We start from the raw sequence: 86,812 nt of genomic DNA, 5'->3' as shown, positions 1-86,812 counted from the left end.
ACGCATGCCCTGCTTGACGACGTCCTTGAGATGGACGACGCCGAGAACGTGCGCGGTGGTCGTGCCGCCCTGCCGTACGATCTCGCCGACCACGAGCGGCGTGCCGCCGCTGGCCGAGATGCCGTCCACGATGTGGCCCACCTCGCCGGTCGGATGGCCCCCGTTGTCGCGGATCCACTTCATCACCGCGGTCGCCGCCCCCTTGCGCAGCAGCCGCGTCGGAGTCGTCCCGTCGCCGAAGTCGACGCCCGACATGCGGGTCTGCGCGGTGAACTCGATCCACGACGCCTGGGACAGCTCGCCAGGGGTGCGCTCACGCAGGCCGTACCGGGCCTTGGCGAACACCACGATCGAGCGGCCCTCGGGCGTCTCGTCGGCGAGGCTGGACAACTGTGCCGCGTCGGCGAGCTCGAGCTCGGTCACGCCGTTGACCGGCTGGAACGCCGACGCCTGCCGGTCGCCCAGCGTGATGGTGCCGGTCTTGTCCAGCAGCAGCGTGTTGACGTCGCCCGCCGCCTCGACCGCGCGGCCGCTCATGGCCAGCACGTTGCGCTGCACGAGCCGGTCCATCCCGGCGATGCCGATCGCCGACAGCAGCGCGCCGATCGTCGTCGGGATCAGGCACACCAGCAGCGCGACCATGACGATGCCGCTGACGCCGTCGGCGTTCAGCGTGAGGGAGTCCGGCACCCCCGGCTGACTCGCCTTGGAGTAGATCGCGAGCGGTTGCAGCGTGGCGACCGCCATCACGAAGATGATCGTCAGCGAGGCGAGCAGGATGTTGAGGGCGATCTCGTTCGGCGTCTTCTGCCTTCTTGCCCCTTCGACGAGCGCGATCATCTTGTCGATGAAGCTCTCTCCGGGCCGTTGCGTGATCTCCACGACGATCCGGTCGGACAACACCTTCGTGCCGCCGGTGACCGCAGACCTGTCGCCGCCGGACTCCCGGATGACCGGGGCCGACTCACCGGTGATCGTCGACTCGTCGACGCTGGCGATGCCTTCGACGACATCGCCGTCACCGGGGATGACCTCACCCGCCTCGACGACGACGTGGTCGTGCTGCCGGAGTTCGGACGCGGGAACCGGTTCTTCTCTGGCCTGCTCCCCGGGCTTCCAGCCGATCAGGCGGCGGGCCGTCGTGTCCCGCTTGGCCCTGCGCAGGGTCTCGGCCTGCGCCTTGCCGCGGCCCTCGGCGACGGCCTCGGCGAGGTTGGCGAAGATCGCGGTCAGCCAGAGCCACACGACGACGAGCCAGGCGAACCAGCCGGGCCTGACGATCGCGAGGACGGTGCTCCACACGGCGCAGATTTCGACGATGAACATGACCGGGTTGTGCCACATCGTGCGTGGATCGAGCTTCCTGACCGCGTCCGGCAGCGACTTGACGAGCTGCTTCGGATCGAGCAGCCCTGCCCGAACAGGTCCGCCGGACGTGCGCGCACGTGTCGTCGCAGGCATCAGCGGATCCCTTCGGCCAGAGGTCCGAGGGCGAGCGCGGGAAGGAAGGTGAGAGCGACCAGGATCACCGCGACGCCGACCACCATCCCGACGAACTGCGGCCGGTAGGTCGGCAGTGTGCCCTCGGACACCGGTATCCGTCCCTGCCGGGCGAGCGCCCCGGCCAGCGCGAGAATGATGACCATGGGGACGAAACGCCCGAAGGCCATGGCCAGGCCGAGCGCCGTGTCGTAGAACGGGGTGCTCGCCGTGAGGCCGGCGAACGCGGAGCCGTTGTTGTTCGACGCCGAGGTGAAGGCGTAGAGCACCTCGGAGAGCCCGTGGGGACCGGTGTTCAGCATCCCGTCACGCCCCCAGCCGCCCGCCATGGCGACCGCCGTCCCGACGAGGACGCAGATCGGGGTGATGAGGAAGTAGGAGGCCGCGAGCTTGATCTCCCGGCTGCCGATCTTCTTGCCGAGATACTCCGGTGTTCGCCCGACCATCAGCCCGGCCACGAACACCGTGATCACCGCGAGGACGAGCATGCCGTACAGGCCCGAGCCGGTGCCGCCCGGGGCGACCTCGCCCAGCATCATGTTGAACATGGCGATCATGCCGCCGAGGCTCGTGTAGGAATCGTGGGCGGAGTCCACCGCCCCGGTCGAGCTCAGCGTGGTCGCGCCGGCGAACGCCGCGGAATCGGCCACCCCGAAGCGGCTCTCCACGCCCTCCATGGACGAGCCGACCGCGGTCGGCACCGTGCCGTGATGGCGGAGCTGGAACGTCGTGATCAACGTCAGGCTGATGATCGCCAGCGTCGCCATCACCGAGACGATCGCGTAGCCCTGCCTGTTGCTGCCGACAATCCGGCCGAACGTGCGGGGGAGGCTGACGCTGATGACGAGGAGCAGGAAGATCTCGAACCAGTTCGTCCACGGCGTCGGGTTCTCGAACGGATGGGCCGAGTTGGCGTTGTAGAAGCCGCCGCCGTTGGTGCCCAGTTCCTTGATGGCCTCCTGGCCGGCCACCGGGCCGCCCGTCATGACCTGCTCGGCGCCGGCCAGGGTCGTGATCGCGTACGGGTGACGGAAGTTCTGCACCGCTCCGCCGATGATCAGGATGATCGCGCCGGCGAAGGCGAGGGGCAGCAGGATTCGAAGGACGCCGCGGATCAGGTCCACCCAGAAGTTGCCGACGTGCTCGGTCTTCTTGCGGGCGAATCCGCGGACCAGCGCCATCGCGATGGCCATTCCCACGGCGGCGGACGCGAAGTTCTGCACGGCGAGACCGGCCATCTGGACCAGGTGCCCCATGGTGGACTCGCCGGAGTACGACTGCCAGTTCGTGTTCGTGACGAAGCTGATCGCGGTGTTCCACGCCTGGTGCGGCACGACGGGCCCGAACCCGAGGCTGAGGGGGAGAAGGCCCTGCAGCCGCTGGAAGCCGTACAGGAACAGGACGGACACCACCGAGAACGCGAGGACGCTGCGGGCGTACGCGCTCCACGTCTGCTCGGCGTCCGCCCTGATGCCGATCACCCGGTAGACGCCGCGCTCGACCCGCGACTGCCGGGTGGCGGTGTAGACCCGGTACATGTAGTCGCCCAGCGGCCGGTAGGCGAGGGCCAGTGCGATCACCAGGGACCCGGTGAACAGGATCGCCGCCGCCGTCGCGCTCATCTAGAAGCGCTCCGGGAACAGCAGGGCCGCGACCAGGAAGACCACGACCGAGGCGGCCAGGACGAGTCCGACGAGGTTCTCAACGCTCAAGACCGCTCGACCGCCTTCAGATGGACAGGAAGAAGATCGCCGTGTCGGCGGGTTGCGCTCCGGGACGTGGTCACTTTCTGTATCCCCATGTCACCGTGCGTCAAAGCCCGGTCCCCGCCGCGCCCGGAGCGCGAAGGTCGGCGAGGACCGCTTTCCGCGCGTTCGCGCGGGAGCGTGCGAGTTCTCCCCGCGTGGTAGACCAAAAGAGAGAGGCGCTCATCGAGGCCGGGTCGGCGACGTGGAATTCGATCGAGAAGCTTGAAGGGGTGGGCCGGATGACGCGCGGGCGCCTGCGGGTCTACCTGGGAGCGGCACCGGGTGTCGGCAAGACGTACGCGATGCTCTGCGAGGGCCGCCGGGGGCGGGAGCGCGGACGGGACGTCGTCGTGGGGTTCGTCGAGACCCACGGCCGCAGCCGCACGGCCGCGCTGCTCGAAGGCCTGGAGGTCATCCCCCGGCGGACGCTGGTCTACCGGGGGGCGACCTTCACCGAGCTCGACGTCGACGCGGTCATCGCGCGCAGGCCGAGGATCGCCCTCGTGGACGAGCTCGCTCACACGAATGTGCCGGGCTCGCGCAATGCCAAGCGCTGGCAGGACATCGACGAAATCCTGGACGCCGGGATCGACGTGATCTCCACGGTCAACATCCAGCACCTGGAGTCGCTCAACGACGTCGTCCGGCAGATCACCGGCATTCCACAGCGGGAGACCGTGCCCGACGAGGTGGTACGGCGAGCCGATCAGATTGAACTGGTCGACATGTCGCCCGAGGCGTTGCTCCGCCGGATGGCGCACGGCAATGTCTACCCGCCGGAGAAGGTCGACGCCGCCCTGTCGAACTACTTCCGCGTCGGCAACCTGACCGCCCTGCGTGAGCTCGCGCTGCTCTGGGTGGCGGGCAAGGTCGACGAACAGCTCGACCGGTACCGGGCCGATCACGGCATCGCCGGGACCTGGGAGGCGCGTGAGCGCGTCGTGGTGGCGCTGAGCGGCGGGCCGGAGGGCGACACGTTGATCCGGCGGGCGGCCCGCATCGCCGCCCGCAGCAAGGGCGCGGATCTGCTCGCCCTCCATGTCACCCGGGCCGACGGCCTGGTCGGGGGAGATCCCGCCGGTACGGCCCGCCAGCGCACGCTGGTCGAGAGTCTGGGAGGCACCTACCACCAGGTCGTCGGCGACGACGTACCCCGCGCGCTGCTGGACTTCGCCCGCGGCGTCAACGCCACGCAGCTCGTGCTCGGCGCGTCCCGGAGAGGACGGTTCGCCCAGTTGCTGGCCCGCGGCGTCGGCGTGACGACGACCGCCCGCTCCGGATCGATCGATGTGCACATGGTCACTCACGAGGAGATCAGGAAGGGCAGGCGCCGTCCTTCGAAGTCCCGGGCGGCGCTCACTCGCAGGCGGCGGCTTTCCGGGTGGGCGCTGGCCGCCGCGGGACTGCCCGCGCTCACCGCCGTGCTGCGGCCGATGCGGGACAGCCTGTCGCTGCCCATCGACATCCTGCTGTTCCTCGTCGCGGTCGTCGCCGTCGCCCTGGTGGGCGGCATGTGGCCGGCCGTCGCCTCCGCCGTGGCCGGATTCCTGCTGCTCAACTACTTCTTCACGCCGCCCGTCGACGAGTTCACCGTCGCCGATCCGCAGAACCTGCTCGCACTGGCGATCTACGTGCTGGTCGCCGTCTCGGTCAGCAGCGTCGTCGACCTGGCGGCTCGCCGTACCCGCGAGGCCGCGCGGGCCGGCGCGGACGCCGAAGTGTTGTCCACCCTCGCCGGGCACGTGCTCCGGGGAGACGCGGCTCTGCCGTCCCTGCTCGCGCGGCTCCGTGAGACGTTCGGGCTGACGTCGGTCGCCCTGCTCGAACGGCGGGCCGGGGCCGAACCGATTCCCGGGGACCAGTCCGACCCCGACTCTTGGAGTGTCGCCGCGAGCTCCGGGAACGCGCCGAGCGCGTGCCCGGGTGAGGCCGACACCGCCGTGGTCATCGACGACACCCACGTGCTCGCGGCGCGCGGGCTGCTCGACGCCTCCGACCGCCGGGTGCTCGAGGCGTTCGCGGCCGAGGCCGTGGTCGCGCTCCGCCAGGAGCGGCTCGAGGAGGAGGCCGAGCAGGTCCGTCCCCTCGCCGAGGCGGACAAGATGCGTACGGCACTGCTCGCCGCGGTCGGCCACGACCTGCGTTCCCCTCTCGCGTCGGCCAGAGCGGCGGTGGAGAGCCTGGGCGCCACCGACGTCGCGTGGAGCGAGAAGGAACGCGGCGAGTTGCTGGCCACCGCGGACGAATCGCTGGCCAAACTCGACCGGCTGGTGGTCGACCTGCTCGACATGAGCCGGCTGCAGGCCGGCGTGCTGGGGGTATCCGTCCAGCCGGTCTCACTGAAGGAGATCGTTCCCCGCGCGATCGACGATCTGGGGCCGCAGGCGGATCGGGCCCAAGGAGACGTCGCCGCCGGGCTGCCCGAAGTCGTGGCCGACCCGGCCCTGCTGGAACGGGTTCTGATCAACCTCCTGTCCAACGCGGTCCGCTACACCCCGCCGGAGGAGAAGGTGCTGGTCACCGCGAGCCGGTACGGCGACCACGTGGAGATCCGCGTCATCGACCGCGGCCCCGGCATCCCGCCGGAGGCGCACGACCGGGTCTTCCTGCCCTTCGAGCGTCTCGGCGACCGGGACGACCACACCGGCGTCGGTCTCGGCCTGGCTCTCTCGCGGGGTCTGGCCGAGGCCATGGGCGGCACGCTGGTTCCGGAGGAGACACCGGGCGGCGGCCTCACCATGATCCTCACACTGCCCGTCTCCTCGCGGGCGACGTCGTCGGGTGACCGGGCTTCCGAGGTGAGCTGAGCCCGGCGAAGCCTCGGTGTAACCTCACGCCGTGGCCGAGTTTCCGCGTGTCGCACGGTTGGACGTCAGCCTCGTCCTGCGGCAGCTCGCCGAGGTGACGGGCATCGTCCTGACCGAGGACGGCATGTGCCGCGGGGGTCAGGTGGGCGCCGCCTACGTCCGCTGGCCCGACTCGCGCCGATCGGTACTGACCTGGGAAGCGGCGGGCAGCGGATCAGACGTGCGGCAGGCCGGGGAACTGCTCGAGACGGCCCGCGCCAATGGCGTCCCGGCTCCCCGCCACGAGCTGGTCGAGGAGCTCCCGCGTGCGGTGGCGGTCGTGCAGGAACTGATGCCGGGCTCCGTCCCGATCGCCGTCGGCGAGCGCACGGTCGAGTCGATGATCGAGGTGAACCGCCGTTGCCGCGGGCTGCTCGCCGGCCGTGGCGGCCTCGGCCCTGTGCCGCTGTTCCTGCGGGAGGACGGTCCGGGATTCTGCCTGCACGAGCCGCTGGCCCGCTACGACTGGCGCACCGCCCGGCTGCTGGAGCAGATCGAGGAGGTCGGCGTCTCGGCGCCCGACCACCTAGACGGTGACGACCTTGTTCATTTCGACTTCCACGCGGAGAACGTCCTGGTGGATGCCGAGGGGACGGTCACGGGAGTGGTCGACTGGGGCGGGGTGAGCCGCGGCGACGGATGCCTCGATCTGGTCACGCTCCGCTTCGACCTCGCCCGGCGGGCGCCCGAGTTGGGCCGGAGGCTCGACGAGATCCTGGCCGGCTCCGCGGCCGAGGAGGTGGTGCGGGCGTGCTGGGCTCACATGAGCCTGCGGCTGGTGGACTGGTCGATCCGCCACCTGGACGCGGCCGACGTCACCGCCTGGGTGGACGCGGCGGAGACGCTCCGGCCCTGACGAAGGATCTCGGCCACCGATCGCATGATCGCGATCACCTGTCTGGTTCGGCCGCGTGTGCCCCGCGCTCGGGGAGTTGGAGACTCGGTTCCGTGCAGGTCTCGTCCGCTTGCCGGATCGGATCATCACATCACCGACATCTTGCCGTCGGCGGGTGATATCTGGCGGAGTCGCGACATCTACCAGGTGGATGCGCAAAGTGCGTCGCGACGCTGAAGAGGGGATGGGGCGTGAGTGATGAGGCCGGATTCACCAGCATGTTCCAAGAGCACTACGAGTCGGTTCTGCGATATGCGTGGCGGCGGGTCGGTCCCGCAGACGCTCCGGACGTAGCGGCCGAGACGTTCAGGGTCGCCTGGGAGAAATACGACAGGTTCCCGCACGATCAGCCCTTGCCCTGGCTGTACACGACTGCCCGGAATCTCACGTTGAACTTGATCAGGCGGGACAACCGGCGAGATGCGCTCGTCGACTCACTGAGCGACGACGTGACGCGAAATGGTGCCGAAGAGGACCACGCGGGCACCTTCGCCGCTCGTCAAGCGGCGCTGGCCGCGCTGAACAGCTTGAGCGACGGCGATCGGGAGTTGGTGTTGTTGATGTCCTGGGAAGGGCTCGATCTCCGCCAGGCCGCAGCGGTCGTGGGCTGTTCCAGGTCGACGGCCGCGATGCGCTTGCACCGCATACGTAAACGACTACGGCACCTACTCGTGGAGGAGTCGCAGCCCATCGCCGACCGGCAGCCGTCCTTCGGGAGGAGCGTCATATGACCAGCGATCTCAAGCAGCTCACGAGCCTGTTCCAGGCACACGATCCAGCCAGTCACGTACGCGTGGACCCGGTGGTGCTGTCCGACGCCCTGAACGACATCGTCGGCGACACCACTCGGGCCCCTCAGACGGCAAAGCGGCGATGGTCCCGCAGACAGTCGCTCACGCTGATCCCCGTCACCGCCGTATTGGTGGGGGCGGCGCTCGTCCTGCCGATCGTCATGCGGCCCGGCGACGTCGGCCCGATCACTCTGGGACCGGCCAAAGCACTGGCGTTCGCCAAGAACGGCGACCACATCGATGTCCGGATCGTGGACCCTGACGCCGACCCCCGGCGCTACCGCGAAGATTTCGCCGCGCACGGCCTGAACGTCGACCTGCAGATGGTGCCCTCATCGCCGAGTCTCGTCGGCACGATGATCTCCATCTCCTCTCCTGGAAGGAGCACCAACTACCGCCCCGATGGATTCGAGATCAAGGATGAGCACGGCAGCGAGTGGATCAAGAAGATCGAGGGCACGGACTGCGGCAACATGTGGTGCATGGCGGGAGTAAGCATTCCCGTCGGCCTCCACAGCCCGGTCGAGATCATCTTTGGTCGCGCGGCCCGGCCTGGCGAGCGGTACGAAGTCGCGGGCGATCCGACGGCTCACGGTGAGGTTCTGGAGGGGGTGGATCTGGCGAACCGGCCGGTTGCCGAGGTGAAGCGCATGCTGCAGCAGCGAAACGCCACAGTCGAGTCGTACCTTGAGGCCCCTCCTGAGCCCATTCCTCATGACTTCGCCGGCTGGGATTACACCGAGCATGTTCTCCAGCCCGTGAGCGTCCTCGACACCTGGTACGTGCACGAGGCGTTCGGCGGCCACAACAAGAACTCGGTGCGTCTCGTCGTCGCATCCTGGCCGACGGATCATCCGCGCTGAACACTTCCCGGCCTATCGCACGGTGAGGACGATCTTGCCGGTCGTGCGGCCCGTCTCGCCGCGTTCGTGAGCCTTGGCCGCCTGTTCCAGTGGCAGCACCGTGTCGATCTCGGCGCGGAGCCTGCCCGCCTCCACGAGGGCGGCGATCGCCTTCAGAGCGGCGAGGTCGGGTTCGACGAGCATCGACTCGGCTCGGACGCCCAGTGCCTCGGCCTGTGCCCCGAGGCCCGCGTCCGTGTTGGACAGGACGAGCGAGACGATGACGCCGCCTCGGCGCAGGGTGCGCAGAGAGCGCGGCCCGTGATCGCCGCCCATGGTGTCGATCACCACGTCGACGTCCTCGACCGCCTCGGCGAAGTCCACGCTCCGGTAGTCGATCAGCTCGTCCGCTCCCAGGCCGCGCAGGAACGCGTGCTTCGCTGCGCTCGCGGTGCCGATGACATACGCGCCCCGGGCCTTGGCGATCTGTACGGCCAGATGGCCGACCCCGCCCGCGGCGGCATGGATGAGCACCCGCTGCCCGGCCGTCACCCCGGCCGTGTCCGTCAGGGCCTGCCAAGCGGTCAACGCCGCGAGCGGGAGCGCCGCCGCATGCACATGGTCGACGTTCCGGGGCTTGCGGGCGAAGGTGCGGGCCGGCGCGGCCACGTACTCGGCGAAGGCGCCGTGGCCGTACGGGTAGCGCAGCATGCCGAACACTTCGTCGCCCGGCTTGTACAGCGTCGTCCCGAGGCCGACGGACTCGACGACACCGGAGACGTCCCATCCGAGCACGAACGGCGGCTTGCCCAGCAGCCCGCCCGTGGCGCGGTGCTTCCAGTCGGTCGGATTGAGCCCGGCGGCGTGCACGCGCACCAGCACCTCGGTCGGGCCCGGCGACGGCCGCTCCACGTCCGTCACCTTCAGCACCTCAGGACCGCCCAGGGCGTCCTGGCTGATCGCACGCATCGAACTCCCTCAGCGACGTGTTCCGAGGCGCTCCAGGAGGAGCCCCTCCCGGGTGGACCAGGGGCAGATCTCCACGCTAGTGGCCTCGCAGGCCTCCATGAGGGCCTCGGCGATCAGCGCTCCGGCGAGGGACTGCTCGGCGCGGTGGGTGCTGATGCCCGGCAGTTCTCCACGGTGGGCCGGGTCCATGTCGGCGAGCAGGGCGAGCGACGCCTTCACCCCGCTCAGGGACAGACGGCCGCGCGAGCAGGACGGCTCGCCCTGGGCGGCGGCGAGGCGGGCGAGCTGGGTGAAGGTCTTCGAGCTCGCGAGGACGTGCCCGCCCGGCTCAGGGGTCGGCAGACCGGGGTGCAGGTCCAGCACCCGGCGCAGATGTTGCCGGACCCTGCGCAGTTGGCGCGAGGAGGAGACGGCCCCGCCCGGCAGCCATCTGCGCGTGATCGTCCTCGCGCCCAGAGGGAGTGAATGGACGGTCTGGGGCTCCCCGGCGTCGCCGGAGGCGATCTCAACGGTGCCGCCCCCGATGTCCAGCACCAGCAGCGGATCGGACGTGTGCCCCGTCCAACGGCGGGCCGCCACGTAGGCCAGCCGCGCCTCCTCCCGGCCGGGCAGCACCCGCAGCCGCGTGCCCGTGGCCCCGGCGATCCGGGCGATGACCTCGTCGCGGTTGGGCGCGTCCCGGATGACGGAGGTGGCGAAGGCGAAGACGCGGGACTGCGCGGCCGGGCTGGCGTCCATCGTCTCGGCCACCGCCTGCTGCACGCTGCGTATCCCGCGCTCGTCGAGCTGCCCGTCCGGGGCGAGCATCCGGTGCAGGCTCAGCCGTACCTTGTGGGACAGCACCGTCTCGAGGCCGTCGTGACCTCGGGGCCGGCGGACCACGGTCAGCAGGGCACTGTGACAGCCGACGTCGAGAACAGCTGCCTGCCGCATCCTCATACCACCTCTCCGCGGGTCCACCCGTGGGGGGATGGATCGTCGCTCGGTGGTGCGTCGTCAGCCGGAGACCGGCGCGCCGTTTCGTCCAGGTCGTGCGAAGAACCGGGGGAACCCTACTTCCAGGGTAGTCGCTTCAGGGCCAGGTCGATCATTGCTCGATGGCGGGTACGCGGCCTGGCCCTCGTCGCCCGACGGCACGAGACGATCCACGGCGACGCCCCGGTCAGGCGTCCAGCGCGATCGCGTTCTTCGCCCGTTCGATCGACTCCTCCGAAGCGGGGCCGCCCGGGTTCTCCGTGGCCAGGCCCTGGTTGAGCTCGGCGAACGGGCGCATGCGCCGCTCGTACCCGGCCAGTGCCGAACGGTGGTCGCCGCCGGCCGCGGCCAACTCGGCGGCCAGCACGTACGCGCCGACCAGCGCGAGACTCGTGCCCTGCCCGGACATCGGTGAGGCGCAGTAGCCGGCGTCGCCGACCAGGGTCACCCGCCCGCGCGACCACGAGTCCATCCGGATCTGGGCCATCGCGTCGAAGTAGAAGTCGGGCGCCTGCCACATGGCCTTGAGCAGCCGCGGTATCTCCCAGCGCATGCCGGAGAGCCGGTCGGCGACCAGCCGGCGCTGCGCGTCCAGGTCGCGGTGGTCGTAGTCCACCGGCTCGGATTCGAAGCCGAGGTTGACGCGCAGTTCGGTGTTGTCCCTGGTCGGATAGATGCCACCGCCGGCGTGGCCGTCGCGGATCCAGACCTGCCAGTTGTCCAGATCCAGGATGTTCTCGGTGGTGAACACCGACACGTAGGTGCCCAGGTGGTGGATGAACTCGGCCTCGGGTCCGAAGGCCAGTCTCCGCACCGTCGAATGCAGCCCGTCGGCGCCCACCACGAGGTCGAAGGTGCGCGGCCGGCCGCGTTCGAACTCCACCCGCACGCCGTCCTCGTCCTGTTCGATCCGGGCTATCGAGTCGCCGAACACGTACTCGGTACCGGCGGCCGTGCGCTCGTGCAGCAGCCGGGTGAGGTCCTCGCGGAGCACCTCGATGTCGTCGCCGTCCAGTCGGCCGCTGCTCATCGCGTACTCCGTGGAGCGCATGATCTCGTTGCCGTCGCCGTCCAGCACGGACATCCCGCGCATGTGGGTGCGCAGCCGCCGCAACGGGGCCAGCAGGTCCATCCGGTCGGCCACTTCGAGCGCGACGCCGCGGATGTCGATCGCCTGACCCCCGATCCGCGGTGCGGGCGCCCGCTCGACCACCGTCGGCGCGAAGCCGTGACGGTGCAGCCAGTAGGCCAGCGCCGGACCGGCGACGCTCGCTCCAGAGATGAGCACGGTTTTCATCTGTTCTCCTCCTACGATGTACGCGGCGATCTGAATGTACATCGTACGCATCTGTGTTGCAACGCGTTGACCTGCATATATGTACTAGTACAGAAGCCTTGAAGGCGGAGTCGATGATAGGGTCTGTACTAGAACAGAAGGAAGGGACCGGGCCGATGAGCGAGACCGTCGAGCCGCCCTATCAGCGCATCGTCGCCGACATCCGGCGGCGGATCGAGGACGGCAGGCTGGCCCCGGGAGACCGGGTGCCGTCGACACGTCAGATCGCCGGGGAGTGGGGTGTCGCCCTGGCCACGGCCACGAAGGCGCTGACCACCCTGCGTCAGGAAGGGCTCGTACGTGCCCGGCCCCGCGTCGGCACGGTGGTGGCGCCGCTCGGCGCTGGGGTGGACTCCCTCCCGGCGCACGACGAGCCGCGCCGCCGGCCACGCCCGGCGCCGGCGGCCGAGCAGGAACTGACGCGCGAGCGCATCGTGCGCGCCGCGATCGAGATCGCCGACGCCGAAGGGCTGAACGCGCTGTCCATGCGCGGTGTGGCGGCCCGGCTGGGCGTGGCCACCATGTCGACCTATCGCCACGTCGCGGGAAAGGACGACCTCGTCATCCTGATGGCCGACGCGGCGTTCGGCGAATACTCCTACGCGCAGCCGCGGCCGGCCGACTGGCGGGCCCGGATGGAGGGCAGCGCACGTGCCCTGTGGACGTTGTACCGCCGCCACCCCTGGCTCGCCCAGCTCGACACCCTCACCCGGCCGATGCCGCTTCCGAACCTGCTGGTCCACGGCGAGCAGATCCTCACCGTGCTGGAGGAGCAGGGCTTCGACCCGACCGCCACGATGGACCTGCAGGTGCTGCTCTACAGCCACGTCCAGGGGCTGGCCGTCCATCTCGAACGCGAGGCCCACGCCCAGGCCACCACCGGCCTGTCGGAGGACGAGTGGATGGAGTTGCACGGCCCCGCCCTGGGCTCCATCGCCGCCAGCGGCCGCTACCCGGCGTTCGCCAGGCTCATGGGCGCCTTCGCCGAGGGCGGCTACGACCTCGACCTCGACCGGATCTTCGAGCTCGGCCTGCGGACCCTGCTCGACGGTTTCGCCCGGCTCTTCGAGGAGAGGCGGCGTGAGCGAGGCGGCGCGGCAGCCGGAGAGCCCGCGCCCTGACCCCGGTCGTGCGGAAGCAGGGCGGGTGAAGACGCCGGCCGGCTCGGACGCCCCGGCGTCATCGGCCGGAGACGACGATCTCGCTCAGGCCGAATCCGTGGCCGGCGCCGGGCGTGCCCCGCTCGTGCGGGATCGAAGGCGCCGGAGCATGCGGGCGTCCTGGAACCCGACCGCGCGGGCCGCGGACTCCACCGTCGCGCCCTGGCCGATCAGGTGCTCCGCGCGCTCCACTCGCAGCGTCTGCTGGTAGCGCAGCGGGGTCATGCCGGTCGCCTCACCGAAGACCCTGGTCAGGGTGCGCGGGCTGACCCCGGACGCCGTGGCGAGGCCGTCCAGGGGCAGCGGCTCGGTGAAGCGGGAGTCGATCAGGTCCTGCACCCCGTGGACCACGTCGCTGAGGTGCGAGCGGTAGCGCAGTGCGCCCGCCTGACGTTCGTCGCCGTTGCGCCGGGTGTAGACCACCATCTCGCGGGCGATCCTCGCGGCGGTCCCCGGCCCGTGCCGTACCGCGATGAGGTGCAGCGCGAGGTCGATGCCGCTGGCGATGCCTGCCGAGGTCACCACCCGGTCGTCGACGACGAACAGCACGTTGCGGACGACGGTGGCCTTCGGATAGCGGAGCGCCAGCTCGTCCTGCAGGCCGTGGTGAGTGGTGCAGCGCCGTCCGTCGAGCAGCCCCGCCCGCCCGAGCGCGTCCGCGCCCGCGCAGACGCTGGCCACGGTGCCGCCCGCCGCGTGGTGCGCGGCGAGCCGGCGGGAGGTCTCCCGGCTCAGCCGGGGGCTGCCGCGGAAGGTGGGCCCTCGCCAGCCCGGGACCACGACCAGGTCGTCCGGGTCCAGTTCGGGCCAGGTGACCTCCGCCCGGAGCGGAAGGCCCTGGGCGCTGGGGACGTCCTCCTGCTCGCCCACGTAGCTCAGCTCGTAGCCGCAGCCGAAGTCGGCGGCCGTGGAGAACACCTGAGCCGGACCGGCGAGGTCGAGCAGGTGCAGTCGGGGGAGGAGCAGGAAGACGACTCTGGTCACGATCCGGTCAGCCTACCAAGGCCGCAGTGCCCGTCACGGCGGCGAAGCGGCCGGCCAGGGCGTACTCCGTCCTGGCGATGATCTCCGCCACCTGCAGGGTGCGGGGGTCGGCGAGGATCTCATCGAGCTCGCGGTCCTCCGGCGCGTCGCGGTGCGGGATCGGGAAGGTCGCGGTGGCGTCGGTGACGAACGTGACGTCGAAGCCGAGATCGGAGGCCAGGCGGGTGGTCGTCTCGCAGCACTGCTCGGTCCGGATGCCGCAGACGACCAGGTCGCGGATGCCCTCCGTGGTGAGGATCTGCTGCAGGTTCGTGGTGGTGAACGCGTTGTGCGAGGTCTTGGTGAGCACCGGCTCGTGCTCTTCCGGCTTCAGCCCGTCCATCAACCGGACGTGACCGGAGCGGGGGTCGAAGGGCGTGCCGGTGCCCGGCTCGGAGTGCAGGACCCACACGACGAGGTCGCCCCGCTCACGGGCCCAGGTGACCAGGCGGTTCACCTGGTCCACGATGCCGGGGTTGGACACGGCCCGCCAGTTGGGGCGCTGCCGGAAGGACTCCTGGACGTCGATGACGACGAGTGCGCGTTTCATGCCGCCAAGCCTGTCGCCGGGAACGGGCCGGCATAAGACACCATCGAGGCTCGATGCGGAACGATCCGGTCAGCGTCGAGGGGTGCGTAGCCGCCGTCTCGGGTGAGGTCGGCTCCTTCTGTTTCTCACGGATATGCGCAGAGATTCCATGAGAACGGAAACGGCGGCCCCCAGAGGGAGCCGCCGGTCGATGCGATGTGCCCACGATGGGCACGCCGACGCGCCGTGGGGGAGGACCGTGGCCTGGACGGGCCACGGTCCTCGTCGGGAGCGCCCGGCGCTCAGGACCCGATCTTCTTGCCCTGCTTGTGCCAGGCCACCGCGACGGACGGCCGAGGCTGGGAGGAGCCGCCGTCCGGCCAGTGGCTGGACGGGTTGTCCGGGGTCGCGCCGGTGATCTCACCCGGATGCTGGACGGCGACGAACACGCTGAGTTGGTCCGCGGTGATGAGCGGGCCGCAGGTCTCCGCGCCGAAGGGGACGGTGAGGAACTGCCGGACGCGGCCGCGCTCCGAGCCGGCCACCGGCATCGCGAACAGGCCGTCGTTCTTCTTGAGCGCGTTGCCGTCCGTCGAGATCCACAGGTTGCCCTGGGCGTCGAAGGTGACGTTGTCGGGGCAGGAGATGGGGGAGACCTTGCTCTTGTCGTAGCCCGCGAAGTACGTCGAGGGGTCGGCGGGGTCGCCGCAGACGAGCGGGAGCGACCAGCCGAAGGACGTCGCGCCCGCGTCGTTCTTCCGCTCCACGATCTCCAGGATGTGGCCGTGCATGTTGGCGCTCCGCGGGTTGACCTCGTCGGCCTGGGCCGCGGTGCGGTTGGAGTTGTTGGTCAGCGCGACGTAGACGGCTCCGTTGACCGGGTTGCGCTCGATGTCCTCGGGACGGTCCATCTTGGTCGCCCCGACGGCGTCCGCGGCGACGCGGGTGTAGACGAGGACCTCCTCGGCCGTCATGCCGGCGACGTAGGACTTCGTGCCGCTGACCAGCGGGATCCAGGTGCCCGAGCCGTCGAACGCCCCGTCCTTCGGCAGCGTGCCCGAGCCGTCGATCTCGGCCGCGGGGCTGTCACCGGTGAACTTGGCCACGTACAGGGTGCCCTCGTCCAGCAGATCCCGGTTGTGCCGGTCGTAGCCCGGGATGTAGCGGTCCTTGGAGACGAACTTGTAGATGTATTCGAAGCGGCCGTCGTCGCCCATGTAGACGGCCACCCGGCCGTCCTTGGTGAGCGTGGTGGTGGCGGCCTCGTGCGCGAACCGGCCCAGGGCCGTGCGCTTGACCGGCGTCGAGTCGGGGTCGAACGGGTCGACCTCCACGATCCAGCCGAACCGGTTGATCTCCTGAGGGTGCCTGGCGAGGTCGAAGCGCTCCTCGACCCGGTCAAAGCGCCGGTTGCCGCTGGGGATGGCGGTGGTGGTGCTGATGCCGTACCGGGTCAGGTAGGTCTTCTGCGCCTCGGGCACCCCGTTGCCGCCGACGAAGTACTGGTTCCAGTTCTCCTCGCCGGTGAGGACCGTCTGCCACGGCGTCGTGCCGCCCGCGCAGTTGTTGAGCGTGCCGTACACGGTGGTGCCGCGCTTGTCGGCGGCGGTCCGCAGCAGCGCCGAGCCGGCCGCGGGACCGGAGAAGGCCATCCGGGTCTGCGCGGTGATGCGGCGGTTGTAGCGGCGCGAGCCCTTGGTCACGAGCTTCCACTGCCCGGTGCGGCCGACCCGCTCGACCTCCACGATCGACCCGCCGTGCGCGGCGAGCCCGATCTTGATCTGCTCCAGGGGAGCGGTGTCGCCGCTGGTCCACCCGCGGAACATGAGGTTCTCGTCGGTGTACTCGTGGTTGACCCACAACAGGCCGCGATCGCGTCCCAGCGGGAAGAAGGTCACGAAGTCGCAGTTGTAGCCGAACTGCTTCGCCTGGGCCGCGGCCGTCTGGCGGTCGAAATCGAACGCGGGCGCGCCGGGCACGACCGGGTCGCCCCAACGGACCACGACCGACGAGACGTATCCGGCGGCAACGGTCAGGGCGTCCTCGGAGTTCGGCGCCACGGAAGTGAATCCGAGGCCGCTCTGGTGCCCGTACCCGTTTCCGTGCCCGTTTCCGGAACCCGAGCCGCGACCGCTGTCGGCTACGGCGGGAACGGCCGCACCGGCGACTCCGACGGTCGCGACGAGCGTGCCGAGGGCTCCCGCCCTGAGCGCGCCGCGCCGGGAGAAGGTGCCGGAGAGAATGTCGCCGAAATAGGGATTTTCGCTGGTATTGGAAACCTCGTGCGCGCACGCATCGCCACAGCGGAACCGGCAGGTCATCGCGTCGCGTCCGCCCGTGCGCGGAGCGGATAACAGCGGGAGCAGCCTTCGGGGAGAAGGGTTCGCCACAGGGCCCTCCAAGATCGGAGACGATTGCCCTTACCGTACGACTGCCGATCTGAATTTCAGATGAATTCAGATTGCCCGTTGGGTGAATCGATTCCAGTGGCGGTCCATAAAATGGCTTATTAATGCATTTGCCCGAGATGAGAAATAGATCAGCCGGTGAGGTGAGAGAGCTTGTCGGGGTTGAGGACGGCGTAGATGGCGTGGATGCGGCCGCCGCGGACGTCGAACGTCACGAGCTGCCGCTGGCCCCCGACCACGGTCCAGATGGCCGGCTCGCCGTTGGCCTCAACGGGCCGGGACTCCTCGACCGGATAGCGGGACAGCAGCCCGGCGACGAACGCGACCACCTTGGCGCGGCCGATGATCGGGCGCAGCGCGGCGCGCACCTTGCCGCCGCCGTCGTTGTAGGCGACGACGTCCTCGGCCAGCAGGTCGGTCAGCGTGGCCAGGTCGCCGCTCTGGGCGGCGGCCAGGAAGCGGCCGAGCAACTCCTCGTGGTCGGCGGCCGACGGGTGGAACCTCTCCCGGTCGCCGGCCAGCCGTCCGGCCGCGCGGTGGTGCCACTGCCTGCAGGTCGCGGCTGAACTGCCGACGATCTCGGCGATGTCGTCGTACGGCAGGTCGAACGCCTCCCGGAGCACGAACACCGCCCGCTCGGGCGGGGAGAGCCGTTCCATCAGGTGCAGGGTCGCGTACGACAGGGTGTCGCGCAGCTCCGCCGTGTCGAGCGGGCCGAACGCCTGACCGTCGACCGGTTCGGGCAGCCACGGGCCGGTGTAGGTCTCACGGGTCGTCCGCGCCGACCGCAACTGGTCGAGCGCGAGCCGCGACACGACGGTCACCAGGAAGGACCGCGGTTCGCGGATCTCGGACAGGTCCGCCCGCATCCAGCGGACGAACGCGTCCTGGACCACGTCCTCGGCGTCCCACATGCTGCCCAGCAGCCGGTAGGCGAGGCCGAGGAGCAGCTGCCGGTGCTCGTCGAACACCTCCACGTGCGACCGCATGTCCCTATCCTTCCGCTCGGTCTCGGCCCGTGGTGCCCGGACGATGCTCATCATGACCCGGCCGCCTCGGCCGCCAGGTCGGCGGCGAACCCCTCGAGAACCGACGCGTACCGCGGCCGCCAGTCCAGGCGCAGGCGGGCACGGGCGTTGTCGGCGCCGCGCAGTTCGTTCATGAAGGCCACCCCCCAGCTTCCGACGGCCAGCCGCGCCAGCGCGGCGGGCGCCCTCTTGGGCGCCCGGACGCCAAGGATGCCGGTGAACGCGGGCAGCCACTCGTGCAGGGGTGCGGGCCGGTCGTCCACCACGTTCAGCACGCCGGTGACGTCGTCCTTGTCCAGGGCGGCGGCCACGGCGGCCGCCACGTCGTCGGCGTGGGTGAAGGAGAACACCGCGTGGCCGCCGCCGACCAGCGGGACCTTCCCCGCTCGGACCTGCCGCGTGAACGACCCGTCCGCGGAGTAGATCGACCCGGGGCCGTACAGGTGTCCCAGACGGAGGACCAGGCCGCCGGCCCGCGCGGTGAGCCTCTCCAGCTCGACCAGGGCGTCCAGCACGGGGACGAACTCCCTGGGCGTGCCGGTCCGCCACAGGGGGGCGTCCTCGTCGGCCAGGCCCTCTCCCGGCTGGTAGCCGTAGGCCAGGCCCTGGCTGATGATCCGGGCCCCGTCGGCGGCGTCGACCAGGTTGCGGGTGCCTTCAGTGCGCAGCCGGTTGGTCAGCGTGAAATCCCGCGACAGTCTCTTCGGGTCGATCGTGGCGGGGATCGCGGTGAGCATGTTCACCACCGCGTCGGGCGCGGCCTCGCGGACCGCCCGGCGCAGCCCCTCCCGGTCGAGGGCGTCCGCGGTGACCACCTCCGCGCCCGCCTTGGCCAGTGTCCGGCCGGCGCCTCCCGGCCGAACCAGGCTCACCACGTCGTGCCCGACCGCGGTCAGCAGCGGCACCATCCTGTTGCCGATCACCCCGGTGGCTCCGGCGACGAGAACTCGCATGATCACTCCGTGTCTTCGTCCCGGCCGCCGGCCGGGACACCGTCCATTACGCCGACAAGACGGGCGACCGGGCTCTCGTGTGACGACTCCGGATGTGATCCGGCTCTCAGTGCGCGGGCGCGGCCCGCGCGGATCGGGACCCCGGTGAGCTCACCGGCCGACCGGGACGCCGTGGCGTCGCAGGGCGTCCAGGAACGCGCGGTCGTCGGCGGGGGTGACGCCGTAGCGCGTGCCGTCCCTGGTTCCGATCACGAGCACGTTGTGAGAGGGCCGGGTGGCGCACATGCGCACGCGGCCGAGCCCCGCGCAGCGCATGCCGTACAGGGCGATGCCGGGCATGGCCAGCGCGGCGGAGTCCTGGGCGAGATGGGAGGACGTCACCGAGGTGATGTCGGACAGCCGGATGCGGTAGCGGAGCAGCGGGCCGTACTTCGCGGTCAGCGTCGTCTCCGACACCACGTAGCGCATCAGCGGAAAGCACAGCGCCAGGGCGAGCAGGTACGCCGCGACGAACCCGAGGCCGAGACCGAAGAGGATCTCGGCGAAGGTCCCGGCGGCGGTCAGGTTGGTCGCCGAGGCGAATCCGAGCAGGGCCGTCACCACGGCCAGCGACAGATAGCCGCGGGACGGACGCGGACGGAAGAGCTCGGGAAACATGATGATCACCTTCTTGGCGCGGGGGCTCCGGCGCCGGGATGCGCCGGAGCCCCCGTGGCATCAGCCGTGGCCGGGTTTCATCCGGTGGTTGGCGTTCTTGTTCCTGCGGGTGCGCTTCTTGCGGGCGCGCTTGGACATGACGACCTTTCTCAGAAGGGCCAGGCGCCGGTGCGCGCCATCTCGATGTGCGGGATGGCCGCGAACCAGGCGTCGCTGACGTCGGTGATGATGTGCTCGTGACCGGGCACGGTCACGGCCTCCGCGGCTTCCACAGCCGCGGCCGGGTGGGTGAGGACGACGACCCGGTCGTGTCCCCGTACGTGCGTGCGCAGTGCCTGGGCCATGGTCTGACCGCCGCCCGGCTCGCCGAAGCGGCCGACGGTCTCGAGCAGCCGGTCGCCGTGCTCGGCCGGTACCGGTCCGGTGGCCCGTCCGCATTCGACCAGGTCGGCGGAGGAGGCGCGCAACGCCAGGGCGGCGCCGAAGACGGCCGCGGCGTCCGCCCGGGTCAGGGGCGATCCCGCGGACACCGGTTCGGACATCGGCTCGCTGCGGTCCACGAGGACGACCGTGCGCCCAGGCAGGGCCGGCACCTGGTCCAGGGAGTGCTCCATGGCCTGCTCCAGCGCCCAGGACCACCGTGAGGAAGGGACGGAGCGGTAGGCGGTGAAGATCTCCACGGGCAGGGCCCTGCCGCGCTTCGCCGACTTCTGCGCGGCCAGATCGGAGGACAACCAGTCGGCGACCTCGTCGGCCAGTCCCGCGCGGTCGAAGTCCGCCAGGTGTGCCAGGCGCTCGCGGTAGCTCATCGGCGGCGCGACCACGGCCCACGCCTTGTCGGTCATCGTCCCGCCCAGCCAGTCGCGCACCTGCTGCCAGGTCATCGCGGCCTTGACGAACACGCCACCGGCGTCGGGCCTTTCGAGTGCGCGCAGGCGACGGTCGGCGGGTATCGCCTCCAGCTGGGCCCGCGCGCGCAGGGTCGCCAGCGAGCCGGGAACCGGGTGGGAGCCGCGCCGGCGAAGCGCCGCGTACTGGAAGATCTCGTTCTGGATCATGCCGATCGGCTTGGGGTGGGTGAGGGCGATCACCTCGGAGAAGGGCATCGCGGCGTCATCGGTGTCGTAGGTGAGGAGCGCGACCTCGTCATACAGCCGCGCGACGGCGTCGGCCACGCCCGCCCTGACCGACTTGGGGATCGAGCCGCCATGCCGGCGAATCCACTGCGCGAGCAGGTCGCCCGGCTCGTCGGCCCTGGTCAGCAGGTTGTCGATCAGCTCGCGCCGTTCCGCCGGCACGCCGAGCCCGGCCACCATCCGCGCGTGCATGAACTCGACCGCGAGCGCGAGGCCGAACGCGCGCAGCGCGGGCTGACGGCGCGCCCACTCGATGAGGCCGCGGACCCATGCCGCCTCGGTGACCGCCAACTGGTCGACCAGGGAGACGAAGCGGTCGTCCGCGGCCTGCGCGCCGTTGTCCGCCAGGGTGCGCGCGGCCAGGAGGAACAGCTCCTTCTTGGCCGTCGTGACCGAAGGCGCGAGGGGGTGAGGTGTGGTCATGGCCCTTCTCCGTTGATCGGCGGGAACCTGATCCCGCCCATTGGGGGCCTCCCGAGATGGAGTGACCGGATTTCTCCGTGAAGGCCCCGAGGCAGGACGAAGGAGGTGCGGGTATGCCCGGGCCGCATCCTTGTTCGCCGCCTGGGGCGTTCACCGGGAGGCCATCGGCGCCCGACCACCTGCGATGGTCGCGGCGCGGAGCGGGTCGGTCTGAATGTGCGCCGGGGACCCGCCACCCGAGAGAACGTCCCGGCTCAAGGGACGTGACATCGAACGAGCGCAAATGAAGAGGGAAGACACGGACGGCCGGCGATCTCCGTGCAGGCGATCCTCGGTGCCATGTTCCCCTCCCCTCCGGGCGCCCGATTCGGTCGAGATCCCACTCTGTCGGCTCATGAAGGCCCTCAGCAAGCGATGTTGACGCCTTCCGTACGACGAGTCCTTCCGCAGGCGTCAATTCCGCGTCAGGGGGAAAGTTCGGACCTGGCGGCCGACTACACACGCGTGTAGTGTCTTATACGCGTGGATAGCGCGCTACATGAACGGATAGGGGACGAGCCATAGTGGCGATGACAGGGCCGGAGCCCGAGGACCTCACCGCCCGCGCCCGCATCAGGGACGCGGCGTTGCGGCACTTCGGCGAGCACGGATTCGACCGGGCCACGATCCGCGGGATCGCTGAGACGGCCGGAGTGTCCTCGGGGCTGGTGCGTCATCACTTCGGCTCCAAACAGGGGCTGCGCGAGGCATGCGACGACTTCCTCCTGAAGGCGGTCCGCCGGCTGAACGACGAGGCCAGAACCCATCGGCCACCCGATACGAATCCCGTCGCCGCCTCCATGGCGGCGATCGGGCCGTACCGGCCGTACGTGGCCCGCGCGCTGGCCGGGGGATGGGCCGCGCCGCTGTTCGACGAGATGGTCCGGATGAGCGAGGAGTGGCTGGCGGAGGCGGATCAGCGCCGCCCCGACCCTCCCTTCGCCGATCTCCGGGCCCGCGCGACGGTGGCCACCGCCATGGGGCTGTCGGTCATGGTCCTCTACCAGCACGTGTCCCGCGGGCTCGGTGTCGACCTGTTCACCCCGGAAGGGGCCCACCTGCTCGCGGTGACCCTGCTCGACGTCTACTCGCACCCCATGCTCGGCCCGGAGGAGGCCGCCTCCATGAGAGACGCCCTCGACAAGATCTCGCACTCATCGACCCAGGAAGGACGCGGAGCCCCACTCCGCAGATTCGAGGAGAATCACGATGACTGACGCCATCTCGGTGGAAGGGTTGGTCAAGACGTTCGGCCGCACCAGGGCGCTGAACGGTCTCGACCTCGTCGTACGGACCGGCGAGGTGCACGGGTTCCTGGGCCCCAACGGCGCGGGCAAGACCACGACGCTCCGCGTGCTGCTCGGGCTGCTGCGCGCCGACTCAGGCCGGGCGCAGGTGCTCGGCGGCGACCCCTGGCGGGACGCGACGCCGCTGCACCGCCGGCTGGCCTACGTGCCCGGCGAGGTGAACCTGTGGCCGAACCTGTCCGGAGGCGAGGCCATCGACCTGTTCGGCGACCTGCGCGGCGGCCTGGACAAGGCCCGCCGCGAAGAACTGCTTGACCGGTTCCGCCTGGACCCGGCCAAGCGGTGCCGCACCTACTCCAAGGGGAACCGGCAGAAGGTGGCGCTCATCGCCGCGTTCGCCTCAGACGTCGAGCTGTTCGTCCTGGACGAGCCCACCTCCGGGCTGGACCCGCTGATGGAGGCGGCGTTCCAGCAGACCGTCCGGGAGGTGAGCGCGAGGGGCGCGACCGTGCTGCTGTCCAGCCACATCTTCTCCGAGGTCGAGGCGCTCTGCTCCAAGGTCAGCATCATCCGCGACGGAGTCACCGTCGAGTCCGGCACGCTGGCGCAGCTGCGCCACCTGACCCGGACCTCGGTCGTCGTGGAGGCGGCCGAGCCGATCACCGGGCTGGGCGGGCTGCCCGGCGTGCACGACCTGGTGGCCGACGGCGCCAGGGCCCGGTTCGACGTGGACGCGGCGCACCTGCCCGGCGTGCTGCGCCACCTGGCCTCCTTCGAGGTCAACACGCTGACGAGCCGGCCGCCGACGCTGGAGGAGCTGTTCATGCGGCACTACGGCGACGCGCCCGAGGCCGCCGCCGAGGTGCCCTCCGCGGGAGCGTCACGATGAGCGCCTACGAGGGAACGGGGAGGCTGGTCCGGCTCGCGTTGCGGCGCGACCGCGTGCAACTGCCCGTCTGGATCGTCGGCTCGGCGGTCATCCTGGCGGCCGGCGCCGCCGCCGTCATCGACGAGTTCCCCGACGCGGCGGGACGTGCCACCGCGCTGCAGGGGGCGGGGACCAGCCCCGCCGTGCTGCTGATGCGCGGCACGCCGGTCGGCACCGACCTCGGCGCGCTGGCGAATTTCCGCAACCTCGCCTTCATGCTGGTGCTGGCGGCGCTGATGAGCACCTTCGCGGTCGTACGGCACACCCGGCAGAACGAGGAGACCGGCCGGGCGGAGATGATCGGGGCCGCCAGCGTCGGACGGAACGCCGGGCTGACCGCCGCCCTGACCGTGGTCCTCGGGGCGAACCTCGTGCTCGGAGTCGCGCTGATCGGCGCCCTGGTGAGCGCGGGCCTGCCCGCGGGCGGCGCGGTGACCTTCGGCGCCGCGTGCGCCGTGACCGGGATGGCGTTCGCCGGGGTCGCCGCGGTCGGCGCGCAGCTGTTCCAGAGCGCCCGCGCCGCCAACGCCTTCGCCGCCACCGCGGTCGGGGTCGCCTACCTCGTCCGTGGCATCGGCGACGCGCTCGGCGAGCGGGCGGCGGACGGCGTGCAGGTGACGAGCACCTGGTTCTCCTGGGTGTCGCCGCTCGGCTGGGGCATGCTGGCGCGCCCGTACGGCGAGGAGCGCTGGTGGGTCCTCACCCTGCCGGTCCTGTTGCTGATCGCGTGCGTGTGGGGCGCCTTCGCCCTGGTCGGCCGCCGGGACCTCGGCGCCGGCCTGATTCCCGAGAGGCCCGGTCCGGCCGCCGCGTCCCGCGGGCTCCTGAGCCCGCTCGGGCTGGCATGGCGGCTGAACCGCGCCTCGACGATCGGCTGGCTGGTCGGCAGCGTGGTGTTCGGCCTCGGGATCGGCTCGCTCGGCGACCTCGTGGACGACGCGCTGGGCGGCAACGAGGGTGTGTCGGACCTGATGGGCCAGCTCGCGGGGACGGGCTCCGCCGCTCTCGTGGAGGCGTTCTTCGCCGCGATGATGAACGTGTTCGGCGCCCTGGCGGCCTGCTTCGCCGTACAGGTGCTGCTGCGGTTGCGCTCCGAGGAGGCCGGAGGGCCGGCCGAGGCGGTGCTCGCCACGGCGGTCGGCCGGGCCAGGTGGGTGGGCGCCCACCTCACGTGCGCGGTCGGCGGCGCGGCGGCGATACTGGTGCTCGCCGGCGCGGCGACGGGCCTCGCCGACGCCGCGGTCGGGGGTGACATCGGTGTCCTCACCCTGGTCGGCGCGGGGCTGGCGCAACTGCCCGCGGCGATGACCGTGGCCGGGTTCGTGGTGCTCGTGTTCGGCGGCCTGCCCCGAATGGTCGTGGTGCTGGCCTGGGCCGGGCTGGTGGTCAGCCTGGCCTGCGGTCTGCTCGGAGACGTGTTCGGGCTGCCCCAGGCGGTTCGCGACGTGTCGCCGTTCACCCACGTGCCGGCGATTCCGGCGGTGGACGCCACGCCCGGCCCGATGGTGGGGCTCGTCGTGGTGGCGGCGGCGCTGGCCGCGGCCGGGATGGCGTTGTTCCGCCGGCGGGACCTCTCACCCTGACCCCGGTTCGACCGCGGAGGCGACCCGCCCGGCCTGCGTCGGCACGGCTCCCGTCCCGGAAGTGACACGGCGGCACCCGTCGTTCGGCGGGCCGCCGCCGTTCCGGTGCCCGGGCCGCCGACAAATGGCGCGATTTCTGTCGGTCCCAGACGGCAGAATGACGCGCATTGTGACTACCGCATCCATCGAAGCGCCCGCCCGCCCGTTGCCGGTCGACCTCGTCGACGGGCCCGCCGGGCTGCTGTACCTCCTGCCCCTGGCACCTCTCACCCTCGACGAGTGCGAAGCGCTGTCGGAGGCCCTGGCCGTACGCGCGGCCGCTCTGCGGCACCGCGCGGCGGTCGCGGCCGGGCCGCGCCAGGCGACGCCCAGAGCGTGACCTCTCGGGGCGGCCGGGGCGCGCCGAGCGTCAGGCGGCCTTCCGCGCCGTGCCGAGCACGTGGCTGACCCCCATGACGGAGAACCGGGAGACCTGGTCGACCACGAACCCGGCCGACTCGATGGCGGCCAGCGTGTCCCTGGCGGGGTGGCAGCCGCCGCACACCTGTGACCAGAGCGGCGTCACGAGGCGCTCGGCCGCCGCGGCGAGGGGGCGCGCCGACCGCACGTGCTCATAGAAGCGCAGTTCGCCGCCCGGTTCGAGCACCCGCTTGATCTCTGCGAGGGAACGGCCGAGGTCGGGCGCGGTGCACAGGATCAGCGAGCAGACGACGGCGTCGAACATGCCGTCCGGCACGGGAAGTCGGGAGACGTCGCCGGCGACCCGGTGCACCGGGATCGGCCCCTGCGCGCAGTTCCTGCGGACCGTGTCGAGCAGGAAGGAGTCGGTCTCGGCGACGGCGATCTGCCGGACCGTGTCCGGGTAGCAGGCGAACTTGATGCCGTCGCCCGCGCCGATCTCCAGCACCGTTCCGCTGAGACCCCGCAGCAGCCGCCGGCGCTCCTCGGTGGGCCGCAAGGACGACCCGTGCCCGAGACAGGCGGGACGGGGGTGATGGAACTGCTCCATGCCGTGGCCGTGCCACTGCCGGACGTCCGCGGCCCGCCACGAGGAAATCATCGTCATGGACCAAATATGAGCTGGTCCCGCGTTTGTCACGGAGTTCTTGATTCGATTCTGACGGCCGCCCTCCTTATAGCTACGCACTGTTGACGCGGCAGTCGCCTATGGTCCGATTTGAGGGTCTTGCGCCCGATATGAGATAGCCGTCCTGGCAGGATCGGGTGAGTGGGGCAACACGGCTCCGAGGTCCGGCTCAGCGAGGGCGCTCGAGGTGGAGGCCTAATGGACGTGCGCCTGATCAGCGACGACGGGATCGAGGACCGTTCCGTCGGGGAACTGCCGGCACTGCTCGCCCGGCAGGACGGCCTGGTGTGGGTGGACATCCCCGGCTGCGACAAGGACGCCGCGCGAGTGTTGTCGGAGGTGTTCGCCTTCCACCCCCTGGCGATCAAGGACTGTGTCGAGCGCAACCGCGTGCCCAAGATGCACGCCTACCTCGACCACCTGTTCGTCGTCCTGCACGAGCCCGAGCGAGGCGAGCGCGGCCATGTGCACTACATCGAGATCGACCAGTTCATCGGCCGCAACTATCTGGTGACCGTCCACGGCCCGGTCAATCCGGCGGTCGACCCCGAGGTCGCGCTGCGCGAGACCCGGGCCGTCCTCGCGCGGATCAAGGCCGGGCGGCTGCGCCCCGATTCGGCCTTCGAACTGTCCCACGCGATCGTCTCCGCGGTGATGCGCAACCAGGAGGAGTACGTGGAGACGGTGACCAGCGACGTGTGGCGGCTGGAACAGCGGGTCACCGGCGGACAGGTCGGCGAGCCGGAGGAGTTCCTCAATGAGCTGTTCCGGGCTAGGCACGGCCTGCTCGCCGTGCGCACCATGGCCGCGCTGAGCGCGGCGATCTACGGGGGGATGGCCAACCTCACCCGCATCTCGCCGGGAGGGCAACGTCTCGTGGTCGACATCGCCGGCCAGTTCGAACGGATCCGCAGCGTGGCCGACGGCGAGCGGGAGTACCTCCAGGGGGTCATCGAGTTCTACCAGACCACCCTCACCATCAAGGCGGCGCTGATCGGCCAGGCGCAGAACGAGGAGGTCAAGCACCTCACCGAGGCCAGCTACACGCAGAACGAGGAGATCAAGAAGATCTCCGCCTGGGCGGCGATCTTCTTCGCCCCCACGCTTGTCGGGACCGTCTACGGCATGAACTTCGAGCACATGCCGGAGTTGCACTGGGCCCTCGGCTACCCCCTGGCGGTGGTGGCCATGGCCCTGGCCTCCGGCGCGCTCTACATGATGTTCAAGCGGAGAGGATGGTTGTGACCTCTCCGCCCCGCCCCGCACCGATGCTCAGCGGGCGGGCTCGACGGTGAACGCGTTCCGGAAGGCGCGCAGGGCCGCCGTGCCGTCCCCGGAGGCCCAGCCCTCCAGGCCGATCGTGCCGGCGAAGCCCATGCCGGCGAGCGCGCGCGCCACGGCGGGGTAGTTGATCTCGCCGGTGCCCGGCTCGCGACGTCCCGGCACGTCCGCCACCTGGATCTCTCCGATCCACGGCAGGGCCCGGCGGCACAGCTCGATGAGGTTCCCCTCCCCGATCTGGGCGTGGTAGAGGTCGAGCATCAGCCGCAGGCGGTCGCTGCCGACCGACTCCACGAGCGCCAGGCAGTCCTCCGCCCGGCCGAAGGGAACGCCCGGATGGTCGACCGCGGTGTTCAGGTTCTCGAGTACGAAGGTGACACCGCGCGCCTCGCCGAGCCGGGCGATCCGGGCCAGCGTGTGACGCGCGGCCGCCCACATCGCGCCGGTCACCTCCGTGACCGGCTCCACCGGCAGGCCGTCGCTGTCCAGGCCGGTCCCATGCAGGTTGAGCCTGGGGATCCCGAGCCGCCGTGCGACCTCGACCGACTCCGCGGCGGTCGCGAGCAGTTCGTCCGCGCCGTCGGGGTCGGTGAGGCTCCCGCGAACGTAGCCGGTCATCGAGGAGTAGACGGCGCCCTCCTTGCGGAGCGCGGCCAGGGCGCCGACGTCATGCCGGGTCCAGTCCCAGATCTCGACCTGGAAGTCCAGCTCGGTGATCCGCCGGACCCGCTCGGCCATGGGCAGCTCGAGGAAGACCATCTCGGCGCAGACCGCCAAGACGAAGGGGCCCTGCCTTCCGCGCGTGCTCATACGGCGGCCTCCGCGGACGGGTCGATCTCGCCGACGCGGACCGGTGAGCCTCGTTCGACCGACGCGACGCAGGCCAGTGCGATCCGCAACGCGGCCCGGGCGTCGTGCCCGCCGACAACGGCCGGTGTGCCCTGGCGCACCGCCTGGCAGAAGGCGGCCAACTCGGCGGCGTAAGCGTCGGGGAACAGCTCGGTGTCCGCCCGCGCGGTCGGTCCCGCCACGCCGGCGGCGCTCCAGTGCCGTACGGCAGGCTGAGCAGGAGTGCCGGCCGTCACCATCCCCGCGGAGCCGAAGACCTCGCCGCGCACGTCATAGCCGTAGGCCGCGGAGAAGCTCGCCTCCGCGGTGGCGAGCGCGCCGTTGCCGAAGCGGATGGTCACCACCGCGGTGTCCAGAAGCCCGGCGGACCTGAAGCCGGGTGCGACGAGGGCGTCGGCCATGGCGTTAACTTCGACGGCCGTCGCGCCGGTGTTGAACCAGTTGAGGGTGTCGAAGTCGTGGATGAGGGTCTGCGTGAAGATCGTCCATGGGGGGACGGCGGCGGGATCCGCGAGGCCGGGATCGCGGGTCAGCGAGCGCAGGAGCTGCGGCGTGCCGACGCCGCCCTCGTCGATGATGCGCTTGGCCGCGGCGAAGTCGGCGGCGAACCGCCGGTTGAACCCGACCTGCAGGGGGACGCCCGCCCGCTCGCAGGCGGCGATCGCCGCGTCGGCCTCGGCGAGGGTCATCGCCATCGGCTTCTCGCAGAACACGGCCTTACCCGCCGCGGCTGCCCTGATCACCAGGTCCGCGTGCGCGGTGGAGGAGGCGGCGATGACCACCGCCTCGACGCGATCGTCGGCCAGCACCGCGTCGGGATCGGTCGTGGCCGCTGCGCCGAGCGGCGCGGCGAGGCGCTCCGCGGCCCCGTCCGCGGGGTCGGCGACGACGACCAGCTCGGCCTCCGGCAGGCGCCGGGCGAGTGTGGCCGCGTGGAAGGTGCCGATGCGGCCGGCGCCGATGAGCCCGAAGCGCACGGGCTCGGGCAGAGGGGAGGGGAAGGGCACGACGACTCCTCGACTAGAGCGCTCTAGTAACGAGCATCGCGCCGGCCTCGGCGTCTCGTCAAGGGCGCGGGACTAGAGCGCTCCAGATACAGTTGTCGCCATGAGCGCCGAACGCCCGACCATGGAGGACGTCGCCGCACGGGCGGGCGTTTCCCGGGCGCTCGTCTCCATCGTCTTCCGGGGCACGGCGGGCGCCTCGGAGCGCACCCGCGAGCGGGTGCTCGCCGCGGCCGCCGACCTCGGGTACCAGCCGGACCAGCGGGCCAGTCGCCTGAGCAGGACCCGCACCCGGATGCTCGGCGTCGTGTTCGGCGTCGGCCACGCCTTCCACGGCGACCTGGTCGACAGCCTGTACGCCGCGGCGGACGTCTCCGACTACGAGGTGGTCCTGAGCGGCGTGACCCCGCGCCGTTCGGAGGAGGAGGCGGTCCGCGCCCTGCTCGCGGAGCGGTGCGAGGGGATCGTCCTGGTCGGTTCGGCGCTGCCGTCCCCGGCCCTGTCCGAGCTGGCGGCGCGGTTGCCGACCGTGAGCCTGCTGCGCGACGTCCGCGCCACGGGGGTCGACGTGGTCCGCACCGACGACGCGGAGGGACTGCGCCAGGCGGTGACCCACCTCCACGGGCTCGGCCACCGGCACATCGTCCACGCGGACGGGGGACGGGCGCCCGGAGCCGCCCAGCGTCGCCGGGGCTACCGGAGCGCCGCGCGCCGGCTCGGCCTCGAGGCGACGCCCCTCCTGCCGGGCGGTCTCACCGAGGAGGACGGCGCCCGTGCCGCGGGCGTGCTCCTCAGCCTGCCGCCGGGGGAGAGGCCCACGGCCGTGACCGCCTTCAACGACCGCTGCGCCCTCGGGCTCGTCGACGCGGTACGGCGTGCCGGGCTGAAGGTGCCCGAGGGGTTGTCGGTCGTCGGGTTCGACGACATCCGGGCGGCGTCCTACGCCCACATCGCCCTGACGACCATCAGGCAGGACGCCGACGCACTGGGTCGGCTCGCCATCGAGCGGGCCGCCTCCCGTCTCGACCGGGGACAGCCGCCGGGGCGTCCGGTGGTCGTGGCGCCGGCCCTGGTGGTGCGGGCGACCACGGGAGCACCCCGGTGAGCGTGGCCGTCATGGTGCTGTTCGGGGTCGCGGCACTCCTGGTGGGATTCGCCAAGACCGCGATCGGCGGTCTGGCGAGCATCTCGGTCGCCATCTTCGCCGGGCTGATGCCGGCCAGGGAGTCGACGGCGGCGATCCTGCTCGTCCTGCTCGTGGGGGACGTCATGGCGGTCTGGCACTACCGCCGCGACTGCGACTGGTCGCTGCTGCGCAGGCTGATCCCCGCCGTGCTCCCCGGGCTCGTCCTGGGCGCCCTGTTCCTCGCCGTGGTCGACGACGACCTGCTGCGCCGCGTCATCGGCGTCCTGCTCGTGATCATGGCCCTCCTCCAGCTGTTGCTGCGCTGGCGCCCGCCGGCGACCGGGGGAGTCGCGTCCGGGCGGCCGGCCGCGCTGGGGGCGGGCCTGGCAGCGGGATTCGTGACCATGATCGCTAATGCGGCGGGCTCGGTCATGACGCTGTATCTCGTCGCGCGGGGCGTGGAGAAGCGGCGGTTCCTCGGGACGGGCGCGTTCTTCTTCTTCGGCGTGAACGTCTGCAAGGTGCCCTTCAGCGCGAGCCTCGGGCTGTTCCACACCGCGACGCTGACCCTCGCCCTCGCCCTGGCGCCGCTGGTCGTCATCGGCGGCTGGGCGGGCCTGCACGTGGCGCGGCGGATCAGCCAGGCGCGCTTCGAACAGGCCGTGCTCGGCGCGTCGGTCCTCGCCGCGCTGGCCCTGGTCGCGCGCTGACGCCCGTGCTCGGCGGCCGGCGCCCGCCGGTCACGCGGGCCGGTGTCACGTGGGCCGCAACCGCGCCGGGACGTTGTAGGGGGTGATCACCTCGACCCCCGCGGGCACCGACGTCGGCGCCCCGGGCAGCAGCCGGTGGTGCCGGAGCACCTGCCGCAGGGCGGCGCGCATGTCCGCGCGCAGGTCGTGGTGCAGCACCGCGTGGAGGACGCCGGCCCGCAGCAGCTCCAGATTGTGGCCGTCGAGGTCGTGGCCGAGGAAGACCTCGCAGGTCCTGCCCGCCCGGGCCAGCTCGTCGGCGATGGCCCGGTTTCCGCCGCCCACGGAATAGACGGCCCGCACCGCGGGATGCTCGGCCAGTGCGGCCCTGACGAGGGCGCCCATCGCCTCGTCCAGGCCGTCGGCATCGGTGAGCACGACGACGGCCAGCCCCGGCGCGAGCTCGGCCAGGGCCCGCTCGAAGGCCTCGGCCCGCTCTCGTTCCCCGAAGAACACCGAACGGCTGAGCGTCACCAGGACGGCGCCGGCGCCGCCGCGCGTCCACTGCGCCATGAGATAGGCCGCGGTGGTGCCCGCCGCCGCGTTGTCCAGTCCGACGTACGCGACCCGCGGGCAGTCGCGCACGTCGGTCACGAGCGTCACGACCGGCACACCGCGCTCGTGCAGGCGGTGGACGGCCCCCGCGACCTCCGGATGGTCGGGTGCCTTGAGCAGCACGCCGTGCGACGTGCGCCCGCGCCGCCCGAGGTGGTCGAGCGCGTCGGCGAGTCCGGCGGCCTCCCCGGACTCGCGCAGGTGGAACCGTGCCCGGACGGCCGCCGGCCGGACCCCGGGCAGTTCCGCCTCGAGCGCCTCGCGGACCGCGCTGCTGAACCGCTCCGGCGCCTGCATGACCACGTCGAGCATGAGTGTGCGGGCTCCGAGCCGCAGCTGGCTCTGCTGGCGGTCGAGGTCGAGAAGCGCCTGCTCGACGGCCCGCACGGCACGTGCGCTCACGCTGCTCCTGCCGTGCAGGACGCGGTCCACGGTGGCCCTGCTCAGCCCCGCCTGCTCGGCGATGTCCTCGATCCGATGGCCCCGCGTCATGCCAGGCCCCGGCGCGCCGGTGAGGCCTTTTTGAGGCGCCATGGCGGTGGAACGGGCCGCCGGCCCGCCAGATGCTGGAGACGGTCCCGGCCCCGTCGTCTACAGGAGGATTCCATGGCCAACGCTCCGCAGGGCTGGTTGCGCACCGCCGACGCCCGCCTCGAAGATCTCCTCCAGGTGCTCAAGACCCGCACCGACCCCGCTGATCATCCGAATGCCGACCACGTCGAGCAGGAGGTCCCGGTGTACGCCGCGGGCGTCCTGCGGGCCGCGGCGGAAGAGGCCGACGGCGGCCGCACGCTGCAGGCGGAGATCGCCCGTGCCCTGTCGGCCGGTCCCGGCATCGTGGTCGTCGAGGGCGCCTTCGAGGCCGCGGTCGTCGACCGGGTCACCGGGGCGTTCACGCGGATGATCGAGGAGCAGCGGGCGGCGGGCGTCGCCGTCGGCGACCACTTCGCCAAGCCGGGCGCCAACGACCGGGTGTGGAACGCGCTGGAGAAGCTCGCGGTGGCCGACCCCGAGGCCTTCGCCGACTACTACGCGAACGACGCCGTCGCCCTGGCGTCCACGGCGTGGCTGGGGCCCGGCTACCAGGTCACGTCCCAGGTCAACGTCGTCAACCCCGGAGGCGAGGGGCAGACGGTCCACCGGGACTACCACCTCGGCTTCCAGTCGCCGGAGACCTCGGCGCGCTATCCCTCGCACGTCCACGACCTGTCGCCCTACCTGACCCTCCAGGGCGCGGTCGCCCACTGCGACATGCCGGTGGAGTCGGGGCCGACGCTCTACCTGCCGCACTCGCAGAAGTATGGACTCGGCTATCTCGCCTACTGGCTGGAGGAGTTCCAGGACTACTTCGCCGGCCACCACATCCAGCTGCCGCTGGGCAAGGGCGACGCGGTCTTCTTCAATCCGGCGCTGTTCCACGCCGCCGGGTCGAATCACTCGGCGGACATCAGGCGCATGGCCAACCTGCTGCAGATCTCGTCCGCGTTCGGGCGGGCCATGGAGACCGTCGACCGCGAGCGCGTGGTGGGCGCGGTCTATCCGGCACTGCTCGCCCGCAAGGCGGGCGGCTGGGACCGGCGCGCCCTGGCCAACGTGGTGGCCGCCGCGGCCGAGGGCTACTCGTTCCCCACCAATCTCGATCGTGACCAGCCGATCGGCGGCATGGCCCCGCCCACTCAGGCGGCGCTCGTCGAGGAGGCGCTCGACGCGGGCATGTCCCCGGAACGGCTGGCCGAGCGCCTCGCCGCCCAGGCCGCGGCCAGGCTGAGCCGCTGACCGGCGCCAGGACCGCCCAGGCTGAGCCGCTGACCGGCGGCAGGCCGCGCACGGCCGCGTGTCCTCGCCCCGGCGCGGGGCGAGGACACGCGGCACGGCGCCCATGCTCGCGGATGCTCAGTCGTTGCGCGGGAAGCCCAGGTTGAGCCCGCCGTGGCTCGGGTCGAGCCAGCGGGAGGTGACGACCTTGCCGCGGGTGAAGAAGTGCACGCCCTCGGTGCCATGGGCGTGGGTGTCGCCGAAGAGGCTGTTCTTCCACCCGCCGAACGAGTAGTAGGACACCGGCACCGGGATCGGCACGTTGACGCCGACCATGCCGACCTCCACCTCGTGCTGGAAGCGCCGCGCCGCGCCGCCGTCGTTGGTGAAGATCGCCGTGCCGTTGCCGTACGGGTTGGCGTTGATGAGGCGCAGGCCCTCGTCGTAGGACGGCACCCGCACGACCGACAGGACCGGCCCGAAGATCTCGTCGCGGTAGACGGACATGTCGGGGGTGACGTTGTCGAGAAGCGTCGGGCCGAGCCAGAAGCCGTCCGGGCCGCCGTCGAAGTCGCCGTCGCGGCCGTCGACGACGACGGTCGCGCCCTCGGCGGCGCCGGCCTCGACGTAGCCGCTCACCTTGTCGCGGTGGGCCGCGGTGACGAGCGGGCCCATGTCGCAGCCGCGGGTGCCGTCGCCGGTGCGCAGCTTGCGCATGCGATCCGTGATCTTCGCCACGAGCTCGTCGGCGATGCCCTCGACCGCGACGAGGGCGGAGATCGCCATGCACCGCTCGCCGGCTGAGCCGAAGCCCGCGTTGACGGCGGCGTCGGCGGCCAGGTCGAGGTCCGCGTCGGGCAGGACCAGCATGTGGTTCTTGGCTCCGCCGAGAGCCTGGACCCGCTTGCCGTTCGCGGTCCCGGTCTCGTAGACGTACCGGGCGATGGGGGTGGAGCCGACGAACGAGACCGCCTTGACCTCGGGGTTGGTCAGCAGCGCGTCGACGGCCTCCTTGTCGCCGTGGACGACGTTCATGATCCCGTCGGGCAGGCCGGCCTCGGTCCACAGCCGTGCCACGGCGACGGCCGCGGAGGGGTCCTTCTCGCTGGGCTTGAGGATCACCGCGTTGCCGCAGGCGATGGCGACCGGGATGAACCACAGCGGGACCATGGCGGGGAAGTTGAACGGCGAGATCACACCTACGACGCCGAGCGGCTGGCGGATCGAGAACACGTCCACGTTGGTGGAGGCGTTCTCGCTGAACCCGCCCTTCAGCAGATGCGGGATGCCGCAGGCGAACTCGGCGACCTCGAGCCCCCGCGTGACCTCGCCGAGCGCGTCGTCGAGGACCTTGCCGTGCTCGGCGGTGATCAGCGCGGCGATCTCGTGCTTGCGCTCGTCGAGGAGCTGGCGGAAGGCGAAGAGCACCTGCGTGCGCTTGGCGAGGGAGGTGTTCGCCCAGACCGGCCACGCGGCCGCGGCGGCGGCGACGACCTCGTTGACGAGGCCGGTGGACGCGAGGTCGACGCGGCCGGTGACGGCTCCCGTGGCGGGGTTGTAGACGTCGCCGGTTCGCTCGGAGGCGCCCTCCCACGGGCGGCCCCCGACGAGGTGGGTGATGCGGGCTGGTGCGGTGCTCACGGTGCTCACGATCTTTCTGCGTGCTGGTCGGTCGGCGGTGCGCCGATGGTCGGTGCTGCTGCGGGCCGGGGGGATTCGAAGTCGGTGCGCGGCCTACGGGCCGCGGTGATCGCGGACGGCGCCGCGCGCGAAGTGGGACGTCTGCCGGGAGACGCGCGGATCGAGGGCGGCGCTCACCCGCGACCACCGCCCAGGACGTCGGCCCGGTCCGCCATGGCGACCGTGACGGGCCTGCCGGTCGCGAGCGACTCCATGCCCGCCGTGCACACCGCGGTCGCGGCGTACCCGTCCCACGAGGTGGGCCCGGCGACCTCCCCGCGGCGGGCCGCGTCGACCCACGCCTGGACCTCCAGGTCGTACGCGCGGGCGAAGCGGTCGCGCCAGTCGTCGGGGATGCGGCCGCCGTACTGGCCGGCGCGGCGGACGAACACGCTCTGCCCGAGGCCGATCGTGGCGTTGCCCCGCTCGGCCACCGCCTCGCACCGCACCTCGTAGCCGACCTGGCTGTTGACGAAGACCTCGCTGGTGGCCATGCCGCCGCCGGCCATCCGGAAGATCGCCACCTGCGGGTCGAGGACCCCCTCGGCGGCCTCTCCCGTCGGCCGCGGCGCGAGCACGGTGATCGTCTCGATCTCTTCGCCGAAGAGCCAGCGGCAGACGTCCACCTCGTGGACCAGCGAGTCCCGGACGATCATCTCCGAGCGGAAGGAGTCCGCGGCCCTCAGGTTGCGGTGCGTGTTGTGCACGAGCAGGATCCGCCCGAGGTCCCCGGAGTCGACCAGCCGCTTCATCTCGGCGTATTCGGGGTCGAAGCGCCGCATGAAGCCGACCTGGACGAGCGGGCGGCCGGCCTTCCGCTCCGCCTCGACGACGCGCAGCGACGACTCGCCGTCCATCGTCAGCGGCTTCTCGCACAGCGTGGGCTTGCCGTGCTCGACACAGGCGAGGACCTGCTCCTCGTGGACGGAGCCGGGCGAGGCGATGAGGACGGCGTCGACGCGCTCGTCGGCGATGAGGTCGAGAGGGTCGCCGACGACGCGAACGCCGTCGAAGCGGGCGGCCAGCTCGGCCGCCCTCGCGGTATCCGGGTCGGACACCGCGACCAGGTCCGCTCCGGCGACGCGGTGGGCGAGCCGCCCGGCGTGGTCGGCGCCCATCACGCCGACGCCGACCACCCCGACCCGCAACGGGGCCGCGCTCATGCGCTCGGTTCCTCCTCGTCCGGGCGGGCGGGGGCCTCCACCTGACCGTGCTCGACCTCGGCGGGCGCGACGACCTTGCCCGGGTCGACCCCGCGCAGCTCGTGGCTGAGCTCCGCGAGCTCCTCGCCGCCGGCCATCTCCGTCGTGAGCTGCTCCAGCGTGAGCTCGTCGCGGTGGGCGTCGAGCACGACGCGGCCCAGCTTGAGGATCACGAAGTGGTTCCCGACGAGGTGGGCGTGGTGCGGGTTGTGGGTGATGAAGATGACGCCGAGACCCGCGTCCCTGGCCTTGACGATGTACCTCAGGACGACGCCCGACTGCTTGACCCCGAGCGCGGCCGTCGGCTCGTCGAGGATGATGACCCTCGCCCCGAAGTAGATGGCCCTGGCGATCGCGATGCACTGGCGCTGGCCGCCGGACAGCCCGCCCACCGGCCGGTCGAGATCGGGGATGATGATCCCCATCTTGGCCAGCTCCTCGTCGCAGATCTGTTTCATCCGGGCGATGTCCAGCGTGCGGAACGGCCCCTTGCGCAGCTCGTTGCCGAGGAAGAAGTTCCGCCAGACCGACATCAGCGGGGCGAGCGCGAGGTCCTGGTAGACGGTCGCGATCCCGCTGGCCTGGGCCGCGCGCGGCGACGGGAAGCGGCACTCGGCGCCGTCGAGCGTCATCGTGCCGTCGGTGTGCTCGTGCAGGCCGGAGATGATCTTGATCAGCGTGGACTTGCCCGCCCCGTTGTCACCGAGCACGCAGGTGACCTCGCCCTGGCGGACCTTGAGGCTGACCCCGCGCAGCGCGTGCACGTTGCCGTAGCTCTTGCCCACGCCGTCGAGGGCGAGGATGGGGGTGTCGGAGGGTGCGGCGTCGTGCCGCTCGACGGTCGCGGAGCTCATCGTCTGTCCGCCTTCATCTTGACGTACACGTTCACGACGGTGGCGAGTACGAGCATCACCCCGAGGAACGTCTTGAACCAGTCGGGGTTCCAGCCGGCGTAGTTGATGCCGAGCTGGGTCATGCCGAAGATCAGCGCGCCGATCGAGGCGCCGACCACCGAGCCGTAGCCGCCGGTGAGCAGGCAGCCGCCGATCACCGCGGCGATGATGAAGATGAACTCCTTGCCGACGCCCTCGCCCGACTGCACGGTGTTGAACTGGAAGAGCAGGTGCATGCCGGACAGCCAGGCGCAGAAACCCACGGCCATGAACAGGCCGATCTTCGTCGCCTTGACCGGGACGCCGACCGCCCGGGCCGCCGCGGCGTCGCCGCCGACCGCGAAGATCCAGTTGCCCGCGCGGGTGCGCAGCAGGACGTGGGCCGCGACGAGGGTGAGCACGATCCAGTAGATGACGGTGATCTTCACGGTGACCGGCCCGAGCGCGAACTCGGAGCCGAAGACCTTCTGCGCGCTGCCGAAGCCGTCCATGTCGCTGATGTCGGCGGTGGCGACGTTGCCCGTCAGCAGCCGCGTGACCCCGAGATTGACGCCCTGCAGGATGAAGAAGGTGCCGAGGGTGACGAGGAAGCTCGGCAGGCCGGTCTTGAACAGCAGCCATCCGTTGAACGCGCCGACGGCCACGGAGACGACGAGCGCCAGGACGACGCCCACCCAGACGTTGAGGCCCAGGTTCCAGGCGATGAGGGAGGCGGACAGGCCGGAGGTGGTCGCCGCGACGCCGGCGGACAGGTCGAACTCGCCGCCGATCATGAGCAGCGCCACGGGGACGGCCATGATGCCGATGGTCGAGGCCCCGTAGAGGATCGTCCCGACGTTGGCGATGTTGCGGAAGGGAACCGCCACCGCCATGAAGAGCAGGAAGATCACGATTGCGCCGATGAGCGACCCCACCTCGGGCCGGCTCAGCAGCCGGGCGGCCAGGGAACGGCTGGCGACCCGGTCGTCCCGGGCCGCCCCCGCCCTGCCCGGCTCCGTTGCCGTAGCAGTCATTGGTCAGATCACCTCGTGCCGTTGGCGGCGAACTTCTCGACGTTGGCGACGTTGGTCTTGTCGATGAACGCGGGGCCGGTCAGGGTCGCCTGGCCGCCGCCGATGGTGTTGCCGTTGACCTTGTAGAGCCACAGGCTGTCGACCGCGAGGTAGCCCTGGAGGTAGGGCTGCTGGTCGACCGCCCACTCGACCTCGCCGTTCTTGATGGCGGTGACGAGGTCCTTGTTGGTGTCGAAGGTGACGACCTTGGCCGAGCTGCTGGCGTCCTTGACCGACTTGACGGCGGTCAGCGCGAACGGGGCGCCGAGGGTGAGGACGCGGTCGATGCCCGGGTCCTGCTGAAGCTTGGAGGTGATGGCCGCCTGGACGCTCGGCATGTCGGTGCCCGTGACGTAGATCTTCTCGGTGTCCGGGAACGTGGCCTTGGCGCCGTCGCACCGGGCCTCGAGGCCGACGTGGCCCTGTTCCTGGATGACGCAGAGCGCCTTCTTGGCGCCGTCCGTCTTGAGCCGCTCGCCGGCGGCCTCGCCGGCGATCTTCTCGTCCTGGCCGAAGTAGCCCTGGACGCCCATGGCCTTCCAGTCCTCGATGCCGCCGTTGAGCGCGACGACGGGGATGCCGCCCTGGACGGCCTTCTCGACGTTGGCCTTCATCGCGTCGGGCTTGGCCAGGGTGACCGCGATGCCGTCGACCTTCTTGTCGATCGTGGACTGCACGAGGTTGGCCTGGTTCGCGCCGTCCGGGTCCGCCTGGTACTGCAGGTCGACGTTGTCCTTCTTCGCGGCGGCCTCGGCGCCCTTGCGCACGAGGTCCCAGAAGGTGTCGCCGGGGGCGGCGTGGGTGATGAGGGCGATCGTCATCCGGGGGGTGTCGGCGACCCCCGCCTGGGCGGCGCCACTCGCCTCGGCGGGCTGCTTGCCTCCGCTGGAACTGCACGCGGCCAGGACGAGCGCCGCTAACGTGCCGGTCACCAATACGGAGATGCGAGATGTACGGATCACCTTGGTTCTGCCTTTCGTCGTCCGCCACCGCGGTGGGGCGGAACTGCGGAACTAGTGGAACTGGTTCGTGATGATGTGCCTCATGTGGGGCTGGTCAGCGAAGCGGGCCGCAGGACCGCAGGTATGCCAGGGTCCGCTTCGCGATGGGCAGGGGCTGGTCGGCGGGGCACGGGTACATGTCCTACTCGACGATGGCGAAGATCTCGGCGTCGAGTTCCGCCAGGGCTTCGAGGATGGAAGGCATCTCGGGCACGCCGCCGGGCGGCTCGCACATGGCTCCCATCCGCACGGCCTCGCCGAAGCCGATGCCCTTCTCGTGCACGTCGGCGACGACGCCGGGGTCCACCTGCTTGAGGTGGACGTAGCCGATCCGGTCGGGGTGGTCCCGGATGAGCTTCAGGCTGTCCCCGCCGCAGTAGGCGATGTGCCCGGTGTCCAGGCACAGGCTCACCAGGCCGGGGTCCGTCTCGCGGAGGAACCGCTCGACGTTCTCGTGGGTGTCCACGTGTGTGTCGGCGTGCGGGTGGAACTGGATCCGCAGGCCGAACTCCTCCCTGATCCGGTGCGCGAGACGGTTGATCCGCGCGGCGTACGCCGGCCACTGCTCGTCGGTGAGCCGCGCGTCCTCGATCACCTCCCCGGTCTGGGGGTCGCGCCAGAAGTCGGGGATGACCACGAGGTGCTCGGCGCCCATGGCGGCGGTCAGCGAGGCGGCCGCGGAGACGTCCCTCCACGTGCTGTCCCACGAGTCCGCGCGGTGCAGGTGCTCGAAGATCGTGCCCGCGGTCATCGTCAGCCCGCGCCGGTCGAGCTCGTCGCGCAACCGGGCGGGGTCGGTCGGCAGATAGCCGTACGGCCCCAGCTCGATGCGCGTGTAGCCGGCCGCGGCGACCTCGTCGAGGAACCGCTCCCAGGGGGTCTGCAGGGGGTCGTCGGCGTACCAGATGCCCCAGCTGTCCGGTGCGCTGCCGATTCTCGCGGGCCCGCTCATCGCTCGGTCCCGCCCGCGGGCGCCACGTGCGGCCGCTGGGCGGCCTTGTGCTCCGTGTACGCCTCGTAGGCCCGCCGCGTGGTGTCGAGCTCGCTGACCTGGCTGACCGGGACGTCCCACCAGGACTCGCTGTCCGGTGCGTGGACGGTGGGGTCGGTCTCGACGTGGATGACGACCGGCCCGCCGTCCGCGGGGGCGGCCTTGGCGTCCCGGATCGCCTCCTCGAGCTCCTTGCGGCTGCGCACCTCGATCACGGTGGCGCCCAGGCTCCGCGCGTTGGCGGCGAGGTCGACCGGCAGCCTGGCCCCGTCCAGCCGGCCGGTGGCGTCGTCGCGGTAGCGGTACCGGGTGCCGAACCGCTGCGACCCGAGCGATTCCGAGAGCGAGCCGATCGAGTGGAAGCCGTGGTTCTGCACCAGGACGACGATGATCTTGAGCCGCTCCTGCACGGCGGTGACCAGCTCGGTCGGCATCATCAGGTAGGAGCCGTCGCCCACCAGGACGAACACGTCCCGGTCCGGGTCCGCCATCCGCACGCCGACGCCGCCGGGGATCTCGTAGCCCATGCAGGAGAAGCCGTACTCGACGTGGTAGGACTTGCGGTCCCGGACCCGCCACAGCTTGTGCAGGTCGCCCGGCATCGAGCCGGCCGCGCACACGACCACGTCCCGCGGGTCGGACAGCTCGTTGACGCAGCCGAGGACCGTGCCCTGGGTGAGCACGCCGTCGGCGAGCGCGTCGGTGACCTCCGCGGGCGGGTTGTGGGCCGACACCACCCTGGCGTCCCAGTCCCGCCAGAGCTCCGTCTGCCGGTCGCGGTACCCCTGGTCCACCGCGTACCCGTCGAGGGCCGCGGTGAGCGCGGTGAGCGCCTCCCGGGCGTCGGCCACGACCGACAGCCCGGAGAGCTTGCCGGCGTCGAAGCGGGCGATGTTGACGTTGACGAAGCGGACGTCCGGGTTCTGGAAGGCGGTGCGTGAGGCGGTGGTGAAGTCGCTGTAGCGGGTTCCGACGCCGATGACGACGTCGGCCTCGCGGGCGAGGGCGTTGGCGGCGGTGGTGCCCGTCGAGCCGACGGCGCCCATCGCCTGCGGGTGCTCGTGCGGCAGCGAGCCCTTGCCCGCCTGGCTCTCGCCGACCGGGATGCCGGTCGCCTCGCAGAACGCGCGCAGCGCGTCCTCCGCTCCGGAGTAGTGCACGCCGCCGCCGGCCACCACGAGCGGGCGCCGCGCCGACCGGATGAGCGCGGCCGCGTCCTCGACGTCTACGGTCTCGGGAAGGGGCCGGGCCACCCGCCAGACCCGCTCGGCGAACAGCTCCACCGGCCAGTCGAAGGCCTCGGCCTGCACGTCCTGGGGCAGGGCGATGGTCACCGCACCCGTCTCCACCGGGTCGGTGAGCACCCGCATGGCGCCGAGCAGCGCCGAGGGCAGCTGCTCCGGCCGGTTGACCCGGTCGAAGAAGCGCGACAGCGGGCGGAAGGCGTCGTTGACGGTGACGTCCGCGGCGTACGGCGCCTCGAGCTCCTGCAGCACCGGTCCGGCCACGCGGGTCGCGAACGTGCCCGAGGGCAGGAGGAGCACGGGCAGCCGGTTGACGGTGGCGAGCGCGGCCCCGGTGAGCATGTTGGTGGAGCCAGGGCCGACGGACGCGGTGCAGGCCCACGTCTGCAGGCGGTCCTTCTGCCGTGCGTAGGCCACCGCCGTGTGGACCATCGCCTGCTCGTTGCGGGCCAGCACGTACGGCAGGCGCTCCTCGCCGCCTGCGAGCTCGTTCTGCAGCAGCGCCTGGCCGATCCCGGCGACGTTGCCGTGACCGAAGATCCCGAGGCATCCGGCGAACAACTTCTGGCGCAGCCCGTCGCGCTCGCTCCACTGGTTGGCCAGGAACCGGACGACGGCCTGGCCCACGGTCAGGCGCACCGTCTCTGTGGTCGCGGTCATCGCAATCCTCCGATCGGAAGCCTGGGGTCGACGTCCTGCTGGGCCCACGACTCCCGCACCCACCCGTGCGCGGGGTCGTCGCAGATCAGCCAGGCCCGGGTCGCGCCGGGTCCGGCCATCACGTTGAGGTAGTAGAGGTCGTATCCCGGAGGCGCCATCGCCGGGCCGTGCCATCCGTGCGGCACGAGGACGACGTCGCCGGAGCGGACCTCGGCGAGCACGTCGATGGGCCGCGCGTCCGTGCCGTAGACCCGCTGATAGCCGACGGGATCGGCGCCCTGGGCCGGGCCGCCGGGCTCGATCCCGACCTCGAAGTAGTAGATCTCCTCGAGCTCGGTCTCGACGCCCTCGCGCTCCTCGTCGTGCTTGTGCGGCGGGTAGGAGCTCCAGTTGCCGGCCGGGGTGACGACCTCGCAGGCGATGATCGAGTCGGCGTCGAGGACCTGCGGGACGCCGAAGTTGCGCACCTCTCGCGAGGCCCTGCCGGCTCCCCGGAGCTCGACGGGGACGTCGGAGACGGGCACGTGCCGGAACGGCGGCGGCGTCTCGCGCTTGGCCGCCTTCGCGCCGCACAGCGCGACCTTCACGGGGTCCGCGCCGGGGTTGCGCACGGTGAGCCGCGCCCCGCGCGGGACGTAGGCCACGTCGGTCGGACCGGCGAAGACGCTGTCGCGCCCGGCGAGCCGCGCCTCGTGGCGCTCACCCGCCTGGTCGACGGCCTCGACCTCGAGGCCTCCCCGCAACGGCACGACGAGGATCTCGTCGCCGCCGGTGTCCACGGTCAGTCCGCCGCCCGGGCCGAGCGTGGCGACCCGCAGGCTCGTGTGCGTCCACCCGGTGAGGCCGTCGCCGATCGAGACCTCGAACTCGCCCGCGGCGGCCGTGCCGAACGGGCGCACCCAGCGTTCGTTGTCGCTCATGGCCTGGTCCCGTGCACGAGACCCGCGGCGATGTCGACCGCCGCGGCCACGTCGCCGTCCGGGGGGAACAGCAGCGCCCGCCCCACGACCAGCCCGCGCACGGCCGGCAGGTCCAGGGCGCGGCCCCACGCGGCGTACGTCTCGTCGGGGTGCCCGCTCGGGTCCCCGCCGAGAAGGAGCGTCGGCAGCGTGGTCGCGTCCATGACCCGCTCCAGCTCGTCGACGACCGGCAGCTTCAGCCAGGTGTGCCGGCTCGTCGCGCCGAGACCCGCCGCGATGTGGATCGAGGTGATGGTCGAGTCGGGGTCGAGCAGGTTCCGCACGCGGCCGTCCTGGCGGACGGACAGGAAGGGCTCGACCATCGCCATCACGCCCTGCTCGGCCAGCTCGGTGACCGCGCGGGCGCTCGCCTCGAGCGTCGCGACGGTGCCGGGGTCGCCGTAGCAGATTCGGGTCAGCATCTTGCCGCCGTCGAGGCCGCTGGCCGCGATCTCGCCGGCCGTGTAGGCGGTGAACCGGTCGTCGAACTCGAAGATCGACCCCTGGAGACCGCCCCGGTTCATCGACCCGATGGCGACCTTGCCCTCCAGGGCGCCCATGAGCAGCAGGTCGTCGAGCACGTCCGGCGTGCCGAGCACGCCGTCGACGCCCGGGCGGGCCAGCGCGGTGGCCAGACGCTCCAGCAGGTTGCTGCGCGAGGCCATCGCCCCGCGGTCGTCACGGACGCCGAGGGCGCCGCGTGCCGGATGGTCGGCGGCCACGATGAGCAGCCGGCCGTCCTCGCCCACGAGTTCGCGCCGGCTTCTGGCGGCCCACCCCTCGGCGATCCGGCCGGGCTCGCGCACCCGGATCTCGGTCAACTCGGCGATGCCCGCACGGCTCGACGTCGTGGTCATCGTCCCCCCTCCTGTCCCTGGCCGGCGAGGACGGCCTCGACCTCGGCCTCGTACGGCATCGCGCTGGAGCACTCGAGCTTCGAGGCGACGATGGCGCCGGCCACGTTGGCGAACTGCAGGATGCGATGCAGATCCCACCCATTGAGCAGCCCGTGGACGAGCGCGCCGCCGAAGGCGTCCCCGGCGCCGAGGCCGTTGACGACCGTGACGGGGAAGGGGGGGACCTCCACGCGCTCGTCGGCGGTGGCGGCGAGCACCCCCTTGGGGCCCTGCTTGACGATCGCGAGTTCGACCCCGCGCTCGAGCAGGGCGTCCGCCGCGCGGTGCGGCTCGGTCTCGCCGACGGCGACCTCGCATTCCTCGCGGTTGCCCACCGCCACGGTGACGTGGCCGAGCGCCCGGGCCACCTGGGCCGAGGCCTCGGCGCGGTCCGGCCAGAACATCGGCCGGTAGTCGAGGTCGAGGACGGTGTGCGACCGCCGTCCGCGGGCCTCCCAGGCGGCGAAGTGCGCGGCGCGCGACGGCTCCTGCGACAGGCCGGTGACGGTGGACCAGTAGACCGACGCCTCACGGATCGCGTCGAGCGGGAGTTCGTCCGCCTCGATCATCAGGTCGGGGGCGGTGGGGTAGCGGTAGAAGTACAGCGGGAAGTCGTCCGGGGGGAAGATCTCGCAGAAGGTCACCGGCGTCGGCGGCCCGTCGACCTCCGTGACGAACGTGTCGTCGACGCCGAAGTCACGAAGCGCCCGGTGCACGTACCGGCCGAAGGGGTCCCGGCCGGTACGCGTGATGATCGCGGACCGGCGTCCGTACCGGGCCGCGGCCACGCTCACGTTGGTCGCGCTGCCGCCGAGGAACTTCCCGAAGCGTTCGACGTCCTCGAGGCCCACGCCGGAGTCGAGGGGGTAGATGTCCACCCCGACCCGGCCCATGGCCACGAGATCGTATGCCGCTGGGGCCATCGGTCATTCCTCCGCTGAGCTCGGGTCGCCGGCCACGGCGAGCAGGTGCGCGATGCTCGCCCGCACGTCCGCCACCGGGCCCGGTCCCTCGCCCCCGCCGGCCGGCGCGCCGGCGAGGATGGTGTCCTGCTCGAGGACGTACCACCCTGCATACCCACTGCCCTCGAGCGCGGTCACGATGGCCCGGATGTCGACGTCGCCCTCGCCGAGCGGGACGTACATGCCGCCGGCCACGGCCTCGGTGTAGGTCACCTCGCCGGACTGCACGCGCTTGGCCCAGTCGACCCGGACGTCCTTCAGGTGCGTGTGGACGATCCGCTCGGGGTTGCGCTGGGCGATGCCGACGGGGTCGCCGCCGCCGATGAGCAGGTGCCCGGTGTCGAGGCACAGGCCGACGCGGCTGCCGGCGAGCACCCGCTCGGTCTCCTCGCCGCTCTCGATCATCGTGCCGACGTGCGGGTGCAGCGTGGCCACGAGCCCGTGGGCGGCGGCCGCGTCGGTGATGCGGTCGAGGTTGCCCAGCAGGGTCGACCAGCCCGCGTCGTCCAGGACCGGGCGGTCGTCGTAACCCTCCTGGCCGGTGGCCGCAGCGATGACGACGGTGGAGGCCTGAGCCGCGACCAGCCCCTCCATCGCGCGCTCGACCTCGGGGAGGGGGTCGTGGCCCGGGTCGTGCAGGATCACGGGGACGAACTGCCCGACGGCCTTGAGCCCGTAGCCGGCCAGGGTCTCCGCCTTGGCCTGGGGCTCGTCGGGCAGGAAGCCGTCAGGGCCGAACTCGGTGGCGCTCAGGCCGAGCTCGCGCATCTGGCGCAGCACGGTGTCCGGGTCGAGCTGGAACCCCCATCCGGGGACCTCGCAGACGCCCCAGGAGATCGGGGCTCCGGCGACGCGGTCGGCCACCGGACGGCGGTCGCCCGACGACGGGGTGCTCGCGGTGTTCACAGTGCTCATGTCCTCAGATCCCCTCGATCTCGGAAAGGGCGACGGGCCTGCGCTCCGCCCGGGAGCGCTCGCACGCCTCGGCGATGCGGAAGGCCTCGAGCGCGTCGCGGACGGTGCACGGGGAGGTCCGCTCACCCCGGGCGACCTCCGCGAAGGCCGTGAGCTCGGCCTGGTACGCGGGGAGGAAGCGCTCCATGAACGACCACTTCTGGGGACCCCTCGGGAAGTCGACGCCCTCCTCGGCGGAGCGCATCGCCAGCGAGTGGTCCAGCCCGACGGCGATCGTGCCCTTCTCGCCGTGGACCTCCATGCGGACGTCGTGACCGGCGCCGTTGTAGCGGGTCGAGGAGACCAGGACGATCGTGCCGTCGTCGAGCGTCAGCAGCGCGCCGGCCGTGTCGACGTCGCCGGCCGCGGCGAAGAAGTCGGCGCCCTTGTTGGCTCCCGTCGCGTAGGCGGAGACCACCTCACGCCCGGACACGAACCGGAGGATGTCGAAGTCGTGCACGTTGCAGTCGCGGAAGATGCCGCCGGAGGTCGGGATGTAGGACGCGTGCGGCGGAGCCTGGTCGTGGGTGTTGGCCCGGATGGTGTGGACGAACCCAAGCTCGCCGGACTCCACCGCGGCCCGCGCCCGCCGGTACCCGGCGTCGAACCGCCGCTGGAAGCCCACGTGCACCGGCACGCCGGTGGAGGCGACCAGCTCGGCCAGCCCGATGGTCTCGTCGAGGGTGGCGGCCACCGGCTTCTCGCAGAAGGTGGGTACGCCGGCGGCGATGCCCTGACGCAGGAGCGGCGCATGGGCGGGGGTCGCCGTGGTGATCACGAAGCCGTCGACGCCTGACGCGAGCAGCGTCTCGGTGTCCGGCGCGACCTGCGCCCCCAGCTCGTCGGCGACGGTCTTGGCCGCCCCGAGGTCGGCGTCCGTCACGACGAGCTCGTCGACGAAGTCGAGAGCCGCCAAGGTCTTGGCATGGAAGGCGCCTATTCGTCCGACGCCCGCTAGCCCGATGCGCATCGTGATCCCCGTTTCGATCTATTCGTTTCGGTCGTGCCCGCCGTGACATGAAGACCTGTTCCGGCAGTCGACGATGGGGGGTAGCGTGCCCGGAAACCAAATGTCACGTCAAGACTTTGTACTGACATATTCTCGTAACGTCGTTCTCACACACCGGGGTAGACTCGCCGCGTGGCAATCCAAGTGGGCGTCTCGATCGACCGCTCTTCCCCCGTGCCCCTCTACCACCAGCTCGCGGAGCAGCTCAGCTCCGCGATCGCGAGTGGCACGCTGCAGCCAGGCGACCCGTTCGAGAACGAGATCGCCCTGGCGGAGCGCCTGAACCTGTCGCGGCCGACGGTGCGCCGGGCCATCCAGGAGCTGGTCAACCAGGGACTGCTGCTGCGGCGGCGCGGGCTCGGCACCACGGTCGCCAACCGCAAGGTGCACCGGCGAGCCGAGCTCACCAGCCTCTACGACGATCTCAAGCGTGACGGCGGCCGGCCCGCCACCACCGTCCTCAGGCACGAGATCGTGCGGGACGAGCGCGTCGCCACCGCGCTCGACCTGCCCGCCGACGCCGAACTGCTCGCGATCGTCCGCCTGCGGCTGTCCGACGACCGCCCCCTGGCGATCATGCACAACTGGCTGCCGCCGGTGTACAACGACATCGCCCGCGAGGACCTCGAGGGGGCCGGCCTGTACGCCGTGATGCGGGACCGCGGCGTGCGCCCGGTCGTCGCGCACCAGACGATCGGAGCGCGGACGCCGACCGCGGCCGAGCGGCGCCACCTCGGGCTGAAGCCCTCCGAGCCCGTCCTCACGATGACGCGCGTCGCCTTCGACGCGGTGGGCAACGCGGTGGAGTACGGCGACCACTGCTACCGGGCCCAGGACTACAGCATCGAGGTCATGGTCGACGAACGGTGAGGCCGCCGCGGGTCGGCTTCGAGGGCTCGTGGGCCTGTGAGGCCGCCGGTCCGCCGCTCGCGGGCCTGTGAGGCCGCCGCGGGTCCGGTCCGCCCGCCGTCCGCTCGCGGCACTTTCGCGTCCGAGTTGATACCCGCTTAGGCGGACAAGCCGGACTATTCTTCAGGGGGCTTCAGCCGAGATCACCCCTTGGAGCTGGCATGGCGTTGGGCCGCGCACGACGGATGCCGCTGCTGCTCCGCCGCGCGTCCAGCGAGCCGCTGCTGCTCCTCACCGCCTTCGGCTCCGTCCTGCTGGCCACCACCACGCTCGTCGCGCTCATCACGTACGCCGCGGTCGTGACGCAGGCGGGCGTCCGGCAGGCGATGGCGGTGGCCCCCCTGTCCACGACCTCCGCGCGAGTGAGCACCCTGATCAGCGCGGACGACCTCCAGAAGGTCGACGCCGCCGTCCGCTCCCGCGCCGGCGCCGCCTACGGCGACCTGCCCTTCACGGTGACCCGGTCCATCAGGTCCGACTCGTACGCGCTGCCGGGGCAGGAACGGCGCGAACGGCCCGACCTGACCAGGTTCGCGACCTACGAGGGGATCGAGGAGCGCAGCCGTCTCGTCGCGGGCGCCTGGCCGCGGGAGGGCGGCGAGCTGGAGGTTGCGCTCTCCAGATCGTCCGCCCAGGCCCTGGACCTGGCCGTCGGCGACGGCTTCACGGTCGTGGGGCGGCTCAGCCACCAGCCGGTGCGCGCCCGGGTCGCCGGCGTGTTCGACCTGCTCGACCCGTACGACTACCGGTGGCAGGGCGACGAGCTGCTGCGCCGGGGCGTCGAGACGGGCAACTACACCACCTACGGGCCGCTCGTGGTCGCACCGGGCGACTTCCAGCGGAACTTCGCGACCAACGTGTCCGCCTCCTGGCTCGCCGTCCCGGACCTGCGGGACCTGCCGCGAGACAGCCTGCGGGCGGTCGCGGCGTCCGTCGCCGGGCTCGGGGACGACGTGCGGCGCGACTGCGGGACGTGCGCCACGTTCACCCGCCTGCCCGACGTGCTGAAGCAGCTCGACCAGGCCGCGCTGGTCGCGCGGTCCACGATGCTCGTGCCGGTCCTCCAGCTGTTGCTGCTCGCCGCCTACGCGCTGACGCTCACCGCCCGGCTGCTCGCCGACCACCGCCGGATGGAGGTGGCGCTGCTGCGCACCAGGGGAGCGGGCGCCGTCCGGCTCGGCCTGCTCGCCGCCGGGGAGGCGCTGCTGGTGGCCCTGCCCGCGATGGCGATCGCGCCGCTGCTCGCCCCGTGGGTCCTCGCCGGGCTGGACGCCGTCCCGTGGATCCAGGCCTCAGGCGTACGGCTCGCGTCCGTTCCCGACGCGGGCTCCTTCGCCGTGTCGGCCGCGGTGGCGCTCGCGTGCGCGGCCCTGCTGGCCCTGCCCGCGCTGCGCGGCGCGCGCCGTACCTACGTCGAGGAGCGGTCGGCGCTCGGACGGGGGGCCAGACGGAGCCTCGTCCAGCGCGCGGGAGTCGACATGGCCCTGCTCACGGCGGCCGCCCTGGCGATCTGGCAGCTCGGGCTGTACGGCGGCCCCGTCACCTCGACCGCCTCGGGCGGCCTGGGCATCGACCCGCTGATCGTGACGGGGCCCGCCCTGACGTTGCTCTGCGGTGGCCTGCTGGGCCTGCGCCTGATCCCCGTGGCCTCCTCGATCGCCGAGCGGATCACGGCCCGGCGCCGCGGCCTCGCCCCCGCGCTCGGCTCGTCTCAGGTCAGCCGCCGCCCGCTCCGGTACGCGGGCCCCGCGCTCCTGCTCACGATGGCGATCGCGATCGGCGTCGTCTCGCTGGCCACCTCCGCGACCTGGCGCCGCTCCCAGGAGGACCAGGCTCGCCATCAGGCGGGTGCCGACCTGCGCGTCGCGGCGCCCGCCGAGTCGCCCGCGCTCGGCGGCCTCGGCCGGGGCGCGGCCTACAGGGCGCTGCCCGGCGTGACCGCGGCCGCGCCCGTCCAGCGGGAGACCGTGGACTTCGCCGGAATGAAGGCGACCCTGCTCGCCATGGACGCGAACCGGCTCGGGCAGGTGATGGCCTGGCGCGCCGACCTCGTGTCCGTCCCGGTGCCGCGGCTCGGGCACGATCTCGCCTCCGCACGCCCGGGGGTGCCGCCGGTAGCGCTCCCGGGCGAGCCGCGCGCCCTGTCCCTGCGCGTACGGCTCGGCCTCACGCCCCCTGACGCAGTGCACGGGGAGATCCGCTTGCGCCTGGTGATCGTGGACGCCCTCGGCGCCGTCCAGGAGACGGCCGCCGTACCTCTCGGCGCGGGCGCCCAGGAGGCGCGGTTCGACCTCCAGGCGCTCGCCGGGCGGTCGGGCCGGCTGTCCTATCCCCTCGCCGTGCAGGCCCTGCTGCTCGACCTGACCGACCTGGGCGGCCTGCAGTCCGTGACGCCCGCGCTGGAGGATCTGCGGACGGACTCCGGCGCCGCCGTGCCGCTGCCCGGCGACATGACGGCCTGGACAGTTGTGGGCGAGCAGCCGGCCCCGCCAGACGGCTTCACCGTCCAGGTGCGCCCCGCGTCCGGGCAGGGGGCGTCCGGGTCGTTCCGGCTGGCCGTCACACCGAGCCTGCCCACCGGACCGGCTCTGCCCGTCGTGCTCACCGCCGACCTCGCCGCCAAGGCCGGGCTGCGGGTCGGCGTGACCGACTCCGTCAGGATGGGTGGGGCGACCAGGCTCGTGACGCCCGTCGCCGTCGCCTCCGCGCTGCCCGGAACCGCCCCCGGCGAGCCCGCCCTGCTGACGGACCTCCCCACGCTGGCCTACCAGGATCTGACCGAGGGACGCCCGCCGCGCCCCGTCGCCGAGTGGTGGCTGGCCGCGCGCGAAGGGGACTCCTCCGCCGCCGCGGCCGAGTTGGCTCGCCACCCCGAGTGGAACCAGACCGTGGTGGATCGCCAGGCGCTGGTCCGGCGGTTGCGTGACGACCCGCTGGCGAGCGGGCTGCAGGGCGCCCTGGTGCTCGGATTCCTGTCGGCCGCGGCCTTCGCCCTGCTCGGCTTCCTGGTCAACACCGCCGTGGTGGCGCGGGAGCGCGCGAACGAGTTCGCCCTGCTCCGCGTGATCGGCGTCAGCCGCCGGCAGGTGTTCGGCCTGCTCGCGATGGAGCAGTCGTTCGTCGTGGCCCTGTCGTCGGCCGTGGGCGTCGGGATCGCGGCGGTCATGTCCGTGCTGGTGGTGCCGCACATCGTGCTGTCCGCGCAGGCGTCCGCGGTCACGCCGTCGGTGGTGCTCGACGTCCCCTGGATCCCCGTGGCCGCGCTGCCCGTCGCCGTCGCCGTGACCCTGCTGTGCATCGTGGCCGGGCTGGCCCGCCGGCTGTCCGGGCAGGGGACGGGCCGCGCCGTCCGGATGGGGGAGGACTGATGCCCCTCATCCTGCTGCGGGCGCACCGGGGAGCGGCGCTGGCGCTCGCCCTGCTCGCCTTCACCGCGTCACTGCTGCTGGCGGGGCTGCCCCGCGTCTTCGAGAAGTCCTACGACGACGCCCTGCGCCGCGTCCTCGACGACAGCACCGCGGACATCGTCGACCTGAGCGTGGAACTGCAGCCGAATCCCCTCGACGAGCTGTTCACCGGCCCGTCGCGGTTCGCCGCCCAGGACGCCCTATGGCGGCGCGATCTGCCGCCTGCCCTCCGGAAGGTCGTCCTGGCAGGCGGGACGGGACATTACGGGGCCTCGACGTACGGCACGCCGGTGGTCGGCCGGGTGGGGGAGCCGAACCAGGCCAACCAGTTCGTCGACCTGGCCTGGCTCCCGGAGGCGGACCGTCGCGTGCGCTACGTCGAGGGGGGTCCGCCAGGGCCGCCGGGGCGCGTCCGGGTCGGCCGCCGGGACCTCGACCGGGTCGACATCGCGCTCGTGCGCGAGGCGGCGGACAAGCTGGGCCTCCACGTCGGCTCGACGCTGCTGCTCGGGGCGGGCGGCGGACTGGCCGCCCGCGTCACCGGGTTCTACGAGCTCACCGATCCCGCGGATGGCTTCTGGGAGCACAACCGGGGCGTCCCGCGGGTGAACCTGCGACGCAGCGGCGAAATCGACCAGCAGTGGATCACCGGGCTCACCGGCCGCGGCAGCCTGCCCCACATGGACAGCAGCCTCGGCGTGCACTACTCGTGGGTGCTCGGCCTCGGCACGCGGGCGGTGACCGCGCGCGACGCGCCGGACGTGGTCGCCGCTCTCGCCGTCTACACCCGGACGGTCGGCGGGCGGGGCGCCGGGTCGAGCCAGTACACGTTGCAGACTGGCCTCTCGCCGCTGCTCACCGGCTTCCTGTCGAGGCTGGCGACCGCGCAGACGCTGATGTTCCTCATCCTCGGCGGCCTCGGGCTGGTCGCGGTCGGCGTGATCGTGCTCGCGTCGCAGCTGCTGACCGAGCGGATGCACGCGGCGCTGTCGTTGATGCGCGCCAGAGGCGGAGGGCCGGTGCGGATCGTCTGCACCGGCGCCGCGGTCGCCGCCCTCGCGGCGCTGCCCGCCGTCCTGCTCGGGTACGGCCTGGCGTCCCTGGTGCCCGGGCCGTCCACCCCGCTCGCCCACATCGGTCCCGTGATCCCCGCACTGGCCGCGCTCGCCTTCCCCGTCGTACGGCTCGCCCTGGGGTCCCGCGAACCATTGCTCGGCCGGCGCGCGGACCTCGTCGCGCGGCGATCCTCGCCCCGGAGGACCGCCATGGAGGTGACGGTCGTCGGCCTGGCCCTCGCGGGGGCCCACCTTCTGCGCACCAGGGGCCTCACCGGCGGCACGGCTGTGGCCGGAGACCCGTTCCTGATGGCCGTGCCCGCGGCGTCGACCCTCGCGGCCGCGCTGGTCACGCTCAGGGGCTACCCCTACCCGCTCCGCCTGGCCGGACGGCTGGCGAGGCACCGCGCCGTGCCCTTCCTGGCCCTCACCCAGGCGGCCAGGGCCCGGGGGTCGGCCCCCTTGGCCGTGCTGATCCTGCTGCCCGCGCTGGCGGTGTCCGTGTTCGGCGCGGTGGTCTCCCAGGCGATCGGTGACACGCAGCGGACGGCCGCCTGGCGGCAGGTCGGGGCGTCAGCCCGGATCGAGCGCGACGCCGACATCGCGCCGGAGACCATCGACAGGGTTCGCGGGCTGCCGGGGGTCGACGACGTGCTGCCGGTGGCCAGGGGCCTCGCGCAGATCAGCGTCGGCGGCCGAAGAGTGCGCGTCATCGCCCTGGACCTCGCGGCCTACCGGCGGATGGCGTCGGGCACCCCGCTCGTCGTGCCCGCGCCGGCCGCTCCCACGCCCGACGGGGTGCCGGCGCTGGTCTCGCCGTCGCTCAGCGGGCTGCCGACGTTCGACCTCGGCTGGCCCGCGCCGATGACGGTGGTCAACCGGGGGACGATCACGGCGCTTCCCGGGCTGGCCGAGACGGGCGACGAGCTGATCGTCCTGCCGTACGACGCGGCGAAGCGGTCGGGGACGGTCCCGTTCGCCAACACGCTGCTGGTGAAGGGAGACGTCGACCGGGCGAGCCTGCTCCGCGCGGTCGACGAGCCGCAGGTCCTCGTGGTGACCGCCGACGACGCACTGCGCAAGATCGCCGACAGCCCACTGACGAGCACGATCGTGATGGCCTTCGCCCTCGTCACGGTCGCGCTCGCGGGCTACGCGCTCGTGGCGGTGGTCATCGCGCTGATGATCGGCGCCGTGGACCGGGCCCGCACGCTGGCGTACCTGAGGACCGCCGGGCTGTCCAGGCGGCAGGGACGCGGCCTCACCGTGCTGGAGATCGCCCCGCTGATCGTGCTCGCCTCGCTCGGCGGTCTCGCGCTCGGGCTCACCCTCCCGCTCTCGCTCGGCCCCGGCATCGATCTGTCCGCCTACGCCGGTCTGCAGGTCGACGGGTTCCCGATCAGCTTCGGGATCCCGTCGCTGCTGGCCGCCGGAGTGAGCGCGGTCGCCGTCCTGGGCGCCCTGGCGTACGCGATGACGGGGAGGGCGGTGACCAGAGCCCTGCAGGCGGGGGAGACCCCCTGAGGGTGCCCTTGGGTGGGTGTCTCACTGCTGGGTACAGCACGACCTAGCTGCGACGACGGCGTCTTGGCTTAATTAGGACATGGCAGGTGGAGGTCCCCTCGGAGACTTCCTGCGCGCCCGGCGCCAGGTCACGGCCGCCGAACGCGTGGGACCGGACGACGTCGCCCCCCGGCGGCGGACGCCCGGGCTTCGCCATGACGAAGTCGCCCGGCTGGCCGGTGTCAGCACCGACTACTACATGAGGCTCGAGCAGGGAAGTGAACGTGACCCCTCGGATCAGGTGCTCGGCGCCCTCGCCCGTGTTCTCCAGCTCGACCTCGCGGCCACCCGGCACCTGTACGAGCTGGCGCACCGGAGGGCGGGTCAGATGGGAAGGGTGATCGGCAGCCGGGGAGAGCCGGTCGGCTCCCAGGTGCTGCGCTTCATCGAACGCCAGGACGACGTGGCGGCGCTGGTGGTGAACCGCCATTGGGACGTGCTGGCGCAGAACGCGCTGGGCTCCGCCCTCTACGAGGGCATGGAGTACAACGACAACCTGATCCGGATGGCCTTCCTCAACCCGGCGTCCCGGCGGTTCTACCGGGACTGGGAGCAGGAGGCGTCGTTCAAGGTGGCGCATCTGCGGGCCGCCGTGGGGACGAACCGCGGTGATCCGTCCCTGTACGAGTTGGTCGAGCAGCTCTCGATCGGAAGCGACGACTTCCGGCGGCTGTGGGCCCGCCATGACGTTCAGGACAGGACCCACGGAACCATCCGCATCCACCGCGACGATGTCGGCGACATAGTCCTCACGTTCGAGATCTTCGCGGTCTGCAGCGCCTCCGGGCAGCTCCTCATCGTCCTCCAGTCCGAGCCCGGCAGCCCGTCCGAGCGGGCCCTGGCCAGGCTGGGCGGCCTCGCCGCCGCCACGTGACGATCACGACGTCGTGCGCCGCGGCGGGGCGCGGCGTCACCGGATCGGGAACGGCTTCCCGCGCTCGTCGTCCGGGCGCGGCCCGAGGATGCGCCTTTCGTGCTCCTGGATGCGGACGTCGTTGATGCTGGCCTCCCGGCGGGCCATGAGGCCGTCGCCGTCGAACTCCCAGAGTTCGTTTCCGTAGCTCCGCCAGAACCGCCCTTCGGCGTCGTGGCATTCGTACTGGAAGCGGACGGCGATGCGGTTGCCGTCGAAGGCCCACAGTTCCTTGCGCAGCGCGTAGTCGAGCTCGCGTTCCCACTTCTGGGTGAGGAACTCGACGATGGCCTTGCGCCCGGTGATGAAGGTGTCGCGGTTGCGCCAGACCGAGTCCGGCGTGTAGGCGAGCGCGACCCGCTGCGGGTCGCGGGTGTTCCACGCGTCCTCTGCGGCCTGGACCTTCTGCAGCGCGCTCTCGTGGTCGAAGGGCGGAAGTGGCGGGCGCTGACCCATGACCTCTCCTTGTCTGCGGGATGACGGCGCCCGTCCGGAGAACGAGCGTTCTCGTTTACCCTAGAGAACGCTGGTTCTCTACGTCAACGGAGGGGCGAGGTGATCGCGTGGACCAGGGGGCGGCGCGCGACCAGGTGCTCGACGCGGCCGAGGAGCTGTTCTACGGCAGAGGCATCCAGGCCGTCGGCATGGACGACATCCGCAGCCTGTCGGGAGTCTCGCTGAAACGCCTCTACCAGCTGTTCGCCACGAAGGACCGGCTCGTCGAGGCCTACCTCGAGCGCCGTGACCTCAGCTGGCGGCGGCGTCTCGCCGACCACGTGGAGGCGTGCGACGACCCCGAGGGCCGGATCATCGCGGTCTTCGACTGGCTCGAGCGGTGGTTCGCCGAGCCCGGCTTCCGAGGGTGCGCGTGGATCAACTCCTTCGGCGAGCTGGGGGCCACGTCGGCGACCGTGGCCACCCAGGCCCGGCGGCACAAGCAGGCGTTCAGGAGCTACCTGGAGACCCTCGCGGCCGAGGCGGACCTTCCCCGGGAGCTGGCCGGCCAGCTGCTCCTGCTCGCCGAGGGGGCCATGGTCACCGCCGGGATCCTCGGAGCTCCCGAAACGGCCGCGCAGGCCAGGACGGCGGCGGGCCTGCTGGTCGAATCCGCCAGGCGGGCACGTCGCGCGGCCCCGGCCGAGTGAGACGAGGGCGCGCCGTCAGCCTTTTCCGCCGCCGGCCTTCCCCGCGGTCAGTCCTTCCCACCGCCGACGGACGCCGGCGCGGCGGCCGGGGTCTCGCGCGCGGCGGCCGCGGATGCGCGGCGCCCCCGCGCGGACGGAATGAACAGCGCCACCACGACGGCGGCCGCGGAGGTCAGGGCGAGCACCGTGAAGCTGTGCGTGTAGCCCGACTCGTACGGCAGGCCACCGGGCTGCAGGTGACCCGTGACGATGGAGCTCACCACCGCGGTGCCGATCGACCCGCCGATGGTGCGGATGTTGGCGTTCATGCCGCTGGCGGCGCCGGTCTGGCGCGCCGGCACGCTCTGCACGATCAGGCTGGTCATCGAGGCGTAGGCCAGTCCGAGGCCGAGTCCGAAGACGCCGCCGGCGACGGCGAGCTGCCACGGCTGGTCGTGGTAGGCGGCGAACCCGGCGCACGAGAGCGCGCTGCCCGCCGACCCCAAGACGAGCTGGGCCTTGGCGCCGACGCGATGGGAGATCGGGCCGCTGATCGATCCGCCGACGGCCATCGTCACGAGCATGGGCAACATCAGGAGCCCGGCGCCGGTGACCGTGGAGCCGAGCCCGTAGCCCGCCTCCCGGGGTATCTGCATGAACTGCGGCAGGAACGCGTACACGGAGAACATGCCGGCGCCGAACAGCAGCGCCACGAGGTTGGTCGTCCACACGGCGGGCAGCCGCATCATCCGCATGTCGATCAACGGGTTGCGGGACCTGGTCTCGACCGTGATCCACAGGGCGAACAGGACCGCCGCGGCGGCGAACAACGCGATCACCCGGGCCGACCCCCAGCCCCACGACGCGGCTTCGCTGAGCGGGATCAGCAGCGCCACCAGCCAACCCGACAGGAGCACCGCGGCCAGCCAGTCGATGCGTCCCGGAGTCCGCACCGGCGACTCCGGCACGTACCGATGCGCGAGGATCGCGGTCACCGTCACGACGATCATCGGAATCCAGAACAGCCACCGCCAGTCGAGCGCTCCGACGATCGGACCGGCCAGCACGATGCCCAGGCCGCCTCCCGCGGCGATGACGGCGGACAGGCCGCCGACCGCCGAAGGCACCCGCTCGGCGGGGAACTCGTCACGGATGATCCCGAACGACACCGGGAACACCGCTCCGCCGAGCCCCTGGACGACCCGGCCGACGATCAGCACCCCGAGGTTGGGGGCGATCGCGGCGATCAGGCATCCGACGGCGATCGCGCCGAGGGCGACGAGGAGTGTGCGCTCTTTTCCGATCATGTCGCCGATCCGGCCCAGGAGAGGGGTCGCGACCGACGCCGACAACAACCACGCCGTCAGCACCCAGGTCACCGTGCCCTGGCTGGTGTGCAGATCGTGCTGGATGGTCGGCAGCACCGGGGTGACCAGAGACTGCATGATCGAGAAAGCGGCGGCGGCGGCGGACAGCACCACGAAGGTGCGCCGCGCCGATGAGGTGGCGCCTGCCATGAAGGGGTCCTTCGATATGAATGACGCCTGGGTCGCGGGTGGCATGCCGGCGAAGGGGCCGGTCGCCGGTGCCTCTCACGGCATCCGCGGCCGACGACCCAGGCTGTTAAAGTGGAGGAGAACCTCCGCAATACCGGAGGCTTGCCTCCACAATAACGGAGGCGTACCTCCGCTGACAAACGGCAGCCCTACCTGGGAGTCATCTGTGACAGAGCGCACAATCACAGGCACGGGCTCTGCCGTCGCGGTACGGCGCCCGCACCGCGCCGACGCCCGGAGGAACTTCGACGCCCTGCTCGTCGCGGCGCGTGAGGCCTTCGCCCAGCACGGCACCGGGGCGTCGCTGGAGGACATCGCCCGCCGGGCGGGTGTCGGCATCGGCACCCTGTACCGCAACTTCCCCACGCGCCAGGACCTGTTCGACGCGGTGTACGTCGACGACGTGGAGGGGCTCCGCCGTGAGGCGGAGAAGGTCGCCGACCTGCCGCCGTGGGAGGCCCTCGTCACCTGGTTGCGACGCTTCGTCGGATATGTCGCGACAAAGGCCGCGATCTCCGAAGCGCTCAACCGCGAATCCGCGATGTTCCGCGCCTGCAGGGACGTCATGTACGGAGCGGGGGAGCCCCTGTTCGCACGGGCGCAGGAGGCCGGGGACGCCCGCGCGGACATCAGCTTCGACGACGTGCTCCGCCTGGTCAGCGGGATCACCGGCGCGTCCTTCGTCGACGACGAGCAGCGCGAGCGGGTGCTCGGGATCGCCCTCGACGGTGTGCGCGCCCGGCCTGCCTGATCCCGTACGGCAGGCTCAGAGGTCCGGAAGCGGGAACGCGGGTCGCCCGGCGGCCCGCGTCACCGCCTTCTACGAGCACGGACAGCGCTGACCCGGGTGCCGGGGATCACGCGGACGGCGCGGGCCAGTCCCATTGGGGGACCTCGCGGAGCGGGTGCAGCTGGTCGTCGGTCTCGGCGTGGGAATTCTGCATGGCCACCTGCGAGCCGAAGTCGACATGCGAACGCAGCGCGTCCCGGAACGGTTCGTCGTCGGGAAGTCCCGCTCGATCCGCGGCCGCCATGTACAACTCGATGAACCGCTGCCGCTGGTCTTCGGTGATCATCAGGCCGCGGTGCGCGTCGATGAGCCGGGAGAATCCGCCCATCTCCTGGGAGAACGTGTCGGGTCCGCCGAAGGTCTCCGCGGTGAAGGCCGTCAGGTGCGCCACGTGCTCGGGCCGTCCCGCACCGAACAACGGCTGCAGCAGCGGATCGGACAGGACGCCGGCGTAGAAGATTTCGATGAACCGGTGAAGGCCGTCGTATCCGCCGGCGTGTTCAAAGAGGGTCTCCATGATTACATCATTACCAGAGTGATCCACGGCGGGCCAGCGTTCTCCATCGTTCCGCATGCAACGGAGGACGCCCAGGTATGTCGCGCCGGAAACGAACCGGCCGCGAGGAGGCCGGGAGGGCGCCGATAGCATCCGATCATGACCTCAGCCCACGGTGAGCCGCGCAGCCTCGTCCTTCTCGGGTCGACCGGATCGATCGGCACCCAGGCGATCGACGTCATCCGGCGCAACCCCGGGCGCTTCCGCGTCGTGGCCGTCGCCGCCGGCGGCGGGGACGTCGACCTCCTCGCCCGGCAGGCGCTCGACCTGGAGGTCGGTCACGTGGGCATCGCCGCGGCCGACGGCGCGCACAGGCTGGAGACCGCGCTGCGGGAGGAGGCCGCGCGGCGTGGCCGCGGCTCTGTCGCGTCCTCCGTACCGGAGATCGTCTACGGTCCCGACGCCGCGACGCGACTCGCCTCGTTGCCCTGTGACGCGGTGCTCAACGGAATCACCGGCTCTGTCGGCCTCGCGCCCACCCTGGCCGCGCTGGAGTCCGGCAGCAGGCTGATCCTCGCGAACAAGGAATCGCTCATCGTCGGGGGAGCTCTGGTCAGGAAGCTGGCCGCGCCCGGCCAGATCATCCCCGTCGACTCCGAGCACTCCGCGCTCTTCCAGTGCCTCCAGGGCGGGAAGCCGGGCGAGGTGCGGCGCCTGATCGTCACCGCCAGCGGCGGCCCCTTCCGCGGGCTCAGCCGGGCCGAGATGGCGGACGTCACCGCCGAGCAGGCTCTCGCCCACCCGGTCTGGAACATGGGGCCGGTCATCACGGTCAACTGCGCGAACCTGGTCAACAAGGGCCTGGAGGTCATCGAGGCCCATCTCCTGTTCGACATCCCCTTCGACCGGATCGAGGTCGTCGTCCACCCGCAGGTGATGGTCCACTCCATGGTCGAGTTCCACGACGGTTCGACCCTGGCCCAGGTCGCCCCGCCGGACATCCGCATGGCGCTCGCCCTGGGGATGTCGTGGCCCGACCGTGTGGCGGACGCGGCGCCCGCGTGCGACTGGACCAGGGCGTCCTCCTGGGAGTTCCTTCCCGTCGACCACGACGCCTTCCCGGGCCTCGGTCTGGCGTGCGCCGCCGGACAGGCGGGGGGAACGACGCCCGCGGTCTTCAACGCCGCCAACGAGGAGTGCGTCGCGGCCTTCCTCGCCGGGCGCCTGCCGTTCCTCGCGATCACCGACACGGTCGAACGCGTGATGAGCGAACACGACCGGGCGGACGGCGAGATGACCGTCGACGCCGTGCTGGCCGCGGAGACCTGGGCCCGGGTGCGGGCGCGGGAGCTCACCCGCGCGGCGTGATCCCGCGACGGGTGCTCAGCCCGTGACGGCCCGCAGGAACCGCATGGTCGCCTGGGCGGTCTCGTACCGCCAGGAGGTCAGCGTGCGGTCGAACCCGGTGGCATGGTCCAGGCGCCGCTCGAGACCGCTGATGATCGGCGCCAGGTGTTCACGCTGGGCCTCCAGCAACGGCTCGGGGCTGACGCCGGCGCGGTCGAGGAGGGCGAGCTTGACCAGGAGCTCCGAGCGGATGTCGCGGATGTGCCTCACCGGTCGCACCAGCCAGGCCTGCACGACGGCCAGCCCGGTGGAGGTCGCGGCGACGAGGTTGCGGTCCGGCCCGCCGTCGCCGGGAGCGGTTCCCGCCGGCTGGATCAGGGCGAGATCGGACAACCGGCCGCACGCGCGGTAGACAAGCGGCTTGGGAACCTGCCAGATCGCCCCGACGGGGCCGGAGGGCCCGGTGAGCCTGGCGATCGCGAACCCATGGGTGGGGCCTTCGGCGACGAGGGCCAGCACCAGCCATTCGGTGAACGACAACGGGGGCGGCTCCACACATCCAAGAGTAGAGGCCTCTTGTGTTCTCACACCGTCAGTAGTCTCATTGTGACTACTGGCTCGCCCGACCCCCAAGGCCGGCTTACCGCCGGCACGTGGTGCGGCCGGAAGAGCGCCCTCTGAACAGATGGGAGCCGACACTGATGACGGTGACCCTGGAAAAGAGCGTCGAGGACTTCGTAGCCACTCCGCGGCAGCTCTTCATCGACGGGCGATGGGTGGACGCGGCCTCCGGCAAGACGTTCGCCACTCCCAATCCGGCGACCGGCGAGACGCTGGCGCACGTCGCCGAGGCCGACGCCGAGGACGTGAACCGCGCGGTGCTCGCGGCCCGCAGGGCCTTCTCCGGGCCGTGGTCCCGCATGACCGCCTCGCAGCGCGGACGGATCATCTGGAAGATCGGTGATCTGATCCTCGAGCACGCCGAGGAACTCGCCCAACTGGAGTCGCTGGACAACGGCAAGCCCCTGGCCGTTGCACGGGCGGCGGACGTCCCGCTGGCTGCCGACCTGTTTCACTACATGGCGGGCTGGGCGACGAAGATCGAGGGAAACACCATCTCGCTCAATGTGCCGTACATGCCGGGTGCGGGGTTCCACGCCTACACCCTGCGCGAGCCGGTCGGCGTGGTCGCGCCAGATCATCCCCTGGAACTTCCCGCTGCTGATGGCGGCCTGGAAGCTGGGGCCCGCCCTCGCGACCGGGAACACGGTGATCCTCAAGCCCGCCGAGCAGACCCCGCTGTCGGCGCTGCGGCTCGCCGAGCTGATCGCCGAGGCCGGGGTGCCGGACGGGGTGGTCAACGTCCTCCCCGGGTACGGCGAGACCGCCGGTGCGGCGCTGGCCGCGCACGACGACGTCGACAAGGTCGCCTTCACCGGTTCCACGGAGGTCGGCAAGCTGATCGTGCACGCCGCGGCCGGGAACCTGAAGAAGGTCACCCTCGAACTCGGCGGGAAGAGCCCCAATGTCGTGTTCGACGACGCCGACCCCGAGATCGCCATCGCGGGCGCGGCGAACGCGATCTTCTTCAACCACGGCCAGTGCTGCGTGGCGGGATCGCGGCTGTTCGTGCACGAGAGCAGGTTCGACGAGGTGGTCGACGGCGTGTCCGAGATCGCCCGCGGGATCAAGCTCGGCTCCGGGCTGGAGGCCGACACCCAGATGGGCCCGCTGGTCTCCGACGAGCAGTTGCGCCGGGTCACCGGCTACCTGGAGTCCGGCCGCAGCGAGGGCGCCGAGACACGGGTCGGCGGGAGGCGGCACGGCGACCGCGGGTACTTCGTGGAGCCCACGGTCCTCACGGGAGCCCGCCCCGACATGAAGGTCGTCCGGGAGGAGATCTTCGGGCCGGTCGTGGTCGCCGCGCCGTTCTCCGACCTGGACGAGATCGCCGCCCAGGCCAACGCCACCAGCTTCGGGCTGGGAGCCGGCATCTGGACGCGAGACATCGCCAAGGCGCACACGCTGGCCGGGAAGATCCGGGCGGGAACCGTCTGGATCAACTGCTACAACGTCTTCGACGCCGCCCTGCCCTTCGGCGGCTACAAGCAGTCGGGCTGGGGGCGCGAGATGGGCCACGAGGCGCTGGAGGCCTACACCGAGGTGAAGGCGGTCTGCGCCCAGATCGGAGGCTAGGCGCTTCCGCCCCTCCCAAGACTCCCGAGGACGCTGTGAGACCGGATATCCGCACCGTCACCGGGATCGGGTGGGGTGGCCGCGCCCCGGCCACCCCACCCTCATGTCTCCCCGGCGGTTCATGACGAGTCGTCAGGCGTCGCCGAGTACGGCGAGCTCTCCAGGGGTGAGCAGCCGAGAGCGGGTCAGGAAGCGCACCCCCTCGGGGGCCTCCAACGAGAACCCGGCGCCTCTGCCGGGCACCACGTCGATGGTGATGTGCGTGTGCCGCCAGTACTCGAACTGGGACGCCGACATCCACACCGGAATCGGTGCGGCGACGCCGTCGACCGTGAGGTCTCCGAGATGGACGTCGGCGGCTCCGGTGCGGAACTCTCCCGCCGGGTAGCACATCGGCGCGCTGCCGTCGCAACATCCGCCCGACTGGTGGAACATCAGCGGGCCGTGCTCCGCGGTGAGCCGTCGCAGCAGAGCGGCCGCGGGCTCGGTGACGTCCACCCGTGCCGCCCGGCCCTCCGTCGTCTCCACGATCAGAAGAAGCCCTGCGCGTTCGGCGCGTACGACACCAGGACGTTCTTGGTCTGCTGGTAGTGGTCGAGCATCATCGCGTGGTTCTCGCGGCCGATGCCGGACTGCTTGTACCCGCCGAAGGCGGCGTGCGCCGGGTACACGTGGTAGCAGTTGGTCCACACGCGTCCCGCCTGGATCTCCCGGCCTGCGCGGTAGGCGGTGTTCCCGTCTCGCGTCCACACCCCGGCGCCCAGGCCGTACAGGGAGTCGTTGGCGATTTTGATGGCGTCGTCGTACTCGTCGAACTTCGTCACCGACACGACGGGGCCGAAGATCTCCTCCTGGAAGATCCGCATCTTGTTGTCGCCTTCGAACACGGTCGGCTGGACGTAGTACCCCCCGGCCAGGTCGCCGCCGAGGTCCGCCCGCCGGCCTCCGGTGAGGACGCGGGCGCCCTCCGCCCTGCCGATGTCGATGTAGGAGAGGATCTTCTCCAACTGGTCGTTGGACGCCTGGGCCCCGATCATGGTCTCGGTGTCCAGGGGGTGACCCTGCCTGATCCTCTTCACCCGCGGGATCGCGTCGGCCAGGAACGAGGAGTAGATCGACGACTGGATCAGCGCCCGCGACGGGCAGGTGCACACCTCGCCCTGGTTCAGCGCGAACATCGCGAAGCCCTCCTGCGCCTTGTCGTAGAAGGCGTCGCGCGCGTCCGCGACATCGCGGAAGAAGATGTTCGGGCTCTTGCCGCCGAGCTCGAGGGTGACCGGGATGATGTTCTCGCTGGCGTACTGCATGATCAGCCGCCCGGTGGTGGTCTCACCGGTGAACGCCACCTTGCGGACTCCCCGGTGCTGCGCCAGCGGCTTGCCCGCCTCCGCGCCGAACCCGTTGACCACGTTCACCACCCCCGGCGGGAGCAGATCCGCGATCAGCTCCAGCACGACGTGGATCGAGGCCGGGGTCTGTTCGGCGGGCTTGAGCACCACGGTGTCGCCCGCCGCCAACGCCGGGGCCAGCTTCCAGGCGGCCATCAGGATGGGGAAGTTCCACGGGATGATCTGCCCGACCACGCCCAGGGGCTCGTGGAAGTGGTAGGCCACGGTGTCGGCGTCGAGCTGCGATATCGAGCCCTCCTGCGCCCGGATCGCGCCGGCGAAGTAGCGGAAGTGGTCGATGGCCAGCGGGATGTCGGCCACGAGGGTCTCCCGCACGGGCTTGCCGTTCTCCCAGGACTCGGCCACCGCGATGGCCTCCAGATGTCGCTGCATCCTGTCGGCGATCTTGTTGAGGACCTCGGCGCGCTCGGTCGGCGACGTGCGGCCCCAGGCCGCGGCCGCGCCCTCCGCGGCGCGCACCGCGCTGTCGACGTCCTCTGCGGTGCCCCGCGCCACCACGGTGAACGTCCTGCCGGTCACCGGAGTCGGGTTCTCGAAGTACCGGCCTTTGACGGGCGGCACATACTCGCCGCCGATGAAGTGATCGTAACGAGGTAGGAACGTGACGACGCTCCCGGCCTCACCCGGTGCCATATACCGGACCATCCTCCTGACCTCCCCAAATGCTGAATTATCGTGAGACAGGGGAATACGCCGAAGGTAGGGAAATCGGCGTTGCAGCGTCGTTGCACGGGGGAGGCGCGGGCACGGCGCCGCTCGCACGCGCTCGCCGGCGCCACGTCGCGCCGAGGACGCGGGTGCGATCCCGGCCACCGTCGGCGACGGCAGCCCTGACGCGCCCCTCAGGGCCGCCGCGGAGTGCACCATGGACGTCGAAACCACCGGGATCACGGCCGCTCGTCTGTCACCGGATCCGGGAACGCAGTTCCGCCTGCTGCAGCAGGTCCGCGAGGCCGTTCTCAGCGGCGCGAAACCGCCCGCGCCGCCCCGCCCGATGATCTCCGAGTCCTGGCGGCGCTCGCTGGCCGCGCACGTGGACCCGGACCACTACCGGCCGCCGATCGTCTACGGATCGGCCGAGGTGGCCGACGTGCGCGCGGCCCACCCGCTGCACGACGTGGTGCCGATGCTGCGCGAACTGCTCGTCGGCATCGCGGACGAGTCCCGGCACGTCATGATCGTCACCGACGCGGACGGCGCGATCCTGTGGCGCGAGGGGCCGGCCGACATCCGCCTGCGGGCGGACCGGGTCGGGCTGTTCGAGGGCACGCTCTGGGCCGAGGCCGCCATCGGGACCAACGCGATGGGCACCGCGCTGGCGGTCGGCGGCCCGGTGCAGATCTATTCCGCCGAGCATCTCGTGCGCGCGTACCACCCCTGGACCTGCGCGGCCGCGCCCGTACACGACCCCGACACCGGCGCGATCCTCGGTGCCGTCGACGTCAGCGGGCCGCTCCACACGTTGCACCCGGCCGTGGTCTGCCTGGTCAACGCGGCCGCACAGCTCGCCGAGGCGCGTCTTCGCGATCTGATGGAGGTCCGGGACGAGCGGCTGCGCTCCGCGAACATGCGGCACCTGGCGGGCCTGCGCGGCGAGCCGGGCGCACTGCTGACCCGGTCCGGCCGGGTCGTCGCCGCCCAGCCGGACAGCCGATGGCCCTGCCGCATACCCGTACCGCCCGGGGCCGACCGGGTCGTCCTCGACGACGGGCTCGAGGCGCTGGTCGAGCCGCTGCCGGAGGGATATCTGGTCCGCGTCCCCGCCTCGAGGCGGGCCGCCGCGCGCCGGCCCAAACTCTCGTTGTCGTTCCTCGGCGATCGGCCGGTGGCCGTGCTGGACGGCCGCGAGCTCCCGCTGACCCTGCGGCGAGCCGAACTGCTCGCCGTGCTCGCCCTGCACCCCGCGGGCCTGACCGCCGAACAACTCGCGCTGCATCTGTACGGCGACGCGGGCAATCCCACCACGGCGCGCTCGGAGATCCACCGGCTCCGGGCACTGGCCGGCGAGTCCGTCATCGATCCCGGGCGCTACCGGCTGCGGGCGGACGTCGACGCCGACTTCCTGGGCGTGCGGGCCGCGCTGCGGTCGGGCGACGTCCGGGCGGCGGTGGCGGCCTGTCACGCACCGCTGCTCGCCCAGTCCGAGGCCCCCGCGGTCCGGGCGGAAAGCTACCAACTGCTCGCGGCGCTGCGGAGGGCGGTCCTCGACCACCACGACCTCGAAGCCCTGTGGACGTTCGGCCAGAGCGAGCCGGGCGGCGACGACATCGAGGTCTTCGAGCGGCTCGCCGGAGAACTGCACCCAGGCGACCCGCGACAGGCGGTCGCCGCGGCCAGGCTGGCCTGGCTCCTCGCCGAGGACGGCTGACGGGACGGGATGGGGACGCCCCCATACCCGTTCAGAGGAGGCGGACTGTCATACTCCGCCCATGGCGATCAAGACGCGACCGGACACGGCGGTGCCTGCCACGGGCTGGGTGTTGCGCTCCGCGGTGACGGCGGACATCGAGGTGCTCGTGGAGTTGCGGGCCACGGTCATGCGTCCGGATCTGGAACGCCTCGGGCGCTACGACGAGCACCGGGTGCGGCAGCGGCTGCGGGACTCCTTCTCCCCGCAGTACACGTCGATCATCATGGTCGGCCGCGAACTCGCGGGATGCGTCACGGTCCGGCCCGCGGAAGACCGGCAGTGGCTGGAGCACTTCTACCTCGCTCCTGACCGTCAGGGCCAGGGGCTGGGATCCGCCGTCCTGCGCACGGTGCTGGAGGGGGCCGACGCGCAGGGCATGGCCGTCGGCTTGAACGTCCTGCAGGGCAGCGCCGCCCGCCGGCTCTACGAGCGCCACGGATTCGCTGTGGAGGCCGAGGACCCGGTCGACGTCTTCATGGTGCGCCCGCCGGGGGCCACGGCGGGCACTCCTGCGGAAGCCGGGACGCCCCCATCTCAATCACGGCCCGCGCTGTAAGACCGGCCGCCGGCGGGCTGACCGGTGAGAACGGCGACCGCCGCCGCCAGGGCGTCGCGCTGCACATCGGTCCAGGTGGCCGCGTCCCCGGCGTCCATCGGGTGACCGTGGGCCAGAGTGAGGATGTGGTCGAGAAGCCGCGCGGCCGGGAGGACGGCGCTGACGAGCCCGGCCGCCTGGGCCTGCTCGAGCGACGCGACCTTGTGCTCGAGCGCCGACCTGATCAGAGGTGAGGACCGCATGGACTCCGTGCGTTGCAGGGTCTGCCACAACTCGAGCCGGACCAGGTGGGGGTTGGCGCGGTAGAAGTCGAAGACGCGCTGGGCGTATCCGGGCAGGTCGGTCGGGTCGAAGGGCACGGCGGTCTGGACGAGCAGGATGTTGTGCTCGAGCACGGCGTCGAAGAGGCCGTCCTTGTTGCCGAAGTAGGCGTAGATCATCCGCTGGTTCGCCCCGGCGCTCTCCGCGATGCCGGCGGTACGCGCACCGGCCAGGCCCAGGGCCGAGAACTCGGCGGTTGCGGCGTCGAGGATGCGGCGTCGTGTCGCCGCCGCGTCCCGGGCGGAACGCGGACCTACGGCGTCAGGAGCCATGGGGCACCGTCGAGTACTGGTCGCGGGTGTCGTCGGTCATGTCGGTTACTTGTCTCCCGTTCGCGATTCGCCGGCCCGCTGGTGCGCGCCGCGCTGGGCGTCGTCACGCGTCGGCCGACCGACTGAGATCCTCCCATCGGTCCAGCTCGGCGATCTTGCGCTGCTCGCTCTCGCGGATGCGGTCGAGGGCGGCGCCGGAGAGGGGGAGCCAGAGCGGCGGATCCGGCAGTTCGAGCACGCCGAGCAGCACCTCTGCGGCGCGCCGGGGGCTCACGCCGTACGCGGCGTGCGGGTCGCCGTATCGCGCCAGCATCGGCGCCATCGCCTCCGCGTACGGTGCGCTGGGCCGCGGCAGCCGCATCGACGAGGCGAGAGTCGTCGCCATGGAGCCCGGCTCCACGATCGTCACCTTCACTCCGAAAGGCGCGACCTCGGCCGCCAGCGCCTCCGAGAACCCCTCCAGCGCGAACTTCGCCGTCACGTACGCCCCCAGGCCGACGGCTGGCGCGAGCCGTCCGCTCACTGAGGACACCTGCACGATGTGCCCGCCGCGCTGCTCGCGCAAGATCGGCAGGGCGGCCTTGGTCAGGTGGACCGCACCCCACAGGTTGGTCTCCACCTGCGCCCGGAAGTCCTCGAGGTCGGTGTCCTCGATGGCGGCGACGTCGGAATAGCCCGCGTTGTTGACCAGAACGTCCAGACGGCCGAACTCCTCCACCGCGGTCCGGACGGCGGCGCCGGCCGCGCGCGGATCGGTGACGTCGAGGGAGACGGCACGTGCGGCGTCCGGATGCTGCTCCACGAGTTCGCGCACCGCGGCGGCGTCGCGAGCGGTGACCACCACCCGGTGGCCGCGCTCGAGCGCCGCTTCCGCCAGTGCCCTTCCCAGCCCTCGGGAACTGCCGGTGATCAGCAGAGTCTTCTTCACCGCCACGCCTTCCGGATAAGTAAGTAATTGCATACTTACCAATATAAGGCGGCCGCGCACTCGGGCTCGACACGGGGGAGTCCGTACCGCGTCAGCGGCCGTCACGACCTGCGCGGACGCGTCTTCGCGACGCAACGCCGTTGCAACGCGGCACGCTTATCGTCTTCCTCACGTCGACGCCTCCGCGAACTCCCGGCCTCGAGGCCTGGGCCAGCGGCGCCTCCCGTGGCATCGAGCCCGCACAGTCGCGTGAGAAGGCAGGTACGAGCCCATGGCCCCCGCCGATCTGGATCCCCGGCACGACTACCCCCTGGCGTCCCACCGGCCCGAGCTGATCAGGACCCCCACCGGCAAGCGGCTCGACGAGATCACCATGCAGGCCGTGCTGGGCGGCGAGGTCACGGCCGAGGACCTCCGCATCGCGGCGGAGACGCTGCGGCTGCAGGCGCGGATCGCCGACTCCGTCGGCAGGCCGCAACTCGGCCAGAACTTCCGCAGGGCCGCCGAGCTGACGACGCTGCCGGACGCGGAGGTTCTGCGGATCTACAACGCGCTCCGGCCCCGGGCCTCCACGAAACGGGAGCTGACCGCCATCGCCGAGGAGCTGGAGCGGGACCATTCCGCCACGCTGTGCGCCCGGCTCGTCAGGGAGGCGGCCGAGGTGTACGAGCGCCGGGGCGTCCTCGCGGGCTGACCACGTCGGAGGGATCGGGAGACGGGAGCGTCGATGAAGGCCACCAACGTCACGAGTGACCCGGGCCCGGGGGCCGCCCGGCGATCCAAGCGCACCCGGATTCTGGAGGACCGGCCCGTCAACCTCGACGGCTTCGTGGAGGAGTGGCCCGAGGTCGGCATGGTCGCCATGGACAGCCCCTTCGACCCGTCGCCGAGCGTGCGGGTGGAGAACGGCACGATCGTGGAGATGGACGGCAGGCACAGGAGGGACTTCGACTTCCTGGACCAGTTCATCGCCGATCACGCGATCGACGCCGGCGCGGCCGAGCAGGCGATGGCACTGGACGTCGTCGAGATAGCGCACATGCTGGTCGATCCGCGGGTGTCGCGGGCCGACGTGCTGGCGGTGTCGCGCGGCCTCACCCCCGCCAAGCTGCTCGAGGTCGTCAAGACCATGAACGTCGTCGAGATGATGATGGCCCTGCAGAAGATGCGGGCCCGGCGCACCCCGGCCAACCAGGCGCACTCCACGAGCGCCAGGGACAACCCGGTCCAGGTCGCGGCGGACGCGGCGGAGGCCGCACTGCGCGGATTCCGCGAGCTGGAGACCACACTCGGCGTCGTGCGCTACGCGCCGCTGGTCGCCATCGCGCTGCAGGTCGGCGCGCAGACCGGACGACCCGGCGTCCTCACCCAGTGCGCGCTGGAGGAGGCCACCGAGCTCGAACTGGGCATGCGCGGCATCACGGCCTACGCCGAGACGATCTCGGTGTACGGCACCGAGCAGGTGTTCTGCGACGGCGACGACACCCCGTGGTCGAAGGCGTTCCTCGCGTCCGCGTACGCCTCACGCGGGATCAAGATGAGGTTCACCTCGGGTACCGGTTCCGAGGTGCAGATGGGCAACGCCGAAGGCAGGTCCATGCTCTACCTGGAGGTCCGCTGCATCCTGGTCGCCAAGGGCGCCGGGGTCCAGGGCCTGCAGAACGGCTCGATCAGCTGCATCGGCGTGCCCGGCGCGGTCCCGGCGGGCATCCGCGCCGTGCTCGCGGAGAATCTCATCGCCAGCACCGTCGACCTGGAGTGCGCCTCCGGCAACGACCAGTCCTTCTCGCACTCCGACATGCGCCGCACCGCGCGGCTGCTGCCGCAACTGCTGCCCGGCACCGACTTCATCTGCTCGGGCTACTCCGGCGTGCCCAACTACGACAACATGTTCGCCGGGTCGAACCTCGACCCCGAGGACTTCGACGACTGGAACACCATCCAGCGGGATCTGCAGGTCGACGGCGCGCTCCGGCACGTCCCCGAGGCCGAGATCCTCGCCGCCCGCAACCGGGCCGCGCGTGCGCTGCAGGGCGTGTTCGCCCACCTCGGACTGGCGCCGATCACCGACAAGGAGATCGAGGCGGTCACGTACGCGCACGGCAGCAGGGACCTGCCGTTGCGGGACGTGCTGGAGGACCTGAAGGCGGCGCAGTCGGTCATGGACCGGGGCGTCACCGGGCTCGACATCGTCAAGGGCCTGGAGGCCGGTGGTTTCTCCGACGTCGCCGAGGCGCTGCTCGGCGTGCTGAGACAAAGGGTCTCCGGCGACCTCCTCCACACGTCGGCGATCCTGACGCCGGAGCTGACGACCCTGTCGGCCGTCAACGATCCCAACGACTACGCGGGCCCGGGCACCGGTCACCGTCCGAGCGGGGCGCGCTGGGAGGAGATGAAACGGCTGCGGCACGTCGTCAGCGCCCGCGATCCCGAACAGGGAGGCGTCCCCTCGCCGGGGACCGGGCGCACGCTGAGCCTGAAGGAGAAGGGCCCGGCCCGTCCGGGACGCCGCGCGGGTGAGGTGGTCATCGGCGTCTCCCCGGCTTTCGGCGACTTCTTCTCGAAGACCATCGTCGACGTCCCGCACGCCGAGGTGCTGCGCGAACTGCTGGCCGGCGTCGAGGAGCAGGGGGTGCACGCCCGCGTCATCCGGGTCCGCGGCAGCTCGGACCTGGCGGTCATCGCGCACACCGCGGCCAGGCTCTCCGGATCCGGCATCGGCGTCGGCGTCATGTCACGCGGCACCACCATGATCCATCAGCGGGATCTGCTCCGCCTGTCCAACCTGGAGCTGTTCCCGCAGGCGCCGCTGATGGACCTGGAGACCTTCCGCAGGATCGGCCGCAACGCCGCCCGCTACGCGAAGGGCGAGTCGCCGGAACCGGTGCCGTCGCGCAACGACCACATGGCCCGGCCCCGCTGGCAGGCCAAGGCCGCGCTGCTGCACATCAAGGAGACCGAGTTCGTACGGCCGGGCGCGGGGCCGGTGGAGCTCGAGGTGCTGATCCGCATGCGCCACACCGGCTGAGGCGGGAGTACGGGCATGTCCCTGGTGGTGGGGGTCGACATCGGCAACTCGACCACGGAGGCCTGCGCCGCGGACGTCGGTGCCGACGGAGAGGTCACGTACCTCTCCGCGGCTCTGGGGCGGACCACCGGAGTCAAGGGCACCACGGCGAACGTCCCGGGCGTCGTCGAGGTCGTGGCCCGGGCGCTGGCCGCGGCCGGGCGTGATCCGGCCGACGTGCAGGCGGTGCTGGTCAACGAGGCCACCCCGGTGATCAGCGGGCTGGCCATGGAGACGATCACGGAGACGGTCATCACGGAGTCGACGATGATCGGGCACAACCCCGACACTCCAGGCGGCGTCGGGCTGGGAGTCGGCACCACCGTGGCCTTTGCCGGCCTGCCGGACTGCGCCCCGGGCGACGCGGTCATCTGCGTGGCCGACGCGGACGTGGACTTCGAGGACGTCGCCGCGGGGATCAACGCCGCCATCGCGCGAGGGGTGCGGGTCACCGGCGCGGTCGTGCAGGCCGACGACGCCACCCTGATCGCCAACCGGCTCCGCGAGCCGGTCCCGGTGGTCGACGAGGTCACCCTGGTGCACCGGGTGCCGCTGGGCATGCCGGCGGCAGTCGAGGTCGCGGAGCCGGGCCGCACCATCCGGACGCTGTCCAACTCCTACGGGATCGCCACGGTGTTCGGGCTCGATCCCGAGCAGACCCGCATGATCGCGCCCGTGGCGCGGGCCCTCGTGGGCAACCGTTCGGCCGTCGTGGTCCGCACGCCGTCGGGGGACGTCACCGGCCGCAGGATTCCCGCGGGCGCCCTCACCCTGATCGGCGAGCGGGCGAAGCGGTCGGTCGAGATGGACGCCGGAGCCCTGGAGATCATGGAGACGTGGCGCCGGGTGCGGCCGCTGGTCGACGCGGACGGCGAGCCGGGCACGCACGTAGGCGGGATGCTCGCCCGCGTCCGCGGCACCATGGCGGAGTTGACGGCGATGCCCCGCGACGCCGTGCGCATCCAGGACGTGCTCGCCGTGGACACGTTCGTCCCGCAACGGGTCACCGGCGGCCTGGCGGGGGAGTTCGCGCTGGAGAACGCCGTCGCACTGGCCGCGATGGTGCGCACCAGCAAGGGTCCGATGGAGTTGCTCGCCGCGCGGCTGCGGGAGGCGCTCGGCACGGACGTGCTCATCGGCGGCGTCGAGGCCGACATGGCGCTGCTGGGAGCGCTCACCACCCCCGGTACGGCGAGGCCGATGGCGATCCTCGACCTCGGCGGCGGATCCACCGACGCGGCAGTCGCCGACGCGGGCGTCGCCGAGGGCGCGCAGGTGCGCTCGGTCCACCTGGCCGGAGCCGGTGACCTGGTCACCAGCCTGATCGACTCCGAACTCGGGCTGGACAGCACGGACCTCGCCGAGGAGATCAAGAAGTTCCCGCTGGCGAAGGTGGAGAGCTTCTTCCACATCCGCATGGAGGACGGCACGGTCCGCTTCTTCGACGAGGCCCTGCCCGCCGAGGCCTTCGCGAGGGTGGTCGTCCTCACCGATGCTGGGATGCGGCCGATCCGGACCGGGCACGGTGTGGAGCGGATCCGCCAGGTGCGCCGCTCGGCCAAGCAGCGGGTCTTCGTGACGAACGCGCTCCGCGCGCTGGAACAGGTGGCTCCGGGCGGCAACATCAGGCAGCTCGGCTTCGTGGTCGTCCTCGGCGGCGCCGCGCTGGACTTCGAGATCCCCGACATGATCGCGGAGGCCGTGTCGGAGTTCGGGATCGTCAGCGGGACCGGAAACGTGCGCGGCTGCGAGGGCCCGCGCAACGCCGTGGCCACCGGCCTGGTCGCCGGCCACGCCTCGGCACGCGCGGCGCATGCGGAAGTGAGGTGTGGCTAGGTCATGGCGGGTGTCATCCGTTCGGACGGCGTCGGCGTCGGCTCCGGTGGCGTGGTGCGGACCCGGCCCGAGGTGCCCGAGGGCGTGGTGCGGATCCGGCCCGAGGTCGTGGTGCTGTGCCGTCCGGACCCGCGCAACCGGCGTTGCCTGCGCGAGCTCGGCGCCGGCATGGAGGAGGAGGGCGTGCCGTTCCGCGTGGAAGACGCCACTGAGGACGGGACCGAGCTCGAGGTGGGGGACGGCGCCGACGACGGGACCGACCACGGGGTTGGGCACGGCGCCGACGACGGGGCCGGGCACGGCACGGGCGGTGGCGCGGTGGAGCTCGCCTTCGCCGCCGCCCAGGCGTCGCACCTGGACGTAGGGGTGGGCGTGGACGCCACGGGGAACGTGTGCGTGCATCATGCGAAACTTCCGCCGGATGCGCCCGCGCTGAGCGGCACGGCGTCCGATGCCCGGGTCATGGGCCACAACGCCGCCAGGCTGGTCGTCGGTGTCCCGTTCAAGGGCACGCCGGCACCCCTCGATGAGTGGAAGGAGGGGCCATGACGCACGCACGGCTCGGCCTCGCCGAGGCCCGGCGCGTGCTGGAGGCCGCGCTGGGCAAGGCCGATGAGATCGGGCAGCCCATGAACGTCGCCGTGGTGGACGGCGGTGGTCATCTGCTCGCGTTCGCCCGTCAGGACGGAGCGATCCTGGGGAGCGTCGACATCGCCGTCCGCAAGGCCCGCACCGCCGCGCTGATGGCGATGACGACCGAGGAGCTCGGGGTCTCCGCCGCTCCCGGCGGTCCGCTGTACGGAATAGAGGCGACCAACGACGGCCTGGTGATCTTCGGTGGCGGAGTCCCGCTGACGGGGACGGACGGCGAGGTCGCCGGTGCGATCGGGGTGAGCGCGGGGACCGTGGAGCAGGACGTCGTGGTGGCGACAGCCGGCGCGGACGCGTTCGAGATTGGCGCAGGGTGATCGGCGCGGGCGTGTTCGGGACCCGCGCCGGGTGATCGGTGCGGGTGTGGGCTCGGAACGGGAGTGGTCGCCCTCGCTTCGAGTGTGGTGCGGTATGGCCCCGGTTTCGTTTCTCACGGAGAGCGCGCGCGTTTCCATGAGAAACGGAAAAGCAGGGCCGATGCCCTCGGCCGCGGTCGCCCCAGCAGCGTCTCGATCCGCCGTGACACCTCCATGAGCGAGCCGGGCGGGCCGCCCACGCCCATGAGCAAGCCGGGCGAGCCGGGCGGGCCGCCCACGCCCATGAGCAAGCCGGGCGAGCCGGGCGGACCGCCCACGCCGGGAATCGACCTCCTGACCGCGGCACCGGCCGACCTCGTCGGCAGGGTGTCGGCGGACCCGGGGCCCGGTCGCTACCTGAAGCTCCACTTCTGGTTGTCGCTGCCCGCGCACGACCACAGTTGCAGGCGCGCTCCGTTGTACGTGCCGAGATCCACGACGTCCACGCACTTGTCGGCCGCCGTGTTCACCAGGTCGTGCCGGGAATTGAGCACGAACCGCTGCGCGGATCCGCCGGTGCAGGTGTTCACCCGGATGGCGGCGCCGTTGGCGGTCGAGCCGCCGGCCACCTCCATGCACAGGCCGAGAGAGCGGACCGTTCCGTCCGACCGGAAGTCCCACTTCTGCCAGGAGGCTCCGGTGCAGTCCCAGATCTGCAGGCGGGTGCCCGCGACCGCCTTCCCGTCCGTCACGTCGATGCAGCGGCCGGAGCCGTGGTTGAAGACCATCCGTCCGGTCGCGGGCGCGGGGGGCGCCGACGGAGGCTTCGCCGACTGCGACTGGCTGGTGGTCTGCACCTGTGACGTCGTCTTCGCGGGGGTGGCCTGCGTCTTCGGCGTAGCGGCCGGTGGCGCCGCCGCGTTGCCGCCCGCCGATCCACCTGTCGACCCGCCTGCCGATCCACCCGCCGATCCGCCGGCCGCGGGCTTCCCCGGTTGCGCGAGGGGAGGGGCGGCGTTTACCGCCAGCGGGGCGACGGCCCTGCCGTTGCCGCCCGGGGCGGTCACGGTGACGGTCGGCCTGGCGACGGTGACGGTCGGCCTGGCGGTGGGGCCGTGCGCGCCGGGAGCGGGCGCCGCGGCCGGAGGCGCCGCGGGGTCGACGGCCGACTGGGCCGCCACCGACTGCGCGGAGCCGCTGCCCGGCCACGGCACCAGGCCCGTGAGGCCGGTCGTCGCACCGGAGGCGACGACCGTGATGACCACGCCGGCGAAGGCGGCGGTGACCCACACCCGCCTGCCGGGCAGCCATCCCCGCGGAGGGATGGGAGGGCGGCGGGCGAAGACCTCGGCGAATCGTCCGGTACGCGGGCGCCCGGCGGGCGCGTCGGCGGACTGCTGATCACGAGAGGGCGGCACACGATCTCCAGAAGGATGGGGGGCGCGGAAACGATCTCGGCCCATCCCTACGGGCGGGTGAACTCAGAAGACACGCCGGATTAATGACGGCCGTCTTCACGCCCGCGCAAGTCCGCTGCGGACATGTAGAGGAATGTTCATTTTGCCGTGGGCCGCCCGATGATCATCCGCCCCTACCATGATCGGCGGTCGCGCGTGACGCTGAACACGCACGCTCCGGCCACCCCATCATTTAGGCCTCAGAAGAGAATGGTGCAGCGGTCTCATGAGCGGCCCGACAGGGGACGGACCTCAGCCGTCCGGCGTCACCACCACCTCGTCCGCAGCGCCCTCGTGGACCGACGTCCTCGTGGCGGAACGTGATCGTCTTCACCGCTTCGTGACGAGCCTGGCCGGACACGACCCGTACCACGTGGAAGACGTCGTGCAGGAGACCCTGCTGCGTGCGTGGCAACTGCGCGAGGAGCTCGACTGGCGCGAGCGCCCCATCCGGATGTGGTTGTTCCGGGTGGCGCGCAACCTCGTCATCGACGGCTGGCGCAAGGACCGGGTCACGCCCGTCGGAATCTCCGCCGCCGACTTCCCGGAGCCGCTGGCCGTGGCGGATCCGGCAACGCTGGCGGTGGACCGGCACATGCTGGTCGACGCGTTGCGCGGCCTGGCGCCGGTCCACCGGGAGGTCGTCGTCCACGTGCACATGGTCGGCACGGCGGGTGCGGAGGTGGCGCGGCTGCTCGGCGTCCCCCGCGGAACGGTGAAGTCCCGCAGCCACCACGGCCTGCGGATGTTGCGACGGCACTTCGAAGGGCGGCAGGCCGCCGCATGAACACGCCGCGATCTCGGAACCTCGCCGCCTTGGCGGCGCCCGCTCCGGAACTCACCGTCGTGCTCGGCGTGGCCGGTGGGCTGCTCGTGCTCGTCGTCCTCGTGCATCTCGTCGTCGGCCGCCTCGGCGGCTGGCGGGCCTTGCGCCGCAGGGTGCGCCGCGAAGTGGCGCTGACGGTCAGGGCGTTCGCCGCCCCCTTCAGGGCCCGGGTCCGTTATCGGCGCCGCCTGCGGCTGCTCGTCAGGCTCCTGGGGCACCCCGCCGGATGGGGCGACGCCGAACGGGCGATGACGGAGGCCGCACGCACCGGAATCCGGCCGTACGCCGCGCTGCTCGGCCCCGGCAGGGTCGGCGTGATGGTCGCCTTCGGCCCGGGGGACCCGCCGGAGCCGCCGGATCCGTGGGCCGCCGACGCCGCGGACCCCCGATTGTGGTGGATCGACCGTGCCCACCTCGCAGCGCCCGCGCATCCCGATGGCGCGGCGCCGCTCCTCGTGTCGGTGGGCACGGACGGAGACCACGCCGTGCTGCTCGACCTGATGCCGGAACCGCCCGTCGTCGCGATCGGCGGCGACCCCCGCGTGGCCAGGCCCGTTTTGCAGACCATCGCGGCGCAACTGGACGCCCGGCTGCCCGAGGCCGCGGTGACCGTCGCCGGCGACGTGCACCCGCGTCACTCGGGGCAGGACGCGTCCGGCGCCGTCGCCGCGGCGGCGCGCCATGCGGCATCGGGCGCCCTCACGTTCGCCGTCTGCGGGGCCTCGCCCGCGGGCATGCCGGTTCCGCGCGGCGTACGGCTGATCACCGCGGGCGTCGCTCGCGGCCGGGCGTGGCTGCTCACCGCCGACAGGTCCGGCGGGATGCTCGTTCACGGCACGCCCCTGCGCGTGGACGTCCTCCCGCTGCCCGCAGCCGTGGCCCGTGTCGTCGGCGCCCTCCCGCCGTACGGCGGGGCACACGAGGGCCTGCGGCCGTCGGCGGCGGGCGACCTCGTGGCACCGCCGCCCGCGGACCCGCCGGGACACTCCGCCGTGGGCGGGAGACGGCCCGGCGTCGCCTCGGCGGAGGACGACTTCACGGAACCGGAGCGGCAGCCGGGCGGCGTCGGCGGCGTGTCCGCCACCCGGACCGGCTGACCCGGGCCTGCTGCCCCAGACACGGACATCCCGCCGCCGGCGGTCACGGTCATGCGGCGCACCGCATGCCGGGCACATCCTGGAGATATCAGGTGAAAATCACCCTAACCACCGTCGACAGCACGGACGGCCGTCGTCGCGACCACCTCCTGTCGCTACCCGCGCAGGCCACCGTCGGCGATGTCGCCGACGCCGTGGACCGGCCATCGCCCGAGCAGGGCCGTACCGGCCCGGGATCGGCCGGCTCGGCGGGCGCGGGGTCGGCCGCGACGGCGGGCTCGCCCGGCGCCCGGGACGCCTCGGGCGGCCTGGACGCCGCGGGCGCCGACCGGCCGACCGGCCACACGACTTCTCGGCGGACGGTCTACCTGGGCGCACGGCGGCTCGATCCGGCGACGCCGATCACGCAGGCCGGCATCGGGGAAGGGGCCGTCCTCGGGCTCGGCGGACCCCCGGAGGAGCAGGAGCATGTACGGGTCGGCGAACCTCCGGAGGGAGCAGTGGTGCTCGCCGAGGTGCATCTGGTGGCCGGCCCCGGCGCGGGACTGAACTGGCGTCTCGGCCAGGGCAGCCATGAGATCGGCTCCGACCCGCTGTGCGCCGTCCGCCTGCCCGGCGGTGAGGTGCCGGAACGCGGGCTCTGGGTGACCGTCCGTCCCGACGGCTCGGCCTACTGGCATCGCACGGAGCCCGCCGCGGTGGGAGTGCAGGTGCGCTCGGTGTCGCCTCCCGCGGACGACGAGGTCACCGCCGCGATGAGACGGCATCTGCCCGCGGACCCGGCCGGCGCCGACATGGGCCTCACCCCGGACGACGCCCCTCCCGTGCCGCCCGGCGCCACTGTCTGGTCACCCGACGACGACCTGGCCGCGGGGGCCGCGCTGCTGCGGCTGTCGGCCCCCGTCGAGCCGGACGCGGCGGTGACCCCCTCCGCCGACGGCGTGGGCGTGGACTACAACCGGCCGCCGCGCATCGCGCCCCACCTCGACGCGGAACGCGTCCGCCTGCCCGGCCCTCCGGCGCCCCCCGGCCGGCGTCCGTTCCCCCTGCTGCTGATGCTCTCCCCGGCCCTGCTCGGACTGGTGCTCGTCGGCCTGCTGGGTTCGTACTACTACCTGGCGTTCACCGTCCTCAGCCCGACGATGGCGCTGTTCAACTGGATCAGCGGCCGCCGCGGCAACCGCAGGCAGCACCTGGAACAGGTGCGCCGCTACCGCGAACGGCGACGGCTGCTCGAGCGTGAGATCCACGATGCGGTGGTGCGGGAACGCAGGGTCCGCGGGATCGTCGGCCCCGACCCCGCGACGGCGGCGCTGATCGCCTGCGGCCCCGGCGGCCGGTTGTGGGAACGGCGCCGCCGGGACCCCGACCACCTGGTCCTGAGGCTGGGCACCGTCGACCAGCCGTCGGTGAAGGAGATCGACGACGCGGCCAGGGACGAGAACCACCGCGTCGCACGCTGGAACCTCGAGGACGTGCCGATCGGCGTGGAGGTCGCCGACCACGGCGTGGTGGGCGTGGCGGGCGCGGAGGCGCCCGCGCAGGCACTGGCCCGCTGGCTGGTCGCCCAAGCCGCGGTCCTGCACAGCCCGCGCGACCTGCGCATCGTGGTCCTCACCGAAACCGAGCGGGCGGCCGGGTGGGACTGGGTGCGCTGGCTGCCCCATCTGCGGCCCGCGAACCCGGGTGGCCCGGTCGTGTCCGTCGGCAACGACCCCGAGTCGGTCGCCAACCGGATCTCCGAACTGGTCGCGCAGGTGCAGGCGCGGCAGCGCGCCCTCGGCTCCTCCATGGGCAAGGCCATGTTCACCGAGCCCGACGTGCTGGTCGTCGCCGACGGCGCACGGCGGCTCCGCGACGTCCCCGGCATGGTGCAGATCCTGACCGACGGCCCCCGGGTGCGGATCTTCAGCGTGTGCCTCGACGAACAGGAGCGGCTGCTTCCCGAGGAATGCAGCACGGTCGTGCTCGCCTCCTCCGCCCATCTCACCGTGCGCCGCACGGGTGCGCCGGACATCCGCGAGGTGCGGCCCGATCTCGTCACGGCCCCATGGTGCGAGCAGGTGGCAAGGGCCATGGCGCCGATCCGCGACGTCAGCCCGGACCACGACGGCGGGTTGCCGCAGCAGGTGCGCCTGCTCGACCTGATCGATCTGGAGCCGCCGACGGGGGAGGCGCTGATCGAGCGCTGGCGGAAGCGGCCGGCCTCGACCCGGTTCGTCCTCGGCACGGGCTACGACGGCCCCCTGGCGCTCGACCTGGTCCGCGACGGCCCCCACGGCCTCGTGGCGGGCACGACGGGATCGGGCAAGTCGGAGCTGCTCCAGTCGTTCGTCGCCTCGCTCGCCGCCGTCAACCGTCCGGACGAGCTGACGTTCGTGCTGGTCGACTACAAGGGCGGCAGCGCCTTCCGCGAGTGCGCGGAACTGCCGCACACGCTCGGCATGGTCACCGACCTGGACGCCCACCTGGTGGAGCGGGCGCTGGCGTCGCTCGGCGCGGAGCTGCGCAGGCGGGAACAGGTGCTCGCCGACGTCGGAGCCAAGGACCATCAGGACTACCGCGCGAAACGGGCGCTCGACCCGTCACTGGCCCCGCTGCCGCGGCTCCTGCTCGTCATCGACGAGTTCGCCACCCTCGTGCGCGAGGTGCCGGACTTCGTCCCCGGCCTGATCGGCATCGCCCAGCGCGGGCGCTCGCTCGGCATCCACCTGATCCTCGCCACGCAGCGCCCGGCGGGAGCCGTCACGAGCGACATCCGTGCGAACACCAACCTGCGGATCGCGTTGCGCGTCACCGACGCCATCGAAAGCCAGGATGTCATCGACACCTCGGAGGCCGTGCACATCTCCTCGGGGACACCGGGAAGGGCCCTCGTCCGGACGGGTCCCAAGTCCGCCGTGCCGTTCCAGTCGGCCTGGGTGGGCGCCGAGCGCCCGACGAGCGAAGGAGAACGACCGCGGCCGGTGGCGCACCGGCCCGTGCGCGCGGCCGAGCTGTCCTGGACCGGGCTCGGCCGTCCCGCCGCGCTGCCTGCCGCGGAGGAGGCCGCCCCCGCCGTCGCCGCCGCCCCGGTGCCCATCGACCTTCAGGCGCTGGTGGCAGCGGTGCGGGAGGCGGCGGACGGGCTGGACGACTACACCCCGCAGCCGAGCCCGTGGCTGCCCCCCTTGGACGAGCACGTGCTGCTGGACGAGTTGCCCGAGATCGACCAGGAAGGCGCCCGCGGCGGGGCCGTTCCGCCGCCGATCCCTTACGCGCTGGAGGACGTGCCGAAGCTCCAGCAGCGGAGGGTGGCCACTGTCGACCTCGCGGTCTTCGGCCATCTCTACGTGATCGGCGCCCCCCGCTCCGGCCGTACGCAACTGCTGCGCACGCTGGCGGGCTCGGCCGCGCGTACGGCGGGCACCGCCGACGTGCACATCTACGGGATCGACGCGGGCGGCGGCGGGCTGACCGTGCTGGAGGCGCTCCCGCACTGCGGCGCCGTGGTCTCCCGGCACGACGTCGAGCGGCTCGACCGGCTGCTGCGCCGCCTTGTCGCCGAGCTGACCGAACGGCAGGAGCGGTGCAGCGCGCATAACGCGGCCGACATCAACGAATTGCGCGCGATGTCGGCCAAGAAGGACAGGCCCGCCCACATCCTGCTGCTGATCGACGGCTGGGACGCCCTGTCGGGGGTGCTGGACGAGCACGACAACGGCCGGCCGCTCGACCTGGTGACGAGGCTGCTGCGGGAGGGCGCCGCGATGGGCGTCCACGTCGTCGCGACCTCGGAGCGGTCCCTGCTGGGTGGCCGGCTGTCGGCGCACAACGACCACAAGCTGCTGCTGCGGCAGGGCGACCGGGCCGACTACCAACTGGTCGGGCTCTCGTCCGGCAAGGTGCCCGCGAACGTGCCCGCCGGCCGCGGCTGGCACCTGCTCAGCCGTACGGAGACGCAGGTGGCGCTCCTCGCGCCCGGCGAGGGCGGTCAGGAGCAGGCGGAGGCGCTCAGGGAGATCGGCAGGCAGGCCGCACGCCGTGACGCGACGGTGCCCGCGGAGCGCCGGCCGTTCCCGGTGGCGGCGCTGCCCCGGTCCGCGGACTTCACCGAGGTGTACGAAAGGGTGCCGGAGCAGTCGCGGCGGCCGATGTGGGGCCTCGTCGGGCTCGGCGGCGACGACGCGGGTCCCGTCGGCGTGGACTTCACCGGTCCCGCCGCGGTCTTCGGCGTGTACGGCCCGCCCGGATCGGGCCGCAGCACCGCGCTCGCCACCCTGGCGGTGTCGCTGTTGGCCGGCGGAACCTCGCTGGTGGTGCTGACCCCGCGTGAGTCGCCGTTGCGGGAGCTCGGCCGGCACGCCCACGCCCGGGTCCTCGACGATCAGGACCCGTCCACGCAGGACGTGCAGGCGGCGCTCGCCGCCTTCGACGGGCCCACGGTCGTGGTGGTCGACGACGCGGACCTGCTCGCGATGCCCGAATGCGACCGGGTGCTGAAGGAGATCGCCGTCTCCGGGCGCGACCGCGGCGTGGGACTGGTGTACGCGGGGCCGGCCGACGCGCTGCAGGTGGCGATGGGCGGCTGGGTCTCGGCGGCCAAGCGCGCCCGGAGGGGCCTGCTGCTCGCGCCCAAGGCCCTCCAGGAGGGGGACATGATCGGGGTGCGGCTGCCGATGCAGCTCATCCGGTCCGCCCTCCCGCCGGGGCGGGCCGTCATGACGGGGCCGGGAGGCGAGCCGAGGATGGTTCAGCTGCCGCTCACGGTTCTGCGCACCGGCGAGTGAGACGACGGCGGCCCGCCGGCCGGGAGATCCCGGCCGGGGGCCGCCGTGCCGCTGAGGCGGGCCTCCGTCAGCCGTTCTTCCGCAGCTCCCCGGCGAGGTTGCGGTCCATCTCCTGCATCGAGTTCAGGACGTCGCGGAACATGCTGGCGAAGCCGCTGATGCCCTCCATGGCGCTCGTCAGGCCGGTGTTGAACTTGTCGTAGGTCTCCTGCGTGGCGACGCTGCTCTCCGGGAAGACGAAGCTTTCGCCACACATGGTGTGGATGCGGTTCTGCAGCTCGGTCAGCATCGGCACGATGTGCTCCTTGGCCGAGTCGAGGCGCTGTGAGACCTCCAGGACGTCGTCGAAGTCGAGCACGATGCTCTTCGGCATGGGAATCCTTTCGATGAACCGTGCCGGTCGATCCGGCCGGGGGTCATTGGATGCCGGGTCGCTGGCCGCCGGGGACAGGGGTCTGCGGCAGTGGCGGCGGTCCGTCGTCGCCGTCGCCGCCCGAAGAGTCGCCGCCGACCTGCTCCCACTGCTTGCCGGAACCGTCGCGGTGATATTCGGTCTTCTCGCCGTCACCGTCGGTGACGGTCATGGTGCCGCTGCCGTCGTCGTTGAGGTGGGTCTCAGAGTGGACCTTCGTTCCGTTCGAGAACGTCGTGTCCGTGGTGTAGGACTTGCCGCCGTCGGTGTAGTCCGTGACCGAGGTGTAGGTCTGACCGTTGTGCGTGACGGTCGTCTCCTCCTTGATCACGTTGTAGTTCTCGTCGAGGGTCAGGTGCGTGTGCGTCTGCCCCCCGTCCGTGGTGTAGGTGACGTCGACGGGCGGAGGACCGGGGTCCGTCGCGCCGCAGAAGCCGGGCATGTCGCCGTTCTCGTTGGGGACGCACTGGTCGGCGTGCGCGTTGCGGTAGTCCCAGGCGTCCTTCTCGTTGCGCCATTCGTCCAGGCCCATCCGCGAGCCCATCACTCCGAGGCCCTCGGCGATCTGGGAGTCCGCGTCGAAGAACGCGTCGGCGACGGAGCCGAAGATGTCGCCGAGCTGCGTCAGATGGTCCTTGGCCCTGTCCATCGGATCCTGGGCCAGGCGGTAGAGGCTGCGGAAGGCGCCCGTCACGTCCTCGCTGCCGAAGACCTCGCCGGCGTCGCCGTAATCACCTCTGCCGAGCTGCGAGAAGACGCTGTTGTTCAGCGCGGGTGAGATGCGGTCGGCGAGGTCGTGGAGGTCCTTGCGGGCCTCGTGCAGCAGGTCGTAGTCGATCAGGAAGTCGGGCACGGCACCTCCGGGGGGGTGGGTCGACATGTCCACGTGCGGAGCGGGCGCGGAGTTCGCCAGCGGCCGGTGAATCCTGGGCGTCACCCCACCGGCCCGCGGGTGAACAGAACACGATCTCGCCCGGGGAATGAACCGGACCCCGGGCTCGAACGTGGTCACCGCAGGGCCACATCCCCGCCGTTGTGGCCTCCGCCACCGACCCGCAGCGGAAAGGACGGCCCATGGGGCAGCGCCCCACCGACTGGAACGCCATCGGGCTCGGCGGCGATCCGACGCCGGGCGACCCCGATCGCATCGACGAGGTGTCGCGCTCGATGGCGGACCTCGGCAGGGTCGCCAGGGAGATCGACGAGGCGCTGACCGCCGTGCTGAACAAGGCCGGGGAGGGCGCCTGGATCGGCCAGACCGCCGACGCGCTCCGCGAGAAGATCAGCGGCCCGCTGCGCGCGTTCGTCCAGAGCATCGCCGAAGCGTTCGAGTCCTCCTCGCAGGCGCTCAACACGTACTCGGGCGTGATGCGCCAGGAGCAGTGGCGGGCGGACAACGCGCTCGGGCAGGGACGGGGCCTGGCGGAGGACGATCCGCGACGCGGCGAACTCGCCACGACCGCGCGCCAGGCGGGCGACGCCCAGGCCGAGGCCGGAAGGGCCGCCGGCGCGACGATCAGCAGGGTGGCCCGCGGCATCAAACAACCTGTCTCCGACTGCGACCTCTTCTGGGAGGCGTTCGGCTGGCTGGCCATCGTCCTGATCATCCCGGCGCTCATCTTCGGCGGTCCGATCGCGCTGCTGGCCATCGGCGTCAACCTCACGCTCTTCGTGAAGACCGCGATCGACTTCGCGCAGGGCAAGGCGAGCCTGCTGGACTTCTTCCTGGCGGGGCTCGGCCTGATCGCCCCCACCACCAAGGCGGTGCCGATCCTCAAGATCATCAGCGCCGGAGCGAAGATCACGTGGGGCGGGCTGAAGTCGATCGGGCAGACGGTCTTCACCTTCTTCCGCGGGATGTTCACCAACGGGGGTTTCCGCCCCTTCGCCTTCCTCCCCGGCATCCGCGACTTCGCGTCGGTGGCCGGCGGCTGGGTGAAGTCCGGCGGCCTGTGGGTGATGGCCTCCCTGCACAACCTGCCGGCTCTCGCGGGCATGGCCGTGCACAACGGCGGCCTGATCGCGATTCAGGGGATCAGGGCCATCCCCGGCATCGCCCGCGGCGTCCCCTCCCTGGTGTCCAAGGGCGCGCTGACGAGCCTCAGGTTCCTTCAGTCGGAGTTCGGCGGCAGCAAGTGGCTGCGGCTGGTGCTGCCGGTCGACGCGGCGGAGATCGGCAAGTACGGCCTGAAGGGCGCCCTGCGCATCGGCCTCGTCGACCGAGGGCTCATGGGCAACTTCCGGTTCGGCGCCCCGCTGGTCGGCGCCGCCGGGCGGACCGTGTCGGTGTTCACCGCCGTCACCCCTCCGCCGTCGGTGTCCGTCTTCGCGCACGGAACCGCTCTCGACGCGATGCCCGTCCCGGTACGGCATCTCGACGCCCTGCTCGACGTGCCGCGCGCCGAACTGACCCGGATGCAACTCGGCGACTTCACCGGCCCCGGGAACCTCCAGTTGCCGCCGTTCACGGCCGGCGCGGCGAACCTCGCCGTGTCCCCGCCGCACCCCGGGCACATCATGTCCGTGTCGCCCCCGTCCTCGCACCTGAGCGCTCATCTCGTCGACGGCCTGTCCTCCGGTTCCGGCCTGGGACGGCTGGCGGACGCGCTGGTGGACACGCCCATCGGCGAACTGCGCATGATCGCGGCGGGCGACTTCGCGAACTGGACCAGCACCAGCACAGGCGTACGGCTGGACGTGGGAGCCGGAGGCCTCGGGGTGACCTCCCACCTCGCGGGCCGGCCCATGGGCGACCTCGGCTCGGTCGGCGTCCCGTCGGCGCTCGGCCTGCCGGGGACGTCGCTGCCGGGCGTCGCCGGGGCGGCGCACCCGGGCGCGCTTCTCGGCGGCCTGCCCGCTCCCGTGAACACTCATCTGCCGCAAACCCCGCATGTGGGTGGAACTCACGCGATCGACCTGGTGGCGGGGAATCCCGCCGCCGGTGCCTCGGGCACCCTGCACGCACCGGCGGCGGCCGGGCTGACCGGGATCCCCGTGGCGCCGACGACCAACGCGCTCGATCTGCTCTCCGCACCGGCCCACGTCAACCGGGCGGAAGGACCCGCCCTCGGCGCGGGCGCCGGTCTGAGCGACCATGTCGTCTCCGCTCGCGGCGCGGACCAGGTCGGCATGCACCTGCACGAGAGCGCGCCGCGTCCCGACGTGGTGACCAGGCCGGCCTCACCCGCGACTGTCACGCCGTCCACCGCCCTCGAGACCGTCGCGTCGATCACCATGCCGGCCCCCGCGACGCGCGGGGGCGCGGACGCCTTCGCCGGAGCGCCCGCCGCCCCGGCGCCGCACGGCACGGCGGGCCCGTCCTCGCCGCCCACCCTCGTACGGGGGCACGGCGGCGACGCCGGCCCGCCGAACGCCGGATCCGGCAGGCCGACCGGAGCGCAGATCGAACAGTTGTGGCTGGACCACGACCAGCGGGTGGCGGCGCTGTTCGGAGCCTCCGACGACCCGGCGCGACTCGACCGCATCCAGGCCTGGAGCGACCTGGTCGGCGGCAAGCGCGAGCTGACACGAGTCGAGGGGGTGCTGGACGACCTTTCGGGCCGGCCCGGCTCCGGGTCGAGTGGTCCGAGTTCCCTCCACGTGCAGGCGCAGCAGGCCGTCGACGCCGCGCGGCAGAACGTCGACGACAGCCTCGCCCACCTCACCGGTCTGGGAGTCGACCCGGCGCGGATCGAGCGGGGGATGGCGGAGATCGTCGTGGACAGCGTGCGCGAACGGCCTCGGCTGCTCGGCGGCTCGAGCGGCTCCGGCCTTCCGGACGGCGTGCTCGACGACATGACGCCCCCGCACGCCGGCGAGGGGGCGTTCACCGGCGCGCCTCCGGCGGCCCACACTCCCGGCCCGTCCGTCTCGAACACCACCGTCGAAGACGCCCTCCAGTTGCTGCAGCATGAGGCGCCGCACACACACGGTGCGGGACCCGCGGTGCACACCGGCGACGACATCGCGCACCTGGGCGAGGACGCCGTCGCGCTGGGCGGTCCCGGGCCCGAGCGCTGGATCAGCACGTCACCTGACGGCGCGCTGCAGGTGGTCGACAGGACGGGCTCGGTGCAGGAGCACCTCACGGTGACCGCGCGGCCGGACGGCGGTTTCCAGGTCACGGACGCGGCCGCGGGTGGTTCCTTCGTCCGCTACGACGGTGGCGGTGTCCGGGTGCAGGCGGGCACGCCGTTGGGTGAGGGGAACGTCTTCGCCGTTCTA

72 protein-coding genes and 1 pseudogene are annotated in these 86,812 nt (G+C 71.9%); 33 read left to right on the top strand and 40 right to left on the bottom strand.

Going from position 1 to position 86,812, the window contains the following annotated elements:
* The 3 genes from kdpB to Pph01_RS35190 form a co-directional block, all read right to left on the bottom strand.
* Positions 1-1,461, bottom strand: a 1,461-nt coding sequence (kdpB, locus tag Pph01_RS35200) for a potassium-transporting ATPase subunit KdpB (RefSeq protein ID WP_204077541.1), incomplete at its 3' end; no start/stop codon positions are given.
* Positions 1,461-3,122 (bottom strand): potassium-transporting ATPase subunit KdpA, encoded by a 1,662-nt coding sequence (gene kdpA, locus Pph01_RS35195; protein WP_204077540.1) that lies wholly within the window; start codon positions 3,120-3,122, stop codon positions 1,461-1,463. The genes kdpA and kdpB, both read right to left, overlap by 1 nt.
* Positions 3,123-3,212 carry a potassium-transporting ATPase subunit F gene (locus tag Pph01_RS35190; protein WP_204077539.1) on the bottom strand — a complete coding sequence of 30 codons (90 nt, stop codon included), beginning with the start codon at positions 3,210-3,212 and terminating at the stop codon, positions 3,123-3,125.
* Positions 3,213-3,487: 275 nt separating this feature from the next.
* Between Pph01_RS35190 and Pph01_RS35185 the strand changes: the two genes are divergently transcribed.
* The 4 genes from Pph01_RS35185 to Pph01_RS35170 all read left to right on the top strand — a co-directional run bounded on the left by Pph01_RS35185 (position 3,488) and on the right by Pph01_RS35170 (position 8,643).
* Entirely contained in the window at positions 3,488-6,055 is a 2,568-nt protein-coding gene (locus tag Pph01_RS35185) for a sensor histidine kinase (protein WP_204077538.1), read from the top strand.
* A gap of 31 nt (positions 6,056-6,086) precedes the next feature.
* Entirely contained in the window at positions 6,087-6,950 is an 864-nt protein-coding gene (locus tag Pph01_RS35180) for a phosphotransferase (RefSeq protein WP_204077537.1), read from the top strand.
* Positions 6,951-7,180: 230 nt separating this feature from the next.
* Complete coding sequence (locus Pph01_RS35175; protein ID WP_204077536.1) at positions 7,181-7,720, top strand: RNA polymerase sigma factor; 540 nt, start codon at positions 7,181-7,183, stop codon at positions 7,718-7,720.
* Complete coding sequence (locus tag Pph01_RS35170; RefSeq protein ID WP_204077535.1) at positions 7,717-8,643, top strand: hypothetical protein; 927 nt, start codon at positions 7,717-7,719, stop codon at positions 8,641-8,643. The genes Pph01_RS35175 and Pph01_RS35170 overlap by 4 nt, the downstream gene beginning before the upstream one ends.
* A 12-nt stretch (positions 8,644-8,655) precedes the next feature.
* Here Pph01_RS35170 and Pph01_RS35165 read toward each other — a convergent pair whose 3' ends face one another.
* From Pph01_RS35165 to Pph01_RS35155, 3 genes are all read right to left on the bottom strand, one after another.
* Positions 8,656-9,591: an NADP-dependent oxidoreductase gene (locus tag Pph01_RS35165; RefSeq protein WP_204077534.1), complete on the bottom strand. Its 936-nt coding sequence runs from the start codon at positions 9,589-9,591 to the stop codon at positions 8,656-8,658.
* 9 nt (positions 9,592-9,600) lie between these two features.
* Positions 9,601-10,524, bottom strand: a complete 924-nt coding sequence (locus Pph01_RS35160) for a Ppx/GppA phosphatase family protein (RefSeq protein ID WP_204077533.1) — start codon at positions 10,522-10,524, stop codon at positions 9,601-9,603.
* A gap of 229 nt (positions 10,525-10,753) precedes the next feature.
* Positions 10,754-11,863 (bottom strand): FAD-dependent monooxygenase, encoded by a 1,110-nt coding sequence (locus Pph01_RS35155; RefSeq protein WP_204077532.1) that lies wholly within the window; start codon positions 11,861-11,863, stop codon positions 10,754-10,756.
* A gap of 155 nt (positions 11,864-12,018) precedes the next feature.
* Here Pph01_RS35155 and Pph01_RS35150 point away from each other — a divergent pair, with 155 nt between their 5' ends.
* Positions 12,019-13,023 carry a TetR/AcrR family transcriptional regulator C-terminal domain-containing protein gene (locus tag Pph01_RS35150; RefSeq protein WP_204077531.1) on the top strand — a complete coding sequence of 335 codons (1,005 nt, stop codon included), beginning with the start codon at positions 12,019-12,021 and terminating at the stop codon, positions 13,021-13,023.
* 84 nt (positions 13,024-13,107) lie between these two features.
* On the opposite strand, the gene Pph01_RS35145 is transcribed toward Pph01_RS35150, so the two are convergent.
* From Pph01_RS35145 to Pph01_RS35115, 7 genes are all read right to left on the bottom strand, one after another.
* Positions 13,108-14,046: a GlxA family transcriptional regulator gene (locus tag Pph01_RS35145; protein WP_204077530.1), complete on the bottom strand. Its 939-nt coding sequence runs from the start codon at positions 14,044-14,046 to the stop codon at positions 13,108-13,110.
* A 7-nt stretch (positions 14,047-14,053) separates the two neighbouring features.
* Positions 14,054-14,635, bottom strand: a complete 582-nt coding sequence (locus tag Pph01_RS35140; protein ID WP_204077529.1) for a cysteine hydrolase family protein — start codon at positions 14,633-14,635, stop codon at positions 14,054-14,056.
* A gap of 281 nt (positions 14,636-14,916) precedes the next feature.
* Positions 14,917-17,004, bottom strand: coding sequence for a PhoX family protein (locus Pph01_RS35135; RefSeq protein WP_204077528.1), 2,088 nt, complete (start codon positions 17,002-17,004; stop codon positions 14,917-14,919).
* A gap of 149 nt (positions 17,005-17,153) precedes the next feature.
* Complete coding sequence (locus Pph01_RS35130) at positions 17,154-18,011, bottom strand: RNA polymerase sigma-70 factor (protein ID WP_204077527.1); 858 nt, start codon at positions 18,009-18,011, stop codon at positions 17,154-17,156.
* A gap of 50 nt (positions 18,012-18,061) precedes the next feature.
* Positions 18,062-19,003, bottom strand: coding sequence for an NAD-dependent epimerase/dehydratase family protein (locus tag Pph01_RS35125; RefSeq protein ID WP_204077526.1), 942 nt, complete (start codon positions 19,001-19,003; stop codon positions 18,062-18,064).
* A gap of 150 nt (positions 19,004-19,153) precedes the next feature.
* Positions 19,154-19,660 (bottom strand): PH domain-containing protein, encoded by a 507-nt coding sequence (locus tag Pph01_RS35120; protein ID WP_204077525.1) that lies wholly within the window; start codon positions 19,658-19,660, stop codon positions 19,154-19,156.
* A gap of 149 nt (positions 19,661-19,809) precedes the next feature.
* A complete protein-coding gene (locus tag Pph01_RS35115) occupies positions 19,810-21,219 on the bottom strand; it encodes a TROVE domain-containing protein (protein ID WP_204077524.1) in 1,410 nt (469 codons plus the stop codon).
* Positions 21,220-21,788: 569 nt separating this feature from the next.
* Here Pph01_RS35115 and Pph01_RS35110 point away from each other — a divergent pair.
* The 4 genes from Pph01_RS35110 (at position 21,789) to Pph01_RS35095 (ending at position 25,395) form a co-directional block, all read left to right on the top strand.
* The gene (locus tag Pph01_RS35110; protein WP_204077523.1) at positions 21,789-22,475 is read left to right on the top strand and encodes a TetR/AcrR family transcriptional regulator; all 687 of its coding nucleotides are present in this window, start codon (positions 21,789-21,791) and stop codon (positions 22,473-22,475) included.
* A complete protein-coding gene (locus tag Pph01_RS35105) occupies positions 22,468-23,394 on the top strand; it encodes an ABC transporter ATP-binding protein (RefSeq protein ID WP_204077522.1) in 927 nt (308 codons plus the stop codon). Before Pph01_RS35110 ends, Pph01_RS35105 begins: the two co-directional genes overlap by 8 nt.
* Positions 23,391-25,016 (top strand): ABC transporter permease, encoded by a 1,626-nt coding sequence (locus Pph01_RS35100; protein ID WP_204077521.1) that lies wholly within the window; start codon positions 23,391-23,393, stop codon positions 25,014-25,016. The genes Pph01_RS35105 and Pph01_RS35100 overlap by 4 nt, the downstream gene beginning before the upstream one ends.
* Positions 25,017-25,185: 169 nt before the next feature.
* A complete protein-coding gene (locus tag Pph01_RS35095) occupies positions 25,186-25,395 on the top strand; it encodes a hypothetical protein (RefSeq protein ID WP_204077520.1) in 210 nt (69 codons plus the stop codon).
* 30 nt (positions 25,396-25,425) lie between these two features.
* On the opposite strand, the gene Pph01_RS35090 is transcribed toward Pph01_RS35095, so the two are convergent.
* On the bottom strand, positions 25,426-26,082 hold the full coding sequence (locus tag Pph01_RS35090; RefSeq protein WP_204077519.1) for a class I SAM-dependent methyltransferase: 657 nt from the start codon (positions 26,080-26,082) through the stop codon (positions 25,426-25,428).
* A 219-nt stretch (positions 26,083-26,301) separates the two neighbouring features.
* Here Pph01_RS35090 and Pph01_RS35085 point away from each other — a divergent pair, with 219 nt between their 5' ends.
* A complete protein-coding gene (locus Pph01_RS35085) occupies positions 26,302-27,348 on the top strand; it encodes a magnesium transporter CorA family protein (protein ID WP_204077518.1) in 1,047 nt (348 codons plus the stop codon).
* A 27-nt stretch (positions 27,349-27,375) separates the two neighbouring features.
* On the opposite strand, the gene Pph01_RS35080 is transcribed toward Pph01_RS35085, so the two are convergent.
* Together Pph01_RS35080 and Pph01_RS35075 are read right to left on the bottom strand one after the other, a co-directional pair.
* Positions 27,376-28,194: a TIM barrel protein gene (locus Pph01_RS35080; RefSeq protein ID WP_204077517.1), complete on the bottom strand. Its 819-nt coding sequence runs from the start codon at positions 28,192-28,194 to the stop codon at positions 27,376-27,378.
* Entirely contained in the window at positions 28,191-29,240 is a 1,050-nt protein-coding gene (locus Pph01_RS35075; RefSeq protein WP_204077516.1) for a Gfo/Idh/MocA family oxidoreductase, read from the bottom strand. The genes Pph01_RS35080 and Pph01_RS35075 overlap by 4 nt, the downstream gene beginning before the upstream one ends.
* Before the next feature lie 100 nt (positions 29,241-29,340).
* On the opposite strand from Pph01_RS35075, the gene Pph01_RS35070 reads away from it, so the two are divergent.
* Positions 29,341-30,342, top strand: coding sequence for a LacI family DNA-binding transcriptional regulator (locus Pph01_RS35070; RefSeq protein ID WP_204077515.1), 1,002 nt, complete (start codon positions 29,341-29,343; stop codon positions 30,340-30,342).
* Positions 30,339-31,073: a sulfite exporter TauE/SafE family protein gene (locus Pph01_RS35065; RefSeq protein WP_204077514.1), complete on the top strand. Its 735-nt coding sequence runs from the start codon at positions 30,339-30,341 to the stop codon at positions 31,071-31,073. Before Pph01_RS35070 ends, Pph01_RS35065 begins: the two co-directional genes overlap by 4 nt.
* Before the next feature lie 45 nt (positions 31,074-31,118).
* Here the strand turns inward: Pph01_RS35065 and Pph01_RS35060 are convergent, their stop codons facing one another.
* Complete coding sequence (locus Pph01_RS35060) at positions 31,119-32,159, bottom strand: LacI family DNA-binding transcriptional regulator (protein WP_204077513.1); 1,041 nt, start codon at positions 32,157-32,159, stop codon at positions 31,119-31,121.
* Positions 32,160-32,273: 114 nt separating this feature from the next.
* On the opposite strand from Pph01_RS35060, the gene Pph01_RS35055 reads away from it, so the two are divergent.
* Positions 32,274-33,443, top strand: coding sequence for a phytanoyl-CoA dioxygenase family protein (locus Pph01_RS35055; protein WP_204077512.1), 1,170 nt, complete (start codon positions 32,274-32,276; stop codon positions 33,441-33,443).
* Positions 33,444-33,560: 117 nt separating this feature from the next.
* On the opposite strand, the gene Pph01_RS35050 is transcribed toward Pph01_RS35055, so the two are convergent.
* The 12 genes from Pph01_RS35050 to Pph01_RS34995 form a co-directional block, all read right to left on the bottom strand.
* Positions 33,561-35,063, bottom strand: coding sequence for a CoA-acylating methylmalonate-semialdehyde dehydrogenase (locus Pph01_RS35050; protein ID WP_204077511.1), 1,503 nt, complete (start codon positions 35,061-35,063; stop codon positions 33,561-33,563).
* A gap of 173 nt (positions 35,064-35,236) precedes the next feature.
* Positions 35,237-36,265, bottom strand: a complete 1,029-nt coding sequence (locus tag Pph01_RS35045; RefSeq protein WP_204077510.1) for a Gfo/Idh/MocA family protein — start codon at positions 36,263-36,265, stop codon at positions 35,237-35,239.
* The gene (locus Pph01_RS35040) at positions 36,262-37,158 is read right to left on the bottom strand and encodes an ATP-binding cassette domain-containing protein (RefSeq protein ID WP_204077509.1); all 897 of its coding nucleotides are present in this window, start codon (positions 37,156-37,158) and stop codon (positions 36,262-36,264) included. Before Pph01_RS35040 ends, Pph01_RS35045 begins: the two co-directional genes overlap by 4 nt.
* Positions 37,155-38,210 carry an ABC transporter permease gene (locus Pph01_RS35035; RefSeq protein WP_204077508.1) on the bottom strand — a complete coding sequence of 352 codons (1,056 nt, stop codon included), beginning with the start codon at positions 38,208-38,210 and terminating at the stop codon, positions 37,155-37,157. Before Pph01_RS35035 ends, Pph01_RS35040 begins: the two co-directional genes overlap by 4 nt.
* Positions 38,211-38,218: 8 nt before the next feature.
* A complete protein-coding gene (locus Pph01_RS35030; RefSeq protein WP_239117243.1) occupies positions 38,219-39,181 on the bottom strand; it encodes a sugar ABC transporter substrate-binding protein in 963 nt (320 codons plus the stop codon).
* Positions 39,182-39,392: 211 nt separating this feature from the next.
* Positions 39,393-40,202 (bottom strand): TIM barrel protein, encoded by an 810-nt coding sequence (locus tag Pph01_RS35025; RefSeq protein WP_239117242.1) that lies wholly within the window; start codon positions 40,200-40,202, stop codon positions 39,393-39,395.
* Positions 40,199-42,145 (bottom strand): 3D-(3,5/4)-trihydroxycyclohexane-1,2-dione acylhydrolase (decyclizing), encoded by a 1,947-nt coding sequence (gene iolD, locus Pph01_RS35020; protein WP_204077506.1) that lies wholly within the window; start codon positions 42,143-42,145, stop codon positions 40,199-40,201. Before iolD ends, Pph01_RS35025 begins: the two co-directional genes overlap by 4 nt.
* Entirely contained in the window at positions 42,142-43,065 is a 924-nt protein-coding gene (gene iolB, locus Pph01_RS35015) for a 5-deoxy-glucuronate isomerase (protein ID WP_204077505.1), read from the bottom strand. The genes iolD and iolB overlap by 4 nt, the downstream gene beginning before the upstream one ends.
* Positions 43,062-43,961: a Cgl0159 family (beta/alpha)8-fold protein gene (locus tag Pph01_RS35010; protein WP_204077504.1), complete on the bottom strand. Its 900-nt coding sequence runs from the start codon at positions 43,959-43,961 to the stop codon at positions 43,062-43,064. The genes iolB and Pph01_RS35010 overlap by 4 nt, the downstream gene beginning before the upstream one ends.
* Positions 43,958-44,923 (bottom strand): 5-dehydro-2-deoxygluconokinase, encoded by a 966-nt coding sequence (gene iolC, locus Pph01_RS35005; RefSeq protein WP_204077503.1) that lies wholly within the window; start codon positions 44,921-44,923, stop codon positions 43,958-43,960. Before iolC ends, Pph01_RS35010 begins: the two co-directional genes overlap by 4 nt.
* 3 nt (positions 44,924-44,926) lie before the next feature.
* Complete coding sequence (locus tag Pph01_RS35000; protein WP_204077502.1) at positions 44,927-45,877, bottom strand: sugar phosphate isomerase/epimerase family protein; 951 nt, start codon at positions 45,875-45,877, stop codon at positions 44,927-44,929.
* A gap of 4 nt (positions 45,878-45,881) precedes the next feature.
* Positions 45,882-46,886: a Gfo/Idh/MocA family protein gene (locus Pph01_RS34995; protein ID WP_204077501.1), complete on the bottom strand. Its 1,005-nt coding sequence runs from the start codon at positions 46,884-46,886 to the stop codon at positions 45,882-45,884.
* 171 nt (positions 46,887-47,057) lie between these two features.
* Here Pph01_RS34995 and Pph01_RS34990 point away from each other — a divergent pair, with 171 nt between their 5' ends.
* From Pph01_RS34990 to Pph01_RS34975, 4 genes are all read left to right on the top strand, one after another.
* The gene (locus Pph01_RS34990) at positions 47,058-47,795 is read left to right on the top strand and encodes a GntR family transcriptional regulator (RefSeq protein ID WP_275412912.1); all 738 of its coding nucleotides are present in this window, start codon (positions 47,058-47,060) and stop codon (positions 47,793-47,795) included.
* 200 nt (positions 47,796-47,995) lie between these two features.
* Positions 47,996-51,202, top strand: a complete 3,207-nt coding sequence (locus Pph01_RS34985; RefSeq protein WP_204077500.1) for an FtsX-like permease family protein — start codon at positions 47,996-47,998, stop codon at positions 51,200-51,202.
* Complete coding sequence (locus tag Pph01_RS34980) at positions 51,202-53,820, top strand: hypothetical protein (protein ID WP_204077499.1); 2,619 nt, start codon at positions 51,202-51,204, stop codon at positions 53,818-53,820. Before Pph01_RS34985 ends, Pph01_RS34980 begins: the two co-directional genes overlap by 1 nt.
* A 79-nt stretch (positions 53,821-53,899) precedes the next feature.
* Complete coding sequence (locus Pph01_RS34975) at positions 53,900-54,733, top strand: helix-turn-helix transcriptional regulator (RefSeq protein ID WP_204077498.1); 834 nt, start codon at positions 53,900-53,902, stop codon at positions 54,731-54,733.
* Positions 54,734-54,769: 36 nt separating this feature from the next.
* On the opposite strand, the gene Pph01_RS34970 is transcribed toward Pph01_RS34975, so the two are convergent.
* Positions 54,770-55,228: a nuclear transport factor 2 family protein gene (locus tag Pph01_RS34970; RefSeq protein WP_204077497.1), complete on the bottom strand. Its 459-nt coding sequence runs from the start codon at positions 55,226-55,228 to the stop codon at positions 54,770-54,772.
* A gap of 107 nt (positions 55,229-55,335) precedes the next feature.
* Here Pph01_RS34970 and Pph01_RS34965 point away from each other — a divergent pair, with 107 nt between their 5' ends.
* Positions 55,336-55,917, top strand: coding sequence for a TetR/AcrR family transcriptional regulator (locus Pph01_RS34965; protein WP_239117241.1), 582 nt, complete (start codon positions 55,336-55,338; stop codon positions 55,915-55,917).
* Positions 55,918-55,964: 47 nt separating this feature from the next.
* Here Pph01_RS34965 and Pph01_RS34960 read toward each other — a convergent pair whose 3' ends face one another.
* A complete protein-coding gene (locus Pph01_RS34960) occupies positions 55,965-57,413 on the bottom strand; it encodes an MFS transporter (protein ID WP_204077495.1) in 1,449 nt (482 codons plus the stop codon).
* Positions 57,414-57,618: 205 nt separating this feature from the next.
* On the opposite strand from Pph01_RS34960, the gene Pph01_RS34955 reads away from it, so the two are divergent.
* A complete protein-coding gene (locus Pph01_RS34955) occupies positions 57,619-58,203 on the top strand; it encodes a TetR/AcrR family transcriptional regulator (RefSeq protein ID WP_204077494.1) in 585 nt (194 codons plus the stop codon).
* Positions 58,204-58,309: 106 nt separating this feature from the next.
* Here the strand turns inward: Pph01_RS34955 and Pph01_RS34950 are convergent, their stop codons facing one another.
* Positions 58,310-58,759: a group II truncated hemoglobin gene (locus Pph01_RS34950; RefSeq protein ID WP_204077493.1), complete on the bottom strand. Its 450-nt coding sequence runs from the start codon at positions 58,757-58,759 to the stop codon at positions 58,310-58,312.
* A gap of 138 nt (positions 58,760-58,897) precedes the next feature.
* Here Pph01_RS34950 and dxr point away from each other — a divergent pair, with 138 nt between their 5' ends.
* Positions 58,898-60,106: a 1-deoxy-D-xylulose-5-phosphate reductoisomerase gene (gene dxr, locus Pph01_RS34945; RefSeq protein WP_204077492.1), complete on the top strand. Its 1,209-nt coding sequence runs from the start codon at positions 58,898-58,900 to the stop codon at positions 60,104-60,106.
* A 15-nt stretch (positions 60,107-60,121) separates the two neighbouring features.
* On the opposite strand, the gene Pph01_RS34940 is transcribed toward dxr, so the two are convergent.
* The gene (locus tag Pph01_RS34940) at positions 60,122-60,640 is read right to left on the bottom strand and encodes a PadR family transcriptional regulator (RefSeq protein WP_204077491.1); all 519 of its coding nucleotides are present in this window, start codon (positions 60,638-60,640) and stop codon (positions 60,122-60,124) included.
* A gap of 146 nt (positions 60,641-60,786) precedes the next feature.
* Between Pph01_RS34940 and Pph01_RS43485 the strand changes: the two are divergent.
* Together Pph01_RS43485 and Pph01_RS34935 are read left to right on the top strand one after the other, a co-directional pair.
* Positions 60,787-61,218 (top strand): annotated as a pseudogene (locus Pph01_RS43485) (aldehyde dehydrogenase family protein); the annotation flags it as partial.
* Positions 61,211-62,281, top strand: coding sequence for an aldehyde dehydrogenase family protein (locus tag Pph01_RS34935; RefSeq protein WP_308441937.1), 1,071 nt, complete (start codon positions 61,211-61,213; stop codon positions 62,279-62,281). The pseudogene Pph01_RS43485 and the gene Pph01_RS34935, both read left to right, overlap by 8 nt.
* 132 nt (positions 62,282-62,413) lie before the next feature.
* On the opposite strand, the gene Pph01_RS34930 is transcribed toward Pph01_RS34935, so the two are convergent.
* Together Pph01_RS34930 and exaC are read right to left on the bottom strand one after the other, a co-directional pair.
* Positions 62,414-62,809, bottom strand: a complete 396-nt coding sequence (locus Pph01_RS34930) for a DUF779 domain-containing protein (protein WP_239117240.1) — start codon at positions 62,807-62,809, stop codon at positions 62,414-62,416.
* A 2-nt stretch (positions 62,810-62,811) separates the two neighbouring features.
* A complete protein-coding gene (gene exaC / locus Pph01_RS34925; protein WP_204077490.1) occupies positions 62,812-64,335 on the bottom strand; it encodes an acetaldehyde dehydrogenase ExaC in 1,524 nt (507 codons plus the stop codon).
* A 220-nt stretch (positions 64,336-64,555) separates the two neighbouring features.
* Here exaC and Pph01_RS34920 point away from each other — a divergent pair, with 220 nt between their 5' ends.
* Both Pph01_RS34920 and Pph01_RS34915 read left to right on the top strand, forming a co-directional pair.
* A complete protein-coding gene (locus Pph01_RS34920; protein WP_204077489.1) occupies positions 64,556-66,058 on the top strand; it encodes a GAF domain-containing protein in 1,503 nt (500 codons plus the stop codon).
* 61 nt (positions 66,059-66,119) lie between these two features.
* Positions 66,120-66,656, top strand: coding sequence for a GNAT family N-acetyltransferase (locus Pph01_RS34915; RefSeq protein ID WP_204077488.1), 537 nt, complete (start codon positions 66,120-66,122; stop codon positions 66,654-66,656).
* Here the strand turns inward: Pph01_RS34915 and Pph01_RS34910 are convergent.
* Both Pph01_RS34910 and Pph01_RS34905 read right to left on the bottom strand, forming a co-directional pair.
* The gene (locus Pph01_RS34910; RefSeq protein WP_204077487.1) at positions 66,635-67,249 is read right to left on the bottom strand and encodes a TetR/AcrR family transcriptional regulator; all 615 of its coding nucleotides are present in this window, start codon (positions 67,247-67,249) and stop codon (positions 66,635-66,637) included. The genes Pph01_RS34915 and Pph01_RS34910 overlap by 22 nt on opposite strands.
* 103 nt (positions 67,250-67,352) lie before the next feature.
* A complete protein-coding gene (locus tag Pph01_RS34905) occupies positions 67,353-68,210 on the bottom strand; it encodes an SDR family NAD(P)-dependent oxidoreductase (RefSeq protein WP_204077486.1) in 858 nt (285 codons plus the stop codon).
* A 238-nt stretch (positions 68,211-68,448) separates the two neighbouring features.
* Between Pph01_RS34905 and Pph01_RS34900 the strand changes: the two genes are divergently transcribed.
* From Pph01_RS34900 to Pph01_RS34880, 5 genes are read left to right on the top strand one after another with little or no spacing between them, the layout of a single operon-like run.
* On the top strand, positions 68,449-68,871 hold the full coding sequence (locus Pph01_RS34900) for a diol dehydratase small subunit (protein ID WP_204077485.1): 423 nt from the start codon (positions 68,449-68,451) through the stop codon (positions 68,869-68,871).
* A 33-nt stretch (positions 68,872-68,904) separates the two neighbouring features.
* Positions 68,905-71,205 carry a propanediol/glycerol family dehydratase large subunit gene (locus tag Pph01_RS34895; protein WP_204077484.1) on the top strand — a complete coding sequence of 767 codons (2,301 nt, stop codon included), beginning with the start codon at positions 68,905-68,907 and terminating at the stop codon, positions 71,203-71,205.
* A gap of 15 nt (positions 71,206-71,220) precedes the next feature.
* Positions 71,221-73,080, top strand: a complete 1,860-nt coding sequence (locus Pph01_RS34890; protein ID WP_204077483.1) for a diol dehydratase reactivase subunit alpha — start codon at positions 71,221-71,223, stop codon at positions 73,078-73,080.
* Positions 73,081-73,083: 3 nt separating this feature from the next.
* Positions 73,084-73,629 (top strand): glycerol dehydratase reactivase beta/small subunit family protein, encoded by a 546-nt coding sequence (locus Pph01_RS34885; RefSeq protein ID WP_204077482.1) that lies wholly within the window; start codon positions 73,084-73,086, stop codon positions 73,627-73,629.
* On the top strand, positions 73,626-74,048 hold the full coding sequence (locus tag Pph01_RS34880; protein WP_204077481.1) for a GlcG/HbpS family heme-binding protein: 423 nt from the start codon (positions 73,626-73,628) through the stop codon (positions 74,046-74,048). Before Pph01_RS34885 ends, Pph01_RS34880 begins: the two co-directional genes overlap by 4 nt.
* A 392-nt stretch (positions 74,049-74,440) precedes the next feature.
* Here the strand turns inward: Pph01_RS34880 and Pph01_RS34875 are convergent, their stop codons facing one another.
* Entirely contained in the window at positions 74,441-75,445 is a 1,005-nt protein-coding gene (locus Pph01_RS34875; RefSeq protein WP_204077480.1) for a ricin-type beta-trefoil lectin domain protein, read from the bottom strand.
* Between the two features lie 265 nt (positions 75,446-75,710).
* Between Pph01_RS34875 and Pph01_RS34870 the strand changes: the two genes are divergently transcribed.
* From Pph01_RS34870 to Pph01_RS34860, 3 genes are all read left to right on the top strand, one after another.
* Positions 75,711-76,271 carry a sigma-70 family RNA polymerase sigma factor gene (locus Pph01_RS34870; protein WP_204077479.1) on the top strand — a complete coding sequence of 187 codons (561 nt, stop codon included), beginning with the start codon at positions 75,711-75,713 and terminating at the stop codon, positions 76,269-76,271.
* A complete protein-coding gene (locus Pph01_RS34865; RefSeq protein WP_204077478.1) occupies positions 76,268-77,407 on the top strand; it encodes a hypothetical protein in 1,140 nt (379 codons plus the stop codon). Before Pph01_RS34870 ends, Pph01_RS34865 begins: the two co-directional genes overlap by 4 nt.
* Positions 77,408-77,499: 92 nt before the next feature.
* Complete coding sequence (locus Pph01_RS34860) at positions 77,500-82,176, top strand: FtsK/SpoIIIE domain-containing protein (protein WP_204077477.1); 4,677 nt, start codon at positions 77,500-77,502, stop codon at positions 82,174-82,176.
* A gap of 67 nt (positions 82,177-82,243) precedes the next feature.
* Here Pph01_RS34860 and Pph01_RS34855 read toward each other — a convergent pair whose 3' ends face one another.
* Positions 82,244-82,549: a hypothetical protein gene (locus Pph01_RS34855; RefSeq protein WP_204077476.1), complete on the bottom strand. Its 306-nt coding sequence runs from the start codon at positions 82,547-82,549 to the stop codon at positions 82,244-82,246.
* Between the two features lie 43 nt (positions 82,550-82,592).
* Positions 82,593-83,441 (bottom strand): hypothetical protein, encoded by an 849-nt coding sequence (locus Pph01_RS34850; protein ID WP_204077475.1) that lies wholly within the window; start codon positions 83,439-83,441, stop codon positions 82,593-82,595.
* Positions 83,442-83,662: 221 nt separating this feature from the next.
* Between Pph01_RS34850 and Pph01_RS34845 the strand changes: the two genes are divergently transcribed.
* Positions 83,663-86,812, top strand: a 3,150-nt coding sequence (locus Pph01_RS34845; protein WP_373315705.1) for a putative T7SS-secreted protein, incomplete at its 3' end; no start/stop codon positions are given.

This window comes from Planotetraspora phitsanulokensis (genome assembly GCF_016863295.1).
Classification (GTDB): Bacteria; Actinomycetota; Actinomycetes; order Streptosporangiales; family Streptosporangiaceae; genus Planotetraspora; species Planotetraspora phitsanulokensis.
This window is presented reverse-complemented; position numbering and strand designations above follow the sequence as displayed.

Bases quoted from the DNA above. Each gene is read 5' to 3' on its own strand.
- kdpA (WP_204077540.1), bottom strand. From the start codon at position 3,122: ATGAGCGCGACGGCGGCGGCGATCCTGTTCACCGGGTCCCTGGTGATC.
- Pph01_RS35185 (WP_204077538.1), top strand. From the start codon at position 3,488: ATGACGCGCGGGCGCCTGCGGGTCTACCTGGGAGCGGCACCGGGTGTC.
- Pph01_RS35170 (WP_204077535.1), top strand. From the start codon at position 7,717: ATGACCAGCGATCTCAAGCAGCTCACGAGCCTGTTCCAGGCACACGAT.
- Pph01_RS35165 (WP_204077534.1), bottom strand. From the start codon at position 9,591: ATGCGTGCGATCAGCCAGGACGCCCTGGGCGGTCCTGAGGTGCTGAAG.
- Pph01_RS35160 (WP_204077533.1), bottom strand. From the start codon at position 10,524: ATGCGGCAGGCAGCTGTTCTCGACGTCGGCTGTCACAGTGCCCTGCTG.
- Pph01_RS35155 (WP_204077532.1), bottom strand. From the start codon at position 11,863: ATGAAAACCGTGCTCATCTCTGGAGCGAGCGTCGCCGGTCCGGCGCTG.
- Pph01_RS35150 (WP_204077531.1), top strand. From the start codon at position 12,019: ATGAGCGAGACCGTCGAGCCGCCCTATCAGCGCATCGTCGCCGACATC.
- Pph01_RS35140 (WP_204077529.1), bottom strand. From the start codon at position 14,635: ATGAAACGCGCACTCGTCGTCATCGACGTCCAGGAGTCCTTCCGGCAG.
- Pph01_RS35130 (WP_204077527.1), bottom strand. From the start codon at position 18,011: ATGCGGTCGCACGTGGAGGTGTTCGACGAGCACCGGCAGCTGCTCCTC.
- Pph01_RS35125 (WP_204077526.1), bottom strand. From the start codon at position 19,003: ATGCGAGTTCTCGTCGCCGGAGCCACCGGGGTGATCGGCAACAGGATG.
- Pph01_RS35120 (WP_204077525.1), bottom strand. From the start codon at position 19,660: ATGTTTCCCGAGCTCTTCCGTCCGCGTCCGTCCCGCGGCTATCTGTCG.
- Pph01_RS35115 (WP_204077524.1), bottom strand. From the start codon at position 21,219: ATGACCACACCTCACCCCCTCGCGCCTTCGGTCACGACGGCCAAGAAG.
- Pph01_RS35110 (WP_204077523.1), top strand. From the start codon at position 21,789: ATGACAGGGCCGGAGCCCGAGGACCTCACCGCCCGCGCCCGCATCAGG.
- Pph01_RS35105 (WP_204077522.1), top strand. From the start codon at position 22,468: ATGACTGACGCCATCTCGGTGGAAGGGTTGGTCAAGACGTTCGGCCGC.
- Pph01_RS35100 (WP_204077521.1), top strand. From the start codon at position 23,391: ATGAGCGCCTACGAGGGAACGGGGAGGCTGGTCCGGCTCGCGTTGCGG.
- Pph01_RS35090 (WP_204077519.1), bottom strand. From the start codon at position 26,082: ATGACGATGATTTCCTCGTGGCGGGCCGCGGACGTCCGGCAGTGGCAC.
- Pph01_RS35085 (WP_204077518.1), top strand. From the start codon at position 26,302: ATGGACGTGCGCCTGATCAGCGACGACGGGATCGAGGACCGTTCCGTC.
- Pph01_RS35080 (WP_204077517.1), bottom strand. From the start codon at position 28,194: ATGAGCACGCGCGGAAGGCAGGGCCCCTTCGTCTTGGCGGTCTGCGCC.
- Pph01_RS35070 (WP_204077515.1), top strand. From the start codon at position 29,341: ATGAGCGCCGAACGCCCGACCATGGAGGACGTCGCCGCACGGGCGGGC.
- Pph01_RS35060 (WP_204077513.1), bottom strand. From the start codon at position 32,159: ATGACGCGGGGCCATCGGATCGAGGACATCGCCGAGCAGGCGGGGCTG.
- Pph01_RS35055 (WP_204077512.1), top strand. From the start codon at position 32,274: ATGGCCAACGCTCCGCAGGGCTGGTTGCGCACCGCCGACGCCCGCCTC.
- Pph01_RS35045 (WP_204077510.1), bottom strand. From the start codon at position 36,265: ATGAGCGCGGCCCCGTTGCGGGTCGGGGTGGTCGGCGTCGGCGTGATG.
- Pph01_RS35040 (WP_204077509.1), bottom strand. From the start codon at position 37,158: ATGAGCTCCGCGACCGTCGAGCGGCACGACGCCGCACCCTCCGACACC.
- Pph01_RS35035 (WP_204077508.1), bottom strand. From the start codon at position 38,210: ATGACTGCTACGGCAACGGAGCCGGGCAGGGCGGGGGCGGCCCGGGAC.
- Pph01_RS35025 (WP_239117242.1), bottom strand. From the start codon at position 40,202: ATGAGCGGGCCCGCGAGAATCGGCAGCGCACCGGACAGCTGGGGCATC.
- iolD (WP_204077506.1), bottom strand. From the start codon at position 42,145: ATGACCGCGACCACAGAGACGGTGCGCCTGACCGTGGGCCAGGCCGTC.
- iolB (WP_204077505.1), bottom strand. From the start codon at position 43,065: ATGAGCGACAACGAACGCTGGGTGCGCCCGTTCGGCACGGCCGCCGCG.
- Pph01_RS35010 (WP_204077504.1), bottom strand. From the start codon at position 43,961: ATGACCACGACGTCGAGCCGTGCGGGCATCGCCGAGTTGACCGAGATC.
- iolC (WP_204077503.1), bottom strand. From the start codon at position 44,923: ATGGCCCCAGCGGCATACGATCTCGTGGCCATGGGCCGGGTCGGGGTG.
- Pph01_RS35000 (WP_204077502.1), bottom strand. From the start codon at position 45,877: ATGAGCACTGTGAACACCGCGAGCACCCCGTCGTCGGGCGACCGCCGT.
- Pph01_RS34995 (WP_204077501.1), bottom strand. From the start codon at position 46,886: ATGCGCATCGGGCTAGCGGGCGTCGGACGAATAGGCGCCTTCCATGCC.
- Pph01_RS34985 (WP_204077500.1), top strand. From the start codon at position 47,996: ATGGCGTTGGGCCGCGCACGACGGATGCCGCTGCTGCTCCGCCGCGCG.
- Pph01_RS34980 (WP_204077499.1), top strand. From the start codon at position 51,202: ATGCCCCTCATCCTGCTGCGGGCGCACCGGGGAGCGGCGCTGGCGCTC.
- Pph01_RS34975 (WP_204077498.1), top strand. From the start codon at position 53,900: ATGGCAGGTGGAGGTCCCCTCGGAGACTTCCTGCGCGCCCGGCGCCAG.
- Pph01_RS34970 (WP_204077497.1), bottom strand. From the start codon at position 55,228: ATGGGTCAGCGCCCGCCACTTCCGCCCTTCGACCACGAGAGCGCGCTG.
- Pph01_RS34960 (WP_204077495.1), bottom strand. From the start codon at position 57,413: ATGGCAGGCGCCACCTCATCGGCGCGGCGCACCTTCGTGGTGCTGTCC.
- Pph01_RS34950 (WP_204077493.1), bottom strand. From the start codon at position 58,759: ATGGAGACCCTCTTTGAACACGCCGGCGGATACGACGGCCTTCACCGG.
- dxr (WP_204077492.1), top strand. From the start codon at position 58,898: ATGACCTCAGCCCACGGTGAGCCGCGCAGCCTCGTCCTTCTCGGGTCG.
- Pph01_RS34935 (WP_308441937.1), top strand. From the start codon at position 61,211: ATGTGCCGTACATGCCGGGTGCGGGGTTCCACGCCTACACCCTGCGCG.
- exaC (WP_204077490.1), bottom strand. From the start codon at position 64,335: ATGGTCCGGTATATGGCACCGGGTGAGGCCGGGAGCGTCGTCACGTTC.
- Pph01_RS34920 (WP_204077489.1), top strand. From the start codon at position 64,556: ATGGACGTCGAAACCACCGGGATCACGGCCGCTCGTCTGTCACCGGAT.
- Pph01_RS34915 (WP_204077488.1), top strand. From the start codon at position 66,120: ATGGCGATCAAGACGCGACCGGACACGGCGGTGCCTGCCACGGGCTGG.
- Pph01_RS34910 (WP_204077487.1), bottom strand. From the start codon at position 67,249: ATGGCTCCTGACGCCGTAGGTCCGCGTTCCGCCCGGGACGCGGCGGCG.
- Pph01_RS34905 (WP_204077486.1), bottom strand. From the start codon at position 68,210: ATGCAATTACTTACTTATCCGGAAGGCGTGGCGGTGAAGAAGACTCTG.
- Pph01_RS34900 (WP_204077485.1), top strand. From the start codon at position 68,449: ATGGCCCCCGCCGATCTGGATCCCCGGCACGACTACCCCCTGGCGTCC.
- Pph01_RS34895 (WP_204077484.1), top strand. From the start codon at position 68,905: ATGAAGGCCACCAACGTCACGAGTGACCCGGGCCCGGGGGCCGCCCGG.
- Pph01_RS34890 (WP_204077483.1), top strand. From the start codon at position 71,221: ATGTCCCTGGTGGTGGGGGTCGACATCGGCAACTCGACCACGGAGGCC.
- Pph01_RS34885 (WP_204077482.1), top strand. From the start codon at position 73,084: ATGGCGGGTGTCATCCGTTCGGACGGCGTCGGCGTCGGCTCCGGTGGC.
- Pph01_RS34880 (WP_204077481.1), top strand. From the start codon at position 73,626: ATGACGCACGCACGGCTCGGCCTCGCCGAGGCCCGGCGCGTGCTGGAG.
- Pph01_RS34870 (WP_204077479.1), top strand. From the start codon at position 75,711: ATGAGCGGCCCGACAGGGGACGGACCTCAGCCGTCCGGCGTCACCACC.
- Pph01_RS34865 (WP_204077478.1), top strand. From the start codon at position 76,268: ATGAACACGCCGCGATCTCGGAACCTCGCCGCCTTGGCGGCGCCCGCT.
- Pph01_RS34855 (WP_204077476.1), bottom strand. From the start codon at position 82,549: ATGCCGAAGAGCATCGTGCTCGACTTCGACGACGTCCTGGAGGTCTCA.